This is a genomic window from Sphingobacterium sp. UBA5670 (assembly GCF_002420705.1).
Lineage (GTDB): Bacteria > Bacteroidota > Bacteroidia > Sphingobacteriales > Sphingobacteriaceae > Sphingobacterium.
In genome coordinates, this window is record NZ_DIIM01000014.1 from 361 (window position 1) to 115,703 (window position 115,343).

Genomic DNA, 115,343 nt, shown 5'->3' on the forward strand with positions numbered 1-115,343 from the left:
CAGTGGTATGGTGCATCACCACTAGCCCTTAAACTAAATGCTCCTTTATTGATAGCCGCAAGCTGCAGGATGAGTCCTGGATAAAAGGACCGCGCGCTTGGGCCTATCCGGAATATTAACCAGGATGGCGGCAAACCTCCTTTTCCTGGCGAAGTAGGCAGTCTGGACTAGCCCTTATATGAAAATTTGCCGACCGATTCCCAAGAAATCTAATGCGAACTTACTACCTGGACACTGATCACCCAAAGGATATAGCTTCTGCTCTGCTGTGAAATGAGGAAGATTATGCCATTGATATCTCGCTAAGAAGATCATAAATCGTCGGGAAATGTGATGACGGTCACTTTTGTTTTCAGATCTTGTCGTGAAAAAGGACTCCTTAACAGCGTATTTCAGCTAAGTTATTTACAATCAGCGAACATAAAATGGGATTAGGCGATGTAAGTGGTTTATAGAAAAGTGACGCACATCACTTTTGTACGCATTGTGCATCATTAGATTGTCATAAAATGCTGCTTACTTTTGGATCAGAATCAACAATTTAAGTAATGCAGTTAGAGCAATTTAATTACGACAACAAGATTGTCAGGAATTTCGGAATCGCTACCATTATTTGGGGGATAGTTGGTATGACCATAGGATTGCTTGTGGCGACGCAGCTTGTTTGGCCCCAGATGAACTTTGGATTGCAATTTACAACATTTGGCCGTGTACGTCCTGTGCACACCAATGCGGTGATTTTTGCTTTCGTGGGTAATGGTATTTTTATGGGAGTCTACTACTCCTTACAGCGGGTGCTTAAAGCAAGAATGTTTAGTGATGCTTTGAGTAAACTCCATTTTTGGGGTTGGCAATTGATTATTGTTGCCTCGGCTATCACGCTGCCACTAGGTCTTACTTCAAGTCATGAGTATGCCGAAATGGAATGGCCAATTGATATTGCAATTACCCTTATTTGGGTAGTGTTCGGTATCAATATGTTCGGTACTATTATCAAACGACGCGAACGTCACATGTATGTCGCTGTTTGGTTCTATATTGCGACATTTGTTACCGTAGCAGTATTGCACATCGTTAACTCTATCCAATTGCCTGTAGCGGGCTGGAAGAGCTACTATGTCTACAAGGGTGTACAAGATGCACTGGTCCAATGGTGGTATGGTCATAACGCTGTGGCTTTCTTCCTGACAACTCCTTATTTGGGAATGATGTATTATTTCCTTCCTAAAATGGCCAATCGTCCGGTCTACTCGTACAAGTTAAGTATTCTTCACTTTTGGTCTCTGATCTTTATTTATATCTGGGCTGGTCCTCACCACTTGCTATATACAGCATTGCCGGGTTGGGTACAGTCTTTAGGGGTTGTATTCTCTATAATGTTGATTGCGCCGAGCTGGGGAGGGATGATCAACGGCTTGTTGACTTTACGTGGTGCATGGGATAAGGTACGGACAGAACCCATGCTAAAGTTTATGGTTGTAGCCCTTACCTGTTATGGTATGGCGACTTTTGAAGGTCCTATGTTATCCTTGAAACAGGTGAATGCAATTGCTCACTTTACTGACTGGATCGTTGCACACGTACACGTAGGTGCATTGGGATGGAATGGATTTATGACATTCGGTATTCTATATTGGCTGATACCACGTATTTATAAAACAGAACTTTATTCTAAGAAACTAGCATCAACGCACTTCTGGATAGGTACCTTGGGTATTTTATTCTATGCAATACCTATGTATTGGGCAGCTGTAGTACAAGGTTTGATGTGGAAAGAATTTACCCCAGAAGGTGTATTGAAATATCCTAACTTCCTTGCAACAACATTGGAAATTTTGCCAATGCACATGATGCGTGCATTAGGTGGCGCGCTTTATTTGTCTGGTGTATTCCTCATGACATTCAACTTGATCAAAACAATGCAAAAAGGTAAGCTTCTGGCCAATGAACCTGCAGAAGCTCCAGCATTGTTGCCAGTTCAAGTAAATGAACAATCGCAACACCGCCGTCTCGAACGTAAGCCGATCTTATTTATGGTGCTGGCACTTATCGCTATTCTCATCGGAGGTATGGTAGAGATGGTGCCGACTTTTACGATCTCTAAAAACGTTCCAACAATTGCCAGTGTAAAACCTTATACAGCCTTAGAACTTCAAGGCCGGGATCTTTACGTCAGAGAAGGTTGTGTGAATTGTCATACGCAAACTATTCGTCCATTTAGATCCGAAACTGCCCGCTACGGGGAGTACAGCAAGGCTGGGGAATTTGTTTACGATACACCGTTTTTATGGGGTTCGAAACGGACGGGACCTGATCTGCATCGCATCGGTGGAAAGTATCCAAACAAATGGCATTTCGATCACTTACTAGATCCGACAATTACCTCGCCAGGAAGTATTATGCCGACTTACCCTTGGTTAATCGATCAGAAACTGGATAATTCTATTCTGCAAGACAAAATGAGAGCATTACGGAAATTAGGAATCCCCTATACCGATGCAGAAATTGACCATGCTGAGCAGGATCTCACCAAACAGGCACAGAAAATTGCTGATGATCTAAAACAAAATCAAGTGAATGTGTTAGCCGACCGTGAGATCGTCGCCGTAATTGCATACTTACAGCGATTGGGCACAGATATAAAAGCAGCACCAAAGGTCGCTGATAATATTAACGCAAATCAATAAAGCCATGTTTAAGCAAATAACAAATCTAAACGGAAGTGAGCTTTATCTAATCGCATCACTTTGGATCTTCTTGATTTTCTTCATTTCAGTAGCAATTATGTTGTTTCGAATGAAAAAGGACTATGTTACGTATATGAAAGAATTGCCTTTGGAAGAAGATGAAACAGAAAAGAAACTGAATCATTCACCTGAAAGTCTATAATATATGAGTTTATTATTGGATACTGCACCTGCTACCGCGGAAGTTGTTCAATCTACGATAGGATTTGGTACAGATAATTTATACACAGATATCTTAATTGTTGTATTGATTGTTGTGATGTTGGCTCTTCTTGCCTCGGCACTGATGGTTAACCGCGCGATGAAATCGATTATTAAGATTACGATGCCTGAATTGGCCAAGGAGGAAAAACTCAAAAAGGCAGCAAATAAGGGCTGGATGAAAAGGTCGTGGAACAAGATCATGGGGATCAGACCTATTTCGGAAGAAAAAGATATTGTCATAGACCATGAGTATGATGGTATTCGCGAACTGGATAATCCGATTCCGATCTGGTTTAATTTCCTTTTTTATGGAACGATTTTTTTCGGCCTTGTTTACTTATTTGTGTATCAGGTGTCGGGCATCGGAATGAACCAAGATCAGGAGTATGCACATGAGATGGTTGTCGCTGAGAAAGAACGGCAAGCTTATCTTACAGCTTCTGCGAGCAATGTAGACGAAAGTAGCGTGGAGTTTCAGCCGGAAATGGCAGCTGATGGAAAAGCGATATTTACCGCAAATTGTGTTGCTTGTCACGGTGGTAGTGGCGAGGGAGGCATCGGACCGAACTTGACCGATAAGTTTTGGTTACATGGTGGTGAGATTAAAGACATCTTCAAAACCATTAAGTATGGTGTTCCTGATAAAGGTATGGTGCCTTGGGAACAAACGTTAAGTCCTGCACAGATCGCACAGGTTGCCAGTTATATTATCACCTTAAGGGATACAAACCCTGCTAATCCAAAAGCTCCGCAAGGTGAAGAGGTAACCTATGGTGGTGGTCAGGCGGCAAACGGAGAGAAAGCAGCGGATGATATCAACACAGATCCCGCTAAAGCAGATAAATAAATTGAAATAGCAATGAGTACAGCAGTAGTTAATAGTGCCAATAATGGCGGTTCTAAGTCTAAAAAAAGACAATGGATTTATGCCAAAAAACCGCAGGGAGAGCTTTATAAAAAAAGACAGTGGGTTGGGTATTCACTACTGTTGTTCTTGTTCGCTGCTCCTTTCATCAAAATAAATGGCGAACCGTTTTTGATGTTTAACATTATCGACCGGAAATTCTCCATCTTAGGAAATCTTTTCTATCCGCAGGATCTTTACATATTCGTATTCGGCATGTTGATCGTGATGGTATGCGTGGTTTTGTTTACGGTTGTTTTTGGCCGGGTTTGGTGCGGATGGACTTGCCCACAGACTATTTTCTTAGAATTGATATTCCGACGAATTGAGTACTGGATTGAAGGTGATTGGCAACAACAAAAGAAATTGGATGCGGGACCAAATACGGATCAAAAGCAGTTGAAGAAATTTTTGAAACATACCATATTTCTGATCATATCATTTTTCATCTCCAATATCTTTTTGTCTTATATCATCGGTGCCGACGCTCTCATTAAAATCATCACGGATCCCTTGGACCAACATATTGGCGGGTTGATATCAATTATCATATTTACATTGGTTTTCTATGGCGTATTTGCTTATGTCAGGGAGATTGTCTGTATTGCAATTTGCCCATATGGTCGGCTACAAGGGGTACTTTTAGATGACCAAAGTGTCACTGTTGCTTATGATCATAGACGTGGAGAGCCGAGAGGAAAACAACAAAAGGATGCAAAGACCTCTCAGGGGGATTGTGTGGATTGTAAACTATGTGTACATGTCTGCCCGACCGGAATTGATATTCGAAAAGGCTTGCAACTGGAATGTGTAAGCTGTACGGCTTGTATTGATGCCTGTGATGCTGTCATGGACAAGATCGGGAAACCTAAAAAGTTAATCGGTTTTTATCCAATGGGCGAAATCGAAGGCACGCTCAAGAAAAAAAACAATACACGAACAATAGCTTACTCTATCGTATTGGTTGCTTTAATGTCTGTCTTTTGTTTTCTATTGTTTAACCGTTCTCAGGTGGATGGAAGGTTGCTCCGGGCCAAGGGCAGTACCTACCAGCTTCGCGATGATAAGACAATCAGTAACCTGTATTCTTTAGAATTGATCAACAAGTCTGGTAAAGAAATGCCTTTTAAATTGGTCTGTGATGATCCGCGTTTAAAGATTCAACTGGTCAATCCTATTCAAAAATTGAGTAAAGATGGGCATGCGACACTGAGCTTTTTTCTAATTATCGCGAATAAGGATGTTGAGACCTATAAAAGTAATGTAAAATTAGCTATCTATTCGGGAGATAAGAAAGTGGAAACTTTAAAAACCACTTTTATAGCGCCTCCCGGTATGAATTAAAGAGAAAAACAATGAATTGGGGTACAAAGATTTTTTTAACCTTGGCGGTGTTCATGCTGTGCATCGTCGGAGCAGGTATATATATGGTGAGTCATGACTCGGATAGTCTGGAGGAAGATGACTATTACGAACAGGGACTGAATTATGATCAGGCTTACGATAAAAAACAGAATGTATTGATGATGAAAGAATCACCAACTGTCGAAATCAGAAAAGATACCTTATATATTCACTTTGTCTCCAAAGAAAATAAAGGGAAATTGCTGTTTAGAAAACCTTCGGATAATCGATTAGACAAAGAATTACCATTTCAGACAACAGGTAACCTATATACATTGCCCATTTCCACGTTCGATAAAGGAATGTGGAATTTGTATATTGACTGGAAAAGTGTAGGTAAAGACTTTTTGTTTGAAGAGCATATTTTATTTTAGTTTACGGAAATGAGCTATACCTATTTTGCCTTTTTCATGGGTTTATTTGGAAGCATACATTGCGCGGTTATGTGTGGTCCGTTAATTTTTGCCATTGAAGGGCGACAAGGTTTTGGATGGCATATTTTCTTCAATAAAATACTGTATCAATCGGGCAGGGTGCTTACCTATGGCTGTTTAGGTCTCTTGCTGGGTACGATAGGTTCATTTGCCCAGCTTCAGGGCTGGCAAAGAAGTTTGAGCTGGGCCACAGGTATTATCCTGATCGGAATTGCTTTATTTCAGCTCATCGGTAAGCATAACCGGAAGATCGCTAGCTGGCAGACCAAAGCGGTGCAGCCGGTTGTACGCTTATTGTCGAAATGGCTCTATAAACCGGGAGGTAGCTTTGTTGCCGGTGTACTCAATGGACTGTTGCCCTGTGGTATGGTGTACATGGCTCTTATGTCGTCGATCAATGCCGATAGTCCACAGCAAAGTTTTTTCTTTATGCTGTGTTTTGGCTTGGGGACCATTCCGCTCTTGTTTTTATTTTCTTTTCTGGGAAATTTCTCCAGATCTTTCAAAATCGGTTTTTCGAAATGGGTTCCTTTTCTATATTTCTTATTGGGAATATGGTTTATACTCCGGGGAGCCAATTTAGACATTCCTTATTTAAGCCCATTTATTCATGTCGATGGCGCAATAAACTGTGCTTAACGACAAACAATATGTTGATGCTAAGTAGTATATTACCTGAATAAATAGATTTCTCGATAGAAAGAGGAGAGATTGATAAATTACTTATATATGCTACGCAATTAAATTGCATATAAAAGGTAATTTATCTAAGTTTGGTAAAACCTTAGCAGAAAATATGGAGGTACTTCATCATATTTTACAGATTGCGTTACAATATTACTGGATTCCTTTGCTTATCCTTTATATTGGTGTAATCGGAACGATCCTGATCGAAAACCGTAACCCTTCCAAGACCATTGCCTGGATTATGGTCATTGTTTTCTTGCCTATTATAGGTTTACTCATTTACTATTTTTTTGGGCAAAAATTTAAAAAGGTCAAAAGAATGAAACGTGTATACCGTGAGCAGTCGAAAAAGCTTATGGATGCCTGGCGTAAAGAATCCGAAATTATGGAGGAGCATATCGATACGTTAAACGAACGCATCGGTAGCTTGGCCATGGTGTATCGTTACCTCAAAAATCAAAAAATCTCTACATTTTCTCTCAATAACGATGTAACGCTGTTTATTAATGGGGAAGAAAAGTTTCCGGTACTTATCGATGAGCTCAAAGCAGCCCAGCACTCCATTCATATGGAATACTACATCTGGGAAATGGATGAAATAGGTCAGGAAATTTTACATATTTTAGAAGAAAAGGCGAAAACTGGGGTCACGGTACGTCTGATATTGGATAGTTTTGGTGCACCAGATGTCATTAAATATTTGCGGCGGCATAAGCCGGATTTCGCATTTCAAGCCTTTCTTCCGGTGACTTTTAGTTCCCTTGCTAACAGTAACTACCGAAATCACCGTAAGATCGCGGTTATCGATGGCAAAACTGGCTTTGTGGGGGGCATCAATATTTCAGACCGTTATATTAACAATGGAAAAAATGAGATTTATTGGCGGGACACAGCAATGATGGTTGTCGGCGCGGCCGTGAATACTTTGCAAATTCAGTTTTGGAATAGCTGGAACCAGACAGAGGCTGAATCTTTTGAATTGGGGCGTGGTTATTTAAACCGATTTCCACTCACAGATGAAGATGCAAGCGGGGTAGGGTTTACAGCTAGTGATCCAGGATCCCCTGCACCGTTCAATATGGAAGCAATTATTGCAGGGATCAACGAAGCAAAAGAATATGTACAGTTGTGCACACCATATTTTATTCCCAGCGATCAATTGACAACGGCTTTGATGCTGGCGGTTTCCTCAGGAGTGCGTGTGGATCTGATGTTGCCGGCCCAGTCTGATTCATTTTTTGTACAACATGCTTCTTTCTCGTTTATTAAGCCGCTGCTGGAAAGAGGTGTCAATGTATATCTCTATAAAAAGGGCTTTCTTCATGCCAAAACGATCTGTATTGATGGGAAGCTGGCTTATATTGGTACGACAAATCTTGATATCAGAAGTTTTTATATCAACTTTGAGATCTCCGGGATTGTCTCGGACAAAGCACTTTGCGACCGTCTTAACGCGCAGTTTTTGGCTGATATTGAAGTTTCCGATCTGATTACAATCCGAAGATGGATGCAGCGTAGCCGCTGGAAAAGAGGGGTCGATTCAATCTGCAGACTTTTAGCGCCATTGCTTTAAGCTCCTTTATCCTTCCGGGAACTGTCCATTGAATAGGCATAATAAATGTTAAAAATACCCCAATGAGGTTGGTCTTTGCCTAAAATTGAATATATTTAGCTATTCATTTTTTATTCTAAGACTTTCAATGAAGCACATAAAACTATTGACTTTATCGATAGGACTGTTAGGAATGGGGACGACTTATGCGCAGACCACACCTACACTACCTATTAATACGATCGTAGAGCGAGTTCAGAAATATTTTCAAGTCTACCCAGTTGAAAAAGTACATTTGCATTTCGATAAACCGTATTATGCCGTAGGGGACACCCTTTGGTTTTCGACCTATTTATCCCGTAATCTAGCGGAATATGAGCCAAGTAAAATTGCTTATGTAGAAGTGTTAAATAGTCGTGATTCGCTTATTCAGACGCTTAGAATTCCGTTGGATAAAGGTGTAGGAAATGGACAGATTGTACTGGATCCACAGTTTATGTCGCAGGACAATTATCGATTCAGAGGCTATACAAAATGGATGGCAAACTTTGATAACGCCTACTTTTTTAATAAAGTAGTCCCGATAGGTGATGTTATCAATAAAAAATTGATTACGAATATTGAATTCCAGAATAATATTGGAGGCAATAAAACCCAGGCTGTGATACAGTTCCGCGACCGTACTGGAAAACCGATGATCAACTCAAAGATTAACTGGGAATTTGTCTCGGGATGGGAAACCTTCGATAAGGGAAAAGGTGAGACTGATGGTCTGGGGAAAGTAACGATAAACTTATCCGCGAAAGAAAAGGAAAATCTGGAGAAAGGGCAACTGAAAATTAGCATTCAGGAGAATAAAAATGAGAAGCCACTGTCGAGCTCTTTCTTGCTTAAAAATGCTTTATGGGATGCTGATGTACAATTTTTTCCTGAGGGGGGAGATATCATCGCCGGACTGGCAAAAAAAGTTGCCTTTAAAGCCGTTGGATCTGATGGAAAGGGACTCAAGGTAAAAGGCAGTATTTTGGACTCGAAAGGCAAGTCTATTGCCGAGTTTGAAGACTTTGGAACGGGCATGGGATATTTTTCTCTTCTACCGCTTGCCGGGGAAAACTATCAAGCTGTCGTAAAGTTTGAGAACGGGCAGGAACGTAAATATAAATTGCCCGCTGTTGTCAACGATAAGGCCAATGTGGTTTTTGTGAAACAGGATGCCACGAATGCAGAATTTGCAGTAGTGACCAGCGAAGAAAATTTTACGAAAAATCCGGGCCACTCTTATTATGTTTTGGTTCAGTCGAATGGCCATCTCTGTTTTGGTGCTCAGGTAAATTTAAAATCTTCTTCGGCTTTGGTCAATATTCCCAAAGAGCGTCTGCCAAATGGTATTGTCCAGGTAACCTTATTGAGTCCTGATGGAAAACCGATTAGCGAACGCCTGGCCTTTGTTCAAAGTGAAAAGCTTTTAAATATTCAGGTGACTAGCGATAAACAAAGTTACAAGGCAAAAGACTTGGTTAATCTAAAACTTGCTGTCGACAATAATGGACAGAAATTTCCGGGAAGTTACTCTGTAGCTGTAATTGACGAATCAAAAGTCCCTTACAACGATCAGGCAGATCTATCCATTGTGAGCAACTTTCTGTTGACTTCGGACCTGAAAGGAAATGTGGAAAATCCAAATGCTTATTTCGATGAGAAAAATCCCAACCGGGATAAAGCTTTGGATGCCTTATTAATGACACAGGGCTATCGTCGTTTCGATTATCCAACGCTGATAGCAGAGAAGTTGCCACAGATCAGTTTTCTTCCAGAACAAGGGATTGAATTGTCGGGTATCCTTCGTATGAATACCGGGCGTCCTTATCCAAATGGTGGGTTACTATTATCTGTACCTTCCCGTAATATAAAAAAGGACGTGTATACAGATCAGAATGGACGATTTACATTTAAGGATCTTGTGTTCCCAGATTCGTCCAAAGTAACGGTTAATGCCCGATCGAATGACAATTACCGAAGCTTGGTTATTAATATGGATCAGAGCTTTTACCCCGAGATCGATAAGAATAATGGATATAAGAGTTATTTTGTACCTAATATAGACCAAGCTTTTGCTCCTTATTTGGCAAATAGCCGAAAGGAATATCGAAAATCGATTCTGTTAGATGAGGTGGAAGTGACGGCCGTAGTGAAAAAGGTAATCACCAATAAAGATTTTCCTTCGATTTCGGGGCTGTCCATGCCGGAACATCGTATTGAGCCTGAGCGTTTGACGGGCTGTAATGTGTTGACGATGTGTCTTCAAACGGTATTGACAGGCATTACTTATGATCCGCAGACATTGAAATATTATGTTTCCCGCGACTATAACGCGGGTGGACGTACGCCGGTTCAATTCTTCTTAAACGGTATGGCTATTGACGAACCTGGATTGAATAGCATCAACGTCGCGGATATCGAAGGTATCGAAATCTTCTTACGTGATGAATTGGGTACAGTCTCCAGAATGTATCAAAACAATGGTGTTGTGTCAATCTATACGAAGAAAGTAGAAGCGAAGAAACCACGCATGTCACTGAGTGAGATTGAAAGCATGTTGCCTAAATCAAATGTAATCGATATGTATCCGTTGGGTTATATTAAAGAACGGAAATTCTATGTTCCAAAATATGATACGCCGGAAAGAAAAGCTGTAAACGATTTGAGAACGACCATTTATTGGAATCCTAAAGTCTCGATTACGGAAACAGGGGAAGCTGCTGTTCAGTTTTTTAACGCTGATGGAAATGGAAACTACAAGGTAATCGTTGAAGGAATGGATCAGACAGGAAATATTGGCCGTAAGGTTATGAATTATCGCGTTCAGCCATAAGGTATAACAAAAGTTCTTTCTGATCAATAATCGGGTGCAACGAGCGCCTGGATACCTAAGCGTAAAACAAGAATCAATAAAACAGATATTTTAAACAGAAAACGCTGTTCCCAGTCAAAGAGAACAGCGTTTTCTGTTTTAAAAAAAACACCTCCTTGATGGGCAAGGAGGTGCTAACTAACCAATTATAAACCTAAATTATGAAAAGTATTTTGTCGCTTTTTAAAAGCGCTAATATTCTTATTTGTTAAGTATATTTCAAATCCTATGCCAAATTGAATAAGTGACAGATTTGGCAGATTTTTATTGATTTAACCTGACTATTCTATTTGTTCAGATGAAAATAACATTGCCTGCAGCGCGGTTCGTAGGCTTCTTTTTCACCTAAAAGTACCGTTGCTGTATCGTTTGTCAGGCGATAGGAATAATTTGCAGGAGCGCCGCATTGCATGCATACTGCATGTACCTTGGTTACATGTTCAGCAACTGCCATCAGATTGGGAATTGGCCCAAATGGCTGCCCCTGATAATCCATATCCAGGCCGGCGACAATTACCCGAATGCCACTGTTTGCCAATTTGACACATACTTCTGTCAAACCGTCATCAAAAAATTGTGCTTCATCAATTCCGACGACTTGCGTTGATGAACTCAGCAGTAGGATAGCGGAAGAATGGTCGACAGGTGTCGATGGTATGCTATTGCTATCGTGTGAAACAACCAATTTCTCATCGTATCGCTTATCAACGGCTGGCTTAAAGATTTCGACATTTAGACGTGCATATTGTGCTCTTTTTAGCCTGCGGATCAATTCTTCTGTCTTACCCGAGAACATCGAGCCACAGATGATTTCAATGCTACCATATTGAGCGGGGCGCAAAGCCAAATTATGTTCGGAAAAAAGCATTTGATTAATTTAATTTTGCCGGAAGGTCTGCAAATAAGGTGATATTTGTAAAATGACCTCCTATTATATTCTGTTTTTGACGCTGCTAATATCAGAATTAAATATTAAATTTGGGTAGCAAAAAAGTGAATGTAAATCCAAATATTTAAAAATCAAAGGATTGAGTTTTCCACTTTTCGGCCGCTTCAAGGTATAAGTATTATAAATGATTAATTGGTGATTTCAAACAGAATTATGGGTACTAAAGAGGAAATTTTTAATAAGATAGGTGATTTATTACAGGATTTAAATGGACAGTATCTGACCTTGTCAGAGCAAGGGAATTTGTCCGGAATTAACGAATTAGTAACATTGGAAGCTAAGGCACAAGCTGTAACAGCATATATAACTTTACTCAAGACAAAGGCCGTTCTTCAGGAAAATCAGTCGCAGCGTACATTAAGTACTGCGGCGCTGGAAAGTAAAAAGATTGGATTTAACGACTATTTTACCCCTCCTTCTACCCTCAGAGCATCAGCACAGCAGACTGTCGCTGAACATCAAGATAAAGCAGCTGAGGAAGTTCAGCCGGTTGAAGATTTCAACCGTAGTAATGAAGATAGCATTGTGGTAAACGAAGAAACCATCGTGGGGGATAAAGAAGCCCAAGTTGTTTCAGAAAGTGAACCTGTAGAATCGAAAGAGCCTAGTTCTGCAATTGTTGAACCTGTCGTTCCTCCTGTTGCTGCAACACCACCGGTTTTTACAGATGCCCCAGTGGATGAATTAGCTTATCAGGCAGAAAAGAAAATCACTGAGCAAGTTGAAGAACCTACTGTCGTGGTTACAGAAGTGATCGAAGAACCAAAAGAAGTTGTTATTGAACAACCGAAGGAGATTCTTATTCAGGAAGAAATTAACACGGTCGTTGAGGAGGTTCCTGCTAGGCCCTTGACCTTAAATGAAATTATCTCTCAACAGAAACAGGCTGGTGTGCAGAACCGCGTTTATCAGGTTAATCAATCTGGAAGTGCCGATAAGCTGACCGATATCAAAACGGGCATTAGCTTAAATGATAAACTCCTTTTTATTAAAGATTTGTTTAATGGCTATAGTTTGGCTTATAGTGAAGCTATCGAATTATTAAACAGGTTTACAAGTTATGCGGAAGCGGATGCATTTTTGCAGACGAATTATGCCATTAAGAATAAGTGGGCAGATAAACCGCATACCGTCGAAAAATTATACAATGTCCTGCGTAGAAGATATAATTAGATAATCAATAAAAAAGCTCTAGCGACACTAGAGCTTTTTTATTGCTCTTTATTTTGTGCTTTTAGCTCAATTGAAATTGTAGCCAATCATTTCCTTCATGACCATAAACAAAATATTTTGGCTGAAGGATTTCCGCCAAGGATTCGAGCATACCTAAATAATTATATCCGGGATTCTGTGCAAATTGCTGATCGGTCATAATAAAGACTTGGTCAAGCTCAATAGCTTTTGAGGAAGCAATAGCGGGCATATCCAATAATTGTGGAATATTCATGAAAGTGCCTTCCCCCTGGGCAATCACAATGATTTTATCGGCTTCATCTTCCGTTGTAACTGGAACTCCGCCAGCTATTTTGATGGATTCTTGTAGATAAGCAGAGCGGTTTACTTCCAAGGGTTGTATCTGATCCAATACCAAAACTTTCGGTCTATCTGTCGCTGAGATAAATTTAAGCTTATGGATAAGAATACTAGTTTCGTCTTCAATTTTTTCAACCAGTTCCGCTATTTTGTCGTGAGCGTCGAGATGGGTCCCGATACTTTTGACATAGGAAATCATATCATCGATGTCGATAAGTTGCGGACGTTCTGAAATTAATTTACCATAAGTTTCAGTTGGAATAGCTGCCGCATTGAGACCCAACTGGTCCAAAATATGGGCGACTAATTTTTCTTGATTGCTTTGCATGCTGCAAAAATACAAAACCTTCATGACTTCGCAGATACCAAGAGCAATGAAAGCGAACTGAAGGTTCTTTCTGGCCAATAAGATCAGACACTTTCGGAAAGAAGGGGAGTATTGGCGAAAGTAAATTAGCAATAGTAGGTATGCTGAGATTTTCGTAAATTGGCCTGAAATAAATGATATAAATATGTTTGACAAATTATTTCAAGCGCAGCAAAAAGCGGAAGAAATCAAGAAAAGATTGGATTCAATTTCTGTATCTGGCGAAGTGGAAGGCGGTTTGATCCGTGTGGTAGCGACAGCGAACAAAGAGATAAAAGAGGTTACTATCGATCCTGTATTTTTATCAAACGCAGATAAGGAAGAATTGGAGGAGTTGCTTGTGGTTGCTTTGAATAAAGCAATTGCACAGGCGGAGAATATCAGTCAGGCTGAAATGCAGGCTGCGAGCAAGGATATGTTGGGTGGATTAGGTGGTTTATTTAATCAATAGCGATATTATCATGAAAGCGACTTATTACGGACAATCTTGTGTAGAGTTTGATTTTGAAGGAACAAAGGTTCTTGTGGATCCATTTGTGACTTATAATCCGCTAGCAAAGGAAATTGATGTGAATGCAATTAGACCGGATTATATCTTTTTAAGCCATGGTCATCAAGATCATGTGGCCGATATGGCAACAATCCAAAAGAATAGCCAAGCGACGGTTCTGGCAATTGTTGAAACTGCCGATTGGGTGAGAAGACAAGGGGTTCCTGACGATAAGGTGATCGAGTTTAATTTAGGCGGGACGGTGCAGCTTCCGTTTGGTTCGGTAAAGATGGTGTATGCCGCACATACCAATAGTACTCCGGATGGTCAATATGGTGGTTTCCCAGTAGGATTTGTCTTTAATGTACAAGGCAAACGCATCTATTTCGCTGGTGATACGGCTTTGACCATGGAAATGAAACTACTGGCCGATATGAACTTAGATTGGGCATTTTTGCCAATTGGCGGGCATTATACGATGGACGTGGATGACGCGATCAAAGCGGCTGAGTTTGTTAATTGCGCGCGCGTAGTTGGTATTCATTATGATTCTTTCCCTCCAATTACGATTGATAAACAGCAGGCATTGGATAAATTTCAAAATGAGGATATTTCATTGTCTTTGCCGAAAATCGGTGAGACATTCGACCTATAAAACAAAAGCTTCCTAATTTCGCGGACCAACGCAATGAAAGCGGACTGAAGACTCTTTCTGGGCAATAACAATTTCAGATAAAAAAGCCGGATTTAATCCGGCTTTTTTATCTACGATGAATTTAGACGGATCTCCTGTTTATCACGACGATATCACAATCTTTTTAAGATCCTCAAGACTGAAAAGAGGGATATCAATAATTTTATTCTTCAGAATCTGCTCTTTGTTCTCCTCAAAATAAAACAGCTTCCATTCGCCATTTTTATATTCTAGACTACTGAGATTTTCGATCCAGTCGCCTGAGTTCATATAGGTACAGGTTCCTTTTCTGGTAATGACTTCTTTGATTTGAGGCTGATGAATGTGTCCGCAGATGACGAAATCATAATTTTTTTCAATTGCCAGTTCAGTAGCTGTATGTTCAAAATCCGATATATATTTAACTGCTTTTTTTACTGAGTTTTTGATCTTTTTGGAGAGTGAATACTTTTCTTTACCCATTTTGTCCAGGCAATAATTAATCACATTATTGAGCTGAATAAGCTTGTCATATCCCCAGCCACCCAGTTTGGCCAGCCATTTCGAATGGTGAATGGATGCGTCGAATACGTCCCCATGAAAGATCCAGACTTTTTGATTATTGAGTGAGAGAAGCAGTTTATTGCTCAGCTTGATATTACCTAATTTGAGGTCGGTAAACTTACGTAGCATTTCATCGTGGTTGCCTGTAATGTAATGTACTTCTGTACCCGAGGAACTCATATCAATAATTTTTTTGATGACTTTGAGATGTTCCTGTGGGAAATAGCTCTTTTTAAATTGCCAAATGTCTACGATGTCTCCATTCAATATCAGTATTTTGGGAGATACGGACTCTAAGTAAAGTAAAAGCTCTTTCGCTCTACTCCCGTAGGTACCGAGGTGTAAATCTGAGATTACAAGTATATCAAGGCTTCTTTTCATTTGCAATAAATTTGTTTATTCATCTACATCTCCAAAGATGTCTAAACCTTTGTTGATTTTTGTTGTCCTTTTGCCTTTGGAGGACTTTATTTCACCTCCAGCGGATTTGTCTGCAATGAATCGATCATGAACTGTTTATTCTACCGGTTTTTCGCTTAAATAAGCCACGATTTCTCATTCGATAAATCTATTATCTTCTTTTACAAAAAAAGGATACTTTTATTTTGTACCCATGAAATTCCTGTTATTAAATCATTAAAATGTCGTGTAAAACGGTGTGAATTAGTTTATTGTAATTTAATATTAGGGAAAACCCGGGAAGCGGGATAGTCTAACGTATAGGAAGAACGGGGCCATGATAAACGAAAAAAGGTATCCAATTGTTATTGGATACCTTCAAGTATGTTAAAGATTATTTTCCTTTTTATTTAGCAGCTGCAGCAGCTCTATCGATGTGGAATTGTACTAAATCATCAATAGGGGAGCGTAAGATTTTACCTACTTTCATTCCATATTGCTCTGCTTTTTCAGCTAATACATTTCTGAAATTATAACCTACTGAACCGATACAGTTGAACGTGTAGCTTTGGTAATTAGGGTATTTGCTCACCAGATTTCTGAAAAATGCTTCAAAAGCCTCATCAACAATATTGCGTGTATATTCGATATTTACATTGTTGTCATACACAAATTTGCTAAAGCTTGCACAGAAACGATTTGGCATAGGTTTGGTATAAACCGCGTCCATAATTTCGTCTTTTGTCATTTTATATGTGTTCCAGAACACTTCTTTAACATCTTTAGGCATTAAATTACGTACATAGTCTGCAAGTAATTTTTTACCAATATAACTACCAGAACCTTCATCACCTAAAATGTAAGCGCCTGAGTCAATGTTTAATGTGATTTCTTTACCATCATAGAGACAAGAGTTTGTTCCTGTTCCCAAGATCGCCGCAAATCCAGCTTGAGATCCTAATAATGCTCTTGCTGCTGCAAGAAGATCATGTCCTACTTCAACTTCAGCCGTAGTAAATACTTGTTTTAAGGCGTCAACTACAATCTGTGCTTTTTCCTTGTTGTGGACACCAGCACCATAATAGTTTACTTCCGCGATTTTTTCAAAAGGTAAATCTTGTGGAAGTCCTTTTTTTAGGGAGTTTACAATGTATTCACTATCAACAAAATAAGGGTTGTACCCTTCTGTATTGAAGTAGATTTTTTTATTCGAATCGTCTAACAAACACCAGTTTGTTTTTGTTGATCCCCCGTCAGCAATGATTATCATTATTGAGTAGTTTTAATTGTGTTTATCGTTATAAAATGAGTAATCAATTCATTAATCAATTCCCCGAAAATACATTTTTTAATTTTAAATATCATAATTTATCCATGTATTTTTCAAAAAATAAATTTTTGTAGTCTCGTGACTATATAAAAAAACTGGCTTAACGATATTGTTAAGCCAGTTTTTGAGCTGTGTAATAAAATTGTTTAAATAGTGTACTATTTACAATTAGTGAGGGGTATTAATGCCCTCCTTCAGCTTCTATTTCGTCAATGTTGATTCCCTGTTTTGTTAATATTCCCCTAACAAATATCGCAAAGAAAACAATGTAAGAAAATCCAATCAAAGGTAAGATATAGGAGTTGTGAATACCGATGACATCTGCTAATTTTCCTTGGATAGGAGGAAGGACTCCACCGCCAAGAATCATCATAACAAGGAATGCCGACCCTTGGGCTGTATACTTACCTAATCCTACAATGGATAAACTAAAAATTGAAGACCACATAATTGAGCATGCAAGTCCGCCCGACAAGAAGGCATAAATTGCTACTGTACCAGACGACAATAAGCCAATTATCATTGCAAAGATTGCAAATAAGCCAAAAGTGATTAATGTACGAGCTGGTTTCTCTTTACTGATATAAAAAGCGATGATCTGTAGGATAATACATACTACATAGTAGTATAAATGAGACATTTCAAATCCTGCAAGTGTATTGACACCAATAATAATCGAAAATGCGATTAAGGGTACAATAATCAACAATGTTTTTTTTGTGGATTTGCTTAAGTTAAATGCTGTAATAGCGCCGGCCCAACGACCGATCATCATACTACCCCAATACATCGATACATAGGGTGTAATCTCCGACGATTGTAGATTGCCGAATTCTTTCAATGTCAATAATTCACCTAAATTGCTACCAATAGCAACTTCAACACCAACATAGATAAAAAGAGCAAGCATACCCAATACTAATTGTGGATATTTCATTGCCCCCCAACCTTCAGGATTTTTTTGAGCGCTTTTATTTGAGAATAACAAACCGCCAATAACTACAACTAAAGCACCGCCAAGCCAAAGCATACGTTGCATTTCAAGGGGTTGGGCAACTTCTTTAATGTGTAATTTGAGTTGGTCAATCTGAACCTGATCCGTTAAACTTGAAACCTGTTGGTGTAACTGTTCAATATGTAGTGCCAAATCACTCTTATAGCTCAGAAAAACAGGAGCAAACATGCCAAAAAGAAGGATAGTCATGATGATCAATGTGCGTAAAGCTTTATTGGCTTTTTCCATTGGCTCATCGCTAATTCCGGCAGGAACTTTTTTGCTGAAATTAAATAATGCTGCAGCTAATAGGAACAAAAGACCGACACCTACATAAAGGTAAACAACCTTGTTTAATGGAAGATTGGCAATTTCTGAATCTGAAACAGGTTCAAATGTGCCGAATAAAGAGAAGCCGATGATCAAAGGACCTATTGTAGAACCAAATGAGTTAATACCGCCACCTAGGTTAACGCGGGAAGCACCCGTTTTTGGATCGCCCAATAAAACGGCAAATGGATTTGCTGCAGTCTGTTGTAATGAAAAACCAAGGGCTACAACAAATAGTCCCAACAACATACCCACGTATAAGTTTACTTCGACAGCGACAATCATGGCAGCTGCGCCCAAAGCGGAGAAAAGTAAACCATAAACGATACTCTTTTTATATCCCCATTTTCCAACCAGATCCTTTCCGCCGATTGAACTGAAGATAAATAGTAACAAAGCACCGATATAATAGGCCGTATAAAAAGCAAAGTCTATTAGCTGTGATTGAAATTGGTCTAAATGAAAGTAATTTTTGCAGAAAGGTATAAAAACACTGTTCCCTGCCGCAATGAACCCCCAAAAGAAAAACACAATAATCAATGTGTAGAGTGCGGGGTAATTGGTTTTAGTTTGTTGCTGTTCCATATAAGGGATCTAAAAACTTAAATTTTGAAAGGTACGAACTTATGAAAAAAAATATAAATTCAATCTAAAAATGTTGTTAAATCGTTTTACTAGCTACAATAGTAAATATTTTTTTTGAAATATTTTGAAATAACAAAATTTGTTTTTTTCTTTGTCTAGGTTCTCAATATTTAATCCACTTCGGGTTTAAAAGAAATCATTAAGTTCTTCATCTCACTTAATCTTGGAAACTTGTTTAAGTGTGTAATCAGAATTCAGAATAAAGCTCAAAAAGAAAATCCAAAAATCATACACAACACATTAATGGATATTAACGAATTAAACGCTAAACTCGTATCAGAATTGCGCGAGATTGCTAAGTTGATCGGTATCGCAGATGCTGATAAATTGCGTAAACAAGAATTAATCGAAAGAATTAGCAATACTGGTGCAGAAGAGGAAGCCGCTCCAGCGCCAGCTGAAAAAGCAGCTAAAGTAGAGGAAGATAGTCAGGAACATGCTGAACGTACACGTAAACGTGTAAGGACTGTAAAAACTGCGGAGCCTGTCACGGTAAGAAAGCGCGAAGCTTCTGAGCATGACGAAAATCCTGTTACTCCAGAGCATGCGACAGCAGTAGATAAAGGTTCCCAACCTGAAAAAGCACCTCAAACCCCTAAAGCAGAAACCACATCTTCAAGTACAGATTTCGATAATGTCATCGTTAATGAGGGGGTATTGGAAATTATGCCTGATGGTTATGGCTTCTTACGTTCATCAGATTATAACTATTTGACATCTCCTGATGATATTTATGTATCACAATCTCAAATCAAATTATTTGGTTTAAAAACAGGGGATACAGTACGAGGTTGTATTCGTCCGCCAAAAGAGGGTGAAAAGTATTTTCCTTTGGTAAGGGTTGAAGCGATCAATGGACAAAATCCTGCTGAAGTACGTGATCGTGTGCCATTTGATTATTTGACGCCATTATTCCCTGATGAGCGTTTAAATTTAGATATGGGGGTTGGAAATTACTCTACGCGTATCATGGATTTGTTCACGCCTATAGGTAAAGGGCAACGTGGATTGATCGTTGCTCAGCCAAAAACAGGTAAAACAAACTTGTTGAAAGAGGTTGCAAATGCGATTGCAAAAAATCACCCGGAAGTTTATTTGATTATCTTATTAATTGATGAACGTCCTGAGGAGGTTACTGATATGGCAAGAAGTGTGCGTGCAGAAGTTGTTTCTTCTACATTCGATGAGCCTGCTGACCGCCATGTGAAAATTGCGAATATCGTGCTTGAGAAAGCTAAACGTATGGTTGAGTGTGGGCATGATGTCGTTATCTTATTAGATTCTATCACCAGATTAGCGCGTGCATATAACACCGTTGCTCCTGCATCAGGTAAAATTTTATCCGGTGGTGTGGATGCGAATGCTTTGCATAAACCAAAACGTTTCTTTGGTGCTGCCCGAAATATTGAAAATGGTGGTTCATTGACAATTTTAGCAACAGCATTGACAGATACCGGTTCTAAAATGGATGAAGTTATCTTTGAAGAATTCAAAGGTACAGGTAATATGGAATTACAATTGGATCGTAAGCTGGCGAACAAACGGATTTTCCCTGCTATCGATATTACGGCTTCGAGCACACGTCGTGATGATCTATTGACAGATAAAGAAACATTACAACGTATTTGGGTGCTTCGTAACCACTTGTCTGATATGAATTCTACAGAGGCCATGGAATTTTTGCAGGGTCAATTGCGTGGAACTAAATCAAATGAGGAATTTTTGATCAGTATGAATGGTTAATTCCATCAAATTTTGATATTTTAGCCATCATTTCTAATCGAATGATGGCTTTTTTAATATAAAATATCCCGTAAATGAAAAAACATATCCCAAATCTGCTGACTTGTCTAAACTTATTTAGTGGCTGTATTGCTGTATTAATGGCATTGAAAGGCAATATACAAGCGGTTACCATCTGTGTGTTTGCGTCGGGGATATTTGATTTTTTCGATGGAATGGTCGCGAGGCTTCTTCATGTTAAATCGTCAATAGGGAAGGAGCTCGATTCATTGGCAGATATGGTTAGTTTTGGTTTTCTACCTGGGACGATCATGTTTACCTTGTTGACCAAGGTATTTCCTGATGGTTCTCTGTTACCTTATTTAGGGTATATCATCACCATTTTTTCTGCCTTGCGTCTCGCAAAGTTCAACCTGGATGAGCGACAAACGTCTGATTTTATCGGTCTAAACACACCAATGAATACATTCTATGTACTTTCGCTACCTTATATTGCTGATAAATATCCGCAAGTAATTTTGAATCCGATCGTTTTGATTTGCAGTGTTCTTTTGACAAGTTATCTATTGGTGAGTGAAATTAGGTTGTTTTCGATGAAATTCAGTTCCATGGACTGGAAGACGAATAAGTTTCGCTTTATATTTCTGCTATTGACGCTGATCTTGTTTATTGCAGGCCAATTTATGGCTTTACCGATCATCCTTATTTTATATTTCTTATTGTCGGCATTGCATTTCAATAAAAAAAACGATCTGGTTTAGATCGTTTTTTCATATTGTTCCAACTCAAATAGGAGCTCATTCATTTCTATATCAATGATATCAAAAGTGGCCCGGAGTCCGTCGAGAGAATCCTTGTTTTTTGCATTAGCCTCCAATTCCTCAAATTTCTCTTTTAGGTGAAAAGCACCGATATAATCCATCGTCGGTTTGATGTGATGCGCTGCATCTCCGATCTTTTGAAGATCTCCTTCACTCAGGGCCTGACGGAGCTTGTCGAGGTCGACCGGAGTTTGGATAAGATACATTGATACAAATTGTTTGATTAATTCTGGATTGTCAAACATGTTTTGGTTGATCAGTTCAATGTCGATATGGTTCATCGTTGCTAATTTTCTTTACAGGTAAGTCGTCTGTGCATTTATCCAATAAATATACGTTATTTTTTTTGTAAAGGGGATGGATATAGTCTGGTGCTATTTCGACTAAAGGTGCAAGTACAAATCTTCGTTCTGCAATAAAAGGATGTGGGATACGAAGTGTGGGCAGATCGATTATATCTTGGTTAAAGTAGATGAGGTCGATGTCGATTACCCTTTCGCCCCATTTTTTTATGCGTATACGGCCCAATTCCTGTTCGATGGACTGGGTGATTTCTAGACAGTCAAGCGCCTGTAAATTGGTGGTTAGGAGAAGGGCCTGATTCAGGAATGCGGGCTGGTCTTCCACTCCCCAGGCGGCAGTTTCATAGACCGAAGAAGCATCAATAATTGCTCCGATGCGTGATTCAAGCTGTTTTCTCGCTAGATCAAGCTGCTGAAAACGGTCTCCAAGATTGGTGCCCAAGAGTATGTAAATGTTATTCATACCGCTAAATTAAGGTTTTGTTGATTTTAATAGGAAGAAATGCGAGTATAAATTGAAGATGGAAAAGTGAATTTCAGCTGGCTAGATGCCCTAATTTCGTGGAAAAAAATATGTTGTAGTTGAAATAAAAGACTGGGTGAATAAAAAATATTGCATTACCTTTAGTGAAAAATAGGTCTTTCCACTGGAAGATAGGTTATGGATCGGATTTAATTACAAAATATGAAATCATTTTTTAAGTACGTACTGGCAACAATTACGGGGATTGTGATCTCTTTTGTTGTGTTGTTTATTGTTTTGATGGGAATTATTGGGGCAATCATTAGTTCAGCCTCTTCTGACCAAGAAATTGTTGTTAAGAGTAATTCGGTTCTATATCTGTCCTTTGACTATGATATTACCGAGCGAAGCGAGGCCAATCCGTTGGGTAGTCTCAATCTTCCGGGTTATTCGACCAAAAATATTGGATTGGATGATATTTTAGCGCGGATCAAATATGCGGCGACGGATGGAAATATTAAAGGAATCTATTTGGATGCGAGTCATATTGGGATTGGTTTTGCCAGTTTAAAAGAGGTAAGAGATGAACTTTTGGCTTTTAAGAAAATCGGCAAATTTGTTGTTGCTTACAATGCAGGATATGATCAAAAAGCTTATTATGTAGCGAGTATCGCTGATAAAGTATATGTCAATCCACAAGGGACAATTGATTTTAAGGGTCTGGCGAGTTCAACCATGTTTTATAAGGATCTATTGGATAAAGTGGGGGTAGAGATGCAGATTGTGAAGGTAGGCACTTTTAAGAGTGCTGTTGAACCGTTCTTTTTAAATAAGATGAGTGATCCCAACCGTTTGCAAGTAACCTCGTACCTGGGAAGTATATACAGTACTTTTATCAATGAGATTTCGGCGAGCAGAAATATTGCTGCTGATTCATTGCGGGCTATAGCAAATGATTATCGCGTTCGGGATGCGGATGATGCGGTGAAATATAAACTTGCTGATGCCAAGCTATATAAAGACGAACTGTTGTCGGATTTGAGGAAACGCTTAAAAATTTCGGAAAAAGATGAAATATCCTTTGTTTCTTTATTAGATTATAATAAAAAGATCAAGGACGATGCGAGTGGATCTGAAGTTGCGGTCCTTTACGCTGCTGGCGAAATTGTAGATGGAGAGGGAACAGGACCGGGGGAGATCGGCGGAGATAAATTTTCGCGTGAACTACGGAAACTACGCGAAGATGATGCGGTTAAAGCTGTTGTTTTGCGTGTTAATTCACCGGGAGGATCAGCGTTGGCTTCAGATATTATTTGGCGTGAAGTTATCTTAACCAAAAAAGTGAAACCTGTTATCGTTTCTATGGGTGATTTAGCGGCCTCTGGTGGGTATTATATCTCGGCAGCAGCAGATTCGATATTTGCTGAGCCTACGACGATTACAGGTTCTATCGGAGTATTTGGAGTGATTCCTAATTTCCAAAATCTAATGAACAATAAAATTGGGGTTCACTATGATGGTGTCAAAACGGGTAAATTTGCCGATTTGATGACTTCTTTTGATCGTCCATTGACAGCAGAAGAAAGGGATATCATCCAGCGGGAAGTTGACAAGGTATATGGTACATTTACTAAAGTTGTTGCGGACGGCCGTAAATTATCCATCGCTGATGTTGATAGTATTGGGCAAGGAAGAGTTTGGACCGGTGCGCAAGGGGTGAGTAATAAATTGGTTGACCGTCTCGGAAACTTGGATGCCGCTATTCAAGCTGCCGCTAAAAAGGCAAATTTAACCAAATATAAAGTATCTCAATACCCTGAAAAAGAAGATCCGTTCACTTCAATCCTGAATAATTCAAAGGAAAAAGTACGGGTCTGGGTAGCAAAAGAGCAGATGGGTGAATATTATCGTTATTTTGATGTGATGAAAAAAGCGACTGCTCAGACGGGTGTACAGGCTAGGCTACCTTATTCCGTTGAGATTCATTAATGGTCGATCTCTCTATGACTTTATGGTATAACATGGGGTATGACGATACCGGCAATTCTTACCTGATGGAAAGAGATAGGACGATCAGAGGTAAGAATTGCCATCAATAAAATAATTATTCTCATGAAAGCAAATGCTTTTTTTTATATTTAGCTGTTCGTTTGACAAAACGACCTAATCCAAAATCAATAAAGTTACATAATGAAAACAGTAGACGATTTAAATTTTGCAGGTAAAAAAGCCTTGGTACGTGTGGATTTCAACGTGCCTTTGGATGAAAATTTCAATATTACGGATGATAATCGTATCCAGGGAGCGGCTCCAACGATAAAGAAGATTTTGAATGATGGTGGAAGCGTTATATTGATGTCCCATTTAGGAAGGCCAAAAGATGGTCCTACTGATAAGTATTCATTAAAACATATTGTTGCACATCTTTCTCAGGTTTTAGGTACAGATGTTCAGTTTGCGAACGATTGCATCGGTGCGGAGGCAGTAGAAAAGGCGGCAGCATTACAAGCTGGTCAGGTTTTATTGCTTGAAAACCTTCGTTTTTATAAGGAAGAAGAGAAGGGAGATGTTGGGTTTGCTGAAAAGTTGTCCAAATTAGGCGATGTCTATGTGAATGATGCTTTCGGTACAGCGCACAGGGCTCATGCTTCGACAGCGATTGTAGCTCAATTTTTCCCGGGTGCTAAATATAGCGGTTACTTAATGGCTGCTGAGATTGGAAATGCGGAGAAAGTATTAAATAATCCGGTGAGACCTTTTACTGCAATCATGGGGGGGGCAAAAGTTTCTGATAAAATTCAGCTAATTGAAGCCTTATTGGATAAGGTTGATCATCTTTTGATCGGTGGAGGTATGGCTTATACGTTCATCAAAGCTCGTGGTGGTGAAATCGGCCAGTCGTTGGTTGAGAATGATAAGCTCGATTTAGCAAATGAGCTTGTTAAAAAAGCGAAAGAAAAAGGTGTAAACTTGGTTATTCCTACGGATGCTCAGATTGCAGATGCATTTTCAAATGATGCAAATGTATATGATGGTCCTAATGATCAAATTCCTGCAGATCTACAAGGTTTGGATATTGGTCAGGAGTCTGCAACTAACTTTGCTTCGATCATCAAAAATTCAAAAACAATTCTTTGGAATGGCCCGATGGGTGTTTTTGAGTTTGATACTTTTGCGAAAGGTACTAAAGCTGTGGCTGATGCTGTTGTGGAAGCAACGAAGAATGGTGCATTCTCTTTAATTGGAGGTGGTGATTCTGCTGCTGCGGTAAGTAAATTTGAAATGACTGAAGATGTAAGTTACGTCAGTACAGGTGGTGGTGCACTTTTAGAATACATGGAAGGAAAAGTTCTTCCGGGTGTAAAGGCACTTGAAGATTAATACGAAACGATTTTTTTGAAAAGGACAGCATAAGCTGTCCTTTTTTTATTTTAAAAATTTAGGTATCGCAATTTGAATATTGATGTAATGTCAGATTAAATCAATTATCTGTTAAATGTTTGTGTAGTACTGGTGAGTATTTATTGTATTTGCTAAATTTATCATGACATGGTTATATATGCAGATATTGATGGATGCTAATAAAGGTAAAGAAAAAAGTAGTTCTGGTTTTTTTTCGGTATTGACGTATAATGTAGCGGGCTTGCCGGGGATTATATCTTCGGCGATTACAGGTAGAAGCCGGAGTATTGCTGAAATTGGAAAGAAAATCAATCCCTTTGATATTGTCAACGTACAGGAGGATTTCAATTATAATAGAAGTTTATATTGGGGTGGGAATTTACATCCGTATCGAACGAAAACCAAGGGGCGTGTTCCTTTTGGTGATGGTCTCAATACCCTGTCTCATTTTCCGATGACGGATGTTGTCCGGGTTCCCTGGAAGAAGCGTACAGGAGCTGATTTTCTGACGCCCAAGGGCTTTACCCTGGTTCAGGTAGAGATTGTTCCAGAGGTCTGGCTGGATGTGTATAATGTGCATGCAAATGCGCAAAATAGCAGGAAAGCTTCCAGTGCACGCCGGGATAATCTTAACCAGTTGCGCGACTATATTGGAGAGCATTCGACGGACAGGCCACTTATTGTCATGGGAGATTTTAATGCGCATTATAGCTTTTGTGATGATAATCTCCATGATTTTATGGATTCCACAAGTTTGGTGGATAGTTGGGTTGAGCTGGAAAACGGTGGACTGGTGCCTGAGGTAAGACACCAATTTAAGCCGCCGCATATGTTATCTATCGGTAATCAGAGCGAATCCATTGATAAAATTCTTTATAGGAGCAGCAGTCACTTTAGTCTTGCTGCCCGGGATTATAATATAGAAAATAATCTATTCACCAACCTCAAAGGATTGCCACTGTCCGATCATTATGCTTTGGCCCTGAATTTTAATTGGGCGATCCACCCTTAAGTGTATTTCCCTCCTTATTTTCCTTAATAGGTGTAGTTTAAACTGAATGTCGGAACTACACGTTGTGTTGTGGTATTATCGTTGATATAGGTGCCTTTAACAACGAATTCAAAGTCTGGCAAGGGATATCGAAATGCATTGAAATCAAGCGAGAGGTATGCTCCAAAACTTTTTGGTGAAACTTCCCGATGCTTATGGATATTTTGATAATCAGCAAATATTCCTCCTTTCACACGTTTAATATACGCTAAGGATCCTAATCCCAGATCGGGATAAGCTATTGGAAAACGGTAGTTGACCAATAAGGTGTTTTTAACTTTTTCATATCTATAGTAGCTGAATCCACTTACTAAGGGAATATCGTTGATGTATTGATAGATTCCGGACCCCGTTTGAGCACTCAGTCTAATCTGCAAACCGTGATTACTCATAAATCCGGGGAGATAAAAGACTGTTCGTGCTGATAAAATTTCACCTTTTGCATTATTCTCAAAGGGGGTATGTCTGTAAGTTAAACTTAAATTCTGGCCCCATCGAGGATAGAGGTCCATATTCGCCATCCGGGCATTGCGATTGAGGTAAAGTTGATAGGTTAATGGAAAAGCGGTTTCATAATTAAAGTTTTTGACATCATTTCGGCTAAGATCATACCGTCTAAGGTAGGCGGTAGCCAGGTTGAAACCCGTGGAATAAACGTAGTCTCTTCTATAGAAGGAGAGAGGAATAGAGATCTGTGAGGATATGTAATGCTCCCTCCAGTCGAAACGAATGCTGCTATCCGGTTTGTTGGGGAGGCTTGCCGCAGCGATTTGACCCCTGTTTTCGTAACGCAAAGAGAATTTTGGAAAGTATTTATTGTAGGTAAGTTCGGCGGAGTATACTCCTTTTCGAATATCAGTATCGTATTCGTATCCTAGTGCAATTTGTGTGGTGTTTAGAATGTTGTTGGATAACCAAAAGACGCCCGGTTTAAAATTGTCGAAGCTCTCAAAATTACTGCTGCTTAGGGAAAGACTATGAAAATTGAAGGTTCGTCCCAGACCATTGTAGGGGACGATTTGGTTATACTGACTGGTATCTACTGGGATTGAAGTGATGTTTTTGATGCTGTCTTTTGTCAATGCCAGGCCGTAGTAATGGGAGAAATAATCTGTTTCTGGCGCTATATCATATGTCGTATCTATGGCTGTTTGACCAATTTTGTAACCGTTATATTGATAATTGTTAAAAAATAACTGCCTGCACTCGCTGTCGTAAAACGGGTTGAATGCACCAAACTGAGCCTTTGTCAAAAGCTGCTTTTTGCCAGATAAAAGATCTATTGTGTAGATATTATCAATACCATTGAAGTTTGCTTTTGTCATGACTTTCATACCTGAAAGGTATTGTGGCCTTTCGTACTGCTGATTACCCCATGCCGTCAGGTTGGTGATTTTGTTTTTTTCTAGGTCTATTTCACAAAGTGCAGTCCCGGATTGGGATAATCGTATGCCGATTATTTTATTTCCTTCGGGGCTGAAAGATGGATGCTGGAGCTGTTCGGTATTGCCTATTTTGATCCTTTTGATAATGCTGCTGTTTTTAAGGCTTATAAGCGTTAAATAGCTGTCGTTGGATAAATCTACCTCGATACAAGCAATTGTTTCGTTCACGGGGCTAAAAACAGGTGAATAATATCTAGTGTTTTTTGTGAGCTGCTTGATTTTTCCAGTTTTGAGGTCCATTATATTAATGATGCTATAGGTCCGCTTGTTGAAACGCGGGTCTTTTCGTAGTTCATCCCATAGGATATAATTGCTATTTACGTCAAAATGTGGCGTTAGTTGGATACCCGTTTTGATCAGTATATTTTCCTTTTTTGTACGGGTATCATAGGTGTATATTGCACTTGTCTTTTGTGGGTTTTGTTTGATAAAATAGATCAGACCATTTTTGTGTTTTGGTAGCAAATTATTATTGTAAAAGCTGCTGTTAATAGCATTGATCTCTGCATATTTTTTGTATTGATAATTGCGTGTTTTTTCCTTCCAGATTGTATCCAAATTTGCGATTGTTTTGTTGTATAAATAAGCACTGTTTCCGCCTATTTTTTTCTTGAGGACTCGATTAATATTATACGGATATAACGGTTTTTTGTTGAGTTCCGAAAAGAGGTCGGCCTCATAGTTTGGAGGTAATTCTGATTTTAAAGTGGAGGTCATCAGATAACCTATCGTATAGTAGCTAGGGACAATATCTTTGTAGGAACCCAGTAAATATTTGTTGAAACTATAGTTGCGATCTGATTGAAAATTCGCTTTGACCGGCATTTCAAAAGCTGGTAGCCTACCTCTGCCACCATTAGAATATATCGTTTCGGTCAGTGTCGCATCGCCTTCAAAATACCAGGATGGAACGGTCAATCCATAATAGGCAAGGGCTAGTTGTTCGAAAAAAGGAGCGCGTAGTTTTCCTGTCAATTTGTCAAACTGGCTTACATGCCTAGACTCGTGAAGGATCAGATTGGGGAGCCAGGTTTGATTGTCTGGCTCTGCTCCAGCCGTACTGTACAGCTCGGATTTGCGTGGAGATAACTGTACAAAGCCGTTGGTCTGAAGATTTGTATTGTGGATAATGAACGGAATTTTTCGAGGTGTTATTTTATAATTTCTAGAAGTCGTACGTAGCGAGCCGCTGACCTGCTGGGCTAGGGTAGGGGCCTTACTTTTCATTTCCTCCGGGAAAATAAGCTGAAAATTCTTCGTTTCAATTTTATACCATTTTTGGCTTAAGGGGGCTTGACTGTCTTCAAAAAATTGAGCGAAACTTTTTTGTGAATATATTATTAATGTTATTAATGATAATACACTGATAATTATATTTTTATGTTTCATTATTTTTTATTTATTATGGTTTTGCTATTTTTTTTAGTTTTATTAAGTGTATTTATATGAACTTTATGTTTTTATATTAGTTTTTTTGTATTTGAATAATAGATTGTTATGTTTTTTTTGTATTTCTTTTTTCTTGCATATTTTGTGTTTAAAAAGACTTGTAAAGTCTGTTTTTTATTGTTGAATCATCCACTACAGAACAGGTTAAAGCATACGACGAATATACTTAAATAATTGGCGATTCAATGATTTTGCCTGAAATATTTGCTGGCATTTTTTAAGTCAGATTTCTTAGCTGTTGTCGGTTGATTGCTGTATCCTACTAGAAAATAATAAGCCTGCCAGATTTATTTTTGGCTGGTCTAAAAAAAGATCGACAATTGTAAGACAGGTTGCCTGGTTTTATTTTGATTTGGATGTTTTGAAGTTTTTGTAGAATCTGATTTAAGTGTTATTTTTGAATGTGACAAAATGTCTTGTTTTTGTCTTGGGAGAGGGGAAGGGAAGTGCGCTGTTTGCTCCATTTGTTCCATCAGACAACCACATTTTATTATTTATTTTTTTATGCAGAATTTACTTTAAAAAAGCGATTTTTGTAACATATAAATTTTTTTGTAGATGTAGGATTTTAAATTGATTAGGAGATATGGAAGAACTGGAAATGCAGGTGAGTCAAATAGAGCAGTTGATAGCAAGTGGAGATTTTGTCGGGCTGGAAGAGTTTTTGAATGAATTAAATATTTCAGAAGTGGAGGAGCTGATTGATGAGCTTCCCGAACATGGTTCACTATTTATTGAGTCGTTAAATTTGAATCGCGCAGTTAACGTTTTTCGTATCCTGGATTTCCCTACTCAAAACAGAATTTTTAAGAAGCTTTCTAAGGCAAAAATCAGTGCCTTAATTAACGAATTGCCACCCGATGATCGTACCTCGTTTTTTTCTGAAATGAAGGATGATATCAAGCATTTAATTTTATTGTTGCCGCCCAAAGATCGTGTTGAAGCTTTAGCACTATTGGGCTATCCGGAGGACAGTGTGGGGCGTCTAATGACCCCTGATTATATCACCGTGAAAGAGCATTGGAGTATAGAGCGGATATTGGGGCACATTAGGCGTTATGGAAGAGATTCGGAGACGATAGATGTACTGTATGTAATTGATGGCAACGGCAAGCTAATCGATGACATTCGGATTAAAGATGTGCTGATGGCAGAGCCGGATACAGTGGTTGGCGAATTGATCGATCATCGTCTGATTTCGTTAAATGCTTATGATCCGCAAGAGGAAGCGATCAATATTTTTCGGATGAATAATAGAGTAGCCTTGCCTGTTGTTGATGAGCAGGGAGTCATGTTAGGGATTGTGACTGTTGATGATATTCTTTGGGTAGCCAATGAGGAGTACACGGAAGATATGCAGCGTATCGGTGGGACGGAAGCTTTGGATGAGCCGTACCTGGATGTCTCGATTAAAAACTTGGTGAAGAAGAGAGCGGGGTGGCTAATTGTGCTGTTTCTGGGGCAACTTCTGACAGCTACGGTTATTGAACATTTTGAGGAACAAATGGCAAGTGCGATTATGTTGTTTGCACTGATGCCAGTTATTATTTCCAGTGGAGGGAACAGTGGGTCTCAAGCATCCACATTGATTATTCAGGCCATGGCCTTGGGTGAAGTGACATTGGGCGACTGGTGGCGAGTCATGCGAAGGGAGATCTTGTCGGGCTTATTGTTGGGACTTATTTTGGGGGGGCTTGGCTTTCTACGGATTATGGCATGGCAATCTTTTGCGCATAGTTATGGTGAGTATTGGGTGCTGGTCGCATTGGTTATTTCCTTATCGCTGGTGGGGGTAGTGCTTTGGGGGTCGTTGATGGGATCTATGTTGCCTTTTGTAATGAAACGGCTCGGTGCAGACCCTGCGAGTTCTTCTGCACCCTTTGTATCGACTTTAGTGGATGTGACAGGGTTATTGATTTATTTTAGTGTGGCTACCCTTATTTTGAAGGGCGTGTTGCTTTAACCGTATCTAATGAGGGATATTGTCGGCTGGTTAGCTCATATTCATCGAAGGCAAAAGAAGAATAATGCTGGTTTAGGAGCTTAAAAGGCATTTTTGTACCAGCTTATGAAAAATAAAAATAAATTATTCTAATTGGAATTTAGGAAGTTGTAAAAAATGTGCTCAAAAAATTTGTAGTATTCTAATAATCTTCCGATACTTGCATCACGGAAACGCAATAGGGTCTCCGGAAAAATTGAAAACACTCCTGAATAGCTCAGCAGGTTAGAGCATCTGACTGTTAATCAGAGGGTCGCTGGTTCGAGCCCAGCTTCAGGAGCAATTTAATAACTTACATAACCGGAGTTTTTAAAATATTCAATTTTTCATTCCTGAATAGCTCAGCCGGTTAGAGCATCTGACTGTTAATCAGAGGGTCGCTGGTTCGAGCCCAGCTTCAGGAGCGATAAGCAAATAATTTATTTGCATAACAAATTAAAATGTACTATTTTTGTACATTCTATGAGAAAGGAATTTCTCGAAAAATAAATTCCTGAATAGCTCAGCAGGTTAGAGCATCTGACTGTTAATCAGAGGGTCGCTGGTTCGAGCCCAGCTTCAGGAGCAATATTGAAACCGGCTTTATGCCGGTTTTTTTGTTTACCATGCTTATTAAAAAACTATGAGTTTAGTAATTATTGGTACGGTGGCTTTCGATACGATAGAGACACCGTTCGGTAAAACTGACAAAATTGTAGGTGGTGCCGGTACATTTGCTAGTCTGGCGGCATCCTATCTATGTGATCAAATTAAGTTGGTCAGTGTTGTTGGGGAGGATTTTGGAAATGACAATCTTGATCTTATTAAGAACCGTGGTGTAGATGTGACGGGTGTGCAGGTGATTTCTGGTGGGCAAACCTTTTCTTGGTCGGGTAGGTATCACAATGATATGAACAGCCGTGACACATTGGCGACAGACTTAAATGTATTAGCTGATTTTGATCCAATTATTCCGGAAAGTTATCAAGATTGTGAATATCTTCTTTTAGGGAATCTTACTCCTCAAATACAGTTGACAACATTGGCGCGATTAAATCACAAGCCTAAATTGGTTGTTCTCGATACCATGAACTACTGGATGAATGTTGCCATGGATGACTTAAAGGAGGTTCTTTTAAAGGTGGATGTTTTAGCTATAAATGATTCAGAGGCAAGACAACTGTCGGGCGAGTATTCTCTGGTCAAAGCAGCAAAAGCCATTTTGGCAATGGGCCCCAAATATTTAATTATCAAAAAAGGTGAACACGGTGCGCTTCTTTTTGGAGAGAATCAGATTTTTTCTGCTCCGGCTTTACCTTTGGCAGATGTGTTTGACCCGACAGGTGCAGGTGATTCCTTTGCTGGAGGTTTTATTGGTTATCTAGCCAAAGTAAAGAGTGTAAACTTTACAAATATGAAGAATGCATTGATTTTTGGTTCGGCATTGGCTTCATTCTGTGTAGAAAAATTTGGAACGGATCGTCTGGTCGATCTTACCGAAGAGGACATACAAAAGCGATTGAACGCTTTCGTTGCCCTATCTCAGTTTAATTTATAATCATTGATCTTTCAGTTTTCCGATAATCTGAAATTTTGAAAATACAGATTCTGAATGAGGGGCTTCTTGGAGCTCCTCAGTTAGATCTTGTCCCGCCCAATGTTCATAGTGCATGCCGTTTTTCCAGAGTCTACTTGCTCCGACATCATAAATGTATCCGTGGTAAGCGACCCAAATCTGCGGTTTATCCTGACCGTTACGTAAGGCTAGCTGACTTTTGCTGTATACCGGTAATTCTTCTGCCATTAGTATTTTTTAAGAAGGCGAAGATAGAAAAACTAAGCTACTTTATAAGCTGATAGCGATCTTTTCATTAATTTTCTAGCAACATGTATTCGTGTCTTAACTGTTCCGATAGGGATATTTAGGTGCTCGGATATCTCGTGATATTTAAACCCTTCGAAGTACAGTGAGAATGGAATGTAATATTCTTCGGAAAGACTGGATAAAGCCTCATGGATGTCTTCCATGACAAATTTGCTTTCGCCCTGATTGGCGGATGCAGATAATAGGAGGTTAGCGTTAGAAATGTCCTCGTCTTTGGTAATGAACGAGTTGGTTTTTACGATACGTCTATAGTTATTAATAAACGTATTTTTCATGATGGTGTAGAGCCATCCTTTCAAATTGGTTCCTTCTTTGAAATTTTTAAAATAGGTTACAGCTTTCAGGATGGTGTCCTGTACGAGGTCGTTGGCATCCTCGTAATCACTGGTAAAATTTCTGGCGTAGAGTTTTAATGAGTCCGATTGCTCAATAACCATGTTGTCAAATTCATTCTTTGTCATAGCTTAATGAATTATAACTGTTCTTTTTACAAAACAGTAAGTTTATAAAATGCGGTTCATTAAGTGTGAGGCAAAAAATGCGCCAAAAATGGCAAAATTAGATTTGTTAATATAATTTTAAGATTATTTTAAGCAAAGCAAACGTGTGCGTAAACTAACTTTAAATAAATAAAATTAGCTCAAAGTGATGTTTTGCTAAAGTGAAGCCTATTTTTCTTTTGCTTTCAGATTTAAAAAAGGTAAAAATACTCTTTTTTGCTTCTTTACAATAAATTAACTTCACGCTCTAGCTGAATGCCAAATTTGTTGGCTACATCGCTTATAATTTGTTCAGATAGATTGTAAATTTCCTGTCCTGTAGCGTTTTGTCTATTTATTAGTACAAGTGCCTGATTTTTCCATACACCTGCTTGTCCATATTCTTTTCCTTTCCAACCGCATTGTTCTATTAACCATCCAGCTGCCAATTTTGTTTCATTATTGGGCATTGGATAATGCGGTATTGTCGGATATTTTTTCTGAAGAGGTTCAAAAGTCGACGCTTTAACGACAGGATTCTTAAAGAAACTTCCGGCATTTCCCACTGTACTTGGGTCAGGAAGTTTTTCTACGCGGATTTTGGAGACAATGGTTGCGATATCGTCAATACTTGGGTTTGTTATATTTTCTTTAGCGAGTTCGGCTTCTATTGCACCATAAGTTGTATTGATATGGGCTGTTTGGCTAAGCTTATAAGTTACCTGGGTAATAATAAACCGGCCTTTGTGTTCCGTTTTAAAGATGCTGTCCCGGTAGGAAAAATTGCAATCTTCCTTCTTGAAAGTTGTAAAGGTGCCGTTATGGGTATCGAAAGCCTGGCATTCATGAAAGACATACATAAGTTCGGTGCCATAAGCCCCGATGTTCTGTACAGGTGATGCCCCGACAGTGCCGGGGATCAGCGCCATATTCTCAATCCCGGCGAATTTATGTCTGATGCAGTGCCACACGAAATCATTCCAAATTTCTCCCGCTTGTGCCGTGACATAGACATCATCGCCATCAATTCTAGCCTGTATACCCTTGCTGGTCATGCGGATAATGTATCCGTTGAATGCTTTGGTGAATAGTACGTTGCTGCCAGCGCCAAGAACAAAAAAATTCTCGTTAAAAATACCGTTTTTAAAAATTTCGGTCAATGTTTCATTGTCATTCACTTCGATTAGGAAATTTGTCTTTTCTTCTATTCCAAACGTGTTGAAAGGTTTTAAAGATATATTCGATTGAATGTTTAACTTCATATTGACTTTAGTTTTCAGAAATTCAAAAAAATCAGCTATCTTTAGCATGATAATCGGTAAAGATAGTATAAACCGTTTATTTAACGATAAAAAATATAAGTTTAATGGGTAATGCAGATGTAAAAAGAATCAAAATTCTAGAAGCTGCGACAAGGCGCTTTGCACATTTTGGAATGGCTAAAACAACGATGTCGGAAATAGCCAAAGATCTCAATTTTTCAAAAGCATTGCTGTATTATTATTTTCCGGATAAGAATAGCTTATATTCTGCGGTTTTTGAATACGTTATTGATAAAATGATCGAAGACATTGAAGATGTCATTACGAAGGGCGGTAACTTTGAGGAAATCATGATGTATTCCATTGATATGCGCGTCAAGATCATCAACCAATATTATAATTTATTTGAATACACCATGAAGATGGTGAAAGAACTCCCTGATGAGCTGGAACAGGTGTTCAAAGAGTCTTATCTACGTGAAGTCGAAATTATCGAAAAGATTCTCAAGATTGGTATTGATGCTGGCGAGATACAGGTGGAAGATATCAACGAAACAGCCCGGATTCTTTTGTATTCGCTTTTTGGTATGCGTATGGGTATATTGAAAGATATGAAAAACATGTTATTCCCCACAAAAGAAGAATTTGATCATATTCTCAGTTTACAGAAGAAAATGATGAAAATCTTCTTAAATGGTTTACGTTTTCAAGTCGTTAAGTAAGCGTTGAGCGAATATGTCCCATGATCCTCTTGGCATGAATTCGTGAATTTTCAATAAACCAAAGGTGGGTATTTAAGCCGCCACAGACAACACCTGCCAAATAGATCCCAGCTATATTTGTTTCCATTGTTTCTTCATTATGGCTAGGAATGCAAGGTGCCTCTTCGGGAATATCAATTCCGATCTTTTTCAAAAAATCAAAATTTGGGCGATAGCCGGTTAAAGCCAGTACAAAATCATTATCGAGTTCGACAATACCGTTTGGTGTTTGGATATGTGCAGTGGTCGGAGTAACTTCAGTTAAGTGGCTATTATAATACACAGCGATTTCACCAGCAGCAATTCGATTTTCAATATCAGGTTTTACCCAATATTTTACCCGGCGGCTGATTTCGCTACCACGGATTACCAAGGAAACTTGCGCTCCTTTTCGGTAGGTCTCAAGCGCAGCATCAATGGATGAATTGCTAGCGCCGACAACGATTACCTTTTGGCTGCTATAATAATGCGGGTCATCGTAGTAATGTCTCACTTTGGGGAGATCTTCGCCGGGGATATTAAGCAACATTGGTATGTCATAAAAGCCGGTCGCAACGATTACTTTCTTGGTATAGTAGGTGTTCTTACTGCTTGTAACCACAAATTCAGCTTTGTTTTTTTTGATGTCCAGAACTTCTTCGAAAAGATGCGTATCCAGTGCGAACTTTTGCTGTATACGGCGATAATATTCCAACGCTTCCATCCGTTTTGGTTTGGGGTTGGTGGTGACGAAAGGGATATCACCAATTTCCAACCTTTCGGAGGATGAGAAAAAGGTCATATTTTGGGGGTAATTATAAAGTGAATTGACCAAACAGCCCTTTTCAAGAATGAGATAGTTTAAATTTGCTTCTTTAGCTTCTAAGGCACAAGCTAAGCCAATAGGCCCGCCACCAACTATAATCAGGTCGTACCGTGTTATTGTATCGCTCATGGTATAAATGTCGAGAATTTTAAAGAATAAATCAGCTTAAAGCTTTTGGTAGTTCATTTTCTGACACTGCTGTGCTTTTAGCATGAAGGTCCTGAACAATTTTATGCAAATCCTGCGCAATTTTACTGAGAAATTCCAGTTGTTCGGTCAATAGCTGTCCATCAACTGAACTCACATCTGCGCTATCAAATTGATCACTCGGAATTTCAATTGCCAAAGGAACAAATTCACTGATGCTATCGTCAGAATGTAGCAGTTGAATCGATTGTTCCAGGGAACTTAGTATTTTTCGAATCGTTCGAACGTGATCCTTATTAATATAATTATTGTCCATCTCGTCGATATGGTTCATTAATGTCACCGAAAAAGAGGCGAGAATATGATTGAATATAACGAATTTATTGACTTCCTTGCTGTATTTCTGACGTTTTTTAGGTTCTGTGAGCATGCGCTGGAAAGTCGAACCCATATTGGCCGTTTCAACGTAGACTGCCTTGCGGGTTAGTTTGTAATCCGTGATGGAAGGCGCTTGGCCTGCAATTTCTTTCAATGCCTGAAAGATGTAATTGTAGTTGGCAATGAGTAGCTTTCGCATGGACTCCTTGACTTGCATGCTTTCCCAATTTGGAAAAATAATATAACTGGATAAGAATGCAATCATGCCCCCGATAAAGGTGTCCAAGATTCGTTCTTTCGTGACGTCTAGGGTATTGGCGCTCACGAAGCTCAGCATAATTAATACATAGGGTGTCATAAAAAGCACGGCAATAACATAATTGACACGGAATAAGCTATATGCCGTCAGAAAAAAGAATACCAAGAGAACGAAGAGGACAGTTGGGTCATGGATGGTTAAAAGGATGAGAGCCCCGATGAGTCCACCTATCGTTGTGCCGATGAGACGCTGGATATTTCTCTCCTTTGTGAGTCCGAAGCCAGGTTTTAGGATAACCATGATGGTGAGGAGGATCCAGTACACATTATTGGTGATATTGGTGACTTCAAACACGTAATAGGTAACCGACATGACAATTGCCATGCGGCAGGCATGCCGAAAGATGGTGGATTTTAGGGTAAGATTTTCGCGGAACTTTTTAAAATCAATAGCAGAGCTTTGGACAAAGCGTTTGGCATCATCGATTTCTTTACGTTTGACGTCGTCAGGCTGCAGATGTGAGTAGCCATAAATATTTTTAATTCGACGGACCAGATCACGCAAATTGATCAAGACCTTGCGCAAAGCAAAGGTACTATATTGATGATTTTTATCCAGTTGGTCAATTTTAGCGTGAAGACGGCTGAGATCTGCGTCGAAATCATACAAGGGTTTTGGCTGTGTATTCGTATTGAGCTGATAGGCCAGATTATCAAGCTCATTGGTATATTTTAAAATGACATTTTTGAAATCTTCCAAGATACCGGTGGGGCCAAAGCGTTCACTGATGGTGTTATAATCATAATGTGCAGCCATACTTTGTTCAAAGAGGTCGACAATGTCGTTAAAAACCAGTGTTAGGTAACGGCCTGCTTTTGTTGTATCCTTGATTGACCGCTTACTCTGGAATAATACATCGCGTACGTTTTCCTGATGCTGATTGACTTCAACTTGTTTATCAATGAGTTTTAGGTAGTTTTTGTCGTTGTCAATTTTAGCGTCGTAAAAATTTGCTTTCAGTCGTATATATTCAGCAACATACCGGATTGTTTCCGATAGCTCCTGTTCGGCAAGCCTGTAAGGACGTGCTTGGGTAATGGAAAGACTAATCGCAATATACCATAAACCACCTAAAGTATAGAAGCCTAGGTAGTTGATGGATTCAGCAAGGGGGTAGTGGATCTGCACATGGATCAACATCATCAGGATGCACATCAGTCCGACGTTGGCCGCTCTTCCATTGAACACCGCAAACATGGCGAATATAAAACAGGCAACGCCAATAAAAATGGCAAGCAGATATACATTTTGATTGACTATATTGGTGAGAATAAAAGTTAAGGTAGTCAACACAGCACCTGCAATCATTCCTTTTCTTCTGTGACTGGGCGCGCCCGGTGTGTCTGAAAGGCCTACTAGGAGTGCTCCAAGGGAAACAATGGTTCCATTGGTAAATTGTCCAATGGTTGCAAAGATTAAGACAGGCACGATACATCCGATGGTAATTCGGAGTCCATCTGCAAAATATTGGCTGTAGAAAAAACTTTTTATTTCTTGTGTCTGTTTCATAATGTATAGTACAAACTTAGATAAATTGCTTTTCATATTAAAAACAATTGTTCGTCTATGTTTGCTCTTTTTGGTACTGATTATAGTGAGATTACTGTTTGGTTTCTATCTGATCAGGGGTGGCCCATTTTGTGGTAGGGCTTAACGGGGGCAGGCTCTTAGGGGCTTTCGCTTCTATACTGTACTGGGTTAATGTGTAAAAAAGGAAAATTTACTAAAATCTGTTAATATGTTTATAATGTTTTAGTTGTTTTTTTGATTAATTTATATTTTTTTATTTGTTTAGATATAATATTGTTATATTTGGAGCCATAGGGTAATTTCAGAGACATTACAAAATTTCAAGAGTCACCTAAACTCTCTTGACTACTTTCAAAGTTTTAAATATGAAGCAAAGTAAAAATGAAGCCGTCTTTCAGGACGAGGTATTGACACGCTTTGAGCTTTTCAAAAGTTTGTTTTTAACATTGCCATTTCAACGTGTTAAAGATACCGGTACTTTATTACCATTTTTTGCAAAGCAATGTGAAAAGGGTGTGGATCAGCATTTAACTCCTGATGAGATTATAAAGAGTTTCTTCGATCAGCATGAGGAATTTTCTTCGGAAGAGCAACGTATTGATTTGTTGTTTCGATTTGTTCAATATATAGAGCGTCAGGTTGTTTTATTTGATGCGATAGAAGACTCTTCTTTTCAGATGGTGGGCCGCGGCGATGACGAGAATGTTTTGGGAGCACTGATTAAAAATGCTGAAGGCAGTGATGATATGCGTCGTAAGATTGTATCGAAATTAAAAGATTTTTCTGTACGTCTGGTATTAACTGCACATCCGACGCAATTTTATCCCGGACCAGTATTGGGTATTATCAACGATCTTATTGATGCGATCAAGACCAATGATATTCATAGTATCCATTTATTGCTACAGCAATTGGGTAAAACGCCTTTCATCAATAAAAATAAACCGACTCCAGTTGATGAGGCAGCGAGCTTAGCTTGGTTTTTGGAAAACGTGTTTTATAAAGTAGCATCGGAAATTCAGGCCTTTATTGATGATGAATTGGACGTAGATACGGAAGAAGTAAAACAATTGATCGAATTGGGCTTTTGGCCGGGAGGTGACCGTGATGGTAATCCTAACGTAAGTGTTGATAGCACCAAGAAAGTTGCCGCATTGCTACGTACTATTTTGTTTAGATGTTACTATAGGGATTTTCGTATCGTAAGAAGACGCATCACGTTTAGAGGTGTGGAGGAGTATATGGAAAACCTACAGACATTGTTTTACGATAACAGTTTCAATCCCGTCGAACATCCGGCAGACGAAACAGATAATATCATCACCAATCTAAAAGCAATCAAAAATGTTTTGGAGGAATATCACAATGGACTTTTCGTCGAGATTGTGGATGATTTGCTTCGTAAAGTAATGACTTTTGGCTGTTTCTTTACCACTTTGGATATTAGGCAAGACAGCCGCATTTTGCGGGAGGCTACCAATTATCTGATTCAACATAACCAGGAAAAGACGGGGATGCCGTTGGATTATCTGGAACTAGGTGAAAATGATAAGCAGAAAGCCTTAAAATTCAAAGAACTTGACTTAACTGTAGGGGAGGATGCGGATCCGTTAACGAAGGACACATCAGGCGTGATAAAATTGTTAAAGGAGATTCAACGTTCCGGTTCTGAGCGAGCTGCGCAACGCTTTATCATCAGTAATTGCCAACAGGCGAGTGATATCCTAGGACTGCGTCAGTTATTCTTGTGGTCGGGATGGAAAAAAGATGCCTTGACGATCGATTTTGTACCCTTATTTGAGACAGTTGATGATTTGACGAGAGCAGCAGACGTGATGAAAACCTTGTACAGTAACAAGGAGTATAAAGCACATTTGAAGCGCAGAGGAAATAAACAGACCATTATGCTAGGCTACTCTGATAGTACAAAAGACGGAGGATATCTGATGGCGAACTGGTCGATCTATCGTGCAAAAATCGAACTTACGGCGATATCACGCGAGTACGATGTCGATTTGGTGTTTTTTGACGGTCGAGGTGGCCCTCCAGCACGTGGTGGTGGTAAAACACAGCGTTTTTATGCATCGATGGGTAAGGAAATTGCCAACGACCATATCCAGTTAACGATTCAAGGCCAAACAATCAGTAGCCAGTATGGTTCATTGGATACGGCACGCTTTAATATTGAGCAACTCTTACATGCTGGTATTATTTCAGATCTAAAGCAACGTGTGGGCGATACCCTGACAAAACATCAACAGGAGATTATTGATAAGCTGGCCGAACTAAGCCACCATAAGTTTTTGGATCTACGCACGAACGAATTGTTTTTACCGTACTTGGAGACGATGTCGCCATTGAAAGCGCTATCTTCGATCAATATTTCAAGTAGACCTGTAAAACGTAACTCAGGCCGTGAATTGCGATTAGAAGATTTACGTGCGATTAGTTTTGTAACTTCCTGGAGCCAGCTGAAACAAAATATTCCTGGATTTTATGGTGTCGGAACAGCATTGCAATGGGCTGAAAAAAATAACCTTTGGAAGGATGTGCAGCAATTGTATGTGTCATCGGGATTTTTCCAGACATTGATCGACAATTGTATGATGTCGATGACAAAGTCCAACTTTGATATTACAGCATACATGAAAGATGATCCTATTTATGGTGATTTTTGGAAAACGTTGTATGCCGAATATCAGATAACAAAAGAATATTTGTTAAAACTGAGCGGAACCTCAAAATTGATGGAGAACTATCCAGTTGATCGGGAGTCTATTTTAGCACGTGAGGGAATTGTGTTACCGTTATTGGTTATCCAGCATTTTGCTATCCGTGCATTGAATTCAGATCAACTGACGGATGCCCAGCGTGAAGATTATTCGAAGTTAATAGCGCGTACAATCTTTGGTGTCGTAAATGCAGGAAGAAATGTTGCGTAATTTTTCTTTCTTTTCACGGATAGAGTTTCGGAGAACATATATTTTATCTACTTTTGTATAGTTAACAAAATTGATATGAAGATTAATAAGTTATTTATTGTTGCGGCTTGTGCGGGTACATTATTTGCATCTTGTGGTCAAACAGCTGCAGATAGACAGCGTCAATATGCCAATGCATCCTTAGCAGATGGTGATGCTTTTGGAATGATTAAATTCGTTGGTGAAAATGGAAACTACTTGGTAAATCTTGCCGATGTAGCTGCAAAACAATCTGCTTCAGCAGAAGTAAAGAATGTTGCTGCAAAGATTAAAGAAGCTTACGCAACAGTATTACCTGAATTAGACAATTTAGCGAAAGAATTGCATGTTGGCGATGCGCAGCGTGGTGTGCCTGCATTTCAGGTTCCTGCTTCAATTGGTTCGGACAGCACTGCAGCATTCAACGATAAAGCATTTTTAGCGCTAGTGGTTGAAAAACAAGGTGAGATCAATACAAGATTGTCTCACGAAGAACATAATACAAACAAAGACGTTATCCACCTTTCGGAAGAGTCTTTGAAAAAAGTGGAAGAGATCTACAAATTAGCTGGCGGTAAAGTTGAAGAGCACCATCACTAAGAAATAAGATTAATAAGAGGAGAAAGGAGTATTCATTCAGATGAATACTCCTTTTTTATGATTTTCCTGCTAACAGTAAACTTGCAATAATCATTTGTTATTTGTTAAATTAATGATAACTTAACATTTGTGTAACATAGTTTTGAATTGCTGTGTTTATTTTAGCGTAATTTAATGAAATCGTATATAAAGTGAGATACGCCGCAATAGATATAGGCTCCAATGCAGTCCGTCTTTTGATAGCTGACATTATAGGACAAAAGGATCAATATAATTTTAAGAAAAATACACTGCTACGTGTCCCCCTTCGTTTGGGGGATGATGCATTTATTCATCAGGAAATTTCACCGCGTAAAGCCGAGAGTTTAATCAAGACGATGAAGGCTTTTCGGGAATTGATGGATGTCTATCATGTGGAGGATTATATGGCTTGTGCAACCTCGGCGATGCGTGACGCCCGTAATGGAGCAGACATTGTTGCGGAGGTCAAGAAAAACGGGATAAACATCGATATTATAGAAGGAGCAAAGGAAGCTGAGATTATTTACAATAGCCATTGGGATAATAAGATGGAAAAGGATAAAGTTTACCTTTACATTGACGTTGGTGGAGGTAGTACCGAATTATCTTTATTTGCCAATGGCATTTTGGTTAACTCGAGGTCTTTTAATTTAGGAACGATCCGGATTCTGGACAATCAGGACAAGACTGAGACTTGGGATGAGCTGAAAGAGTGGGTACGAAGTAATACGCATATGTACAAACAAGTTGTTGGTATCGGTACTGGTGGCAATATCAATAAGCTGGCACGTCTCTCTAATGAAAAATTGGATAAGCCATTGTCCTATGCCAAATTAAAAGCCGTGTATGAACATTTATCCTCCTTTTCTTTAAAAGAACGCATTATTCTATTGGGCTTAAATGAGGATCGCGCGGATGTAATTATACCAGCGAGTGAGATTTTCCTGACTATTATGAAACATGGTCGTTTAAAACAAATCATTGTTCCGCGCGTTGGACTTGTCGACGGTGTAATTAGAACCTTGATCAATAGGAATTTAGTAAAATAATACGGTAAAAAGCGATTTTCGACTTGTAAAAGAGCGAAAAATCTTTATTTTTGTGATACCAAAGGTGAATATGAGCCCAGGTGGCGAAATTGGTAGACGCACCATCTTGAGGGGGTGGCGCTCGTATGGGCGTGGCAGTTCGAATCTGCTCCTGGGCACTTAAGGAGACACTAGTCAATAGCTGTCTCCTTTTTTTATGTTCAAAAATGTTGTAGAATTCAGATCGTTAGATTCCAATCGGACACAATCGGATTTTTTGATGGGAAAATCCGAGGAAAGATGTAACATAATGGCGCTACATATCGCCTTTATGTGTACCGAAAATTGTTACTTCCGGTATGGTTCTAGTATTGTTGTAGTATGGTTATAGTACTGTTACCTTAGTCAAGGCAGTATTCCTAATCGGTATCAAATCCATAGCTGATAGTCCCAGCCTGTTTACTCCGATAAAAAATAGAGTAGGATATGCAATTTGCAAAATATCAAGATTAACCTAGACAGTGCAAATCGTTGTATTGCGAATAATAGACTGGTACCCACGGATAATGAATGAAATGCTACAAATAATAAATCACTATAAAATTAGTTAAACCTGTTTTTATTTTTACTTCCATACGATAAAGGCATGTCTCGAAAAGCATGTTTATGGTTTAACAAAAAAATAAGAATGATGAAAAAATTGATGATGATCCTGGTAGCATTGGCTATGCTATCGACTGCTGCTTCTGCAAAAACAATGGAAAAGGCACCTAAAGAAAATGTCAATGCCAAAACAACGACGTACCGTCTTCCCAAAACCAATACGCTCGTGAAAGTTACTGAAGAGATTAAAGAAAGTCAAGGTAAATTAACCCGCTGCGTTTTTGTGTTGAGCTTTTATGATTACGATACTGCACAACTGGTGGGTACGCACACGTCTGAGACTTATACCAATGGCGGTTGCGGATCCTTTTTTAAAGCATGCAGGGCATTTTGGGGTGTTTAGTTCAGCTAGCTGCCTGCCCATTCTCGGTTCATAAGAAGCACTAGGGGAATTGCAGTGTTACAAAAGCAAAAATAAAAGCGGAGTTTACACTCCGCTTTTTTCTTATGTGAGCGAGATATTTTCTTGCCGATTCTAAATCCTAATGGTTATCTTTTATACCGGACAAAACTTAGCCTTTACCCGTTTTGTCCATGCCTAATGGCGATATTCCTTTATCTATTGTTTGGAGTCTCAAGGAGTTGTTAGCTTAACCTTTTGTCTTATACACTTTTTGTGAGACTCGGATGAACTGATTCAATTGTAAAAATTTCTATATAAGTGTAGGATACATGGGAGTAATGTAAAAAAGCATTATCTTAGATTACTATATTTAATTTATCAGATAAAAAACAGTATTCCCTACTGTTAATTTCAATGTTAAAAAATTAGAAAAAAAAACTTTCATATGCACACTAGAAATGTTTTGCTTCTTATTAGTTCACTTGTATGGCTAAGCTGTACAAAAGATCCGATCGAGCCAAAAGTTGAGCCGCCAGAGGTGGTGCCCACAGATACCACCAAAAATGAGCCTTCGGTTCCCCCAGATAAATACGAAAATCGGAGAATACAATTTCAGATGAGCGAGCTTTTCGCCGATGATAATATTGATGAAAAGGTTTTCCTGGGCGGACTTTGGAGTCTCAAAGACACGCTTGAAGGTCCACGGCTAGAAAGCCTGGAAGCAAAAGCAAAAAAAGTAAAATTCCATTTCTTGTCTTACAATGATTTCTCTGTAGATATGGGATTCTTTGAGCCCAGCTATAAAAATGGCCTTGCTTATGCAAATAAGTTTGAAAAGTCGAAACAGGCAAGCAGTGTGAATTTCTCCTCCGGTACTTTTGAAGATTACGCAGAAATACAGGGATTTCTCGGTAATTCGAAAGATGTGAAAAAGGCATTATCCCTTGTAAAACATGCCGACTCAACGACGATCAGTAAGCAAAATAGTACGCTTCGTATCGGTAAAGTCAATAAGCTTACAATTTATATTGACCACACAGAGTATTTTGATGCTTATCCGGAATCGGAGGTAGCGGCATTAACCCAAGCAGGTTACTCTCCCTATGTGCTTGCTTCGGTGACTTATGGTACCCATATGATTCTGATGGGTGAAACTGATTCAACACGGGCAAGCCTAAATACAGCAATAGACAAAATACTGGAAAACAAAGCACTGGATGATACCGATACCAAGGTCCTCGATTGCAGCAATCTGCTGATCTACTATCGTGGCGGCGGCAAGAACAGTTTTATGCAGTATCCGAAAGGAGCCAAGGCTATTGGAACAGCGCTCCGCGATATGCTCCTTTATGTGAGTCAGACGGAAAATATCTTTAATTATCCGCTTACGTATGACTTCATGAGCCTAAAGGACTATAGCACGCTGCGGTATTACAATATATTTGATATTCGGTTCAAAAAGCAAAAGTAAACCGAGGCGAGATCATACTGACTCTATTTTAAATCGCTCATATTCGCGATTTTTCGGTCAGACTCAGTAGAGATAAAATACAAAAACGGCATCTTGATCAAGATGCCGTTTTTATGTTTCAATAAACTTTTGACAAGAGATCTTCCGGAGTATTTGGTAGGCTTTAATTAACCTATTTCGTTTCACTGATCTCTTTTAAAGCTTCTAAGGCTTTTGGCCAAGCTTCATGAAAGTAATCAATGTATTCGTCGCTTGTATCAACATCTATTTTCAATAAAGTTTGACCGTCGATTTCTGTAAAAGAATAGTTTTCTAACGCCCCCGCCCAATCCTCGACCGTTGGTCCGGAGAGTACTTCCTGGTCCTTATCCAAAATACCGAGATGCCGAATGGAAACATATGAATTGGGAATGTATTCTGCAATCTCTGCAACCATACCACCTTTCTCGCCGTTTTCATTGACGCCGGTAAAATAGATTTTTTGTCCTTTGTCCCAAATGCCTTCAAAATCCGAACTTGGATCAAAGGCGCTGGTCCATTGTTTATAGGTTTCTTTGCCAAGCATTGTCTTAAAAACGTGCGCCACAGGTGCATGAATCTTAATTTGGTAGGTCAACTTCTTCATCGTTCTATTGTTTTGGAAAATTGGGATTTGCTTTTATTTCAGCGATCTGTTTGGTATGACGTGCACTATGCGCAGCAATAAACATCAGCGCTTGGTAACCATCAATGGGACCGGTAGGAGAGTCGCTGACATGATTTCTGAGATCTTCTGCATCTGCTTTTTTGATATAATCGATTACAGGCTGACGTGCAGCGGTGAAATCAGTCAGTGCTGTTTTCACATCTTTATAAATTCCCTCTGGCTGGAGCTCTTTTGGTGCCTGATATTTGTGGCTCCGGTCTGTGAGTGCATTTTTGAGATTGTCATCTGTCAACTTGATCTCCTTTCTTCTTTCAGGTTGTGGATCTTGATCCAGCCCCTTTTTAGCCATATCAAATATCATTCGTTCTGAACGTATAATATGCTCCAGACATTGGCTGATTGACCATTTGTCAGGTGCTGGTTTAAATTGAAGCTGAGCTTCGCTTAGGCCGGCAACTTGCTTTTCCAGCTCCGCAGTTGTTTCATTAAAGTATTGCAGCAGCGAGTCGGTTCCCATCTGGACGTTCCTTGACACCTGCTTTTTTAGTGGAAGAGCATTATTGTGCGCTAGCAATAATGTTGATTTAGCTGACGATGTGGCCAGCGAAGCAGTTGCTATACTTGCAATTGCTATCAAGTTCATAATTAGATTCATAATTTAAAATCTTTTAGAGTCGTAAAATGAATGTCACTATTTCTTTACAATTATAAAGCATTTTTGTTTTTTATATCTTTCCATAGGACAAGAAACGACCGATATTCCAAACTCTTACTAAGTCGGTGATGTAGGAGGTAACGGGAAACGGTAGGAAATGATACGCTAGATATAATAAGTGTTTATTGTACATTTATAAATTAAAAGCTTATCTTTAACAAAATAACTAACCTACTATTTGGAATAATCTATGTTAAATCACAATTGTATGCACTATTTAAGAGCTCTATCCGTTCAACGCTTTGTTCTGGTATGTATAGTGTCCTTTCTAAGCAATGTCGCTTTGGCACAGCAGCTATCAGTGGCTAGTCCCGATGGCAATTTGAGCGTTAAGCTGGCACTGAAAGAGGGCAAATTATTTTATGAGGTTGAGCTGGAAGGGAAAATAATGTTGGAAGCTTCACCACTTGGACTTCAAAGCAAGTCAATAAATTTGACGGCTGATTTACGTCTGATCGAAGAAAAAAGAGCAGAAATTTCGAGCAGTTATCAGGAATTGAAGATCAAACGCAGCCAGGTTCAGTATACTGCAAATGAATTGCGTTGTCGTCTGGAGAATACTTCCAAGCAGCAGTTCGAAATTATCTTTCGCGTGAGCAACAACAATATTGCCTTCAGATATTATGTACCACAGGTGGGGGAATCGGCTAACTTTGCGTTGATAAAAGAGGAAAGTGGTTTTAAATTCCCATTGGTAACAACGACGTTTTTAACGCCTCAAGCTTCTCCGATGATCGGCTGGATGAAGACCAAACCGAGTTATGAGGAGGAGTATCAGGCAGATCAGGTATTAGGAGTACCTTCGAAGTATGGCGTTGGATATACTTTTCCTGCCCTCTTTCATGTTGGGGATCGCGGCTGGGTGCTTGTCTCGGAAACGGGTGTATCCAGTGCGTATTGTGCCTCAAAATTAAGCGAAGGTACAAAGGAAGGACTTTACAAGATCGCTTTTCCAGAAGAAGGAGAGAATAATGGTGTTGGAAGTGCAGCGCCGACAATTCCATTACCGGGTTATACACCTTGGCGTACACTGACTTTGGGAAGTAATTTGAAACCTATCGTGGAAACGACGATTCCTTTTGACGTCGTTGAGCCACAGTATAAAGCGTCAAAGGAGTACGGTTTTGGGCGGGCGACATGGAGCTGGCTGGAATGGCAGGATGGAAGTATTAATTTTGAAGATCAGAAAAAGTACATTGATCTCTCCGCTTCAATGGGCTATGAATTTGTATTGATCGACAATTGGTGGGATACGAAGATCGGCCATGAGAAAATAGAACAGTTGGTCGCTTATGGAAAGGAACTGGGCGTAGGTGTCTGTCTGTGGTACAATTCAAATGGATTTTGGAATGATGCGCCACAAACTCCAAAAAATAAAATGAACACCTCGATCGCTCGTAAAAAGGAAATGCAATGGATGCAGCGTGTGGGTATTAAAGGAATAAAGGTCGACTTTTTTGGAGGCGATAAACAAGAAACATTGAAGCTTTACGAAGATATTCTTTCGGATGCAAACGACTATGGATTGACTGTTATATTTCATGGATGTACCTTACCGAGGGGATGGGAGCGTATGTATCCGAATTTTGTTGGCAGTGAGGCTGTATTGGCGTCTGAGAACTTAATTTTTACGCAGCATGCAAATGATACTGAATCTTTTAATGCTACGTTGCATCCATTTATCCGAAATGCTGTGGCCGCCATGGATTTTGGTCCCGTGTTGCTTAACAAACGGCACAATCGCGAAAATAATGGAGGGACCATCCGTAAAACGACGGAAACATTTCAATTGGCGACGGCAATTTTATTTCAGACTCCGGTGCAAAATTTCGGTCTAACACCGAACAATTTAAAGGATATGCCGGCCCATGTGATCGATTTTATGAAACAGGTGCCTACAACCTGGGATGAGACTACTTTTATTGAGGGGTATCCCGGTAAATATGTCATTCTTGCCAGAAGAAAAGGCGATACCTGGTATGTGGCTGGTATTAATGCAGAAGGAAAAGAAAAGACTGTTTCCGTGAATTTACCCATGCTATCAGCGGATTCGGTACAGTTAATCGACGATACAAAAGCACGACAATCTCAACAGAAACAAATCCGTCTTTCGAAGGCGAAAACAGTTAAGTTGACCTTGCAGCCCGACGGAGCTATTGTTTTAATAGGGAAGTAACAAACAGAACCAGTGATTACTTCCGACTAGTAACAAAAACAGTTAAGTTGACCTAGCAACTCGGCGATTCTGTTGTTGAACAGTACGCCAGATCAATCAATTCCGACTAATGGCGGTTATCTCCGTAACGCTATTAGTCGGAAAGTAAGGTTCGGGCTTCTAAAATCTTGTGGCTTGTAGATCCTGCCCCGGCCTTAATTTTCAGTTCTATTTTATTTTTATCGGTGCGATCTTCAGGAAGGTTAATGCGTATAGTTTTAATAGTTGACTTCTCATCCTTGTCTTTCAATGTACTGATGGTTTTACCATCGATGATAACCTCGGTTACACTTGAGGAATTGTCAGCTATAAATTTGATCGATAGTAGTTTTGTCTCTGAAGTTATTTTCATATTATAGCTAAACCAGTCTTTCGTCTCGCGCCAGCGTGTATCACCAAATGCCCCGGCATTGCTATTTTGATCGCGAAAAAAGTGATCCGATTCCGGTTGTTGCTCTCCAGCGACTACCTTATCCACTGTTTTGGCAGCTAGTGCTAAGCTTTCTACTTCATCGCGGCTCATTTTCTCCTGTAATGCCTGTAATTCCTTTTCTGTTGCTTGAGGCCAATAGATCATATAACGGGAATCATGAATACCGAAAAAGGGTTCTAATTCCATTTGAATACCTTTTTTTCCCAAATAGAGATTTGAGAGTGTAAAGTGTAAGGGCTTTGACGCTATTGGTTTTACAAGTGCCGGAATATGGTTCGGTTCAGCTTTAAGAATTGGGAGATTACGTAAAGGGATTTGTTTTCCCGATGCAATGTGCCCCATTCGGCTGTCATCGGCCTGAAGTCCCAAGAGATCCTCCTGTCCTGTGCGCGCTCCCAATACAATAGGCCCATATAAAATACTATAATAGTTACTTTTATCTGGTAACTGTTCTGTATGTACCCCCATAGGCAATTCTAGACTGACTATATCACCTTTCCGCCAGGTTCGCTTGATCTGGATATGCTCATTCGTGGAACTGAAATTGTGGTAGGGCTTTCCGTTGATCAGCACATGCGGAGCCGCGGTGAACCAGTTGGGCTTACGGATAAACAAGCTAAAGGAAGCCGGCTTTTTGGGGTTGATTTGAATGCTGGTATTGGCTTTCATCGGAAAGTCTGTTTCTTGAACAACTTCGATACCCTTTTCTTTCCAATTTAGCTGTGAAGGAATAAAAAGATTGATGAATAAGTCATTGTTGCGTTGTGCATAGATCATTTCGCCATATTTGGCGTGGTTTTCCATCCCTGATCCAACGCAGCACCACATACTTGTTTGCGTTTGTGAATAAACGCGATAATGGCCTGGACGGATTTGCGTGAAATAGACTAATCCACCATGTTCAGGATGTTGTGTCGATAAGATATGGTTGTAAAGAGCGCGTTCATAAAAATCGAGGTATTTTCCTTGTGGATCGGTTTGATAGAGCATTTTTGTGAGTCGTAACATATTGTACGTATTGCAGGTTTCGGGGCCCTCAATGCTATACAACATTTTTGAAAAATCATCTGTTGGATTAAAATGCTCACTTACGCTATTTCCACCAATAGCAATGGAGCGTTGTTCAACAACATTATCCCAGAAGTACCGAACAGCCTCAGCCCATTTTTCGTTGTGGGAAAGGTCAGCTATTCTTTTAAAACCAAGAACCTTTGGAATCTGTGTATTCGCATGTAGTCCTGTTAAATGATCTTTATGCTGTAATAAAGGTTCAAGTATGGATTGATGGCTGAATTTACCGGCAAGCTCGAGATAAGCTTTATTTTGGGTAATTGCGGCGACATCGGCAAAAGTCTCGTTTAGTCCACCGTGCTCACTTCGTAACATCTCCTGTATCTGTGCTTCTGAAAGCTGACCGACCAATTTAAGGGCCCAATCGGTCATTTTGATAAGCATGTCTTTGGCAGATTTACTGCCAGTCAGCAAGTAAGCATCTCGCAGACCAGCATAGGTTTTGTGTATATTGTATAGCGGTACCCATTTTCCATTCAGGTTGAAACTTCCGGCATTGATATTCCCCTGTTGGACTTCTGTCCAAATAAGTTTACCGCCCGGCACACCACCGATGTATCCATTTCCATTTGCTTCCTGACAGCGCTTCAAGTTTGCAAGCATATAATCTAGACGTTCCTTGATACGAAGGTCTCCTGTTGAAGCGTACATATGAGCAAGGGCAGACAGATAATGCCCTCCGATATGGCCATCTAATCCTGTATTTTCCCAATTGCTATAGGATTCTTTTTTGATCGGTAATTTGGCTTCACGTAAAAATGGAGCCAGAAGTCGGTCGGGATCCATTTCCAATAAATAATGAAGATCTAGATCTTCAGCATGTTTGAAGATCCCCGGTAAGAGCCTTACTTCGCGTAGATCGAAATAAGTTAATTGAGGAGTCGTTTGAGCAGCTAGCGCCAGACTAAATAAGCTTGTAAAAGCAACGTGCAAAAATTTGTTTCTTAAGATCATATAGCTGAAATTATCATTTGTTTTTAACAAGGTCTGATTAGCTTGTTTGGTTAGTAGTTTCGAAAAAAAACGTTAAACCAAAGATATTAAATGTGTTAATTATTTTAAGTGTTTTTTTTACATTTATATAGTGGTCGCTCGAAATTAGACTTACATTATTTCTATCAGACTGATCACGATGGTTTGTGAAATCAATACCTGTCAAAGCGATATTATTCCTCTTGTATAGGACAACGCTGAAAAAAGGAGTTGATCGTTTATTTTTTTTATACTTGCATATGAATAAAGTTAAAAGCATTGTTATTTTTTGTGCATCTAGTTTAGGCAATTCGTCTGTCTATGAAGAGCAGGCTGCTCATGTTGGTCAGGTGCTGGCAGCGTCTGGTATTCGTTTGGTGTATGGCGGCGGACGGGTTGGCTTAATGGGTGCTGTTGCCAATGGAGCTCTTGCGCATGGCGGAGAAGTAATTGGTGTGATTCCCGATTTTTTAAATTCAAAAGAAAGAGAGCATACTGGGGTAACGAAATTGATTACCGTCGATACTATGCATGATCGCAAAAGAATCATGAGTGACTACGCCGAGGGCGTAATCGCTTTGCCTGGCGGTTTTGGCACTTTGGAAGAACTTTTTGAAATGATTACATGGGCGCAGTTAGGCTTACACAAAAAACCTGTGGGCCTGTTAAATATTAATGGATTCTATAATCATCTGATTCAATTTATTGATCACATGGTCGAAGAGGGACTTTTGAAACAAGAAAATAGAGCAATGTTATTGGTCGGTGATACGATTGAGGAGCTGATTGGTAAGATGCAGCAGTATGAAGCGCCACAGGTCCCAAAATGGATCGAGAAAAATGAGATTTAAGAGTTAGATCGTTATTAGAGTAATCTTTCATAACATGCCCGAGTCGTATTGATTCGGGCATGTTCTATTTAGTACTGTAGTATATTTTAAAACCGATTCGAAAAAGCAGCATCAAACACTTTCGTTGATCTCCTAGAAAGTAAGCTGTTTATGCTCCTGACCATCAAACCGGAGCTTCCCTTATTTTAGTAATCATTTGAACAAGTGCTACGCAGCTGAATCCAATTTTCGACAAGTACAATGAGCTATAGTTATTTCGTTAGGTAAGCTTTTAAGTCCGATATTCATCTAAGCGGGTGAAAATAAATAGCATTTTTTTTCAATAGTCAAGATTTGAACAACATTTTCACGAAAATGAACAACAATCAATTGATTTAGGGGAGGTACCTTTGTTATGGCTAGTTGCTAGAGTCGTTTGGTCAGCATAAATACCGCGCTGGCTTTCGATTCGGGGAATCCCCTATATTATAACCGGCTTGGGGATTCCCTTAATTTAATCGTGGACAGGAGATATTCTTCTCCTTACACAAAAGGCCCGATCGTACGATCGGGCCTCTTCTATATAGTGCAGTAACGTATTTTACAACTGATTTGCCCGGGCTGTGATTTCGGCAATATCGAGCACTTCAATTTCAGCTTCCTTTTCTTTAATCTTTACGCCATCTTTTAACATCGTCATACAGAAAGGACAAGCTGCAGCAACAACTTGAGGCTGGGCATCGATGACTTCTTCGATGCGTTCGATATTGATGTCTTTTAGGCCAGGCTCTGGTTCTTTGAACATTTGTCCACCCCCAGCTCCACAGCATAGACCGTTACTCTTGCAGCGTTTCAATTCAATCAATTGGGCATCTAAGCTCTCCAATACTTTTCTGGGCGCCTCGTACACTTCATTTGCCCGGCCAAGATAACAGGGATCATGATAGGTGATTTTTTTTCCTTTGAACACATTGTTATCAGCCGGTTTTAATTTCCCTTCATCGATCAGGTTTTGGATCAGTTGTGTGTGATGAATGACTTCATAGTTGCCTCCCAGTGATGGGTACTCATTTTTTAGTGTATTGAAACAATGCGGACAAGCAGTGACTATTTTTTTGATTTCGTAACCATTGAGCACTTCAATGTTCATCATGGCCTGCATTTGAAATAAAAATTCATTGCCACTTCTTTTGGCAGGATCACCGGTACAGCTTTCTTCTGTGCCTAAGATGGCATATTTTAAACCGACATGTTGCAATATTCGGCATATATCACGCGTAATTTTCTGTGCGCGTTCGTCAAAACTTCCTGCACAGCCTACCCAAAATAGTATATCAGGAGTTTCTCCTTTAGCCAACAGTTCTGCGACTGTGGGAACGTTTAATTCATTTTCCATCATAAAACTATTGTTGCTGAGTCCAGTTGGCACGATCCATTTGCGCATATTTCCATGGGGCACCATTGTTCTCAATATTTCCAAACATATTGTTAATGCTCGCAGGAGCTTGGGATTCTTCCATGACAGCAAAGCGGCGAAGTTCAATAATAATATCCAGTGGATTAATATTGACCGGACATTGTTCGACGCACGCATTACAGCTTGTACAGGCCCATAACTCTTCGCGGCTGATATAAGTGTCAATTAGCGATTTTCCGTCATCCTGAAAGCTGCCATTTGTTTTGATATTAATTCCGACTTCAGTCAACCGATCCCGTGTATCCATCATGATTTTTCGCGGGGACAGCAGCTTTCCTGTCATATTTGCAGGGCAGGATGATGTACATCGCCCACATTCGGTACATGTATACGCATCCAATAAGCTTTTCCATGTTAAATCGTGGACATCTTTGGCTCCAAAACGTGCATTTGCGTCTGCTGGAGGAGGAGTGAAGCTTGGATCAAGCATGGCCTTAACCTCATTGGTCACAGCCGGCATATTGGACAATTTGCCTTTAGCATTCAAATGGGAGAAATAGGTATTCGGAAAAGCCAAAATAATATGAAGATGCTTAGAGTAGGGCAGGTAATTCAAGAAAGCAAGTACGCCGAGGATGTGAAACCACCAACAAAATCGCTCTATCAAAAACAAGGTCTCTGTTGAAGTCGGTAGATAGGGAAGAAGATAGTGGCTTACCGGAAAGGAACCGACTGACTTAAAATGCTCAAAACCATAAAGCTGTAATTTAAGATCAGATGCGTTCATGAAGAGGAAAGCCGACATGAGCAGAATCTCTGTGATTAAAATAATATTTGCATCCGTCTTGGGCCAATGTTTCAGTTCCACACTATTTAAACGAGCTACTTTCGCAATATTTCTTCGGACTAAGAAGATGATACAAGATACGAGTACACCAAGCGCAAGCCATTCAAATGCACCGATCAGAAAATTATAAAAACTTCCTAGAAATGAAAAGATACGATGTGTACCAAAAAGTCCATCGATGACAATTTCCAACATTTCAATGTTGATGATGACAAATCCAAGGTACACAAATAAATGCAGGACCGCCGGGAAAATTCGCTTGAACATTTTCTTTTGTCCAAAAGCGACAAGGAGCATCATTTTCCATCGCTCTGCAGAGCTATCCGAACGATCTGCTGGTCTGCCCAGCTTGATATTACGATAAATCTGTTGCGCATTTTTGCTAAAAAGAAATAATGCTACAGCGAAACAAACCGCAAATATTAGTTGACCTATCATATGCTTGGATCTTGGTTATAAACAAATATACTATATTATTTTGTTATGCTAACATAGTAAAAATAAATCAAAAACTAAGCCATAGGTGTTAAATTATTGGAAATTTTATAGGGCTTTAATTCCCAGAATGAAAAACGTCCAAGAAGAGATTATTCTTTCTTGGACGTTTGCTTTATCAAAATACAGCGGGCTTAGAGCTGAACATCAGAAAATGTCTGTTCTAAGATTTTGCGCATTGTTTTTTGGATCCGTTCTTTTCCGGCTTCTGTATTTACATCAATGCCACAAAAGGTAGTTCCTGTCGATTTCGCCTGTAGACTTAAGTAGTAGATGGAACTTACTAAGATGGCTAATGTTGCCCGAAGATCGTTTTCGGAGTTTTCGAACTTCGAATCGACGTGTTTAAACAATTCTTCGCCTAACATTTCCCGTCTGTCAGCGATATTTTTAAGCGCCTTAGTCTTTTCGCCTAGGCCCCAGTGAATGACTTTTTGCTTCGTTTTATCTTTCAAAAAGGTGTTGAATTGAGATTTGAGCAATTCTTCTATCAAGGGGATGCTGATCGAACTCGGGTTTGTGACCATTTGCTCTAATACGCCCTTGTCTCCGATTTGCCAAAAATCTTTTTGTGTGAGGTATGCTTCCACCAGTTGGTCGAGACCGCCAAAATAATTCCATATCAGTGCTTTGTTCAGCCCACATTCCAAAGCAATATTAGGTCCGTTCAATGCTTGGTATCCCTTTTTCTGAATTACCTTTCCGACAGCGGCAATCATTCGTGCCTTGGTGCGTTCCTTGTCACGGATAGGACCGGAAGTTACCTTTCTTTCTTTTTTAGGATTATCCTCAATTACTTTCTTTTTCATGTGAATAAAATCATTTTAACGACGAAGCTTTCCTGAGCACCTCAATTCGCCAAGTAATGAACAAATTTGGGACCATGAAGTTTTCATTAGGGTAGATATGTTTGTTTTTCCCAACCAATATCTAAAAATTAGCTGGTAAATGCAAGAAAATCAAGTCGCAGATTTTTATTTGCGGTATAATTTGACTCATCCGATAAGCTTTTTAGTTTGCCTTATACTTTTCATTGTAGGTAGGGGAATTAATTGAGAGAATCAATGGTGCATCCTGAATGGAATTCCGACTTAGCTCCTAAAAATGGAGCGCAATAAAAAAGGGATTATCCGTATGGATAATCCCTTTTTTAAAAACGTTAAATTTCAGCTTATTTTCTTGCTGGAGCAGCAGCAGGAGCAGCTGTAGCTGAAATACCTAATTTCGTTTTAACAGCAGCAGTTAAATCTTCTCCGCCTTGGAAATAAGGAATATTTGTGCTTGAAATATCAAATACATATGCCATACCTTTTTCTTTGGAAACAGCATTTACTGCTTCACCAACTTTTCTATGGATAGGCGCAATTAATTCTTCTTCTTTTTTACCTAATTCATCTTGCGCTGCTTGTTGTGCAGTTTGGATGCGAGCTTGGATATCCTGTAGCTCTTGACCTATTTTGTTGATTTCTGGATCAACAGTTTCTTTATTCGCTTCACTTCTGTTACGCAATTTATCGTTTGCATCTTTTTGTTTTGTTTGATAAATGGTAACCATATCTTGAATTTCTTTGGTTTTACCATCACTCAATGTCTTCAATTGCCCTTCAGCTGTTTTAAATTCAGAAGTAGACTGAATTATTTCAGCAAAATTGATATGACCAATCTTTTGTTGAGCATTTGCGAATTGAGTTGAGAAAAATACTGCCACTAAAGCAACCGCACCCTTTAATAAATTTTTCATGCTTTTCATTTTAATCTAATGAGCCATCTTTATGGCAATCTTTTAGTTTTCTAATTAATTACTATTATTACTATTTGTGTTCACAATGATAATAAACTCCAGCTTAGTTTGCAAGACTAGGGTTAGGTTTATATCCTAATTTTGTAATGATATCATTACTTTTATTCAATTTTGGATTGGCATAAAGAAAAGTTGATTCATTACCCTTGTCCATAATAAAATCAATCCCCTGTGCAGAAGCAACGTCTTGAATTGCTTTTGCTACACGATCTTGAATAGGCTTCATCAATTGTGTACGTCTTTTGAAGAGGTCACCCTCAAATCCAAACTTTTGTTTTTGATAGTCTTTTACTTCTTTTTCCCTTGTTACGATCTCATCCTCACGACGGCGGCGCATATCTTCGTTTAATAATACCTGATCTTTTTGATAAGCCTGATATAGTTTTTCGATCTCTGCATATTTCTGATCCACTTCTTCTTGCCATTGCTTAGACAGGTCATCTAACTGTTTCTGTGCAGTCGTATATTCAGGAATATGTTTTAGGATATATTCTGAATCAGCATATGCAAGTTGTTGGGCAAATGTCGCTGTAGCACTCACGACTACAAAAGCTATAACTAACAATATTTTTTTCATATTTCCTGTAAGTTTTTATAGACTATACTTTTTATTATTTAACACTAATTTACCTTATGACATGAGATAAACCCAAAAGTTTAATCTGGGAAAACCGCTTTACGTAAATTTACGGCTCAAAAATAAGAAAAAAGAAGCAATCTAGCAGATATTTCTCCGGTTTAACACTATTTAACTTGTTGTCGAATCTAGCTTCGATAATTCTTCGAATCTTGTCTATGACTTTCTTTTTTCGGTAATAATAGTAGCTGAATATAAGGAAATTTATCAGATATTCAGATGAAATTACGTTAATCCGATAGGATTTAAATGCGGGTTGGCAGTGTGGATAGGAGTTAGAAATAGCCCTAACATAAAAAAGCTATCGCAATTGCTTGCGATAGCTTTTTTATGTTATAGGGTTGGATTAAAAGATTAAAATCCGCCCATATTTTGCATGATACTAAATGTGAAGTTTTGCTTCCATGTACTGCTCGGTAAACCTGGGATAGGGTCGAAAGCGTGACCGTAATCTATACCTAGCATACCAAAGATAGGTAAGAAGATACGGGCACCGACACCTGCCGAACGACGTACTTTAAATGGATTGTATTCGGTGAACTTGTTCCAGGTATTTGCAGCCTCAGCGAAAGCCAATACGTATACAGTCGCCTGATCATTTAACATAACCGGGTGACGTAGTTCCATTTGATATTTGGTATAGATTGGGCTACCAGAATTTCGGGCCACATTTACATTTTGTGTTCCCTCAGGAATGATTACACCATTTGCATATCCACGTAATGCAACAATTTCAGATCCTTGTAAGTAATCAAACCCTTGCATACCATCCCCACCGACTTTGAAACGTTCGAAAGTTGATATTTCAGTTTTGCTGGAGTATTTACCCAAGAAACCAAATTGAGCCTGTGCTTTGAAAACTAGTTTACCCACAATTTTTGCATACCATTGGGAATCAAATTTCCATTTATGATATTCTGTCCAACGGTAGCGCTCCTGAGCTGAACCATTTTTATAATCAATGTTGTTGAACAATGAATATGGAGGTGTCAATTGCACCGAGAATTTGATGTTTGAGCCCGAAGTAGGGTAGATCGGGGCATCGATCGAATTACGGCTAAACTCCTGCGTCAAGTTGATGTTATAGGCTGTACCATTATCAAATAAGAAGTAATTTCCATAATTCTGTAGCTTATAACGTTGAAATGACAGGGAAGTATTGGCCTGGAACCAGTTGTCTGGCCATTGCAAACGTTTACCTAAAGTAGCAGTAATACCTGTCATCCAGATACGATTTAACTCTGAATCCTTCACAATTTGTTCTCCGGTATAGTAGTTAAATCCACCATACGACGAGCTCGACGTATAGGCACTTAAACCAAAGTAAATCGGTTTTTTACCACCCAACCAAGGTTCGGAGAAAGAGAAGCTATAGGATTGATAACGTTTACCCGAAGTTTGACCACGGACACTCAATTTCTGTCCATCCCCACGTGGTAACGGTTTCCAGGAACTTTTATCAAAGAAATTACTTGTAGAGAAGTTGTTGAATGTTAAACCCAAGGTACCGATGATCTGACCGGCACCATAACCACCTGAAAGCTCGACCTGATCGGAAGGTTTTTCAGTCACGTTATAAACAATATCTACTGTACCATCTGCATAATTTAAATTTGTCGGTACAGGATTTGTTTTCTGTTCATCAAAATTTCCCAACTGTGCAATCTCACGCACACTGCGCATAATCTGTTCTTTCGAGAATTTTTGACCTGGTTTTGTATAAATAGAACGTAATACAACACGGTCGTTTGTTACATCATTTCCTTTGACGATTACGTTATTGATGGTATACTGAGCACCTTCATATACACGTAAATTCAAATCGATGGTATCGTTGTAAATGCGGGTCTGTTCAGGATCCACCGAAAAAGTCAGATAACCATCGTTCATGTAGATCGAAGAGATATCATCTGCATTCCGCCCACCTCCTAGCAATTTCGCATTTAGTTTTTCTTCCGAAAAAACATCACCGCGTTTGACACCTAAAATTTTATTTAGCAAGGTGTCTGAATATTTGGCGTTACCTGTCCATACAATATTACCTACATAATATTTAGGACCTTCATAGATGTCAAAATTAACCAGCACATTTTTTTCACCATCGCGAATAACGGTATCTTTTAAGATCGTTGCATCACGATAACCTTTGGCCGCCATTTTTTTGACTAGGTTTTCTTTACCTTCTTTATATTTTTCTTCCTTGAACTTTCCAGGACCAAAAATGCGGTACCACATTTTTTGCTTGATAGGTTTGGCCATTTTTCTCAGATCTTTTTGAGAAAAGTGCTCATTTCCTGTAAAAGTCATCTTTTTGACTCTTACTTTATGTTTCTTATCCACATCGGCAATCAATATTTCATTGTTTGCCTGTGCTGAATCTTTTACTGTTTTTAGTGTGATCTCAGGATATAAATAAGCTTTTTCTTTCAGGAACCTTTGGATTGTAGCGCGCGTGGTGTTCATCAAGTTTTCATTGACAATTTTACCCGTGTTGCTATTTAGACGTTTACGTACTTCTTCCGTTTGGCTTTTGCTTAAACCGTTGATGTCAATACGAGTTAAACGAGGACGTTCTACTACGCGGATGGTCAAAAATATATTTTCACCTTCAATTTTATCTGCCCATAATTCGACATCATCAAAGAGGCCTTGAGCCATCATATCCTTCACTACTTTTGCAGTTGCCTCACTCGGAACTTCCAAATATTGACCGACAGACAATTTAGATATTGTAATTAATACATTTTTATCTAAAAATTGTGTTCCAGTTATGTCAATAGCACTAATTACATAGTTTTTAGGATTGAGATAGCTGATTTTTTCTGGGTCATTTAAATTGAACGCACCATTTTCTTGTCCGTAGACAAGCTGCATTGATGAGAGGCCAAAAAATAGTATTACGGGTAGTATACGCTTCATTTATCTATAATTATTGGCGCTAAAGTACACCAATCGTTTGTTAATTTTTGTTAATTAAGAAAATTTAACCAGCTTGCTTTTTTTCAAATCAGTGGTCAAATTTAATAAAATCTTTACAACTGTTCACTTGTTTTTCCAAACCTTCTTTCGCGTTGCTGGTAATCGACAATGGATTTAAATAAATCTTCTTTCGTAAACTCGGGCCACATCTTATCAAGGAAGCATAATTCGGAATAGGCAATTTGCCAAAGTAGAAAGTTGCTGATTCTTAATTCTCCGCTCGTACGTATCAGCAGATCAGGGTCGGGTAGGTTCTGTGTATAGAGGTTTGCGGAGAATAACTCATCGTTAATGTCATCTGCCTGGAGCTTTCCTTCTTTTACTTGTTGGGCTAGATTGCGGGCAGCGTCCACGATTTCTTGGCGGGAACTGTAGCTCAAAGCTAAGGTTAATGTACAGTGTGTATTTTCTTTTGTTGCTTCAATGGTTTCCTGTAGTTTTTTTTGTGCATTTGACGGCAACTTACTGATATCACCGATGACATTTAAGCGTACACCATTCTCCTGGAAAGTTTTGATTTCTTTTTTAAGGGAAGTAACCAATAGCTCCATTAAAGCCATTACCTCAAGTTTTGGTCTGTTCCAGTTTTCTGCAGAAAATGCGTAAAGTGTCAGAAATTTAATATTGGCTTTTACACACCCTTCTAATGCTTCTCTTACTGCTTTCACACCATTTTGATGCCCAAAAACACGAAGTTTCCCTTTCTGTTTTGCCCAGCGGCCATTACCATCCATGATAATGGCGATATGTTGTGGCAACTTAATATTATCTATCTGATCTAAAAAACTCATTTTTGCTGTTTTCAATAAAATGAACACCTTAGCGGTAAATGCTATTTCGGCGTTTTAAAACCTACTTTTGGTTTTCTGCGTCGTTATCAATGATTGCTGTTTGTCTTAACGAACATTTCATCGATTAATTATTGCATTTGGATTTCTATTTAGGAATATTCTAATTCCATCTTCCTTTAATTCTTCCAAATATCGATTTTTAATTGGAAATACAGAAGTACAATATGTAGAAAGATTATCCGAAACATCGTGACCTGTCAGATTCTGTACTATCCTTCACACAAACTTGGTTTATGTGAGGCCATTCCTAGGCTAATAGTTTCGGACATCAATGCCCCAAAGCAATTTCTCCCTTAGTGTGCTGAAAAAGCTTTCATGGGGAAGTCTAATAAGATTAATAGTGAAAGGAGCCTGCTTAATTGTCAATTTTACTGATGTATCAATGGACTCGTTTTTGGAATCACAGCTGAGTATGTATTGATTGCTCCGGCTTTCTATTTCCAATTCAAGGGTAAACTGATTCGAGATGACGATTGGTCTAACGTTGAGGTTGTGCGGTGAAATAGGGGTAATCACAAAGTTACCGCTCTCCGGCATAATAATTGGCCCGCCGCAACTTAATGAATAAGCTGTAGATCCGGTCGGTGTAGCGATAATCAGACCATCTGCCCAGTAGGAGTTGAGCAGTTCACCATTGATGCGCGCATTGACGGTAATCATGGCCGAGCTATCATAACGAAATACAGTGATGTCATTTAGCGCATAGTGATTGCCCTGAAACAAATTAGCTTGTTCAGATTCTACAGAGAGTAACACACGCTTCTGTATACTAAAACGTTGGTTCAATATATCTTCGATCGCATCCTCAAAGTCATTTTTATTAATGGAAGCTAAAAAGCCCAGACGTCCGAAGTTTATTCCAGCAATTGGGATTCCCGAATCTTTAATGAGGGAAACAGCAGATAGCATGGTGCCATCTCCGCCCAGACTCAGCATAATGTCAATATAATCTTTAATTTCCTGGTATGTATTGTAGGTGGAGAAGTTAAAGGCACATTCGAATTGCGATATCAGAAATTCATGGAATGGATCGTACACCCAGATTTCAATATTTTTATCGACAAGATATTCAAATAAGTGTTTCACATGTGGTATAACAGAGGGCTGAAACTCTCTTCCATATATTGCGATTCTCATATTGTTTTTAATTTATTGGCGCAAAGATGAGAAAAAAAAATAATCCTAATCAAATGTTAATGTAATTCATAAGCTGTTGATAACGGTCGGCCGTGTCGTCAAATGCAGCAACAGTATTGTGGGTTTCTAGAACTAAATAATTGTGCCTTAGGAATGAATTCAGCAATGCGTTGATATTTGACTTGTCGACTTTAAGGGTAACTTCAATATGGTCACTTTCCAAATTTATTTTGGTCGCACAATTGAGGATTCTGCAATTGTCACTTTCCACAAGGTGTGCAATTTGTGAAAGCGAAAAATCATGCAATCCGATCGCGAGGACGATAATAGCCCCAGATTCATTTTGCGATTGAATCGAACTGATAGCCTTTAATATATCTAGTTGTGTAGATACGCCTAGATATTTGTTTTCTTGATCCAGCACAGGAATGATTGTACTATTATATACAGTGATCATCACTAAGGCGTCATAAGGGTGCTGATTGAATTTTAGCTGTATTGGGACTGTATTTATCTTGATGGATGAAATGGGCGCTTCAACATCTTCAGCGTCCAATAAGATGGTTTCATTGACCAAGCCAATATAATCGTCTCCATTTAAAACGACTAATTCTTTACAAAGCATATCCTGCAGCTTCTCTAGCGCTTGTTGTATTGAATCAGCATTTTGAATACTGAAATCAGCATTTGAAAGAAATTGACCTATTAGCATACTCAAACTTAATAAAAAAACTAGCTGAAAAGAAATTTTGTGGGATCAGATTTATGCTTAATTATTTGATGGTTTGTAAAGTCTAAAGAGCGGAGTTCAACAGAAAGATCACATTATTGCAAATATGTACAATTTTAAAGTTTAAAATTGTACTTTTATCAGCATTCTGTTATTATTTTTGTCAGCGAATTGGATTAGGCTTGTAATCGAGCCTAAATGTGGGAGTAGTATTTTTAATTGCAATTGTAAGATTGATGATCACAAGCGAGAGTAAAAAGTTTATTGATATACGTGAAGTTATTCACAAAAAAAATGCGGGCCTTGCCAAATGGATTCCGTCTTTTTTACTTAATTATTTAAAAAGGACTATCCATGAAGACGAGATAAATGATATTATGACGCGCTTTGCAGATCTTCAGGGGCTGGATTTTGTTGATGCTTTGATCAACGATCTGGATGTCAAGGTCAATTTGTATGGAGCAGAAAATATTCCGGTATCGGGACCAGTTATTTTTGCGTCCAATCATCCATTGGGAGGATTGGATGGTATTGCATTTATGCATGCAATAGGTAAATATAGACGCGATGTGAAATTTTTAGTCAATGATATCCTTTTAAATATAGGTAATTTGAGGCCTTTGTTTGTCGGCGTCAATAAGTTAGGTGGTCAGGGGAAGCAGGCGATCTCTGCGATTGAGGAGGCTTATGGAGCGGACGATGCCTTGTTGGTATTTCCGGCAGGCTTGGTGTCCAGAAAGCAAAATGATGGCCGCATTGAAGACCTGGAATGGAAAAAGAGTTTCATTAGTAAAGCAAAAAAATATAAAAAAGATATCATTCCGGTGTTGATTGACGGTAAAAACTCTAAGTTTTTTTATAATTTTGCAAGGCTTAGACAGAAATTAGGTCTCAAGGTAAACATTGAAATGTTATATTTACCTGATGAAATGTTTGCCCAACGCGGGCATACCGTCAATATTATAATAGGAGAAAGAATCCCTTATACAGCGTTTGATCAATCAAAAAACGAAAAAACTTGGGCTGAGGAAGTGAAAAGAAGGGTTTATGGATTGGCTCAAGAAAAATAGAATTTATGCAAGAAATTATACCTCCAGTTGATAGAGAATTATTGAAGGCCGAATTGAATAAAGAGGTCTTCTTACGATATACCAACAATGGAAATAACGAGATATACTTAATCAACTATCATAATTCGCCAAATGTCATGCGTGAAATTGGGCGCTTGCGGGAGTTGACTTTTCGTGGAGCAGGAGGAGGTACAGGACTTTCAATTGATATCGATGAAAATGACACATGCGAAGATTGTTACGACCAGTTGATCGCATGGAATCCCGAAGATGAAGAAGTGGTTGCCGGTTACCGTGTCATCAAATGTGCTGAAGCTGGTGAAGTAAATGGTGTACCCAATTTATCAACCGCACATTATTTTCAGTTTTCCGAATTGTTTACGAATGAATATCTACCTTACACGATTGAGTTGGGAAGATCTTTTGTGCAGCCCAAATACCAACCGGCTATTGACAATAGAAAAGGGATCTTTTCATTGGATAATCTTTGGGATGGTTTAGGAGCTTTGGTCATGCTGAATCCCGAAATAAAATACCTCTTTGGTAAAGTGACCATGTATCCGCATTATAATAAAGATGCACGGGATATGTTACTTTATTTTATGGACTATTATTTCCCTGACCATGATAAACTGGTGCTCCCACTTCCTGAATTGGAAATCAAGAACGATTACGAACGTTTTATTGGCGTGTTTGATGGTCTGGATTATAAAGAGGGATATAAGGTGTTGAACAGTCATGTAAGAGCATTGGGAGAGAATATTCCGCCTTTGATAAACACTTATATGAACTTGTCGCCTACCATGAAATCATTCGGGACAGCGCGTAATAATGAGTTTGGTACAGTAGAAGAAAAAGGAATATTGATTGTGATCGATGATGTATATCCTGTGAAAAAGGAACGTCATATGAATACGTTTGAGCGGGATCGTGAATACGGTCATAGAAAGCCCAAGCGAGGATAATAAACTAAAGGGGGATTCAATTTGTGAATCCCCCTTTTAGTTTTACCGTAAGAATAACTATTTCTACTAGACGGGTTTTATGCATGTATAAAGTGCAAAGGCTAAAATAGCACCTAGAATCGGTCCCACAATCGGGATCCATGCATAGGACCAGTCTGAACTTCCCTTTCCTTTGATTGGCCAAAACGCATGAAATAAGCGTGGGCCGAGATCCCGGGCAGGATTAATCGCATATCCTGTCGTACCACCCAATGATAGGCCGATGGCCCATACTAAAAATGCAACAGGTATAGCGCCAAGAGAGCCCATGCCTATTGGGGCCGCTTTTCCATCAATAGTCACATCTTGACCTGTTATAAAGAAAATAACAAAAATCAGGACAAAGGTTCCGATAATCTCACTTGCCAGATTTGTTGATGTATTTCGGATGTTGGGTATAGTAGCGAAAACGCCAAGTTTGGTGGTGGGATCCGCGGTTGCATCGAAATGGTCTTTGTGCATGATGTAGGTTAGCATGGCGCCACAGAAGCCACCAGCAATTTGAGCAAGGATATAACCTGGGACCTCCATCCAGGAAAGGCCATGATTAAGCGCGACGGCAATGGTTACCGCAGGGTTGAGATGCGCCCCCGTATAAGGGCCTGCAAATACGACACCTACATAGACTGCCAGTGCCCATGCAGTCGTGATTACAATCCATCCTCCATTTTCCCCTTTTGTGCCTTTCAAGATAACGTTGGCCACAACGCCATTACCTAAAAGAAGGAGGAGCGTTGTGCCGATAAATTCTGCTAAATAATGGTTCATGTTTATTGGTTAGTTTTCAGTCCAGTATTGTAATGCTTTGATTCCCTTGGTCCAGAGCTTTATGATCTTGTTTGTTTGCTCTTCTTGCTCGGTCTCGGGTTCAAATATACGATCCTGTGCCCAAAACTTTGATATCTCCGCTTCATCTTTCCAGAATCCTACTGCCAGCCCTGCGAGATACGCCGCGCCCAATGCGGTTGTTTCCGTGATCTTAGGGCGTACAACGTTGCTATTGAGTACATTGGCCTGGATTTGCATGAGTAGATTATTGGCTGTTGCACCGCCGTCTACACGTAATTCTTTGATCGGTATGCCGCTATCGGCTTCCATTGCCTGGAGAACATCACGAGTCTGTAGGGAGATCGCTTCTAGTGATGCGCGTGCTATATGTCCGTTGGTGGTTGCGCGCGTAAGTCCAAATAAAGTGCCTTGTGCACGTGCATTCCAGTAGGGGGCTCCCAGTCCTGCAAACGTGGGGATAAAGGTGACGCCACCGTTATCTTTTTCCGTAAGCGCCAGTTGTTCAACGTCGGCAGACTTATAGATAATGTTAAGATTGTCACGTAACCATTGGACCAATGCGCCGCCGATAAATATACTACCTTCCAATGCATATTCTGTTTTTCCATTGATTTTCCATGCAACGGTTGTTAAAAGGTTGTTCTTTGATCGGATTGGTTTATCGCCGATGTTCATTAACATAAAACATCCGGTACCGTACGTATTTTTTACCATTCCTTTTTCAATACATTGCTGTCCAAAAAGTGCGGCCTGCTGATCGCCGGCAATTCCTGCTATTTTGACTTTATGTGCAAAAATGGTCGTCCGGGATTCTCCATATATTTCGCTGCTTTCTTTTACCTGAGGAAGCATGGAAGGGGGGATGTCAAACAATTCAAGAAGTTCATTGTCCCATTCCATGCTGTGGATATTAAACAGTAAGGTGCGGGAAGCATTGGTGACGTCGGTAATGTGAGCGTCGCCGCGGGTGAGATTCCATATCAGCCAAGTGTCGATAGTTCCACAGATTAATTCTCCGTTTTGTGCTTTTTCCCGGGCACCTTCTACATGGTCCAGAATCCATTTGATTTTGGTAGCGGAAAAATAAGGGTCTAATATCAGGCCTGTTTTTTCCTGAATCATATCGTGTTTTCCGGAGCGACGTAGTTCGTCGCAATAATCTGCCGTGCGTTTATCTTGCCAAACGATGGCATTATAAATGGGTTTTCCGGTTTCTCTGTCCCAGACGACGACAGTTTCGCGTTGATTGGTTATGCCTATAGCGGCAATATTTTTACCATTTAATCCTGCCTTTGTCGTGGCTTCCGCGGTGACACCCGCCTGCGTTGACCATATTTCATGTGGATCGTGTTCGACCCATCCCGGTTGCGGGAATATCTGTGTAAATTCCTTCTGGGCAATGGAGACTATATTTCTGTCTTTATCAAAAATTATAGCTCTGGAGCTAGTTGTGCCTTGATCCATTGCCAAGATGTATTGCTGTTCCATAATTGAGTATTGCTGGTTATTTTTAGTATTATTTCAAGATATAATTTTTTGCAACTTTTTGAAAGTTTTCTATTTGATCATTTTGCCAATTTTCATCCTTACCCAGTTCCAGGGCGAGTAATCTCGCGACCTCTGGTGCTGCTTCAATTGCGGCTTTTGCGTCTAGAAAGAGCATGCGTACACGACGGGACAGCACATCTTCCACGGTTCTGGCAAGTTCATTGCGTGCTGCCCAAACAACTTCTGCTTTTTTGAATTCGAGGTGTGGTATTAATTTTTCGTTCCATTCGGGATTTTCCTGGGCTAATGCATGGATAGCTTCCTGGTCAGCGCCATAAATATAGAGGTGATTGCTTCGGTCTGATGTCGGAATGGCACTATAAATCTTTTGTGTGGCGGACCGACTTTCTTTTTGCGGTAAACAACCAATTTTTATCGCTTTGTCGATCGTATCTTGCCCCATTCGACGGAATGTTGTCCATTTTCCACCTGTTAAAGTGAGTAATTTAGAGTCGCTCACGATGACCTTGTGGCTTCGCGAGATCTCCTTGGTTTTATTGGAGTTGCCAGTAGGGGCGGCCAGCGGACGAAGGCCAGCGAATACTGCCAATGCATCTGCTCTCGTTGGCTTTTTCGTCAAGTAGCGCCCAGCAGTTTTCAAAATAAAATCGATTTCCTGTTCCAAAGCTACGGGTTCAAGGCTGTGTTCATCAATCGGGGTGTCTGTTGTTCCTGCAATGACCCGATTGTGCCAGGGGACTAGGAAAAGAACACGTCCATCATCTGTTTTTGGAATCATGATCGCATCATCTCCCGGGAGAAATGATTTGTCAAATACGAGATGGACTCCTTGGCTAGGACGTACCATTTGTTTTGCTTCCGGTCTATCCATTTTTAAGATATCATCGACAAATATGCCTGTTGCATTAATTATCGCCTTACCTTGTATCGTAAAAACTTCACCTGTTTCGGTGTCATTGGCAATCACGCCGTTAATCCGTCCGTTGCTATCTTTGGTAAGGTTGTTTACCCTCACATAATTCAGCGCAACACCCCCCATCTGTATGCAGGTCTGCGCTACATTGAGAGCAAGTCTTGAGTCGTCAAATTGCCCGTCCTGATAGACCACTCCACCATATAAACCTTTTGGTCTAACAGTGCTTATGCGGTTAAGTGTTTGTTCTTTATTGATATGGATGGATTTTCCCAGACTTAATTTACCGGCCAAAAGATCATATATTTTCATTCCAATAGTATAGAATGGACCATCGAACCAGCTGTAATTGGGTATGATAAATGATTGGTTTTTGACTAGATGCGGTGCATTTTTTTGAAGTAAACCTCTTTCATGAAGCGCTTCTTTAACCAGAGCGATATCACCCTGAGCCAAGTAGCGTACACCACCATGGACAAGCTTTGTTGCTTTGCTTGAAGTGCCTTTTGCAAAATCGACCTGCTCCAGTAAAATTGTTTTGAAACCTCGGCTTAATGCGTCTAATGCAACACCTAAACCGCTGGCACCGCCGCCTATTACGATAACATCCCACGCGCTCGTATCTTTTATTTTTTCTATCAGTTTTGACCTTTTGAATTCTTGGTGTTTCATTTTGTTTCGTTTTGGTCTTGTATGGTGAATCTTATATACTCGTTTTTTCGCTTCCTTATTACTAAGTTATGGTATATTTATTAAATTTTAAAAGAAATTAAATAATATTTATGTTAAGATATGGTGTTTGTTTTTGTTTTGTTTTGTTTTTTATTGTTTTGATTTTAATAAAAAATAAACTTTTCTGTTTTTGCCAACAGCTCCGTATGGAGTGTCAATAAGCTGTGTTTTTTTCTCCTCGCCAATAAAGAGTATTTGATAGTCGCCCCAATTTGAATACTTAAGGCAGCCTCTGTGCTGTCTGAATACATTTAACGGGTCTGTCAAAGTGTAGGCTATGGTGATTGTGGATTTTTTTTCCATGGTCAATAGCTATACATGTTTAACCATTATATGCTGCTTATGTTTTGGTTTGGGCAAATGATTTTGTAATTTTAGATTATTATTTAATTTATTTATGATGAGAAATATAAGATTATTGCTGTGCGGGGTCGTAATGTTTTTTGGAACGATAGTTTTACAGTCTAAAGCGTTCTCACAACAGACTGCTGCAACCGAGGATCTTTCAAAGCCTTATAATCCAGATGCTAATGCGCAAAATGATATTGATCAGTTATTAGTTCAGGCAAAGAAAGAAAGGAAAAATATTATAATCCAAGCTGGGGGTAACTGGTGTGTTTGGTGTTTGAGGTTCAATGATTATATCCACAAAACGGCAAGTATAGACAAGTTGTTGAAGAACCGTTTTCTCTATTATCACCTGAATTACTCAAAGGAGAATAAAAACGAGGCTGTTTTTCAGAAGTATGCTCCCGAAGGAAATAAATTAGGTTATCCATTTTTTATTGTCCTAGACAGAAACGGAAAAACATTGCATGTGCAGGAGAGTGGTAGTCTGGAAAAAGGAAAAGGCTATGATGAAGAAAAAGTACTTAATTTCTTTACAGCTTGGGTAGCGAAATAGATATTTTTGAAACCATAGTTTCTATGATATATTAAAATAGAAAAATAGCAAATAAGTAAACTGAAAGCCTCTTTTTAAGGGGCTTTCTTTGTAATACCATAAACAGCCTTTAGGTCTTGGTATAAAGTTTATCGGTGCGATTCCCGCTGACGAATATTGCTGGATATCTGGACTTGGTTTTCAAACTTAATCCCTGATATAATTAGCACGGTTAAACGCAAAATAAAAAGGTCCCGTTCCTAAGACCGGGACCTTTTTATCGTTATTTAAAAATACTTTTTTGGCAAGAATACAGGACTGCAATCGTTGCCATTTTAAGTAGTTCGTTTTTGAAGGCATATCTTATTGATACCCCAATAGTTTCATGACTTGTTTGGAGTTTTGTTCTTCACCAAATACCTCGTAATTGAATGTTTCATCTCTATTGCGGCGGACGAGTACATGTTTAGGCGAAGGCAATAAGCAGTGATGGATTCCTCCATATCCGCTCAGTACATCTTGATAGGCTCCTGTATGAAAGAATCCCAAGTATTGTACCTTACGTGTCTTCGGCATAAATACTGAATTCATGTGTGCCTCCTGATTATAATAATCCTGGCCATCGCAAGTAATCCCGCCTAAATTGACACGCTCATATTCAGAGTCCCAGTTATTGATCGGTAATAGAATGTATTTTTGATTCAATGCCCATACATCCGGTAAATTCGTAATAAATGAACCATCAATCATAAACCAGCGCTCACGGTCATTCTGTTGTTTGCGGCCGAGTACTTTGTACAGAATACCTGATGCTTCAGCAACGGTATATTTGCCGAATTCGGTAATAATATCTGGTTCCATCACCTCGTGGTGCGCACAGATTTGTTTGATCCGGTTGACAATTTCATTGACCATGTATTCGTAGTCAAAGTCGTGTACCAGCGAATCCTTAAACGGCATACCGCCACCGATATCCAGGGTATCTAAGTCTGGGTTTACTTTCTTGAATTTACAGTACAATGTAACATATTTCTCCAGTTCATTCCAGTAGTACGGAGTATCTGAGATACCTGAATTGATGAAAAAGTGAAGCAGCTTGACTTTAAAGTTTGGATTGTCAACGATTTTGTTGTTATAGAAGTCAATGACGTCTTCCTGACGGATTCCTAAACGAGATGTATAGAATTGAGAGTCTGGCTGCTCTTCGGAAGCAACGCGGATCCCTAAAGCACAAGGCTCATCCAACTCGATTTCATCATCATAAAGGTTAAACTCTTCTTTGTTGTCCAGTACCGGTATAATGTTCGTATACCCGTCATGGATCATATCTACAATATACTGTTTATACTGGTAGGTTTTGAACCCATTACAGATGACTGTAATGTCTTTTGTTACTGTTCCCTGTCTTTCCAATGAATCGATCATCGGCATGTCAAATGCAGAGGAAGTTTCCAGGTGGATATCATTTTTCAAGGCCTCTTCTACGATGTGCTTGAAATGGGATGATTTGGTACAATAACAATATTTGTAAGATCCGCGATAGTTATGTTTCAGAATTGCGGTCTGAAAAAGGATTTTCGCTTGCTGAATTTTTTTGCTGACGATAGGCAAATAGGTAAAACGTAACGGCGTACCGTACGTTTCTATCATTTCCATTAAATTCAAATCGTGAAAATACAATTCGTCGTCGATGATTTCGAATCCGTCTTGCGGAAAACCAACACTTAAGTCAAGAAATTCCTGATAGCTCTGCATTTTTTATTATTTTTGCAAAGATATACTTTAATGGTGAATACCTAAATAAGGAATGTTATTTATTTCCAATTCACTATCAGGAAGTTGTAAAAATTACAAAATCATTAAATGGCAAATTCTATTCAAAAGCGACTTGTTGAAGTCACTGTACAGGCAGTAAAAGAGCTTTACAATGCAGATATTTTAGAAAATCAAATTGCTTTACAAGCTACCCGAAAGGAGTTTGAAGGACAAATTACGATCGTAACTTTTCCGGTAACGCGCTTTTCGAAATCTTCTCCGGAACAGACTGGAAAAGAAATTGGTACATATTTGCAACAGCATATTGCTGAGATATCGGATTTCAATGTGATCAAAGGCTTTTTGAATATTGTTCTTTCTGATGCTTACTGGATCACTTTACTAAACCAAACGATAACTGCGAAGGACTTTGGTGTATTTCCTGCGAATGGAAAGAAATTGATGGTTGAATACTCTTCTCCAAATACGAATAAACCGTTGCATTTAGGTCACATTCGTAATAACTTATTAGGCTATTCTGTCGCTGAAATTCTGAAAGCTTACGGTTATGAAGTTATCAAAGCAAATTTGGTGAACGACCGTGGTATTCATATCTGCAAGTCTATGTTAGCCTGGCAAAAATTTGGTGCAGGTGAAACACCCGAATCTACGGGTATGAAAGGAGACCATCTTGTTGGAAAATATTATGTGGTCTTTGATAAAGAGTACAAGAAAGAAATTGAAGGCTTAAAAGCTGAAGGTCAAACCGAAGAGGAAGCAAAGAAAAATGCGCCTTTAATGAAGGAAGCACAAGCGATGCTGCAACAATGGGAAGCCGGTAATGAAGAAGTGATCTCGCTTTGGAAAACCATGAACAGCTGGGTATATGCTGGATTTGAAAAAACCTATAAGCAATTGGGGGTCAATTTTGATAAATATTACTATGAATCCAATACGTATTTATTGGGTAAAGATATTATCCAAGAGGGTTTAGATAGTGGCGTTTTCTTTAAAAAAGACGATAACTCGGTTTGGATTGACCTAACGGAGGAGGGATTAGACCAGAAACTTGTGCTGCGAGGTGATGGTACTTCTGTCTATATTACGCAAGATTTAGGGACAGCTCAATTGAAGTACGATGAATTCCAAATGAATGAATCTATTTATGTGGTGGGTAACGAACAGGATTACCATTTCAAGGTATTGTTCTTGATTTTGAAGAAATTGGGTAAAACTTGGGCCGACGGTTTGTTCCATTTGTCTTATGGAATGGTTGATCTGCCATCGGGTAAAATGAAATCGCGTGAGGGAACTGTTGTTGACGCAGATGATTTGATGGCTGAAATGCTGAAAACTGCACAAGAACGTACCGAAGAGCTTGGCAAGACGGAAGGATTAGATGAAGAATCCAAAGCGGCTCTTTATGACACGATTGGAATGGGGGCGCTTAAATATTTTCTATTGAAGGTAGATCCTAAAAAACGCCTCTTGTTTGATCCAAATGAATCTGTCGATTTTCAGGGGCATACAGGGCCATTTATACAATACACACACGCGCGTATTAAATCTGTCTTAAGTAAAGCTGATTTTGATTTTAACAGCGCTGTGTCTGTGCCTGCGACGATCTCTTCCTATGAACGTGATTTAATTCAGCAGCTAGGCGCTTTTCCGGAGATTATTGAGGCATCTGCACAGGAGTTCAGTCCTGCACAACTGGCAAATTATATTTATGAAGTAGCGAAATTCTACAATAAATTCTATCATGAGGAAACGATATTGAAAGCGGAAGATCCTGATGTGAAAAACTTTAGGTTGCACCTTTCAGCCTCTGCAGCAAAGGTTATTGCTAAAGGAATGAACTTATTGGGAATTCGTGTACCCGAAAGAATGTAATGTTATGAAGAAAATTCGAGTAGGGCTTATTGGTTTTGGAATTTCAGGGCAGGTTTTTCATGCTCCTGTCATGCGTTCGATTGCGGAATTGGATCTTGTCAAAGTGACAGCCCGGAAAGCTGATCAGCAACTTTTGTTAAAGCAGCGCTACCCACAGGCTGAAATTGCTTTGTCTGCTGATGATATTTTTAACGATACAACCATTGATCTTGTCGTGGTTGCCACTTCCAATGAAATGCATTATCCTTTTGCAAAACGTGCATTGGAAGCAGGAAAACATGTTGTTGTTGAAAAGCCATTTACCAATAGTGTCGAACAAGCAGATGAACTTATTGCTTTGGCAAAGGAGAAAAATCTGATCTTGGCACCCTATCATAATTTAAGGTTCAACTCGGATTATCGGACTGTGGAGAAAATGGTAAAAAGTGGAAGATTGGGCCGGATTGTGAATGTAGAATCTCGGTTCGATCGTTTCCGTAATTACCTGCGTCCTAACGCCTGGCGTGAGGAAAATTTGCCGGGCTCTGGTATATTTTATGATTTAGGACCACATCTCATCGACCAGGCGCTGCAATTATTTGGAAAGCCAAATGCAGTCTTTGCTGATTTGGCCATCCAACGGGATCACGCGAAGACAATTGACAATTTCGACTGCCTATTGTACTATGATAATTTGCGGGTATCGCTGAAAGGCTCCATGCTTGCAAAAGAACCTACGCCACGTTATCGTATCTTTGGGATGAATGGAAATTTTGTGAAATATGGTGTTGATCCACAGGAAGCCTTATTACGGGATGGTAAATTCCCGGATGAGGATCCAAACTGGGGTCAAGAGGATCCAAGTCTATACGGTAAGCTTAATATTGTGGAAGAAGGTAAAGACATCGAGGAAATTATTCCTTCCGAAATAGGATCTTATCCGGATTTTTATCAGAATGTGGCGGACGCTATATTAGGAAAAGCTGATTTGATAGCATCGGCAGAGCAGGCTCGAGATGTCATTCAGATCATTGAATTGGGATATCGGAGTCAATTGGAACGAAAAGTTGTTTCCGTTGAAAACACATTGATTGCTTATTAGAACGCTGCTGTGAGTAGAACATACGATGCTATAATTATTGGAGGAGGAGCCTGTGGCTTAATGTGTGCTGCACAGGCAGGACTGCTTGGAAAGAAAACTTTGGTACTGGAACGAAATGATAAAGTCGGTGCAAAGATCTTGATTTCCGGAGGAGGGCGATGTAATTATACCAATATCGGTACTGGTCCAGCAAATTTCATTTCTGAAAATCCAGATTTTTTGCATAGCGTATTCAGGCAGTGGACGGTGGAGGATACTATTGTGTTTTTTGAAAGTTATGGTATTATTGGGCAGGAGAAAACTTTGGGGCAGTTGTTTCCAGTAACAAATAAAGCAAAAGATATCGTTGCCGTGTTTTCCAAAATTTTATATGAAACGGATCAGGATATTGCTTTAAATACCTTGGTGAAATCTGTTGAGAAAAATGCCGATGGTTTTGTGGTAACAGTAGAAAATGGAGCAGGTGAATCCCAATATCATAGCCCAAAAGTTATTGTTGCTTCTGGAGGGCTTCCGGTTCAAAAGCTCGGTGCATCTGACTTTGGGCTACGACTGGCCAAAAAATTTAGTTTGGAGGTGGTCGGTACAGCTCCTGCATTAGTGCCGTTGACCATAACAGGAAAAGATGCCGATTGGTATAGTTCCTTAGCTGGAAATTCGGTATTCTCAAAGGTATCTGTTGCCGGAATGTCATTTGAGGAGAATATTCTCTTTACACACTGGGGATTGAGTGGACCCGCAATACTTCAGATATCAAGTTATTGGCGACCGGGGCTAGAGATTACCATAGATCTGTTGCCTAATTTTAATTTGGACAATCTAATTAAACAAGAGCGACAATATGGCGGGAAAAGACTTGTTTCACAACTGCTAAACGATTATTTCAGCAGAAAATTGGTCGATGCTCTTGGAAAGTTCCTCGTTTTGGATACTAAAATCGCCTCACTTAGTAAGGCTGATGCAAAGTTGATTGTCGATACTATTCATCGTTTCAAAGTAAAGCCTGCAGGGGATAAGGGCTATGATAAAGCAGAGGTTATGCGCGGCGGGGTGTCAACCAGGGAACTTCATCCCAAGACCTTAATGTCCAAAAAAGTCGAGGGTCTTTATTTTGGGGGGGAGGCTGTTGATATTACCGGATGGCTTGGCGGCTATAATTTCCAGTGGGCTTGGGCAAGTGGTTATGCCATCGCCCAAGATATCTAATCCTCTGATCCAAATTTATTCCAACTGATTACGCTGGCTATTTATCGCTTGGGCAATAGTTGGTATATCAACTATTTGCTGGGCTTATGCCCTTGTTTTCAGAATTGTCTGCATAAAGCTGTTTGGCAGCTTCCAAACGTCGTATTATTCTTGTTTGTAAATTTCTTGGCGATAATACTTTAATCGATTCACCAAACCCTAAGATTTCTCTTTCCAGTTCAAAATTAAGGACGACATCTATACGAATTAAGATTGAACCATCTTCTTTTTTATCTAAAATCTGTTGGGAAGAGTGGAACGGTTTAGTTTCTACATAAGGTGCATTTCTTGCGTTGATCAGTAATATCACCCGGTGTCCGCGGTCCTTTTGGGTTTTCGAAACCCCTATCGTATCGGAAAAGTAACGTTCGAAATCGATCCCTGTATATTCCTTGTATGAATTTTTGCCCATTTCTTCTATAGCGTCAATCCGGTCCAGTGCAAGTGTCATCAATCCTTCGCTTTTTTTATGGTGACCGATGAGAAACCATCTATTACGATATTCCTTTAGCAGGTAAGGAGAAAAAACAAGATCCTGCTTCTGTGTTGCTTTGAAAGATTGGTAACTAATGAGTAACGGTGTTTTTTCGCGGATCGCCAGATGAAGGGGACTGATAAAAGTAAGGCCCTTCAGCAGCTTATTGTTTTCCAGTTGAATGATGGAGGGTGAATTATCTTTTTTGCTGTGTATGCTGTTTTCAAGACGTGCGACAATATCGCTCATTTCATCAAAACTGGAGAACCCATTGATATGCTTGAGCACTTCAACAGCTTCTTTCATTTTCTGCATATCTCCAATGGAAATAGGTGAATTGCTGATGCTATAATTGGGGTCTTCATAAGTATAGAACTTGCGATGCAGGACAATAATAGGAGCATTGTAGCCGAGCTTATTGCTACGCATCAGCTGCAGGTCACTTTGTATTGTCCGCTTACTTATCCCGTTTTTGATCCCTTCAAATTCGTAGAGTGCATCAGAAACCTTTTCCATAAGGTCTTCTAATGTCCATTTGCGATGCCGTAAACGGAGGCAATGATCGATCGTTTTGTACCGTATAAGAGCCAGTTTGTTGAGAGCCATAGTGTTAATTTCTTTGGATAAGCTGAAAATACAAAACTTTAACCGATCTACGCAAACACATTGCGCAGATTTTTGAGATCTTTGCTTCGTTTGGCTGAAATTAAAAAGAAATTCGGGTTTTTCCGGGTAAAATAGCTACTTTTGCGCAGAAGCAAACTGGTTCTATCGCTGCTCTTTTTTTGAGAGGAGAGGAAAGTCCGGGCAACATAGAGCAACACGCTTCCTAACGGGAAGGCTGTTATGGAAATAGCAGACAGAAAGTGCCACAGAAAATATACCGCTTTTCGGAGTAAGGGTGAAAACGTAAGGTAAGAGCTTACGGTCTTGTATGGCAACATACATTACGGTAAACCTCGTGTGTTGAAAGACCAAATAGGTTGCGAAAATCGAAGGCTGCTCGTCTTCTTTCAATTTATTGGAATTCGTAATGGGTAGGTTGATTGAGTTTGTCAGCGATGGCAAATCTAGATAAATGATAGAAATTCCACTTCGGTGGTCTACAGAACCCGGCTTACAAGGTTTGCTTCTTTTTCGCTAATTGCCAAAAAAATCTTATATTGATTCCCATAATTGAAAAAATAGCATAACTCTCGATTTATGAGTACAATTTTAATCATTGATGATGAGCGCGCCATCAGAAGTTCGTTGCGTGATATCTTGGAATATGAAGATTATACGATTTTAGATGTCGACAATGGCCGGGATGGATTAGATATTTTAAAAAAGGAAAAAATAGATCTTGTTCTCTGCGATATCAAGATGAATACGATGGATGGGATGGAAGTTTTGGCGGAAGCGCATCAAAGCAGCCCAGACATCCCCTTTATTATGATCTCTGGACATGGTACAATTGAAACGGCTGTTGAAGCCGCGAAAAAAGGTGCTTTTGACTTTTTAGAAAAACCGCTGGACCTGAATAGACTATTAATTACTGTTCGGAATGCACTGGATAAAAGCTCCCTCGTCACAGAAACTAAAGTGCTCAAACGCAAAGTTAGCAGCTCGAAAACAAAAGATATATTGGGGGAATCTGGTGCTATCAAACGTATCAAGGAGACAATAGACCGTGTAGCACCGACAGAAGCCCGTGTTTTGATTACTGGAGCAAATGGTTCCGGAAAAGAGCTTGTGGCGCGTTGGTTACATGAGAAATCGAATCGTGCGCAGGGACCTCTCATTGAAGTGAACTGTGCGGCTATACCTTCCGAATTAATTGAATCTGAATTATTCGGGCATGAAAAAGGATCCTTTACATCCGCGATTAAACAGCGTATTGGGAAATTTGAGCAGGCTAGTGGCGGAACATTGTTTTTGGACGAAATCGGAGATATGAGCCTATCGGCGCAAGCTAAAGTCTTAAGAGCGCTACAGGAACATAAAATCACTAGAGTGGGGGGCGACAAAGAGATTGATGTCAATGTACGTGTGGTAGCCGCGACCAATAAAGATCTATTGAAGGAAATTGAGGAGGGTAACTTTAGAATGGACTTATATCACCGTTTGTCGGTGATCTTAATTCATGTTCCAGCTTTAATAGATCGTGTAGACGATATTCCCCTGCTTTCAACAAATTTTTGCGAAGAAATCTGTATGGAATATGGGATACCCGTGAAAGAGATTACTTCTGCGGCAATGAGAGAATTGAGTCATCTTCCCTGGACTGGTAACATTCGGGAATTGCGCAATATGATAGAGCGTTTAATTATTTTGAGCGACAGATCTATTACAGATAAAGATGTGGTGGCATTTGCTAATCCTTCGCGTGAGCCGGTAAACGGTATAGTGCATGAAAGGGCTGCTGCGAATTATGGTTTAGATATGGACTCTTTTGATTCGTTCCAAGACTATAAAGATCATGCTGAAAAAGAGTTTATTAAATATAAATTGGAAAAAAATAATTGGAACGTCTCGAAAACGGCCGATGACCTTGATATTCAACGTAGTCACCTCTATAGTAAAATAGAAAAGTTTGGTCTGAAAAGAGATTAATAACTGAATAAAATTGTAGTCAAGCGGCAGCAATTGAAAATTTAGTCCAAATCGGACAATATGAGCGTAAAAAAAGAGATTCCCAAAGGAATCTCTTTTTTTATATGTTAACAGCAGCTCAAGGAATTTTTAAATGATACGATTAAGCTGCTTCATGTTATATGTGTTTTCTCAGCAAATCTCCAGTAAAGTTTTAGCTATTGTGTTTTTAGAATGGCTTCTACATTCGCAACTGATATTTCTGTATAATTATTTATATAATCATTGCTTGCAGGTAATTCTTCTTTTTTATGCGTTGAAAGTACGGCGACAACTTTCATTTCGGCATTTTTTGCCGCAGTAATACCCGAAAAAGAGTCTTCAAAAACGATGCAGCGGTCAACCGGAATGTGTAGTTTTTCTGCTGATTTTAAATAAACCTCAGGATGTGGCTTATGTAATTTTACATCTTCACTGCTTAATGTGGAAGAGAAAAGATGGCGTATTTTTAATTCATCTAGAATTAAATCCATGTTCTCACGGGGAGCAGATGTCGCCACAGCAAGCTTAAACCCCTTGTCTTTTAATTCAGTCAGAAACTCAATTAATCCCTTAATAGGTGCCACGTGCTCCTTGTAAATAACTCTAAAGAGCTGCTCTTTTTCAAATTCAAGCGTTCGCAGTTCCTCAGGAGATATTGGACGCTTAAAGAAATGTTGCATGATGTAACTATTGTGCTTGCCATACATATGCTGCTCAAATTCCTCTTCTGTAGCCTGCTGTACATTGTGGTTTTTAAAAAAAGCTCTAAAAGCTTCGGCATGGAATGGGTTGGTGTGGCTGATGACACCGTCCATGTCAAAAATCGCTGCGTATTCTGTCATTGAGCTAATATACAATAATTGCCGTATTTGATCGATTTTATAAATTCATATTCTGGTAAATATTTTCTTTCGGTTAGAGAAAGCTGAGATTAAAGCGTCCTCGATCACAACTGCTTACCTCGTTGTTAAATTGGAAAAATTCTTCATAATTATCGGCTGGATAGCTGCCTTCAAAAAGTTCCAATTTTCTGTAGGTGAATAGCTTATTGTCTTTTATTTCTGACCTAAATTCATATTTTCCAAAGGGTTTCTCAATGATTTTCTTCTCAGGAGTTATGTTTTTGAGTATATTTTCTGGAAGCGCAATACTAATGCTATCGATATCGGCAAAGCCCCTTTCAATGAAAATATCTTCTGTTCTATTTTTGCTTTCAGGGATATTGGAACGCATATTAAATAGATTAGGTTGGATCAAAAGTTTATTGCCATTTTTCACAGCATAGTTTTTAACAAAAATATTCAGGTTCTCCTCAATAAATGGATTTTCTTCTTTATGTTCAATATAGTTTACCTGATTAAAATTAATATTGTCAATATTATAGTATTCTGCGAGAAGCTTATTTTTATCATTATTGCTGGCTAAAAGGACATCCATATGGTTCTCATATTGGGTTCCGTAGAACTTGGTGTTTAAGGTACCTTGGATGCTTCCGTCTTCCGAAAGTTTTAGGTCAGCATAGCGAAGCTGAAGATTGGTGGAGTTGAGATATTTCGGTGTATGCATGATCACACCGCCATTTTCGGTGCAGGCGACCACATCTCTATCGTCCGTAAAATCACTCAAAAAACCAAAGGGAAGGTTTTGGCTCGTACATTCCAGCCAGGTCGTATCATTTTTGAATGGGATACATAAGATGACGTGATTTCCATCCTGGGCATTTGCAAAGGTTTTGTTGAAACTCTCTTTGCGTCTTCCAGCTTCGACTATACAATAATAGGAAGGGATGTTGACTGCTGATAGCATACTTCGCATGTAGTTTGCAAGCGCTTTACAATCTCCATAGCCCAAACGGTCCACTTCTGAAGCAGGAAATGGTTCTAAACCGCCAATCCCTATTTGGATACTGATATAGCGTGTATTTTTTTGTAAGTATTCGTATAGAATCTTCGCTTTATCTTTATCGGAACTTGCATTTTTTGTTAGTGCAATAAATTTATGTTTGGAAGCTTCTGTCAGATCTTCTTTTTTATTCAACAAGCTATTCGACACCCAATTGCCAAACTCTTTCCAATCAGAGAAATTTCCTTCTTTTCCATAGTAAATAAAGTTTTTGGGAACGATGAGCACATTTGTTCTTTTTAGGCTGGGGTTGGGGCTATACGATTCATCCTTTCTTGCCGTAATCTGTTCTACAGTCCAGGTTTTACTTTCGGTTTTCTCATTTTTCTCTTCTTTTATCCTCCCTTTATAATTCTTTGTTTCAATTCGATATTCGGTGCCAAGCGGAGCAATAAATTGAAAACTGCTTTTTTCCACAGAAACATTGTTCGATACTTCAGGAGTCCAAGATGGAATGATCAAATTTTGTTTATTTTTCACTTCGTATTGGTATTCCACCGTATAAGGATAGCTGTGGTAGTCGGGAACATATAATTTTACCCGTGAATCGGCAAACATTGTACTATTGTCCACAGCGCTTATATCTTTGAAATCTTTCGTTGCAATTTTTTTTTGCAATATCCCCATTTCATTATAAATCGCTCCTTTTAGATTTTTGATTTCGCTAGACTTATTATAATAGACCGGGAGGGAAGCATAGCGATCTCCATTTTTATTATAAACAGTAACGGCACAAGTTATGGTTGTGATCACTTGTTCAGGAGATTTTATTTCTACCACAGTCTTATCATTACGGACAGTTGCTACTGCCCGACTCTTTAATGCACTCGGGATATTGGCGACGTCGTAATTATCTTGCCCAATTGCGAGGATCGGAAGTAGGAGTAAGTTGACGAATAAGATTTTCATTTTTTATCGGTTAATTTTATATCTAGCTTTTGCTGTTGAATGATACGTGAATACAACTCTTTGAGCGAAAAATACTCATCGACTGAAAATACAGGTTTGTTAAACACTAGACTTTGTAGGATTTCAAGCTGATTACCGTTGACTTGTGTTACATATCTATATTTTGCAGCTGACTCTGGGAGTGCTAAAGAAGCATTTTGTGGTTTTTCGACAATTTCATATTGATCAGGAATTGTCAATTTGATCGAATACAGGGTTTTGGATTTAAAACCCATATCGACGGGGTAAGTTCTTTCCTGCGCTTTAAATGGATTGTAGGAAATTCTGTCAATAATATTGGGCGCCAAAACCAGTACATCTTGTCCCATCTGTTTGGAGACATCCATTGTGACATCAAATTCTTCTATTAATAGCTGATCAATATCCTCCAAATTTTGGATACTTGATTTTGTTAAGGTAATATTGGGCATTTCCTCGTCTAGTTTTTCCCAGTATTCTTCCAAAGAATTGAATTTGGCGATATGCTGACGCTTTAATAGGGCCTTGTTTCCTTTACTGCTGATGGTCAGTTTTCCCTTGATTTTAAATTGATCATTCAATGTGCCCTCCAATAAATAATTTACATCGGAAGATTCTTCGGCGGTGAGCGGATACCAATCGGAACTCTTTTTAGAGTAAATAATTCTTCCCCGTTCATTCAGGCATTGTAAGGGCAGCTCTCCGAAAGGTAAGTATGAATTGGAGGCGTCAAGTTTATACTTTATCCCGTCAATATCTACGCAGGCGATGATATAGTCAAAGTCAGATAGTACTGGAAATAGGGCATTGGGAGTACCGTTTCGTCGTGTTGATAAAATAATAGGGTAGGCTTCCAGATCTGCTGCCAGCAAGGCAGTTACCAGGGCTAAGTTAATATCTCCGATATTGCCAGTTCGTTTTTCCAGTGCTTTTTCAATACCCACTTCGGCGTACTTTCCTAAATAGTTATTCCATTTTATTTGCTTATTGATATAACTATATATCTTTTTTGCCTTTTCTAATTTTGTGTCAGTAGGCGATAAAATTGTAGCCAAACTGGTTTTAAATAAGTCTGTTTTTTTTAATTGTCCACCAAACGCCTTTTCATTCATCAGATCTGTATCGACGTCTTTCCAGGTTTTGCTAAAAGTCTTCTTGCTACCCGTGCTTGGATAATAGATCGATTCAAGCTCATAATAGATAGCAGATTTGAAATTCGTTGGAGACGTCATGTAGTCTTCTTCTACAAATGCCGGAATGTTCTTCATGGAATAGGTCAACTTGGAACAATCCATTCTTAACCCATCAAGAAAAATGTATTCTTTCAATACTTCGCCTTTTTGATCGCTAAGCTTATAAGGGCCACGTAAGACTACATTGTAGGTGAAAGACGCAGGTATGATGGCGATATATTGGCTTTGTATTTTGGGGATATCGTCTTGAAATTCCCATGTTTTGAAATTGAATAAATCTTGCTCCAGTGTCCGATAGGATACTTCAATAATAGATCCTTCTTTAATATTCGGAAGAGTAAATTTATTTAGATCTAGATAAGCGGAGTAGTTTTCTTTGAAGACCTTCTTATTTTCAAGTTCGGTTTTTTCAATTCTACCATTTTCCAAGTTATAAGTAACCGCCTTTAATTCGTCAAAATAGTCACGGACATAACTTCCGCGTTTATAGGAGGGAATTTCAAAATTAGCTTTTTTAAACCCTTCTTTATTATTGATCCGGATAAGTACATGGTACTCATGTTGAAGTTTTATGCGATTGTCGTAATCATCTACAAAAACAGAACTTCGCCCAAACTCATTCAAAACTATTGCGTTGGCATTGCTATCCAAATCTGTTCGTGAAAAATCCGAAATAGAAACTTTACCAAAGTCAAAAGTTTGGGCTATACTATTTGTATAAATAGAAAATATTAAAAATAGCGTTAAAAACTGGCGCATAACTATAGGTGTAATAATTCACGAATATAAGTTTTTAGCCAAAATTAAACGATACTTCAGGAAAATTATTTGTCTAGCTGCAAAAGATTATTAATGATTTCGGTTATGTTATCGACATCTTCACCATCTTCCAGCATAGAAAACGCAAGATAGGTCGCATAGATTTCGGGACTGAATTTTACATGTTTATCGGCGATAAACCGGTCGATTTGTTCCTCATTGCATTCAAAATGAATGCTTTGTAATTCATTAAAAAGATTAGTTGAAATGGTCTGATGGTTTTCTCCACAGGCAAATCCTGCAATAATATGGAATAGAAACTTATCGGTTATTTCGTCATCTTCTTTTTTGAACATAGCACGAATATGCTTATAATCGAATTTAGTTTTTGCGCTATTCACAATAGTGTCCCAAATCTGATACTCTGCTTTAGTCTCCATAGCTTGCTATAAATTTATATTGGTCTTACCAATATAGCAAAAATAATTTGATTTTTAGCAAGGATAATGAAACTTATCGGCTTCCGAAGCTGAGTTATGATAGACCAGATATCCAAGTGAATAACAGTATATCATCGTCATGACAATGGTGGAATATCGGCCCCAAGAGAGAACTTAATGCTGTAATAGCGTAAAAACTATTTCGCCTAAAAAACAGCCCAATATTACACCAAACAGAATTGACAAAATAACCTTTAGCCACACCGGGCTTGCTTCTAACATCAGTTTCATGCTGCAAAATTGCTTTAAAAATATACCTTAACGAAGACTTTTCTTCTTTTTAAAGCTACCTGTGGCGATATGCTGACATGAATTTTTGGCTTTGTGGTATGATAATTGAAAATTAATAGTTGGATTCGATTTTTTTAGTAATTTAAGTCGGAAAATGAAATTGTTAAAATAGCCTGATTTATAATTATGATAACACGAATAGTATTGACAATTGTTCTATTTACCTTGACAAAAGTTGGACTTGGCCAACAGGTGAATATTGATAAAGTTCGAAAGGAATATGCGGTAGCCGTAAAGGATGAGGATCTGTGTGAACATAATTTGGAGGCATTGACTGAAGGTGCCAAATCGCCAACAGAGAAAGCATATCTAGCCGCCTATCAAATACTTTTAGCTAAACATATCGGCAATCCATTTAAGAAAGTTGGGCAGTTTAAAGAGGGTAAAAAGCATTTGGAAGAAGTGATTAAGGAAAATCCAAATCATATTGAAGCCCGGTTTATACGTTGGAGCGTACAGGTACATGCGCCTTCTTTTTTGGGGTATAACAATAATATCCTTGAGGATAAAAATTTCCTTGTTAAAAACCTTTATAAATTACCCAATGACGAGGCTAAATCTATTATTTATAATTATCTAAAAGGTGCAAATCCCTATCTTAAAGGTGAACAAGTATTTAACGCTGCAGAGTTGAAAGAGCTAGCCCAATAGACGTTAAAGGTTGTTAATTTGACAAGTCTATGGCGTGTTTTGGCTGGAATATTGCATATCTTGCTATATGAATTAGTTCAACATCTACAAAAAAAGTATATCATGAAGAATTTAGTTTTTCCAATGACTGTATTAACGGCCAGTTTGTTTGTTATCGGATGTGGCGTTAGCAAAAAACAATATGCTGGTTTACAGTCCGACTATAGTAAATTGCAAACGGAGCATAGTCAATTGACCAAGCAGTATCAGGATGGGCAGCTTCAATTAGCTGAAGGTAGGACACGGATCAAAAGTTTAGAGGATCAATTAGCGTCCGAGAGACAGAATAATGCTGACCTTCGCTCAGCGTATGCTGCATTGCAGAAAACATTAGACAATAGTATTAATCAGAATTCACAGGGAAATATTAATATCTCCAAGTTGGTTGATGAAATTAACGCTTCAAATAAATACATTAAGCATCTCGTAGAAACGAAAAATAAATCGGATTCCTTGAATCTTGTATTGACAAATAATTTGACAAGATCACTTAGCCGTGAAGAGTTGCAGGAAGTTGATGTACAGGTATTAAAAGGGGTAGTTTATATCTCACTTGCGGATAATATGCTTTACAAATCCGGTAGCTATGAAATTAACGATAGAGCAGATCAGACACTGAGCAAGATCGCAAAAATTATCCAGGATTATAGAGATTACGAAGTGTTGATTGAAGGTAATACAGATACAGATCCGATTTCTAAACCTAATATTCGGAACAACTGGGATTTGAGTACCCTGAGAGCTTCTTCTGTTGTACAGGCATTACAGAATAAATATGGTGTGGATCCCAAACGCTTAACTGCAGGTGGTAGGGGTGAGTATAACCCGATTGCAGACAATACCACAGCAATTGGTAAACAACGTAATAGAAGGACGCAGATTATCATTACACCTAAATTGGATCAATTTATGGAATTAATTGATAAAGCACCCGAGACTACCGAGGTCCCACCGGCACAATAAATTTCAATTTAAAATAAAAAAATCCTTTCCGAAAACGGAAAGGATTTTTTTTTATCCAAAGAATTTAGTCGGGTCAAAACCGTGCTCTTTCAATACATCATCGGGTACACCATTCCATACTCCAGGCTTATTTCCGGCATAGCCAATATCTTTCACACCTATTTCGCTTGTGTAAAAACCTGAGGAAGTAAGGTTGCGCATCAGCGAAAAGAATGCTGCACCCTGTTTCATTTCTGGTTTTGCCAGTTCAGGATAAGCGATATCATCTACTAATGCAAGTTGATCCTTTTCATTACATTTTATAAATACTGTACCATAACGTTTTTTGGATTGGAGGTCCAACCAACGAAGGCCACCCCGCATAGGGATTTTATTGTCCGGCAAATCTTTTACGATAAATTCGATAAAATCGGGCACCCCCGCTTCCGATGCGCTCCCTGATTTGCTGTCCTTCGGGATAATGATATCTGCCAAAACAGTGATTGTAGCCATTTCGTGTTCATCAAAAAACTTTTCGGCGTATAGCTGTTCTGTGCGTTCATATTCAAAATCCTGAACTCCAGGTAATTTTTTGCTATTGTCTACTGTAGCATTTTTAGCCTCCTTTGAGTTGCAAGCTGCAGTTAAAAGACCTGATCCAGCTGCAATAAAGCCTAATGCTCTTAAAGATTCTCTTCTATTCATGCTTTAGCCGTTTAATTTTTTCTTTTCTTGAAGTATATATTCTGCTGTCCGCATCGATAAAGCGAGTATTGTCCAGGTCAGATTTTTGTCACCTTGTTGCACAAATGGTCCCGCATCTACGACATAAAGATTTTTACAATCGTGTGCCTGTCCCCATTTATTCAATACGGAAGTTTTAGGGTCATTCCCCATTCTTGTGGTACCACCTTCGTGAATAATTTTTCCCGGAGCTTCCAAGCCATACAATGTATCTGCCCCCGGAATCTTTGAGGTGATTACCGCGCCCATTTCGTGCATAATAGATTGAAATGTCTCTTGCATGTGTTTAGCCTGTGCTATTTCTTCATTTGCCCATTTGTAGTTGAATCGTAGCACAGGTATTCCGAATTTGTCGACTTTATCCGGATCGATTTCGCAATAATTATCTTTTCTGGCCAATGCAGTTCCCCGTCCAGCCATGCCTACATTTGCACCATAATAGCTACGGAAATCTTCTTTTAACGCGGTACCATAACCACCTTTGGCTTTTGTTTTTCCATCCGAATTTTTGGCGATATCATTTACTTTAGGTACCCAGTTCAAAAAACCATAAGAGGGCATATGTAAACCACCGCCGTATTCGATGTGGTAACCTCTAGGGAAATTCAATTTAGCGTTATCTTCCCACCATGGCGAGTAAATATGTACACTTCCGACACCATCTTCATTATAACGCTTCCGGTCGAGGAGCTGCGGTAAAAAACCTGATAAACTGGCTCCTGTAGAATCGTGAAGATATTTTCCAACTAAACCGCTGCTATTACCAACGCCACCAGGGTGGGATTTTGATTTGGAATTTAACATGATACGAGCACTTTCACAGGCACTGGCACCTAGAATAACGGTTTTTCCTTTTACTGTGTATTCCTGTAGATCTTTGGTGTTTACATAGGAAACACCAACAGCGAGTCCTTCGTCATTAGTAATCACCTCTCTCACCATAGCATTGTCTATCACCTTCAGGTTACCCGTTTTCATAGCCGGAATAACGAGACAAGACGAAGAAGAAAAGTCTCCATAAACTTTACATGCACGGCCACATTGACCACAATAGAAACAGGCTCCCCGATCTTTGATGTCTTTCGATACTTCAGTCAGTACAGCCCCTCTTCCCGGGATCACTGGAACCCCCGCTTTTTTAGCTCCTTTGGCAATGTATAGTTCGTTCAGGCGTGGCTTAGGTGGTTTCATGAAAATTCCATCTGGTTCATTATGAATACCTTCTACTGTACCATATATTCCGATCATTCGATCGACACGGTCGTAAAATGGCTTGACCTCTTCATAAGTAATAGGCCATTCTTCTGTAACTCCATCCTTTGGCTTGAAATCGTCAGGTCCCATACGTAATGAAATACGGCCCCAGTGGTTGGTTCTTCCACCCAGCATTCGGGCTCTAAACCACTCAAATTCAGTTCCTGCTACTTTACTATAAGGTTCACCCTCGATCTGCCAGCCACCAAAGGCAGCGTCGAAATCCCCAAATGGTCTTGTTGTGCCCGCACCTCTTCTTGGAGATTCCCAAGGCCAACGCAGTTGTAACGAATCTTTTGCTGGATCATAAAAAGGACCTGCTTCCAGCATCAATACTTTAAGCCCCGCATGTGCAAGTATATAACCTGCCATACCACCACCTGCGCCGGAACCAACGACTATGGCGTCAAATAATTCGGGATTTTCTTTAATTTGATAATCTGACATAATTAAATGAAGTAAATTAATTGAGAGGCCTATGAGATACATTTGTCATGAGACTTAATATGTAAATGAGAAGGTTCAATTAATTTAATGGTTATTGTTTCGTGTTTAAAATCATTGTGAATATATCGATAAAAATTCATTTTCCTTAAATTAATTTATCGATTTAGCAGATTTTAAATAAAGAATATGGGATTGTTACAAAAAATGGGATGTTTTATTGAAACATGTAGCGGTTCGCCGTAAATATTCCTTCTATTTTGCAGCAGTAAAATAGAAGGAATAAGTGTGTGCAGTTCTTTAGAGTGTGATGACTTTATTTACATGAATTTCTTTCAGAAAAACTTCATCATGGGAAATGACGAGAATTGTGCCCTTATAAAGCTGAATGGCTCTGGTCAGTATGCGGATATTTTGAAGATCCAGATTGTTTGTTGGTTCATCCAGGATAATTAAATCTGGTGACTGTTGCTGAATAGTAAGGCAGCATAAGATCAGGCGCATTTTTTCGCCGCCGCTAAGTAGCGCACATGGTTTATCCCAATCGTCCTTTCCGAATAGGAAGCGATTGAGCCTGATCTTGATCTCATGTTCAGGCAGCGCATCGGTGTTGAATTGCTGAGCTTGTTCGTAAATGCTCAAATGAGGCGATATAATGGAATATGTCTGATCTAAATAGATTGCGTCAAATGATTGACGCTCAATTTTTCCTTGCTCAGGTGTCAGTTGGTTAAGTAGGAGTTTGACCAATGTCGTTTTACCAGACCCATTCTGACCCTGTAGTGCGATGCGGTCTCCACTGAATAATTGAAAGTCAACATGATCTGCCCAAAGTTGCTGCGAGCCATAGCGGAAATTGATGTTTTCTGCTTTGACCATACTTTTTCCTGTCGGAAAAGTGCTATTTCCTAGATCGATTTTAATTTCATCCAATGCCGATTGCGAGCCCCGAAGTTCCTGTAGATCGGATCTGATATCTCCAATTTTATCCTGATGTACACTCTTTATTTTGGCGGTGCTTTTCTCGGCATTATTGCGTAGCGTATTCATCATGATCCGCGCTACACCAGCTTTTTCCTGCTTTTTTTGACCACGGTTATTTAATCGATTTTGACGTTCGATAGTTTCTCTTTCTTTCTCCTTCGCAATTTTGATCGCTTTTTCCTTGTGATGGATATCCTGTTGCAAAGCTTGGCGTTCGCCTTCTTTTTGAGCCTCGTAAAAGCTGTAATTGCCTCCGTATCGTTTAATTCCCTTGGGTGTCATTTCGGCCATATCGTCCAATAGATTAAGCAGGGTTCTATCATGGCTTACAATGATTAGTGTGCTTTTGGTAGATTGGATCCAGTTGTATAAGAGCTTTTTGCTATCCAAATCCAAATGGTTGCTGGGTTCATCGAGCAGAATGAACTCGGATTGATGAATCTGGATTCCGGCCAATAAGATTTTCGTTTTTTGTCCACCACTAAGAGAAGACATTTTTTGTGTCAATGCGATGTCGGGCAGGCTCCATTGTTCGAAAGCTTCTTTGCAACGTTCCTCCAGAGTCCAGTCATCTTGAAGGCTGTTGAAATTTTCTTCTGATGCATCACCCGCTAATATGGCATGAAGTGCATTTAATTTTTTGTTGATTCCGAGCGCTTCGGCAACGGTCTTGTCCTCAAATTGTCCGACAACTTGTGGAACATAGTATGTACTGGCACTGACAAGGATGCTGCCATCCGCTGGGAATAGTTCGCGGGCGATTAATCGCAATAAAGTTGATTTGCCAACGCCATTATGGCCGATCAATGCAATTTTCTCTTGCGCGTTTATATGAAGATTTATATTCTCAAACAATAAATCTTTATTCGGATGTATATAAGAAAGTTGTTGTAATGAAAGCATGTTGAAATTCTTTAAATGTTAGAAAAAGACCATTTAGGCAGGTGCTGCCAATGGATGGTATTTATTTCGTTCTAAAGAATTTTAATCTTACATGCAGTTTTATTTCTGTTGTGGTTTACAAATATAGGCTTTTTATTTTGATATCAGCTAAACTTTTGAGAAATAGTCAAATTGTTTATTTTTCTACTATTTGCTTCAGACAAATTGTAATTTTGAAAAAACGAAAATTGTGAATAGAGTTCTCCTTATAGACGACGAAGAGAAACTTCGGAAATTGCTGTCCAAAATCATTAGCTTGGAAGGTTTTGATGTTATTGAGGCAGGGGATATTAAATCGGGATTGAAAAAACTTGAAGTCAATGATGTAGATGTTGTTCTTTGTGATGTTAAGCTGCCTGACGGTAATGGGATTGAAACTGCTAAATTGATTAAGGAGCGGTATCCTATTGTGGAGGTTATCTTATTGACGGCTTACGGGAATATTCCTGATGGTGTAAAGGCAATAAAAAACGGCGCTTTTGAATACATTACGAAAGGAGATGACAACAATCGCATTATACCATTGCTTTATAAAGCTTGCGAAAAGGTTGCATTGGCTCGAAGGGTACAGCAGTTAGAAAAGCGACTAGGGGATAGACTTTCTTTCGATAAGATTATTGGAAAATCTAATGCGATTCAAGCGGCCATCGGAATGGCACAAAAAGTTGCTGTTACCAATACAACGGTTCTACTCACTGGAGAAACTGGTACCGGTAAAGAGGTTTTTGCACAGGCGATCCATCAGGCTAGTTCCAGAAGAGACCGTAATTTCGTGGCTATTAACTGCGCCGCATTTTCAAAAGATCTGCTGGAAAATGAGTTGTTTGGTCATAAATCTGGCGCTTTTACCGGAGCGACGAAAGATCAGCGCGGCTTGTTTGAAGAAGCTCATTTAGGTACTATATTTCTGGATGAGATCGGGGAGATGGCTTTGGAGCTGCAAGCTAAAATTCTTCGTGTTTTGGAAACGGGGGAGTTTTTGAAAGTAGGGGATTCCAAGCCAACGAAAGTGGATGTACGTATCATAGCTGCTACCAACAGAAATCTCGAAACTGAAATTGCTTCTGATCATTTTAGGAGTGATCTTTTTTACAGATTATCTGTTTTTACGATTGAATTGCCGCCGTTGCGTGAGCGGATACAAGATATTGTGCCGTTGGCGAAATATTACACTGATATTTTTGCTCTAAAATCCAATTTGAAACCTTTGCAGATGAGCCCTGCATTTGTGCAGGCATTGGAACACAATGGATGGCGCGGAAATATTCGTGAACTGAAAAATGTGATTGAACGCAGTGTAATTTTAAGTGAGGGCGGTATACTGGATGTTCAGAGTCTTCCTTTCGGAGAACGTGAGTTTAGAGAGGGGACGGGAGGCTTATCAAACTTTTCGATGGCCAACATAGAAAGGCAGCATATACAACGTGTATTGAAACATACGAATGGAAATAAAGCTGAGGCGGCTCGATTGTTAGAAATCGGTATAGCTACCTTGTATCGAAAAATTGAAGAATATAAAATCCAATGAAACTTAAAGCTAAGCTGACATTTGGGGTAGGTTTTTTATTTTTCATGATCTTGCTGCTTGCGATAGTGAGTGGCTATTATGTTTACTGGCTAAAAAAAGATACAAACAATATTTTAGTCGACAACTATAACACGTTGCATTACTCCCGGAATATGCTGTTGGCTTTGGAAGATCTTCGTACAAACGCGAACAGTGTTCAGCTATTTGAACATAACTTAATGCTCCAAAAGCGCAATGTGACGGAACCCGGGGAACGGGCTGTAACCGAACGTGTAAATCGTCACTTTTTGAGTTTAAAAAGAGAGACGAAAAATGCCACAGTGGTGGCCGATTTGCGTAAAGATATATTCCAGCTGATGTATCTTAATATGCAGGCGATTGAATACAAAAACATGATCGCCAATACAACAGCAGAAAAAGCTATTCTGGCGATCTCCATAGTAGGTGCGATCTGTTTTATGATTGCGTTTGTGTTGTTGGTTAATCTTCCCCTAGCTATTGCTGGTCCAATTGTACAATTAAGCGATAGTATTAAACAGATTGCTGCTGGGAATTATAAAATGAGGCTTCATTTTAAGCGAAAGGATGAATTTGGTGCGGTGGCAAAATCGTTCAACACAATGGCTCAAAAGCTCGAGGAATATACAGAAAGTAAATTAGGGAAAATTTTGCAGCATAAAAAGAGAATTGAAGCACTTATTGATAACATGCATGATGCTGTTATAGGGGTGGATGAGGAAAAAAGAGTGCTTTTTGCAAATGAACCTGCTTGTTTAATTTCGGGGTTAAAGCTTGCTGAATTTGAGGGAAAGAATTTGGAGGAAATTGGATCTTTTAATGATTTGATCAGAAACCTCCTCAACAAAATTAGCTCTTTGCATCAGGAATCCGGTCATCTGGGCTTGGTTCAGGTATTTGCTTCTGGAAAAGAAAACTATTTTGAGTTAGAGGTCATTGATATTAATGTTGTTCCAACAGGAGAGGAGAGTTCTCAATTTATCGGACAATTTATTTTGTTGAAGAATGTAACCAGTTTTAAGGAGCGTGATGTAGCAAAAACAAATTTTATTGGAACGGTCTCCCATGAATTGAAGACACCAATTGCTTCCATACGTATGGGGATCCAATTGTTAGAGAATAAGCGGGTCGGAGATTTGAATGAAGAACAAAAAGATTTGCTCGAAGGGATTGCTGATGATACAGCTCGTCTCCTGAAGATTACGGGAGAACTTTTGGATATTGCACAAGTGGAGAGCGGTACAATTCAGATGAAGCTGGCCCCAGCATCTATCGGACCGATTGTAGATTATGCACTTTTGGCCAATCGGTCGATGGTAGAGCAAAAACAAATACGGATAGACGTGCAATTGGAAAAGGATTTGCCGATGGTCTTTATCGATACCGAAAAGGCCGCATGGGTGTTGACGAATTTATTGTCCAATGCAATTCGGTATTCTGATGAAGGGGGAGTGATCGGTATTTCTGCCAAAAGGAAAGGGGCAAGGATACTTTTACTTGTTGAAGATCATGGTCAAGGAATTCCGTCGCAATATTTAACGAAAATTTTTGATCGCTATTTCCGTGTCCCAGGGAGTACAAAAGAAGGAACGGGTTTGGGCTTGAGCATAAGCAAGGAGTTTATCGAGAGCATGGGGGGAGAAATTGATGTACAAAGTGTTTTTGGAACTGGAAGTACATTTTTTGTTTACCTTCCGATTGCTCGGCCTTGACCATCAAACTAAAACCATTAGCCTACGACCACCAGCGTAAAAAAGGAAAAACTAAAATAACAAGCTCTTCCTTTTTTTTGTCCCAAAGGGGATTGAAAGATCCTGCGGCTTGCATTGCAGGGGCCACAGGATCGGCACCCGCTAAAGTTTTATTTCATTGTCATCGATAAGTTTTGCGTCGCGTGTGTTCTTTTGCACTGCGATTGCAGAGAATATACTCAATGAGAAGGACATCGCATAGAATCCTTTCTCACTTAAAAGCAGTTCTGCATTCCATAGGCCTACAGTTAATAGAACAACGGCGGCAATTGTTGCAAACCAGCTTAGACCATAATATAATTCGGTAACAGCGAGCCCTTCGGCTTTATCTCTGACACTTTTTTGAACGGAGATAACAGCAAACAGGGCAAACAGTAAAATTGTAAAATAATACCCTTTTTCGTTCAATGCCATTGTTGCATTCCATAAGCCTATACAATAGCCAACGGTTCCAACCAATAATGCGGTCCATGAAGCACCAATAAATGCGCCTGTTGGTTTAAATGGATTTCTTTTGTTTGAATCCCTTTCGGCTTTTTTTTCTTCAATCATGTTTTTTAGCGGTTCCATAATTTTCTTGTTTTAGTTTTAATTTGTTGTTGTTTTGTGACTCAAATATCTATAGGATCCAATTGTTTTTAAATTTAATTTTAAAAGAATACTGACGATATTATTTCGTTTTGTATATTTATTTAATTCTAAATTTTAGCTATGACAGATGCAATATCAAACTTACTATTACTGCTTAATAATGACGATAAAAAGGATTTTAAGGCTTTTTTGAAACGTAAAAACAAGCGAAATGATGTGAAAAATGTTAGGTTGCTAGAAATTATAGAAACTGACGATATAAATAGATTAAAAAAATTATATGATCCTACCAAAAATCGCAATGCTTACCATGCCTTGAGAAAGAGGCTTCATGAGAGTCTACTGTTTTTTCTTTCAAATAAGGTTTTTGAGCGGGACAACAGCGAGGCGCATGAAGCACTGAGACTGCTTGTTGTGGGCCGGTTTCTACTGGAAAGCCAGTTCATTAAGATTGGGTTTAAATGTCTTCAGCGAGCGGAAGATAAAGCGCTTCTTCTTGATCAGTTTAGTTTGTTGAACGAGATCTTGCAAACTAGATTACAATATGCTTATTTGGATCCAAGTGTCAATTTGAAATTGCTTGTCGATCATTTTGCTGAAAATCAACGGAAATTACAGCAAGAAGCAAAATTTCAGATTGCTTATGCTTTGTTGCGCGCGGAATTACAGGATATTCATTTGAAGGCAAAAATAGTTGATCTCAATAAGTTGATTCTGGATACGTTGAGTAAATACAGTATTTCCTTAAATGATCTTTTGTCATTTAAATCACTTTATCAACTGTTGTATATTGCGAATGAATATGCCGCAATTCATCAAAATTATGCGCTGGTCCGTTCTTTCTTAAAAACAGCAGATAATTTCCTGCGAAAACATCAGGAGCAGGCAGTCCTTCAGTTATTTTACTATCTCCATATCTTGTATTACCTGGCTAACTTCAATTTGCGGAACGGTTTTTTTAAGGAAAGTTTGCGTTATTTGGAACGGATGGATGTAGTTTTGTCGCAAGCAAGTCCTGCTTTTCGAACACAGTTTCAGCTGCGATGCCAATTGTTGAAGGCATTGAATTTTCATTATCTTGGCGATGGCGCACAAGGTCTTGCTCTGTTAAGGGAAGGGATCAATCAAGCGGCACCAAAGTCAAGTGAACTTGATCTCGCGGATCTGCAATTATGTTTGGTCATGTTTTTAACCCAATTCCGCGATAAAACTGCTTTAGTTGAGTTTCAAAAATTGACTCGAACAGACGCCTGGTATGAGAAAAAAATGGGGATGTTATGGACTATCCGGAAGAGCCTGTTCGAAATTCTGATCCACATCCAATTCGATCACATCGATTTGGCAACTTCGAAACTAAAGAGCTTTGTTCGCAGGTATAAAAAGTACCTGATGAGTGTCAATGAAAATAGAGTCATTGATTTTGCTAAATTGGTAGAAAAATATCTTTTAAATCCTACCGTCATTCAAGGGAAATCCTTTCGTGCAGCTGTCGAAGCTATGGTGAATCAAAAAGAAAATAAGGATTTATTTGTTATGGGGTTCGTTGCTTGGTTGAAGGCTTTTGTTGTTTCTGGAAGCCCTTATCAGGTTTTGTTGGATTTGATAAAAGAACCTTACTCTATTTGTGTATAAAATCGCTCGAAAGATTTCCAGTATTTATCTTTGTAGATGCTATAATCAATTTGGAGTTTTTCCTTGTACTGTTCGATTAACTGATCGATGGTCATGGAGATTTTTCGAAATTCTTTACAAGCTAGATAAATTTCCCTTAGATTATCAGCAGTTTCTCGGCCAATATTAAGAAAGCCAATATCATCTGGAAGGTTATTCATTAATTCCTCTTCAAACTTATCCATTAAATCGTAAGTTTCCTGATCTGGCATTCCATTGGTTGCGGTTCCATCATAGCTGATTTTTAGGGTAACGATCCAAGGATGAGAGGCTTTTCCATCCCAGTCCAGTAACGTTGTATTAATAATAGCCAAGATAGGTAGGTCGTTTTCTAATATACCTTCAAAGGCAGTATAGGTATCATCTGTGGTATTACGTCTTAGATCAGTGTATTTTTCCACAAATTCCTTTTCCCGCCAGATCAAATAATCTTTTAATTTGATCAGCGGAATCAACTCTTCAGTTGCGAGACCTGTTGAGGTCACATTCAGATTGTCTATGGAAATGATTGAGTTCAGTTCACCAATGTAATTGTCGAGGAATATTTCTATCCCATGGGCAATATTAGCCTTGTTCTCTTCCTTATAATCAGGGTGAACGATAACGATATCGACTTCATCCGGGTGATATTTATGCTGAATAGGGTAAAAAAACATATCCTTGATGTCAAAGGTAAATCCATACATGGAGATTTTGAATTTTGCCATATCCGCGATTGCGGGTTTTAGTGCCGTAAATTTCCAGCGGGGTAGTGATGGAGCAGAAGCAATCAGCTGTTCTACGAAAGCTATATTTTTGATGACTCCATCAGGAGTGACTACAAGTTCAGCCGTTTCATCGTCATACATGCCAGTTAAGAAATACAATTCCTTGCGAAGCGCATCGATCTTCGGTGCAAGCTTGCTGAAAAAATTCTGATCAATTTGTTCTCCACTTTTAACGACTTGAAAAAATGTCTTTTCATTTTTTATAAACCAGTCCCAAAAATCTCGTACACCGTCCTTTTTATTTTCTTTTTTACCAAAAATATTATTCAAAAATCCCATAATTAAAAGCTGTTCGATTGAGTCATTAAAGTTCGTATCTGTGTTTTAAAAGTACTTTTATAGCCTAGAGGAGAAAATGATCCGAACGAAATAATCACGAAGACCTCTGCTTCTAAATTTAATTATATAATTACGATCCGGCAAGAGAATTTAAGTTTAAAAATAATTGGACAAACAATTGTGATGGGAGTTTGTTAGGTTTATTGTTGGAATTATAAATTAAAATTGGTCTTATGAAATTTAGTAAATTAACATTTTGTCTATTGGCAACGACAGCTGTACTTTCTTTTATGTCCTGCAAATCAGGGTTGTCTGACGATAAGCTGGAGGAAAAAATAGAAAATGCGCTTACTGGCCGTAAAACAGTGGACGTTGAAGTTGAAAAAGGAAAAGTTATCTTAAGCGGTACTGTCACTTCGGAGGAAGAAAAACAACAAGTGGAATCGATTGCTAAGACAGCAGGAGATAAAGACGTTAAGTCTATTGAAAACAATATTATCGTTAGCGCACCCGTGTCATCGACACCAGCTCCTATTGAGGTATCCAATAATGACGCGGTACTTGGCGCGGCGGTGAATACGTTTATGAAGGATTTCCCTTCCGTGCAGGCAAGTGTAAAAGACGGTGTGATCGCTGTTACGGGTACTTTGGAGCAGTCTAAGATAATAACCTTAAAACAGGGACTGGATAACTTGAATCCCAAAAAAGTGGATCTAAGCGGTATTGTTGTCAAAAAATAAATAACGAAACTATGTCATTGCAAGAAAAATATAAGGTTCTTTTGGATACGGCTCAATCTTCAGGTGTAAATGACCTGAATTATGCCGAAATGGATGGTGTATTGCAGATTAGAGGTACTGCACCTACTGCAGATGTGAAAAATAAGCTGTGGGAAATCTACGGTAATATAGATCCTAATTTCCAAACTGGAGATGTGGTACTGAATGTAGATGTAGCTACAGAAGTGCCGGGAAGTCAGGTGAAGGTCATTACGGAAAATAGCAACTTGAATATTAGAAAAGGTCCTGGTACAGATCAGCCTATTGTAGGCAAAGCTGCTAAAGGAGAAATCATCACTTTGATCAGTAAGGCTAATGATCAATGGTGGCTGGTCAGAACCAAAGATAATGAGGAGGGCTATTGTTATGCCCAGTATTTAGAATCTGTTTAGATGCTGGATGTTGTGCGCGCCTTCGGTGCGAACATTGCTAGACCTTGATTATAAGGAGAATTGTCGGTCGATAATTCTCCTTTTTTATTGTCTGCGTAAGCTTTTAATAGATGTGTAATAGCGTATTGTAAATACATTTTTATTAGAAAAGTATTCTGAGAAGCAGTCCTATTTTAATTTTTGGTGTAATAATTGTATTATTGTTATTGCAACAATTTTATTACATTATGTCGAAATCACTTTTTATTACATTATTACACCTGTGTTTAGCTGTTCAATTGGGAGTTGCACAAGAGTATGTTCGATTAGATAAGGATAGTTACCAGCTTCATTTATCAGAATATCCAAAGGATACGATCCGGATATTGGAAAAAGGTAAAGGAACGAAGTTGAAACCGGGTAAATATATTCTGCAGAAGAATCAATTTATGGGACTTTCCAATGCATTTATTTCGATCAATCAAGAAGGTATAGTAGAGGGTGATTTTAAGATTGAAAAAGACGGGAAGCAAGGTGTTGTTGTGGTACGACATGGTGTAATGCAGCAAATGAATGTAAAATCTGCCACGTTACCAGACTTACAATACACAATAACGGATACTTCAAGTGTGCAACGAAATTTTAAGAATGGGAAAATCAGTCAGGAAAAAATGGTATTCTACGGAGTTGCAAATAAGGGAAAAAAAATAACAAAGGTCTTTTTTGATAATTATTATACGATTGAAAATGATTTTGACCATACCAGAGCTGACTATCGATTAGACAATACCTTAATGTACAGTGCCAAATTGAATTGTGGTGGGCAGATACAGGAATCAAAGTCTTACGATGCTCATGGCCAATTACTAAAACATACCTACCGGAAAGCTAAGGTTGATTATACAGATTTATATCAGAATAATAATCTTGTGGAGCGGAAATATAACCTTAATAATTGCTTTTACCATGAGTATTTTAAGAATTCATTGCTCGTGCAAAAGGTAGTGGAAAAAAAGGATAAAGGGAATACCCAAAAGTATGTTTATAATGCCTCGGGAAAATTGATGGATAAAAATACGGGTGGTTAATTGAAAATCGTAAGTCGGATCTGTTAGGAGATCGCAATATTTTTGCATTTTAAAAATATAGCGCTACCTTTGTCAAGCAATGAAGAAAATGAACAACATATTACGTCTTCCATTTTTCTTTAATTATTATCGCCCGATAATCGTTCGGGACCCCTATGCCTATTAAATTAAGAAATTCAATTATTATTTATAGCTAAGCCCGAACATAACGTTCGGGCTTTTTTTATTTTATATAACATCATGTTAAAAGAGTTAGAAGAAAACATCGAAATTATTTTACCGAAGGAAGGACTTGCATCGAAGTTGAAGGAGGCTGAAGAAGAGAACCGTCCATTGATTATAAAACTTGGTTTTGATCCCACAGCGCCGGATCTTCATTTAGGGCACGCTGTAGTGTTGAAGAAACTACGTCAGTTTCAGCAGTTGGGGCACGAAATCGTGATACTGGTGGGCAGTTTTACCGCTCGGATCGGAGATCCTACGGGAAAAAATAAAGCACGTAAACCTTTATGCGCGGAGGAAATCGCTCTAAATGCGGCAACCTACATTGCGCAACTGTCTAAAATTATTGATGTCTCACAAGCAAGAGTTGTTTTTAATGGAGACTGGCTGGATCAGCTAAATTTTACAGAAGTCATTCAGCTTGTATCAAAAGTCACGGTTGCTCAGCTGATGCAGCGTCATGATTTTAATAAGCGCTTTAACGAGAATCAATCGATAGCCATGCATGAGTTGCTTTACCCGATATTGCAGGGCTTTGACTCTGTACATATCAAAAGCGATATTGAAATGGGCGGAACGGATCAAATGTTCAATTGCACCATGGGCAGACAGCTGCAGGAATCTTTTGGGCAGAAGCCACAAATAGTACTGTGTATGCCCTTGTTGCGTGGGTTGGACGGAAAGGAAAAAATGAGCAAATCATTAAACAACACGATCGGTCTTTTGGATGAGCCAAATGACATGTTTGGTAAAACCATGTCAATTCCAGATCATTTAATTCCAGAATATATTGACTTAACAACAGATTTCAATCAGGAAACCAAACTTGGAATGAAGGCCCGTATTGAAATGGGCGAAAATCCAATGGAAATTAAGAAACTTATAGCACATAATCTTGTCGCCCAATACCATGGAGCTGAGTTTGCTGCTCATGCAGCTGATTTTTTTGTCAAACAATTTCAGAGCAAGAAATTGGAAGAAAAAGCTTTTGTAGAGGTATCGGGTCAAACATTGCGGGAACAGTTTGGTGAAAAGGCTAAACTGGTCGATCTGTGTCTTTTCCTGAAAGGGCTGACGAAGTCGGCGATAAGAAGGTTGATTATCGGCGGAGCAGTGCAGATCGACTCCATAAAACAGCTGGATCCCGAGCTGTCAGTTGATTTAGATCCAGGGCTTAAAATTAAATTAGGTAAAAGAACTTATTTTAAAGTTGTTTAGTAAGGTTTGTGAAGGTATACTTTTGTAATATTTTGCGAAAAGCAATAAATTAACATGATGGTTCTTTCTCAAACCATAAATAATTTCTACCTTCATATAGAAGTCTCAAACTTTATTTTCATACCAATTATAGATGGAAACATACAATAACATTGTTTTGGAGCGGTTACCCAAACATTTGAAACGCCATGTAGTCGCTCAGCGATATGAACGTTATACCGCGCTGGATCAGGCTTTGTGGCGTTATGTCATGCGTCAGAATTATTCTTTTTTGAAAGATGTAGCGTATTACCCTTATATCCCGGGATTGAAGAAAGCAGGATTATCAATTGCGACCATCCCAAACCTGCAGGATATGAACGATAGTCTAAAGTTAATTGGCTGGGGAGCTGTGACAGTAGATGGATTTATTCCGCCAGCTGCTTTTATGGAATTTCAGGCGCATCGCGTACTGGTTATTGCCGCAGACATACGTCAATTGGAGCATATCGAATATACTCCAGCGCCGGATATTATTCACGAATCTTCTGGGCATGCCCCTATAATAGGTGAGCCAGATTATGCTGCATACCTGCAGTATTTTGGGGAAGTCGGGACAAAAGCACTTTCTTCGGGAAAAGATTTTGAACTCTACGAAGCTATTCGTCACCTATCTATTTTGAAAGAACATGCAACAACAACTGTGGATGAGTTGGCGGCTGCAGAAAAGAATCTGCAGACCGTTCAGGATAATATGGGGGAGCCCTCGGAGATGGCACTGTTGAGTAGGTTGCATTGGTGGACAGTAGAATACGGACTTATTGGTGATCTTCATTCACCCAAAATTTACGGAGCTGGTTTACTGTCTTCCATTGGAGAAAGCGCGAGCTGCATGCAAGAAGATGTACCTAAGTTGCCCTATGGTTTAAATGCGATCGAATATGTGTATGATATTACCAAACCACAGCCGCAGCTATTTGTTACACCAGATTTTGAACATCTAAAAATCGTGTTGGATAAATTTGCTGATACCATGGCCTTTCGAGTAGGAGGCAAACAGAGCGTTGATAAAGCTATTGACTGTCGTGCTGTGTGCACGGTGCAATATAGTTCTGGTCTGCAAGTATCGGGAGTTTTTAAATTAGCCAACGCAGATCAAAATCTTTCGTATATCCAGACACAGGGACCTACAGCTTTGGCATTCGCGGGTAAACAGCTCGAAGGCCACGGGATAGAATATCATAGCGAAGGATTTGGATCTCCAGTAGGAAATTTGAGCGGTGCAGATCATGATCTAGAAGATTTTGATGACGCAACATTGATTCAATATGGCATAGTTGAAGGCCAGCAGTGTCTGTTAAACTTTGCTTCGGGGATTACCGTCGCAGGAACTGTTCAACGGATTTTTCGTCAATTTGACAAGATTGTTTTGATTTCATTTATAGGATGTGAGGTATATCGTGGCGATAGGGAAGAGGTGTATTTTAAACCTGAATGGGGAACATACGATATGGCTGTCGGAGCGGAAATAGTATCTGTATTTGCGGGTGCTGCTGATAAAGATGCGTATGAAGCCCTGGAAGAACCTCGGGATCAGGCTTCATCTTCCAGGGCTAATGAAACCGAAGATGTAAAGCTCGTGAATCTCCATGCTGCGATACGCAACTTGCGAGACAAAGGATTTGATCAAAAAGCTTGGCTTGATATCTTCAATCTCCTGGGATCGGAAAATGCGAATCATTGGTTAGGTTTGGTTGAGTTATTTGAAATCGCCTGGGCGAATGATGCAGAGGAGTTGACTCATCTGGCAGAAAAGAGACTTTTGGAATTTTTTACGCTATATCCACATTTGAAAAAACTGATTGATGATGGGCTGCGTGTGGCAAAGGAGGAAGATTTAAATAATTATTGAAAAATATTTCTTCCAAAAGGTTGCTATTAGACTCTTTGGAGGAGTATAGTAAGCTCCAAAAAATAGGACTATACAACAGTTTGAACGTCCTATTTTCTGGAGCTTACTTATATTATCCCTTTAATAAAATTTGCCAGGCTTTATCAAGCTGGCCTGCATCTAATAGCTGTGCGGCATATTCATGAACTTTTTGGCTGAATTTCGATGGGCTGTCTTCAAAGTTTAGTTTCAGGTAGTTTAAGTATTTATCTGCTGGCTGTGTCTCTTTTAATGTAGGTAGTGCTTCGACATTGGCCAACAATCCCAGGTGATTTCCGGTCAGTACTGTAGAAAATCTAATTTTTTCCGGAAGTTGATCTATGCCAATTCCCAGGCTACGGAGGGGCTTCGGTACAATAAATAGGTTTTCATCGGTGACGCGGCAGTACCAGTCCCCACCGAGTCTTGCCACAAGGTCTAAATCTTTTTGTTGAATGGTATTGTCTTTGCCCAATAAGTGTTTGTGGATATGCATATAGAGGATTTCGGCAATAACAAGATTACCAGCCCCTGGTTCATCGCTTAAAGCGATAATTTCTCTAACCCGACATTCCAGCTGAACTGGAGATTCGGCTACCCGTGGTGGCGAAACCTGAATAGAGGGGACAGCAGTAAAACCCGACTTATCGAATTCATTTATTTCTTTCCCATATTCGGTGCTGGCAAGAGATTGCTGCTGCACCATATCGTAGTTGACAATATTGATGACGACTTCCTTAACTTGCTGTATATTATCCAATGTATGCTTCGTACTGCCGTCGCGCATCCGCCGCAGTGGCGAGAAAATGCAGATAGGCGGTTGATGGGACATCAGGTTGAAATAGCTAAAAGGACTTAAGTTGACTTGTCCATTGCGATCTATCGTACTTGCAAAACAAATTGGTCGCGGTGCAATAGCATATTTAATTAAATTATCGATGATAGCTTTGTCCGCTACAGACTCAAAGGTGATCGTTTCGAAAGATGAGGTCATATTCGGTAGATTTATGAATGGTATAATACAATAGAATTGGAGAGTTTTCCGAGCGCGGTGATCTCCAACTCAATCTCATCGCCAAGGTTGAGCCATTGATCTTTGTGGTTAGGATTCTCGATGCGTGCAGTGCCATTAAGTTCGAGAAAGCAACCTGTACCAACAGTGCCTGAACCGATCACATCACCGGGGAAGATCTGTACACCATAAGAAACCCGCTCAATAATTTCTGCAAAAGTCCAGTGCATGCTCGCAAAATTACCCGCTGAAACCTGTCTGCCGTTTACTTTACAAGTCATATCGAGATCATAACAGTTACCAATATGCCCTTCGGCTGGTTGAATTTTGTAAGGCTCCAATTCATCTTTGGTAACTAACCAAGGCCCAATTGCTGTTGCAAAATCTTTGCCCTTGGCAGGGCCCAAACTCAATTTCATCTCTTCCATCTGCAATTTTCTTGCACTAAAATCATTCATGATCATGAATCCGGCAATATACTCATCTGCCTTGGCCGCAGGGATGTTGATTCCTGGCTTATTGATGACGATGGCGATCTCAAGTTCGAAATCAAGTTGATCTAAATGTAAGGGCATACAGTGAATAGGCCCCGGACCTTGTATTGCCTGATGATTTGAAAAATAAAAAACAGGAAATTTGTCAAATTCGGGGATCATTTCAAGTCCACGGTTTCTTCTTGATGTTGCCACATGCTGACGAAATGCGTAGGCATCACGGAAAGAGGCTGGATGAGGTACCGGAGCGATAAGCTGTGTGTCCTGTAACCGATGATATGGTCTTTCGATCATTCCCTGGACCAAAGAACGCTCAAATTCCTGGAGCTTACTCATGGCCTTTTCTCCACCTTTTAGGAAATCAGACATATTTTTGGGGAGGGTTTGATCGATTGCTGAGCAACGATAAAATCGGTCGTTTATGACAATCCCCAATTCCTCCTGACCTTCTTTAATGCTAGTGACAATTCTCATATATAGTGTGTTCTATTTGGTTATTCAATGCTGTTAGCATTTGACACAAATATATTGTATAAGATTTGAAAAAAATATTTCTTCTCTTGAAAATAGAAAAATATGCTTACCTTTATTAAAGTATTATAAACTATAAATAATGATCAATCGTGGCGTACATCGCTTTGCGTTCTCCATGCCCTATATTGCTTTTAATAGAGCAATTATAGCTGATATCGTTTTTGCACAATACTAATCTTCTCTTTTACTACTTGCCGATAGTTCTATTGGCAATTTGGATATTCATTTAATTTTATAACCGTTTAAATCGTAGAATTATGCCATTTTATGTTAAACAAGGGCAAATTCCAATGCAGCGACATACTGTTTTTAGAAAGCCCGATAATACGCTTTATGCTGAGGAACTCGTATCCACCCATGGTTTTTCCAGTCTTTATTCTTTGGTGTATCATTGCCACCCGCCTACATTAGTCAAGCAAATTAGGGAACCTTACGATGTATCGCCCAAGATTGCCCGGGATAAACATCTTAAACATACCAGCTTAAAAGGATTTCAGGTACAGGCAAAAGATGATTATCTCGAAAGCCGAACGCCCGTCCTGGTTAATCAGGACCTGCATATATCCTTGGCAGCTCCTCGCCGGTCCATGGACGACTATTTCTATAAAAATAGCCAGGCAGATGAGATTGTCTTTATTCATCAAGGGAGCGGAAGATTAAAAACTGGATATGGAAATATCCCATTTAAATATGGTGATTATTTAGTTATTCCCCGGGGAACGATTTATCAAATGGAATTTGAGCAGGAAAATAACCGGTTGTTTATCGTTGAATCGTTTTCTCCTGTGCGCACGCCAAAACGGTATCGCAATGAATTTGGTCAATTGATGGAACATGCTCCCTTTTTTGAACGCGATATTCGAGTACCTCAAAATTTGGAAACCTTTGATGAGTTGGGTGATTTCGAAGTGAAAATCAAGAAACAAGGGATGATTTATCCGTATGTCTACGGAAGTCATCCATTTGATTTTATTGGCTGGGACGGCTATCATTATCCATGGGCCTTTTCGATCCATGATTTTATGCCGATAACGGGTAAGCTACATCAGCCACCACCTGTCCATCAGACCTTTGAGACTGACAACTTTGTACTGTGCAGCTTTTGTCCACGGATGTATGATTATCATCCCCATTCGATTCCTGCACCGTATAATCATAGCAATGTAGATTCGGATGAAGTCCTGTACTACGTCGATGGCGATTTTATGAGCAGAAAATCGGTTGAAAGAGGGCAGATTACCCTGCATCCCGGTGGTATACCTCATGGACCTCATCCAGGGACAGTGGAAAAAAGCATCGGACAGGTTAAAACTGAAGAGCTGGCTGTGATGATCGATCCTTTTCGACCATTGATGCTGACAGAAGAAGCGCTCAGTATAGAAGATCCAGATTATTATAAGTCTTGGATGAGTTAGATTAATAAAAGAAGAGTAACCTTTATATAAATTATGGCAAATACATTTGCGGAAAAGATTGCCCAAGCGCAAGATTTTCTACCTATCAATGGGACCGATTATATTGAATTTTATGTTGGTAATGCCAAGCAAGCGGCGCATTACTACAAGACAGCTTTTGGCTTCCAGTCGGATGCTTACGCCGGACCTGAAACCGGAGTTCGCGATCGGGTATCCTATGTGCTAAAACAGAATAAAATACGTTTGGTGCTTACTACGGCGCTGAAATCTGACCATCCCGTCGCAGAACATGTTAAGAAACATGGTGATGGCGTTAAAATATTAGCGCTCTGGGTAGATGATGCCCGAAAATCATTTGAGGAAACAACAAGAAGAGGGGCAAAGGTATATCAGGAACCACAGCTTCTGAAGGATGAAAACGGGGAAGTCTGGACTGCCGGTATCTATACCTACGGCGAAACGGTCCATCTATTTGTCGAACGGCGGAATTATTCCGGTACATTTATGCCGGGATATGAAAAATGGGAAAGTGATTACAATCCAAGCGAAACAGGTTTGCTTTATGTCGACCATTGTGTTGGTAATGTCGGCTGGAACAAGATGAACGAAACCGTGAAATGGTACCAGGATGTCATGGGCTTCGTTAATATCCTGTCTTTCGATGACAAGCAGATCAATACCGAGTATTCCGCGCTAATGAGTAAAGTGATGAGTAATGGAAATGGCTATGTTAAGTTCCCGATTAACGAGCCTGCCGAAGGAAAAAAGAAGTCGCAGATTGAAGAATACCTTGAGTTTTACGAGGGTGAAGGTGTACAGCATGCTGCTTTGGCAACGAAAGATATTGTTGCTACCGTGAAAGCACTTAAAGCAAGAGGAGTAGAGTTTTTGGGTGCCCCACCCGAAGCATATTATGACATGTTGCCGGAAAGAGTTGGAAAAATTGATGAAGAAATACGGATCATTCAAGAACTTGGAATTCTGGTAGACCGTGACGAAGAGGGGTATTTGCTGCAGATTTTCACAAAGCCTGTAGAGGACAGACCAACTTTATTTTATGAGATCATCCAGCGAAAAGGAGCACAAAGCTTTGGTGCAGGAAATTTTAAGGCCCTTTTTGAAGCTATAGAACGTGAACAGGAACGTCGAGGAAATTTATAGTAGTATGGAAGGGATGAAGGAATTATTAAGGGCGTTTGAGCATAAAAGCCCAGAAATTGTTTTCGAATGGAAAGATAGCGAGACGGATGCAAGGGGATGGATTGTGATCAATTCTTTGCGTGGGGGTGCTGCCGGTGGTGGAACGCGGATGCGGCCTGGATTGGATAAGCATGAGGTAGAATCTTTGGCAAAAACAATGGAGGTCAAATTTACGGTTTCGGGCCCCGCAATTGGGGGAGCAAAATCAGGGATTGATTTCGATCCACATGACCCCAGGAAAAATGAAGTTTTAGAACGTTGGTTTAAGGTTGTTACACCGCTATTAAAAAACTATTATGGGACAGGTGGGGACCTGAATATAGACGAAATTCATGATGTTATTCCATTGACGGAAGAATATGGACTGTGGCATCCCCAAGAAGGAATTTTGAATGGGCACTTTAAGGTGAATGAAAGCAATCGCATTCACCAAATTGGACAACTGCGTTATGGAGTTTCCAAAGTATTGGAGGATAGCTCCTACAGTCCAGATCTGAAACGAAAGTACAAAGTGGCAGATATGATCACTGGTTATGGCGTGGCAGAGTCAATTCGTCACTACTACGAGCTCTTTGGATCGCATTGTGCTGGAAAACGTGCGGTGATTCAAGGTTGGGGAAACGTGGCTGCCGCAGCAGCATTTTATCTGTCGAAACTAGGGGTTAAAATTGTCGGAATAATCGATCGTGCTGGCGGATTGATCAGTCCGGAAGGATTTAATGAACAGGATATTACACGTTTATTTCTAGAGCGAAAAGGTAATGAACTCTGCTCACCGGATCTGATTCCTTTTGATCAGATACAGAAAGAAATTTGGAACTTGAAAACCGATATTTTTGTGCCGGCAGCGGCATCCCGATTAGTTTCAAAAGATCAGATCCAACATCTGATCAGTCATGGGCTTGAGGTGATTGCTTCCGGTGCAAACGTTCCATTTGCAGATCAGGAAATATTTTATGGGCCTGTCATGGAGTTTGCCGACCAGCATGTCGCGGTTATACCAGACTTCATTGCCAATTGTGGGATGGCGAGAGTATTTGCCTATTTAATGCAACGCAATATCGAAATTAGTGATGATGCAATTTTTTCGGACGTTTCTAAAGTGATTTTTGAAGCACTCAAAAAAATCAAGGCAGTTTCTCCGCATAAGACTCATATTTCGTCAAGAGCCTACGAAATTGCTCTGAAGCAATTGGTGGAAACGGTCAGCTAAATATAAAAAGACGGTTTCTACGTTATACAGCGTACAACTATCAAAAAAAACACTTGAAGCGGGGAACTTCAAGTGTTTCTAACTAACCAATTATTAACCTAAATTTATGAATACTCAAAACAATGCAATACCTATGCCAAAACTTATTTTCTTTGCGTGAACATATTGTCATTTTTTTGTTATTAAAATTTCTGTATGTGTTGGAGTTTCTTTACACGGACTAAATGAATGAAAACGTTTTTTTAAAATCCATATGCTGACCTATTGATGGATAATTTGAAAGGTTTTTAGTGAAATATTTTCCTTTGTAATTGTTATAAGTGGTTAATAAACAGAAACTCCTGAAGCGGGGAGCAACAGGAGTTTTCCTAACCAATTATTAACCTAAATTTATGAAAAGTACTTATATAACGTAGTAGGTTTGAAAAATGTTTCAGTGGATATCACTTTTTTTTATTTTTTAACATATTTTAATTGTTTAGTATTGATTCTCAGTAAAATATTCTAATATTTATTTTGTTTTCTTTTTAGAAAAATAAAAAACCTGCTAGCGGGGACTAACAGGTTTTTTATAAACTAACTAAATTATTAACCTAAATTTATGAAACTACAAGACAATATTCAAGAAGGATGCCAATGTGCCTAATTCCTCTGTTTGTTTAACGATTTTTAACGCTTTTCTGAATGGAATAATTGGGGGCATTATTTCGGCGGAAATCTAGTTAAATTTCAAACCTTTTGTGAGCGACATGCGTTTATTTAAGCGAAAGATCACTGCTTATCTGGCATGGATCATAAACTGTTTAAAAAAAAGTACATGTCGCTAACATATCTCTATCAATTGGAACGCTATGAGAGTCCTTTTTGGGCTTTTGCTATTCATGATGGTCATCACGTTGATGAGCGTTTAATTCCGCATTACAATATTTCGGAAGACGAACGATTGCGCGAGGAAGATCCTTACACAGCCATTTTGGCAGAGCTCCCGTTTAATCGATTCTTGTCAGGAACTTCCAGGTTTCAGCTGGATCTGAACAGAAAGCGAGAAGATGCAATTTATTTGAGGCCCGAACAGTCATGGGGAATGCATGTATGGCGATCTGATTTGCCCGATGATTTAAAAAGTCAGTTATATGAGACTTATGATCGGGTGTATGAGGAAATCAACCGGGAGATTGAGCGTACTATTGATCGTTATGGTTATTTCCTTGTATACGATATTCATAGTTACAATATGCGGCGCGAGGGGCCAGAAACAAAGTTGGATAACACGGCTAATCCGCAAATTAACATAGGGACATCTCATAATCAGGGTAAATGGCGTAAGCTGACGGATCAGTTCATCAGAGCTATTCAGTCTGGGAGGGAGGGGCAAACTTATGATGTTCGCGAGAATGTGAAATTTAAGGGCGGATTTCTTTCGGCATATCTGAATGATAGATTCGGCGATAAGGGCTGTGTTTTTTCTATAGAGTTCCGAAAGGATTTTATGGACGAATGGACTGGGGAAGTATATCCACAAAAACTTCAGGAATATAAGCAACTTCTCTTGCAAAGTATAGAGACCTTAGAAAACTATTTTGCCTATGAAAGATAATGCTAAACAGCTTGCTGGCATTCTAAAGAAGATCAAAAATAAAGAGGTTTTCCATGTACAGATCCCTCCTAAAAATAAATTGGTTTTTAATCAGGTTGTGCCTTACCTCTTCTTGTATAGACAGTTTTTTAGTCAGGATCCCATGCTTTCGGAGTTGGTCAAATCAGAACCCGCTTATTTTAAGGTGAGAGATCCGCAGATGAATGTTTCGGAATGGATCGCTCCAATTCTCAATCAACTTGTCGAAGAGTTTGGCGCCTGTTTGATTATTGAAGCTTGGGCTGCCGATGCAGCACAGGAAGAAGATATTCAAATTCATATTGCGCGAAAGAATGTACAGGCAATTGCACAATATCTCGGTAAGCAATTGAGCACCGAAGAATCGATCGCCAAGGTTGAGATATTGACAGATTCAAAAACCAATGCTACCCAAAGTTTATCGCCGTCAAGTGTACAGTTAGATAATCTGAATACCAATATATTTTACATGGGGCTGGAAATAAAGCCGAAGTATTTACTAGGTGTTGATCAGCAGATCTTACCGATAGACCTTCGTCATTTCCGTGAAGCCATATCAAGGAGCCTATCTAAAACATTCTTCGAATTCATTCGTATCCATACCTTATCTAAACCTACTGCATTTAAAATAAGTCAGCCTAAAAAGATGCTTCCTTTGGCCTGGGAAATTGATCAAAAATTGGCCCGGGAAAGCCAAAGGTTTGATTTCCTGTTATTAATTACTCCGACAAATTCTTATGATGCATGGCTTCAGTTTAAAAAAGGTAACTATCGAAAAACACCTGTTTTTCGATATCGGCCCATGCCTATTGATCCGGATATTATCAAGAGAAATCTCTATAACTTGCATATCGAAGATTTATTCGACCCTTCTATTGCTTATTTATTTCGTGACAAACGAAAGGAACTCGATCAGATGATGACGATGCTAAGTGAAAGGGGAAAAGAAGGTTTTCTCTTGGGAAGCATGCAAGTTTTTGGTACAGTCAATGAAAAATTGTTGGAAAGGGCCCAGGCAATTCTCACAATTACCACAACCGATCGAGAAGTGAAAACAAAAGAGGAGGATATTGTCTATGCGGATGAGTTTGCTAAACTAGCTCAGGAAGAACTGGATTATTTGAAAATCCAAGACCCAAATTTTGGGACTACCGTGCGACTTCGGGATGATATTTATGGGGTGATGGTCAATCAGGGCGTGCTCAATATCAGTAAGCAGTATAGTTTGCCGCGAAATAGGGTAAAGGCACTCATTCAGCATGAGGTTGGTACACATATCGTCACTTACTACAATGGGAAACAACAGCCGTTCAGTCTTTTCAGATTAGGGGTTCCCGGTTATGAGAAACTTCAGGAAGGTCTCGCCGTACTTGCCGAATATCTGGTCGGCGGACTGACAAACAATAGACTACGTATTCTGGCAGGAAGAGTTATCGCCGTCCATCATATGCAGCAAGGGAATTCTTTTATTGATACGTTTTCAGTTTTGCTTGATAAGTATCAATTTTTGCCTGAAACGGCTTTCCAAATGACGATGCGTGTATACAGGAGCGGTGGACTGACCAAAGATGCATTATACTTGAGCGGTTTAATCGAATTGACGAATTATATTAAAAGCGGGCGAGATCTATCGCTACTGACCATGGGGAAAATTCGGGAGGATTATATCCCGATTGTCGAAGAACTGATGTTAAAAGGTGTATTGAGAGCTCCGGCTTTAACCCCAAGATACCTAACGGAGCCGTATAAAGAGGCATTGATACAACTCAAAAAGAACAATAATGGAATATTTCAAATGATTCAATAATCGGATATTTTATATGAAGATAGCATTCGTGATTAACCAAACCCATAAAGAAACAGCTCGTTTCACGACAACTCTTTTGGCATTGAGGGCCCATCAAATGGGACATGAGATTTATTATATTGGCTTGGCTGATTTCTATTATGAGTCTGCACATATTGCTGCCCATGTACGAAAAGTGCTTCCTGATCAGAAGCTTACTACGACCGATCGCTTAATGGAAGTATTAAGGGGAACAGAAAAGACTAAAATGTTTTTGGAAGAGATGGATGTTGTCTGGTTGCGATTTGATCCTGTACTGGATATGGTTAACCGGCCTTGGGCAGCAGCCTCAGCACTGCAATTCGCATCGCTCTTAAAAGAAAAAGGGGTACTGGTTATCAATGATCCCGATAGTCTTGGCAGGGCGAGCAATAAGTTATACCTCGAGGGATTTGATGAATCTATTCGCCCAAAGACTATAGTAACCAGAAATTATGCGGATGTCATTGAGTTTTTTGAACAACAGAACAAGCTTATTATTTTAAAACCTCTGAAGGGTTCAGGTGGTAAAAATGTATTTTTGATCAATAAAGATAATCAGCAAAATTTAAAACAGACGGTAGAGGCTATCGCACGCGATGGTTACGTGATTGGTCAGGAATATCTTCCGGATGCTGCACGTGGGGATATTAGATTCTTTTTATTGAATGGAGAGCCTATTTCGATCAATGGAAAATATGCGGCTGTACATCGTGTGCAGCAGGGTGATGAGATTCGCAGTAATGTCCATCAGGGAGCTACAACCCAGGCGGCTGTTATCTCACCGGAGCTGCTGCTGATGGTTGACAAGATTAAGGATAAGTTGATTCAGGATGGAATGTATTTTGTTGGTCTGGATGTGGTCGGAAACCGTATCATGGAAATTAATGTTTTTAGTCCTGGAGCACTATGTCAGACTGAAGAGATCGTACAGGAGGATTTTTCAGCCTTTATTATTAAAAAATTAGAGGAGAAAGTTGCTCCCAAACAACCGGATTAGCTGCGCTTAGGCTGATGGAATTGCATTGCCGAAATCGGAAGGAACGTTATAATAGCCATTTGAGGTAATTATGAATTTGAAATGAATTACCTCGATTAAATTCTTGTTATTTTTGAAAAAAGAAAAATATGCTGATTATAGATTCTCCTTCCGACAATGCTTATTTTAACATCGCTTCCGAGGAATATTTATTGGGTAAATACCCCAAAGAAGATATCTTTCTGCTCTACGTAAATGCTCCCTCAATTATAATAGGTAAATTCCAGAATACCTTAGCTGAAATCAATCTTGATTACGTTAATGAGAATAATATTAAGGTTGTCAGGCGGATGTCGGGGGGAGGTGCTGTTTATCATGATGCAGGAAACCTTAATTTTTCCTTTCATACCTTATTAGGGAATCATGATTTTATGGATTTTTCAACCTTTACCCAACCGGTAGTTTCGCTATTGAATAAATTGGATATACCCGCAAGATTAGAAGGAAGAAATGATCTGTTGGTCGACGGGAAAAAATTTAGCGGAAATGCTAAACTGGCCAAAAATGGCAAAATGATTCAACATGGCACCATATTGATCAATTCACAGATGCAAGTGCTAAGCGATGCTTTGAAGGTCAATCCATTGAAATTTGTAGATAAAGCTGTAAAATCAAACCGCGCACGCGTAACAAATTTAATTGGATATTTGCCTAGTGGTTTTACAACCGTTCATTTTAAAAAATTGCTCATGGAGGAAATGAAACTGGAGAACCCCGAAGCTAAAATTAGCACGTTTTCTCCTGTGGATATTGAAAATATTGAAAAGCTGATCAAAGAAAAATACGAGACATGGGACTGGAATTTTGGTTTTTCTCCAAATTATAATTTTAAAAAAGCGATTAAGATCCCCGCGGGATTTATCGAATTACACCTAGATGTACACAAAGGATATATTGAACGCGCTAAAATTTTTGGGGATTTTTTTGCTTCCAAATCAATCCATGAAATCGAAAGTCTATTGGTTGGAAAAAAGCATGAATTGGAGGAGATTGATCTATTGCTGCGGTCCGTCGATCTAACGGCTTATTTTGGCCAAGTCGATGCTTCTGAAATTCTCACGTTGT

91 protein-coding genes, 4 tRNA genes and 1 other RNA gene (1 of these 96 running past the window's edge) are annotated in these 115,343 nt (G+C 39.3%); 55 read left to right on the forward strand and 41 right to left on the reverse strand.

Annotated features, from left to right (window positions below; translation table 11 throughout):
* The first annotated feature begins 548 nt into the window (after positions 1-548).
* The 8 genes from ccoN (at position 549) to B3C94_RS12040 (ending at position 10,804) form a co-directional block, all read left to right on the forward strand.
* A complete protein-coding gene (gene ccoN, locus B3C94_RS12005; protein ID WP_293903913.1) occupies positions 549-2,687 on the forward strand; it encodes a cytochrome-c oxidase, cbb3-type subunit I in 2,139 nt (712 codons plus the stop codon).
* Between the two features lie 4 nt (positions 2,688-2,691).
* Positions 2,692-2,889 carry a hypothetical protein gene (locus B3C94_RS12010; RefSeq protein WP_293903915.1) on the forward strand — a complete coding sequence of 66 codons (198 nt, stop codon included), beginning with the start codon at positions 2,692-2,694 and terminating at the stop codon, positions 2,887-2,889.
* 3 nt (positions 2,890-2,892) lie between these two features.
* The gene (locus B3C94_RS12015) at positions 2,893-3,798 is read left to right on the forward strand and encodes a cbb3-type cytochrome c oxidase N-terminal domain-containing protein (protein ID WP_293903917.1); all 906 of its coding nucleotides are present in this window, start codon (positions 2,893-2,895) and stop codon (positions 3,796-3,798) included.
* A 12-nt stretch (positions 3,799-3,810) separates the two neighbouring features.
* On the forward strand, positions 3,811-5,199 hold the full coding sequence (ccoG, locus tag B3C94_RS12020; RefSeq protein WP_293903919.1) for a cytochrome c oxidase accessory protein CcoG: 1,389 nt from the start codon (positions 3,811-3,813) through the stop codon (positions 5,197-5,199).
* Between the two features lie 11 nt (positions 5,200-5,210).
* Positions 5,211-5,633, forward strand: a complete 423-nt coding sequence (locus B3C94_RS12025) for a FixH family protein (RefSeq protein WP_293903921.1) — start codon at positions 5,211-5,213, stop codon at positions 5,631-5,633.
* Positions 5,634-5,669: 36 nt separating this feature from the next.
* Positions 5,670-6,332, forward strand: a complete 663-nt coding sequence (locus tag B3C94_RS12030) for a sulfite exporter TauE/SafE family protein (protein ID WP_293904207.1) — start codon at positions 5,670-5,672, stop codon at positions 6,330-6,332.
* Between the two features lie 157 nt (positions 6,333-6,489).
* Complete coding sequence (gene cls / locus B3C94_RS12035) at positions 6,490-7,953, forward strand: cardiolipin synthase (protein WP_293903923.1); 1,464 nt, start codon at positions 6,490-6,492, stop codon at positions 7,951-7,953.
* A 127-nt stretch (positions 7,954-8,080) separates the two neighbouring features.
* Positions 8,081-10,804, forward strand: coding sequence for a carboxypeptidase regulatory-like domain-containing protein (locus B3C94_RS12040; RefSeq protein WP_293903925.1), 2,724 nt, complete (start codon positions 8,081-8,083; stop codon positions 10,802-10,804).
* Positions 10,805-11,129: 325 nt separating this feature from the next.
* Here the strand turns inward: B3C94_RS12040 and B3C94_RS12045 are convergent, their stop codons facing one another.
* Positions 11,130-11,711 (reverse strand): thymidine kinase, encoded by a 582-nt coding sequence (locus B3C94_RS12045; protein WP_293903927.1) that lies wholly within the window; start codon positions 11,709-11,711, stop codon positions 11,130-11,132.
* 234 nt (positions 11,712-11,945) lie between these two features.
* Here B3C94_RS12045 and B3C94_RS12050 point away from each other — a divergent pair, with 234 nt between their 5' ends.
* Entirely contained in the window at positions 11,946-12,965 is a 1,020-nt protein-coding gene (locus tag B3C94_RS12050) for a hypothetical protein (RefSeq protein ID WP_293903929.1), read from the forward strand.
* A gap of 61 nt (positions 12,966-13,026) precedes the next feature.
* Here B3C94_RS12050 and B3C94_RS12055 read toward each other — a convergent pair whose 3' ends face one another.
* On the reverse strand, positions 13,027-13,653 hold the full coding sequence (locus tag B3C94_RS12055) for a hypothetical protein (RefSeq protein WP_293903931.1): 627 nt from the start codon (positions 13,651-13,653) through the stop codon (positions 13,027-13,029).
* Between the two features lie 184 nt (positions 13,654-13,837).
* Between B3C94_RS12055 and B3C94_RS12060 the strand changes: the two genes are divergently transcribed.
* Both B3C94_RS12060 and B3C94_RS12065 read left to right on the forward strand, forming a co-directional pair.
* On the forward strand, positions 13,838-14,143 hold the full coding sequence (locus tag B3C94_RS12060) for a YbaB/EbfC family nucleoid-associated protein (protein ID WP_293903933.1): 306 nt from the start codon (positions 13,838-13,840) through the stop codon (positions 14,141-14,143).
* 10 nt (positions 14,144-14,153) lie between these two features.
* Positions 14,154-14,837: a metal-dependent hydrolase gene (locus B3C94_RS12065; protein WP_293903935.1), complete on the forward strand. Its 684-nt coding sequence runs from the start codon at positions 14,154-14,156 to the stop codon at positions 14,835-14,837.
* A 141-nt stretch (positions 14,838-14,978) separates the two neighbouring features.
* On the opposite strand, the gene B3C94_RS12070 is transcribed toward B3C94_RS12065, so the two are convergent.
* From B3C94_RS12070 to B3C94_RS12080, 3 genes are all read right to left on the reverse strand, one after another.
* Complete coding sequence (locus tag B3C94_RS12070; protein WP_293903937.1) at positions 14,979-15,800, reverse strand: UDP-2,3-diacylglucosamine diphosphatase; 822 nt, start codon at positions 15,798-15,800, stop codon at positions 14,979-14,981.
* A gap of 424 nt (positions 15,801-16,224) precedes the next feature.
* The gene (locus tag B3C94_RS12075; RefSeq protein ID WP_293903939.1) at positions 16,225-17,088 is read right to left on the reverse strand and encodes an N-acetylglucosamine kinase; all 864 of its coding nucleotides are present in this window, start codon (positions 17,086-17,088) and stop codon (positions 16,225-16,227) included.
* Between the two features lie 241 nt (positions 17,089-17,329).
* The gene (locus B3C94_RS12080) at positions 17,330-19,057 is read right to left on the reverse strand and encodes an MFS transporter (protein ID WP_293903941.1); all 1,728 of its coding nucleotides are present in this window, start codon (positions 19,055-19,057) and stop codon (positions 17,330-17,332) included.
* A gap of 303 nt (positions 19,058-19,360) precedes the next feature.
* Between B3C94_RS12080 and rho the strand changes: the two genes are divergently transcribed.
* Positions 19,361-20,860, forward strand: coding sequence for a transcription termination factor Rho (gene rho / locus B3C94_RS12085; protein ID WP_293903943.1), 1,500 nt, complete (start codon positions 19,361-19,363; stop codon positions 20,858-20,860).
* A 74-nt stretch (positions 20,861-20,934) separates the two neighbouring features.
* Positions 20,935-21,621, forward strand: coding sequence for a CDP-diacylglycerol--serine O-phosphatidyltransferase (gene pssA / locus B3C94_RS12090; RefSeq protein WP_293903945.1), 687 nt, complete (start codon positions 20,935-20,937; stop codon positions 21,619-21,621).
* On the opposite strand, the gene B3C94_RS12095 is transcribed toward pssA, so the two are convergent.
* Both B3C94_RS12095 and folK read right to left on the reverse strand, forming a co-directional pair.
* Positions 21,618-21,962 carry an Hpt domain-containing protein gene (locus B3C94_RS12095; RefSeq protein ID WP_293903947.1) on the reverse strand — a complete coding sequence of 115 codons (345 nt, stop codon included), beginning with the start codon at positions 21,960-21,962 and terminating at the stop codon, positions 21,618-21,620. The genes pssA and B3C94_RS12095 overlap by 4 nt on opposite strands.
* Positions 21,943-22,446, reverse strand: coding sequence for a 2-amino-4-hydroxy-6-hydroxymethyldihydropteridine diphosphokinase (folK, locus tag B3C94_RS12100; protein ID WP_293903949.1), 504 nt, complete (start codon positions 22,444-22,446; stop codon positions 21,943-21,945). Before folK ends, B3C94_RS12095 begins: the two co-directional genes overlap by 20 nt.
* Positions 22,447-22,668: 222 nt before the next feature.
* On the opposite strand from folK, the gene sppA reads away from it, so the two are divergent.
* The 3 genes from sppA (at position 22,669) to B3C94_RS12115 (ending at position 26,860) form a co-directional block, all read left to right on the forward strand.
* A complete protein-coding gene (sppA, locus tag B3C94_RS12105; RefSeq protein ID WP_293903951.1) occupies positions 22,669-24,435 on the forward strand; it encodes a signal peptide peptidase SppA in 1,767 nt (588 codons plus the stop codon).
* A 201-nt stretch (positions 24,436-24,636) separates the two neighbouring features.
* Positions 24,637-25,827 (forward strand): phosphoglycerate kinase, encoded by a 1,191-nt coding sequence (locus B3C94_RS12110; protein ID WP_293903953.1) that lies wholly within the window; start codon positions 24,637-24,639, stop codon positions 25,825-25,827.
* A 163-nt stretch (positions 25,828-25,990) separates the two neighbouring features.
* On the forward strand, positions 25,991-26,860 hold the full coding sequence (locus tag B3C94_RS12115; RefSeq protein ID WP_293903955.1) for an endonuclease/exonuclease/phosphatase family protein: 870 nt from the start codon (positions 25,991-25,993) through the stop codon (positions 26,858-26,860).
* 23 nt (positions 26,861-26,883) lie between these two features.
* Here the strand turns inward: B3C94_RS12115 and B3C94_RS12120 are convergent, their stop codons facing one another.
* Positions 26,884-29,571, reverse strand: a complete 2,688-nt coding sequence (locus B3C94_RS12120) for a TolB family protein (RefSeq protein ID WP_293903957.1) — start codon at positions 29,569-29,571, stop codon at positions 26,884-26,886.
* 808 nt (positions 29,572-30,379) lie between these two features.
* Between B3C94_RS12120 and mgtE the strand changes: the two genes are divergently transcribed.
* The 5 genes from mgtE (at position 30,380) to B3C94_RS12145 (ending at position 33,332) form a co-directional block, all read left to right on the forward strand.
* Entirely contained in the window at positions 30,380-31,756 is a 1,377-nt protein-coding gene (gene mgtE / locus B3C94_RS12125; protein ID WP_293903959.1) for a magnesium transporter, read from the forward strand.
* A 245-nt stretch (positions 31,757-32,001) separates the two neighbouring features.
* Positions 32,002-32,075: transfer RNA gene (locus B3C94_RS12130), tRNA-Asn, on the forward strand.
* 50 nt (positions 32,076-32,125) lie between these two features.
* A tRNA-Asn gene (locus B3C94_RS12135) sits at positions 32,126-32,199 on the forward strand.
* A gap of 87 nt (positions 32,200-32,286) precedes the next feature.
* Positions 32,287-32,360 (forward strand) — tRNA-Asn (locus tag B3C94_RS12140).
* A 57-nt stretch (positions 32,361-32,417) separates the two neighbouring features.
* Positions 32,418-33,332, forward strand: a complete 915-nt coding sequence (locus B3C94_RS12145) for a PfkB family carbohydrate kinase (RefSeq protein WP_293903961.1) — start codon at positions 32,418-32,420, stop codon at positions 33,330-33,332.
* On the opposite strand, the gene B3C94_RS12150 is transcribed toward B3C94_RS12145, so the two are convergent.
* The 3 genes from B3C94_RS12150 to murB all read right to left on the reverse strand — a co-directional run bounded on the left by B3C94_RS12150 (position 33,333) and on the right by murB (position 35,400).
* Entirely contained in the window at positions 33,333-33,578 is a 246-nt protein-coding gene (locus B3C94_RS12150; RefSeq protein WP_293903963.1) for a cytochrome b5 domain-containing protein, read from the reverse strand.
* 32 nt (positions 33,579-33,610) lie between these two features.
* Positions 33,611-34,120 carry an RNA polymerase sigma factor gene (locus tag B3C94_RS12155; protein WP_293903965.1) on the reverse strand — a complete coding sequence of 170 codons (510 nt, stop codon included), beginning with the start codon at positions 34,118-34,120 and terminating at the stop codon, positions 33,611-33,613.
* 263 nt (positions 34,121-34,383) lie between these two features.
* The gene (gene murB, locus B3C94_RS12160; RefSeq protein WP_293903967.1) at positions 34,384-35,400 is read right to left on the reverse strand and encodes a UDP-N-acetylmuramate dehydrogenase; all 1,017 of its coding nucleotides are present in this window, start codon (positions 35,398-35,400) and stop codon (positions 34,384-34,386) included.
* 104 nt (positions 35,401-35,504) lie between these two features.
* Between murB and B3C94_RS12165 the strand changes: the two genes are divergently transcribed.
* Entirely contained in the window at positions 35,505-36,122 is a 618-nt protein-coding gene (locus tag B3C94_RS12165; RefSeq protein WP_293903969.1) for a TetR/AcrR family transcriptional regulator, read from the forward strand.
* Here the strand turns inward: B3C94_RS12165 and B3C94_RS12170 are convergent.
* Complete coding sequence (locus tag B3C94_RS12170; RefSeq protein ID WP_293903971.1) at positions 36,115-37,095, reverse strand: YpdA family putative bacillithiol disulfide reductase; 981 nt, start codon at positions 37,093-37,095, stop codon at positions 36,115-36,117. The two genes, B3C94_RS12165 and B3C94_RS12170, sit on opposite strands and share 8 nt — an antisense overlap.
* A gap of 31 nt (positions 37,096-37,126) precedes the next feature.
* Positions 37,127-39,319 carry an FUSC family protein gene (locus tag B3C94_RS12175; RefSeq protein ID WP_293903973.1) on the reverse strand — a complete coding sequence of 731 codons (2,193 nt, stop codon included), beginning with the start codon at positions 39,317-39,319 and terminating at the stop codon, positions 37,127-37,129.
* 386 nt (positions 39,320-39,705) lie between these two features.
* Between B3C94_RS12175 and B3C94_RS12180 the strand changes: the two genes are divergently transcribed.
* The 6 genes from B3C94_RS12180 (at position 39,706) to B3C94_RS12205 (ending at position 46,426) form a co-directional block, all read left to right on the forward strand.
* Positions 39,706-42,282 carry a phosphoenolpyruvate carboxylase gene (locus B3C94_RS12180; protein ID WP_293903975.1) on the forward strand — a complete coding sequence of 859 codons (2,577 nt, stop codon included), beginning with the start codon at positions 39,706-39,708 and terminating at the stop codon, positions 42,280-42,282.
* 75 nt (positions 42,283-42,357) lie between these two features.
* Positions 42,358-42,900, forward strand: coding sequence for a hypothetical protein (locus B3C94_RS12185; protein ID WP_293903977.1), 543 nt, complete (start codon positions 42,358-42,360; stop codon positions 42,898-42,900).
* Between the two features lie 191 nt (positions 42,901-43,091).
* The gene (locus tag B3C94_RS12190) at positions 43,092-43,970 is read left to right on the forward strand and encodes an exopolyphosphatase (RefSeq protein ID WP_293903979.1); all 879 of its coding nucleotides are present in this window, start codon (positions 43,092-43,094) and stop codon (positions 43,968-43,970) included.
* Between the two features lie 74 nt (positions 43,971-44,044).
* Positions 44,045-44,128: transfer RNA gene (locus B3C94_RS12195), tRNA-Leu, on the forward strand.
* Between the two features lie 509 nt (positions 44,129-44,637).
* Entirely contained in the window at positions 44,638-44,955 is a 318-nt protein-coding gene (locus B3C94_RS12200) for a hypothetical protein (protein WP_293903981.1), read from the forward strand.
* Positions 44,956-45,400: 445 nt separating this feature from the next.
* Positions 45,401-46,426, forward strand: a complete 1,026-nt coding sequence (locus B3C94_RS12205) for a hypothetical protein (RefSeq protein WP_293903983.1) — start codon at positions 45,401-45,403, stop codon at positions 46,424-46,426.
* 172 nt (positions 46,427-46,598) lie between these two features.
* Here B3C94_RS12205 and B3C94_RS12210 read toward each other — a convergent pair whose 3' ends face one another.
* Together B3C94_RS12210 and B3C94_RS12215 are read right to left on the reverse strand one after the other, a co-directional pair.
* Positions 46,599-47,051 (reverse strand): SRPBCC family protein, encoded by a 453-nt coding sequence (locus B3C94_RS12210; RefSeq protein WP_293903985.1) that lies wholly within the window; start codon positions 47,049-47,051, stop codon positions 46,599-46,601.
* Between the two features lie 4 nt (positions 47,052-47,055).
* Positions 47,056-47,715: a DinB family protein gene (locus B3C94_RS12215; protein ID WP_293903987.1), complete on the reverse strand. Its 660-nt coding sequence runs from the start codon at positions 47,713-47,715 to the stop codon at positions 47,056-47,058.
* A gap of 280 nt (positions 47,716-47,995) precedes the next feature.
* Between B3C94_RS12215 and B3C94_RS12220 the strand changes: the two genes are divergently transcribed.
* Positions 47,996-49,963, forward strand: a complete 1,968-nt coding sequence (locus B3C94_RS12220) for a glycoside hydrolase family 97 protein (RefSeq protein WP_293903989.1) — start codon at positions 47,996-47,998, stop codon at positions 49,961-49,963.
* 133 nt (positions 49,964-50,096) lie between these two features.
* Here the strand turns inward: B3C94_RS12220 and B3C94_RS12225 are convergent, their stop codons facing one another.
* Positions 50,097-52,460 (reverse strand): glycoside hydrolase family 127 protein, encoded by a 2,364-nt coding sequence (locus B3C94_RS12225; protein ID WP_293903991.1) that lies wholly within the window; start codon positions 52,458-52,460, stop codon positions 50,097-50,099.
* Between the two features lie 278 nt (positions 52,461-52,738).
* Here B3C94_RS12225 and B3C94_RS12230 point away from each other — a divergent pair, with 278 nt between their 5' ends.
* Positions 52,739-53,329, forward strand: a complete 591-nt coding sequence (locus tag B3C94_RS12230; RefSeq protein WP_293903993.1) for a TIGR00730 family Rossman fold protein — start codon at positions 52,739-52,741, stop codon at positions 53,327-53,329.
* A 580-nt stretch (positions 53,330-53,909) separates the two neighbouring features.
* On the opposite strand, the gene B3C94_RS12235 is transcribed toward B3C94_RS12230, so the two are convergent.
* The 9 genes from B3C94_RS12235 to B3C94_RS12275 form a co-directional block, all read right to left on the reverse strand.
* A complete protein-coding gene (locus tag B3C94_RS12235; RefSeq protein WP_293904209.1) occupies positions 53,910-54,704 on the reverse strand; it encodes a (Fe-S)-binding protein in 795 nt (264 codons plus the stop codon).
* A 7-nt stretch (positions 54,705-54,711) separates the two neighbouring features.
* A complete protein-coding gene (locus B3C94_RS12240) occupies positions 54,712-56,010 on the reverse strand; it encodes a 4Fe-4S dicluster domain-containing protein (RefSeq protein WP_293903995.1) in 1,299 nt (432 codons plus the stop codon).
* Between the two features lie 191 nt (positions 56,011-56,201).
* Entirely contained in the window at positions 56,202-56,876 is a 675-nt protein-coding gene (locus B3C94_RS12245; RefSeq protein WP_293903997.1) for a TetR/AcrR family transcriptional regulator, read from the reverse strand.
* Between the two features lie 362 nt (positions 56,877-57,238).
* Positions 57,239-57,808, reverse strand: a complete 570-nt coding sequence (locus tag B3C94_RS12250; protein ID WP_293903999.1) for an OmpH family outer membrane protein — start codon at positions 57,806-57,808, stop codon at positions 57,239-57,241.
* Between the two features lie 103 nt (positions 57,809-57,911).
* The gene (locus B3C94_RS12255; protein ID WP_293904001.1) at positions 57,912-58,445 is read right to left on the reverse strand and encodes an OmpH family outer membrane protein; all 534 of its coding nucleotides are present in this window, start codon (positions 58,443-58,445) and stop codon (positions 57,912-57,914) included.
* A 414-nt stretch (positions 58,446-58,859) separates the two neighbouring features.
* Positions 58,860-61,424 carry an outer membrane protein assembly factor BamA gene (gene bamA, locus B3C94_RS12260; RefSeq protein ID WP_293904003.1) on the reverse strand — a complete coding sequence of 855 codons (2,565 nt, stop codon included), beginning with the start codon at positions 61,422-61,424 and terminating at the stop codon, positions 58,860-58,862.
* Between the two features lie 113 nt (positions 61,425-61,537).
* Positions 61,538-62,275, reverse strand: coding sequence for an isoprenyl transferase (locus tag B3C94_RS12265; RefSeq protein ID WP_293904005.1), 738 nt, complete (start codon positions 62,273-62,275; stop codon positions 61,538-61,540).
* A 312-nt stretch (positions 62,276-62,587) separates the two neighbouring features.
* Positions 62,588-63,472 carry an NAD kinase gene (locus B3C94_RS12270; RefSeq protein WP_293904007.1) on the reverse strand — a complete coding sequence of 295 codons (885 nt, stop codon included), beginning with the start codon at positions 63,470-63,472 and terminating at the stop codon, positions 62,588-62,590.
* 49 nt (positions 63,473-63,521) lie between these two features.
* A complete protein-coding gene (locus tag B3C94_RS12275; protein WP_293904009.1) occupies positions 63,522-64,184 on the reverse strand; it encodes a CBS domain-containing protein in 663 nt (220 codons plus the stop codon).
* Between the two features lie 218 nt (positions 64,185-64,402).
* Between B3C94_RS12275 and B3C94_RS12280 the strand changes: the two genes are divergently transcribed.
* Positions 64,403-65,272 (forward strand): 1-acyl-sn-glycerol-3-phosphate acyltransferase, encoded by an 870-nt coding sequence (locus B3C94_RS12280; RefSeq protein WP_293904011.1) that lies wholly within the window; start codon positions 64,403-64,405, stop codon positions 65,270-65,272.
* Between the two features lie 5 nt (positions 65,273-65,277).
* Entirely contained in the window at positions 65,278-66,237 is a 960-nt protein-coding gene (locus tag B3C94_RS12285) for a GNAT family N-acetyltransferase (protein WP_293904013.1), read from the forward strand.
* Positions 66,238-66,303: 66 nt separating this feature from the next.
* Here the strand turns inward: B3C94_RS12285 and B3C94_RS12290 are convergent, their stop codons facing one another.
* Genes B3C94_RS12290 through B3C94_RS12300 form a run of 3 tightly spaced genes read right to left on the reverse strand, consistent with a single transcriptional unit; the run spans position 66,304 to position 70,159 of the window.
* Positions 66,304-67,044 (reverse strand): MIP/aquaporin family protein, encoded by a 741-nt coding sequence (locus B3C94_RS12290; protein WP_293904015.1) that lies wholly within the window; start codon positions 67,042-67,044, stop codon positions 66,304-66,306.
* Positions 67,045-67,053: 9 nt separating this feature from the next.
* Positions 67,054-68,553, reverse strand: a complete 1,500-nt coding sequence (gene glpK, locus B3C94_RS12295) for a glycerol kinase GlpK (RefSeq protein WP_293904017.1) — start codon at positions 68,551-68,553, stop codon at positions 67,054-67,056.
* Positions 68,554-68,581: 28 nt separating this feature from the next.
* Positions 68,582-70,159: a glycerol-3-phosphate dehydrogenase/oxidase gene (locus B3C94_RS12300; RefSeq protein WP_293904019.1), complete on the reverse strand. Its 1,578-nt coding sequence runs from the start codon at positions 70,157-70,159 to the stop codon at positions 68,582-68,584.
* A 457-nt stretch (positions 70,160-70,616) separates the two neighbouring features.
* On the opposite strand from B3C94_RS12300, the gene B3C94_RS12305 reads away from it, so the two are divergent.
* Complete coding sequence (locus tag B3C94_RS12305) at positions 70,617-71,123, forward strand: thioredoxin family protein (protein ID WP_293904021.1); 507 nt, start codon at positions 70,617-70,619, stop codon at positions 71,121-71,123.
* Between the two features lie 342 nt (positions 71,124-71,465).
* On the opposite strand, the gene B3C94_RS12310 is transcribed toward B3C94_RS12305, so the two are convergent.
* Positions 71,466-72,857 carry an arginine decarboxylase gene (locus B3C94_RS12310; protein ID WP_121123983.1) on the reverse strand — a complete coding sequence of 464 codons (1,392 nt, stop codon included), beginning with the start codon at positions 72,855-72,857 and terminating at the stop codon, positions 71,466-71,468.
* A 108-nt stretch (positions 72,858-72,965) separates the two neighbouring features.
* Here B3C94_RS12310 and argS point away from each other — a divergent pair, with 108 nt between their 5' ends.
* The 3 genes from argS to B3C94_RS12325 are packed head-to-tail and all read left to right on the forward strand — an operon-like array spanning position 72,966 to position 77,037.
* Complete coding sequence (argS, locus tag B3C94_RS12315) at positions 72,966-74,750, forward strand: arginine--tRNA ligase (protein WP_293904023.1); 1,785 nt, start codon at positions 72,966-72,968, stop codon at positions 74,748-74,750.
* Between the two features lie 4 nt (positions 74,751-74,754).
* Positions 74,755-75,831: an oxidoreductase gene (locus B3C94_RS12320; RefSeq protein WP_293904025.1), complete on the forward strand. Its 1,077-nt coding sequence runs from the start codon at positions 74,755-74,757 to the stop codon at positions 75,829-75,831.
* Between the two features lie 60 nt (positions 75,832-75,891).
* Positions 75,892-77,037 carry an NAD(P)/FAD-dependent oxidoreductase gene (locus tag B3C94_RS12325; protein WP_414712668.1) on the forward strand — a complete coding sequence of 382 codons (1,146 nt, stop codon included), beginning with the start codon at positions 75,892-75,894 and terminating at the stop codon, positions 77,035-77,037.
* A 67-nt stretch (positions 77,038-77,104) separates the two neighbouring features.
* Here the strand turns inward: B3C94_RS12325 and B3C94_RS12330 are convergent, their stop codons facing one another.
* Complete coding sequence (locus tag B3C94_RS12330) at positions 77,105-78,157, reverse strand: helix-turn-helix transcriptional regulator (RefSeq protein WP_293904029.1); 1,053 nt, start codon at positions 78,155-78,157, stop codon at positions 77,105-77,107.
* A 149-nt stretch (positions 78,158-78,306) separates the two neighbouring features.
* Between B3C94_RS12330 and rnpB the strand changes: the two genes are divergently transcribed.
* An RNA gene (gene rnpB, locus B3C94_RS12335) (RNase P RNA component class A) lies at positions 78,307-78,687 on the forward strand.
* Between the two features lie 67 nt (positions 78,688-78,754).
* The gene (locus B3C94_RS12340) at positions 78,755-80,146 is read left to right on the forward strand and encodes a sigma-54-dependent transcriptional regulator (RefSeq protein ID WP_293904031.1); all 1,392 of its coding nucleotides are present in this window, start codon (positions 78,755-78,757) and stop codon (positions 80,144-80,146) included.
* A 197-nt stretch (positions 80,147-80,343) separates the two neighbouring features.
* Here B3C94_RS12340 and B3C94_RS12345 read toward each other — a convergent pair whose 3' ends face one another.
* The 4 genes from B3C94_RS12345 to B3C94_RS12360 form a co-directional block, all read right to left on the reverse strand.
* Positions 80,344-81,009: an HAD family hydrolase gene (locus tag B3C94_RS12345; protein ID WP_293904032.1), complete on the reverse strand. Its 666-nt coding sequence runs from the start codon at positions 81,007-81,009 to the stop codon at positions 80,344-80,346.
* Positions 81,010-81,082: 73 nt separating this feature from the next.
* Positions 81,083-82,978 carry a DUF3857 domain-containing transglutaminase family protein gene (locus B3C94_RS12350; protein WP_293904034.1) on the reverse strand — a complete coding sequence of 632 codons (1,896 nt, stop codon included), beginning with the start codon at positions 82,976-82,978 and terminating at the stop codon, positions 81,083-81,085.
* Positions 82,975-84,948: a hypothetical protein gene (locus tag B3C94_RS12355; RefSeq protein ID WP_293904036.1), complete on the reverse strand. Its 1,974-nt coding sequence runs from the start codon at positions 84,946-84,948 to the stop codon at positions 82,975-82,977. The genes B3C94_RS12350 and B3C94_RS12355 overlap by 4 nt, the downstream gene beginning before the upstream one ends.
* Before the next feature lie 65 nt (positions 84,949-85,013).
* Positions 85,014-85,388: a hypothetical protein gene (locus B3C94_RS12360; protein WP_286884132.1), complete on the reverse strand. Its 375-nt coding sequence runs from the start codon at positions 85,386-85,388 to the stop codon at positions 85,014-85,016.
* A gap of 477 nt (positions 85,389-85,865) precedes the next feature.
* Here B3C94_RS12360 and B3C94_RS12365 point away from each other — a divergent pair, with 477 nt between their 5' ends.
* Positions 85,866-86,390, forward strand: coding sequence for a hypothetical protein (locus B3C94_RS12365; protein ID WP_293904040.1), 525 nt, complete (start codon positions 85,866-85,868; stop codon positions 86,388-86,390).
* 102 nt (positions 86,391-86,492) lie between these two features.
* Positions 86,493-87,392, forward strand: a complete 900-nt coding sequence (locus tag B3C94_RS12370; protein ID WP_293904042.1) for an OmpA family protein — start codon at positions 86,493-86,495, stop codon at positions 87,390-87,392.
* Positions 87,393-87,443: 51 nt separating this feature from the next.
* Here the strand turns inward: B3C94_RS12370 and B3C94_RS12375 are convergent, their stop codons facing one another.
* From B3C94_RS12375 to B3C94_RS12385, 3 genes are all read right to left on the reverse strand, one after another.
* Positions 87,444-88,076 (reverse strand): gluconate 2-dehydrogenase subunit 3 family protein, encoded by a 633-nt coding sequence (locus B3C94_RS12375; RefSeq protein ID WP_293904044.1) that lies wholly within the window; start codon positions 88,074-88,076, stop codon positions 87,444-87,446.
* A 3-nt stretch (positions 88,077-88,079) separates the two neighbouring features.
* Positions 88,080-89,816 (reverse strand): GMC family oxidoreductase, encoded by a 1,737-nt coding sequence (locus B3C94_RS12380; RefSeq protein WP_293904046.1) that lies wholly within the window; start codon positions 89,814-89,816, stop codon positions 88,080-88,082.
* Between the two features lie 297 nt (positions 89,817-90,113).
* Positions 90,114-91,700: an ABC-F family ATP-binding cassette domain-containing protein gene (locus B3C94_RS12385; RefSeq protein WP_293904048.1), complete on the reverse strand. Its 1,587-nt coding sequence runs from the start codon at positions 91,698-91,700 to the stop codon at positions 90,114-90,116.
* Positions 91,701-91,929: 229 nt separating this feature from the next.
* Here B3C94_RS12385 and B3C94_RS12390 point away from each other — a divergent pair, with 229 nt between their 5' ends.
* Together B3C94_RS12390 and B3C94_RS12395 are read left to right on the forward strand one after the other, a co-directional pair.
* Complete coding sequence (locus B3C94_RS12390; RefSeq protein WP_414712667.1) at positions 91,930-93,267, forward strand: sigma-54-dependent transcriptional regulator; 1,338 nt, start codon at positions 91,930-91,932, stop codon at positions 93,265-93,267.
* Positions 93,264-94,997: a sensor histidine kinase gene (locus B3C94_RS12395; RefSeq protein WP_293904050.1), complete on the forward strand. Its 1,734-nt coding sequence runs from the start codon at positions 93,264-93,266 to the stop codon at positions 94,995-94,997. Before B3C94_RS12390 ends, B3C94_RS12395 begins: the two co-directional genes overlap by 4 nt.
* Before the next feature lie 141 nt (positions 94,998-95,138).
* On the opposite strand, the gene yiaA is transcribed toward B3C94_RS12395, so the two are convergent.
* Complete coding sequence (yiaA, locus tag B3C94_RS12400) at positions 95,139-95,606, reverse strand: inner membrane protein YiaA (protein ID WP_293904052.1); 468 nt, start codon at positions 95,604-95,606, stop codon at positions 95,139-95,141.
* 141 nt (positions 95,607-95,747) lie between these two features.
* Here yiaA and B3C94_RS12405 point away from each other — a divergent pair, with 141 nt between their 5' ends.
* Positions 95,748-97,259 (forward strand): hypothetical protein, encoded by a 1,512-nt coding sequence (locus B3C94_RS12405; protein WP_293904054.1) that lies wholly within the window; start codon positions 95,748-95,750, stop codon positions 97,257-97,259.
* Here B3C94_RS12405 and B3C94_RS12410 read toward each other — a convergent pair.
* Positions 97,241-98,344, reverse strand: coding sequence for a DUF695 domain-containing protein (locus B3C94_RS12410; protein WP_293904056.1), 1,104 nt, complete (start codon positions 98,342-98,344; stop codon positions 97,241-97,243). The genes B3C94_RS12405 and B3C94_RS12410 overlap by 19 nt on opposite strands.
* Positions 98,345-98,577: 233 nt before the next feature.
* Here B3C94_RS12410 and B3C94_RS12415 point away from each other — a divergent pair, with 233 nt between their 5' ends.
* From B3C94_RS12415 to B3C94_RS12435, 5 genes are all read left to right on the forward strand, one after another.
* Positions 98,578-99,084 (forward strand): BON domain-containing protein, encoded by a 507-nt coding sequence (locus B3C94_RS12415; protein WP_293904058.1) that lies wholly within the window; start codon positions 98,578-98,580, stop codon positions 99,082-99,084.
* 11 nt (positions 99,085-99,095) lie between these two features.
* On the forward strand, positions 99,096-99,515 hold the full coding sequence (locus B3C94_RS12420) for an SH3 domain-containing protein (RefSeq protein ID WP_046675658.1): 420 nt from the start codon (positions 99,096-99,098) through the stop codon (positions 99,513-99,515).
* A 227-nt stretch (positions 99,516-99,742) separates the two neighbouring features.
* Positions 99,743-100,582 (forward strand): hypothetical protein, encoded by an 840-nt coding sequence (locus tag B3C94_RS12425; protein WP_293904061.1) that lies wholly within the window; start codon positions 99,743-99,745, stop codon positions 100,580-100,582.
* Positions 100,583-100,822: 240 nt separating this feature from the next.
* Positions 100,823-102,022: a tyrosine--tRNA ligase gene (gene tyrS / locus B3C94_RS12430; protein ID WP_293904063.1), complete on the forward strand. Its 1,200-nt coding sequence runs from the start codon at positions 100,823-100,825 to the stop codon at positions 102,020-102,022.
* A 133-nt stretch (positions 102,023-102,155) separates the two neighbouring features.
* Positions 102,156-103,913 carry an aromatic amino acid hydroxylase gene (locus B3C94_RS12435; RefSeq protein WP_293904065.1) on the forward strand — a complete coding sequence of 586 codons (1,758 nt, stop codon included), beginning with the start codon at positions 102,156-102,158 and terminating at the stop codon, positions 103,911-103,913.
* A gap of 112 nt (positions 103,914-104,025) precedes the next feature.
* Here the strand turns inward: B3C94_RS12435 and B3C94_RS12440 are convergent, their stop codons facing one another.
* The gene (locus tag B3C94_RS12440) at positions 104,026-104,925 is read right to left on the reverse strand and encodes a flavin reductase family protein (RefSeq protein WP_293904067.1); all 900 of its coding nucleotides are present in this window, start codon (positions 104,923-104,925) and stop codon (positions 104,026-104,028) included.
* Positions 104,926-104,936: 11 nt separating this feature from the next.
* Complete coding sequence (locus B3C94_RS12445) at positions 104,937-105,911, reverse strand: fumarylacetoacetate hydrolase family protein (RefSeq protein WP_293904069.1); 975 nt, start codon at positions 105,909-105,911, stop codon at positions 104,937-104,939.
* A gap of 317 nt (positions 105,912-106,228) precedes the next feature.
* Between B3C94_RS12445 and B3C94_RS12450 the strand changes: the two genes are divergently transcribed.
* The 7 genes from B3C94_RS12450 to B3C94_RS12480 form a co-directional block, all read left to right on the forward strand.
* Entirely contained in the window at positions 106,229-107,386 is a 1,158-nt protein-coding gene (locus B3C94_RS12450; protein WP_293904071.1) for a homogentisate 1,2-dioxygenase, read from the forward strand.
* Between the two features lie 33 nt (positions 107,387-107,419).
* Positions 107,420-108,547, forward strand: a complete 1,128-nt coding sequence (hppD, locus tag B3C94_RS12455; RefSeq protein WP_293904073.1) for a 4-hydroxyphenylpyruvate dioxygenase — start codon at positions 107,420-107,422, stop codon at positions 108,545-108,547.
* Positions 108,519-109,799, forward strand: a complete 1,281-nt coding sequence (locus B3C94_RS12460) for a Glu/Leu/Phe/Val dehydrogenase dimerization domain-containing protein (protein WP_293904075.1) — start codon at positions 108,519-108,521, stop codon at positions 109,797-109,799. The genes hppD and B3C94_RS12460 overlap by 29 nt, the downstream gene beginning before the upstream one ends.
* A gap of 817 nt (positions 109,800-110,616) precedes the next feature.
* Complete coding sequence (locus tag B3C94_RS12465; RefSeq protein WP_293904077.1) at positions 110,617-111,396, forward strand: N-formylglutamate amidohydrolase; 780 nt, start codon at positions 110,617-110,619, stop codon at positions 111,394-111,396.
* Positions 111,386-113,221 (forward strand): flavohemoglobin expression-modulating QEGLA motif protein, encoded by a 1,836-nt coding sequence (locus B3C94_RS12470; protein WP_293904079.1) that lies wholly within the window; start codon positions 111,386-111,388, stop codon positions 113,219-113,221. The genes B3C94_RS12465 and B3C94_RS12470 overlap by 11 nt, the downstream gene beginning before the upstream one ends.
* A 13-nt stretch (positions 113,222-113,234) precedes the next feature.
* The gene (locus B3C94_RS12475; RefSeq protein ID WP_293904081.1) at positions 113,235-114,239 is read left to right on the forward strand and encodes a glutathione synthase; all 1,005 of its coding nucleotides are present in this window, start codon (positions 113,235-113,237) and stop codon (positions 114,237-114,239) included.
* A gap of 128 nt (positions 114,240-114,367) precedes the next feature.
* A protein-coding gene (locus B3C94_RS12480) for a lipoate--protein ligase (protein ID WP_293904083.1) crosses the window boundary here: on the forward strand, positions 114,368-115,343 show its 5' portion. 8 nt of this gene lie beyond the right edge of the window; the window shows 976 of its 984 coding nt (coding positions 1-976); its start codon is at positions 114,368-114,370; its stop codon lies off the right edge, out of view.

What these genes read in the sequence shown, in the direction of transcription:
- B3C94_RS12240 (WP_293903995.1), bottom strand. Translation starts at nt 56,010, where the DNA reads ATGATAGGTCAACTAATATTTGCGGTTTGTTTCGCTGTAGCATTATTT.
- B3C94_RS12270 (WP_293904007.1), bottom strand. Translation starts at nt 63,472, where the DNA reads ATGAGAATCGCAATATATGGAAGAGAGTTTCAGCCCTCTGTTATACCA.
- B3C94_RS12255 (WP_293904001.1), bottom strand. Translation starts at nt 58,445, where the DNA reads ATGAAAAAAATATTGTTAGTTATAGCTTTTGTAGTCGTGAGTGCTACA.
- B3C94_RS12415 (WP_293904058.1), top strand. Translation starts at nt 98,578, where the DNA reads ATGAAATTTAGTAAATTAACATTTTGTCTATTGGCAACGACAGCTGTA.
- B3C94_RS12360 (WP_286884132.1), bottom strand. Translation starts at nt 85,388, where the DNA reads ATGGAGACTAAAGCAGAGTATCAGATTTGGGACACTATTGTGAATAGC.
- B3C94_RS12425 (WP_293904061.1), top strand. Translation starts at nt 99,743, where the DNA reads ATGTCGAAATCACTTTTTATTACATTATTACACCTGTGTTTAGCTGTT.
- B3C94_RS12230 (WP_293903993.1), top strand. Translation starts at nt 52,739, where the DNA reads ATGAATAAAGTTAAAAGCATTGTTATTTTTTGTGCATCTAGTTTAGGC.
- B3C94_RS12365 (WP_293904040.1), top strand. Translation starts at nt 85,866, where the DNA reads ATGATAACACGAATAGTATTGACAATTGTTCTATTTACCTTGACAAAA.
- B3C94_RS12445 (WP_293904069.1), bottom strand. Translation starts at nt 105,911, where the DNA reads ATGAGAATTGTCACTAGCATTAAAGAAGGTCAGGAGGAATTGGGGATT.
- cls (WP_293903923.1), top strand. Translation starts at nt 6,490, where the DNA reads ATGGAGGTACTTCATCATATTTTACAGATTGCGTTACAATATTACTGG.
- B3C94_RS12385 (WP_293904048.1), bottom strand. Translation starts at nt 91,700, where the DNA reads ATGCTTTCATTACAACAACTTTCTTATATACATCCGAATAAAGATTTA.
- B3C94_RS12200 (WP_293903981.1), top strand. Translation starts at nt 44,638, where the DNA reads ATGATGAAAAAATTGATGATGATCCTGGTAGCATTGGCTATGCTATCG.
- B3C94_RS12165 (WP_293903969.1), top strand. Translation starts at nt 35,505, where the DNA reads ATGGGTAATGCAGATGTAAAAAGAATCAAAATTCTAGAAGCTGCGACA.
- B3C94_RS12235 (WP_293904209.1), bottom strand. Translation starts at nt 54,704, where the DNA reads ATGGAAAATGAATTAAACGTTCCCACAGTCGCAGAACTGTTGGCTAAA.
- B3C94_RS12210 (WP_293903985.1), bottom strand. Translation starts at nt 47,051, where the DNA reads ATGAAGAAGTTGACCTACCAAATTAAGATTCATGCACCTGTGGCGCAC.
- B3C94_RS12155 (WP_293903965.1), bottom strand. Translation starts at nt 34,120, where the DNA reads ATGACAAAGAATGAATTTGACAACATGGTTATTGAGCAATCGGACTCA.
- B3C94_RS12330 (WP_293904029.1), bottom strand. Translation starts at nt 78,157, where the DNA reads ATGGCTCTCAACAAACTGGCTCTTATACGGTACAAAACGATCGATCAT.
- B3C94_RS12420 (WP_046675658.1), top strand. Translation starts at nt 99,096, where the DNA reads ATGTCATTGCAAGAAAAATATAAGGTTCTTTTGGATACGGCTCAATCT.
- glpK (WP_293904017.1), bottom strand. Translation starts at nt 68,553, where the DNA reads ATGGAACAGCAATACATCTTGGCAATGGATCAAGGCACAACTAGCTCC.
- ccoG (WP_293903919.1), top strand. Translation starts at nt 3,811, where the DNA reads ATGAGTACAGCAGTAGTTAATAGTGCCAATAATGGCGGTTCTAAGTCT.
- B3C94_RS12065 (WP_293903935.1), top strand. Translation starts at nt 14,154, where the DNA reads ATGAAAGCGACTTATTACGGACAATCTTGTGTAGAGTTTGATTTTGAA.
- B3C94_RS12170 (WP_293903971.1), bottom strand. Translation starts at nt 37,095, where the DNA reads ATGAGCGATACAATAACACGGTACGACCTGATTATAGTTGGTGGCGGG.
- ccoN (WP_293903913.1), top strand. Translation starts at nt 549, where the DNA reads ATGCAGTTAGAGCAATTTAATTACGACAACAAGATTGTCAGGAATTTC.
- B3C94_RS12465 (WP_293904077.1), top strand. Translation starts at nt 110,617, where the DNA reads ATGTCGCTAACATATCTCTATCAATTGGAACGCTATGAGAGTCCTTTT.
- yiaA (WP_293904052.1), bottom strand. Translation starts at nt 95,606, where the DNA reads ATGGAACCGCTAAAAAACATGATTGAAGAAAAAAAAGCCGAAAGGGAT.
- B3C94_RS12070 (WP_293903937.1), bottom strand. Translation starts at nt 15,800, where the DNA reads ATGAAAAGAAGCCTTGATATACTTGTAATCTCAGATTTACACCTCGGT.
- B3C94_RS12380 (WP_293904046.1), bottom strand. Translation starts at nt 89,816, where the DNA reads ATGTCAGATTATCAAATTAAAGAAAATCCCGAATTATTTGACGCCATA.
- B3C94_RS12405 (WP_293904054.1), top strand. Translation starts at nt 95,748, where the DNA reads ATGACAGATGCAATATCAAACTTACTATTACTGCTTAATAATGACGAT.
- B3C94_RS12040 (WP_293903925.1), top strand. Translation starts at nt 8,081, where the DNA reads ATGAAGCACATAAAACTATTGACTTTATCGATAGGACTGTTAGGAATG.
- argS (WP_293904023.1), top strand. Translation starts at nt 72,966, where the DNA reads ATGGCAAATTCTATTCAAAAGCGACTTGTTGAAGTCACTGTACAGGCA.
- B3C94_RS12010 (WP_293903915.1), top strand. Translation starts at nt 2,692, where the DNA reads ATGTTTAAGCAAATAACAAATCTAAACGGAAGTGAGCTTTATCTAATC.
- B3C94_RS12435 (WP_293904065.1), top strand. Translation starts at nt 102,156, where the DNA reads ATGGAAACATACAATAACATTGTTTTGGAGCGGTTACCCAAACATTTG.
- B3C94_RS12015 (WP_293903917.1), top strand. Translation starts at nt 2,893, where the DNA reads ATGAGTTTATTATTGGATACTGCACCTGCTACCGCGGAAGTTGTTCAA.
- B3C94_RS12285 (WP_293904013.1), top strand. Translation starts at nt 65,278, where the DNA reads ATGCAAGAAATTATACCTCCAGTTGATAGAGAATTATTGAAGGCCGAA.
- B3C94_RS12265 (WP_293904005.1), bottom strand. Translation starts at nt 62,275, where the DNA reads ATGAGTTTTTTAGATCAGATAGATAATATTAAGTTGCCACAACATATC.
- B3C94_RS12205 (WP_293903983.1), top strand. Translation starts at nt 45,401, where the DNA reads ATGCACACTAGAAATGTTTTGCTTCTTATTAGTTCACTTGTATGGCTA.
- folK (WP_293903949.1), bottom strand. Translation starts at nt 22,446, where the DNA reads ATGAATAACATTTACATACTCTTGGGCACCAATCTTGGAGACCGTTTT.
- B3C94_RS12320 (WP_293904025.1), top strand. Translation starts at nt 74,755, where the DNA reads ATGAAGAAAATTCGAGTAGGGCTTATTGGTTTTGGAATTTCAGGGCAG.
- B3C94_RS12375 (WP_293904044.1), bottom strand. Translation starts at nt 88,076, where the DNA reads ATGAATAGAAGAGAATCTTTAAGAGCATTAGGCTTTATTGCAGCTGGA.
- B3C94_RS12220 (WP_293903989.1), top strand. Translation starts at nt 47,996, where the DNA reads ATGCACTATTTAAGAGCTCTATCCGTTCAACGCTTTGTTCTGGTATGT.
- bamA (WP_293904003.1), bottom strand. Translation starts at nt 61,424, where the DNA reads ATGAAGCGTATACTACCCGTAATACTATTTTTTGGCCTCTCATCAATG.
- B3C94_RS12310 (WP_121123983.1), bottom strand. Translation starts at nt 72,857, where the DNA reads ATGCAGAGCTATCAGGAATTTCTTGACTTAAGTGTTGGTTTTCCGCAA.
- B3C94_RS12150 (WP_293903963.1), bottom strand. Translation starts at nt 33,578, where the DNA reads ATGGCAGAAGAATTACCGGTATACAGCAAAAGTCAGCTAGCCTTACGT.
- B3C94_RS12215 (WP_293903987.1), bottom strand. Translation starts at nt 47,715, where the DNA reads ATGAACTTGATAGCAATTGCAAGTATAGCAACTGCTTCGCTGGCCACA.
- B3C94_RS12250 (WP_293903999.1), bottom strand. Translation starts at nt 57,808, where the DNA reads ATGAAAAATTTATTAAAGGGTGCGGTTGCTTTAGTGGCAGTATTTTTC.
- B3C94_RS12325 (WP_414712668.1), top strand. Translation starts at nt 75,892, where the DNA reads ATGTGTGCTGCACAGGCAGGACTGCTTGGAAAGAAAACTTTGGTACTG.
- B3C94_RS12120 (WP_293903957.1), bottom strand. Translation starts at nt 29,571, where the DNA reads ATGAAAAGTAAGGCCCCTACCCTAGCCCAGCAGGTCAGCGGCTCGCTA.
- B3C94_RS12075 (WP_293903939.1), bottom strand. Translation starts at nt 17,088, where the DNA reads ATGATAATCATTGCTGACGGGGGATCAACAAAAACAAACTGGTGTTTG.
- B3C94_RS12060 (WP_293903933.1), top strand. Translation starts at nt 13,838, where the DNA reads ATGTTTGACAAATTATTTCAAGCGCAGCAAAAAGCGGAAGAAATCAAG.
- B3C94_RS12050 (WP_293903929.1), top strand. Translation starts at nt 11,946, where the DNA reads ATGGGTACTAAAGAGGAAATTTTTAATAAGATAGGTGATTTATTACAG.
- B3C94_RS12300 (WP_293904019.1), bottom strand. Translation starts at nt 70,159, where the DNA reads ATGAAACACCAAGAATTCAAAAGGTCAAAACTGATAGAAAAAATAAAA.
- B3C94_RS12225 (WP_293903991.1), bottom strand. Translation starts at nt 52,460, where the DNA reads ATGATCTTAAGAAACAAATTTTTGCACGTTGCTTTTACAAGCTTATTT.
- B3C94_RS12350 (WP_293904034.1), bottom strand. Translation starts at nt 82,978, where the DNA reads ATGAAAATCTTATTCGTCAACTTACTCCTACTTCCGATCCTCGCAATT.
- B3C94_RS12440 (WP_293904067.1), bottom strand. Translation starts at nt 104,925, where the DNA reads ATGACCTCATCTTTCGAAACGATCACCTTTGAGTCTGTAGCGGACAAA.
- B3C94_RS12110 (WP_293903953.1), top strand. Translation starts at nt 24,637, where the DNA reads ATGAAAACAGTAGACGATTTAAATTTTGCAGGTAAAAAAGCCTTGGTA.
- sppA (WP_293903951.1), top strand. Translation starts at nt 22,669, where the DNA reads ATGAAATCATTTTTTAAGTACGTACTGGCAACAATTACGGGGATTGTG.
- B3C94_RS12450 (WP_293904071.1), top strand. Translation starts at nt 106,229, where the DNA reads ATGCCATTTTATGTTAAACAAGGGCAAATTCCAATGCAGCGACATACT.
- B3C94_RS12055 (WP_293903931.1), bottom strand. Translation starts at nt 13,653, where the DNA reads ATGCAAAGCAATCAAGAAAAATTAGTCGCCCATATTTTGGACCAGTTG.
- B3C94_RS12245 (WP_293903997.1), bottom strand. Translation starts at nt 56,876, where the DNA reads ATGAAAAAGAAAGTAATTGAGGATAATCCTAAAAAAGAAAGAAAGGTA.
- B3C94_RS12340 (WP_293904031.1), top strand. Translation starts at nt 78,755, where the DNA reads ATGAGTACAATTTTAATCATTGATGATGAGCGCGCCATCAGAAGTTCG.
- B3C94_RS12345 (WP_293904032.1), bottom strand. Translation starts at nt 81,009, where the DNA reads ATGACAGAATACGCAGCGATTTTTGACATGGACGGTGTCATCAGCCAC.
- B3C94_RS12175 (WP_293903973.1), bottom strand. Translation starts at nt 39,319, where the DNA reads ATGAAACAGACACAAGAAATAAAAAGTTTTTTCTACAGCCAATATTTT.
- B3C94_RS12180 (WP_293903975.1), top strand. Translation starts at nt 39,706, where the DNA reads ATGAAGCAAAGTAAAAATGAAGCCGTCTTTCAGGACGAGGTATTGACA.
- B3C94_RS12115 (WP_293903955.1), top strand. Translation starts at nt 25,991, where the DNA reads ATGACATGGTTATATATGCAGATATTGATGGATGCTAATAAAGGTAAA.
- B3C94_RS12185 (WP_293903977.1), top strand. Translation starts at nt 42,358, where the DNA reads ATGAAGATTAATAAGTTATTTATTGTTGCGGCTTGTGCGGGTACATTA.
- B3C94_RS12370 (WP_293904042.1), top strand. Translation starts at nt 86,493, where the DNA reads ATGAAGAATTTAGTTTTTCCAATGACTGTATTAACGGCCAGTTTGTTT.
- B3C94_RS12410 (WP_293904056.1), bottom strand. Translation starts at nt 98,344, where the DNA reads ATGGGATTTTTGAATAATATTTTTGGTAAAAAAGAAAATAAAAAGGAC.
- B3C94_RS12475 (WP_293904081.1), top strand. Translation starts at nt 113,235, where the DNA reads ATGAAGATAGCATTCGTGATTAACCAAACCCATAAAGAAACAGCTCGT.
- mgtE (WP_293903959.1), top strand. Translation starts at nt 30,380, where the DNA reads ATGGAAGAACTGGAAATGCAGGTGAGTCAAATAGAGCAGTTGATAGCA.
- B3C94_RS12290 (WP_293904015.1), bottom strand. Translation starts at nt 67,044, where the DNA reads ATGAACCATTATTTAGCAGAATTTATCGGCACAACGCTCCTCCTTCTT.
- rho (WP_293903943.1), top strand. Translation starts at nt 19,361, where the DNA reads ATGGATATTAACGAATTAAACGCTAAACTCGTATCAGAATTGCGCGAG.
- B3C94_RS12395 (WP_293904050.1), top strand. Translation starts at nt 93,264, where the DNA reads ATGAAACTTAAAGCTAAGCTGACATTTGGGGTAGGTTTTTTATTTTTC.
- B3C94_RS12275 (WP_293904009.1), bottom strand. Translation starts at nt 64,184, where the DNA reads ATGCTAATAGGTCAATTTCTTTCAAATGCTGATTTCAGTATTCAAAAT.
- B3C94_RS12030 (WP_293904207.1), top strand. Translation starts at nt 5,670, where the DNA reads ATGGGTTTATTTGGAAGCATACATTGCGCGGTTATGTGTGGTCCGTTA.
- murB (WP_293903967.1), bottom strand. Translation starts at nt 35,400, where the DNA reads ATGAAGTTAAACATTCAATCGAATATATCTTTAAAACCTTTCAACACG.
- tyrS (WP_293904063.1), top strand. Translation starts at nt 100,823, where the DNA reads ATGTTAAAAGAGTTAGAAGAAAACATCGAAATTATTTTACCGAAGGAA.
- B3C94_RS12025 (WP_293903921.1), top strand. Translation starts at nt 5,211, where the DNA reads ATGAATTGGGGTACAAAGATTTTTTTAACCTTGGCGGTGTTCATGCTG.
- B3C94_RS12095 (WP_293903947.1), bottom strand. Translation starts at nt 21,962, where the DNA reads ATGAACCATATCGACATTGAACTGATCAACCAAAACATGTTTGACAAT.
- pssA (WP_293903945.1), top strand. Translation starts at nt 20,935, where the DNA reads ATGAAAAAACATATCCCAAATCTGCTGACTTGTCTAAACTTATTTAGT.
- hppD (WP_293904073.1), top strand. Translation starts at nt 107,420, where the DNA reads ATGGCAAATACATTTGCGGAAAAGATTGCCCAAGCGCAAGATTTTCTA.
- B3C94_RS12355 (WP_293904036.1), bottom strand. Translation starts at nt 84,948, where the DNA reads ATGCGCCAGTTTTTAACGCTATTTTTAATATTTTCTATTTATACAAAT.
- B3C94_RS12080 (WP_293903941.1), bottom strand. Translation starts at nt 19,057, where the DNA reads ATGGAACAGCAACAAACTAAAACCAATTACCCCGCACTCTACACATTG.
- B3C94_RS12305 (WP_293904021.1), top strand. Translation starts at nt 70,617, where the DNA reads ATGATGAGAAATATAAGATTATTGCTGTGCGGGGTCGTAATGTTTTTT.
- B3C94_RS12145 (WP_293903961.1), top strand. Translation starts at nt 32,418, where the DNA reads ATGAGTTTAGTAATTATTGGTACGGTGGCTTTCGATACGATAGAGACA.
- B3C94_RS12045 (WP_293903927.1), bottom strand. Translation starts at nt 11,711, where the DNA reads ATGCTTTTTTCCGAACATAATTTGGCTTTGCGCCCCGCTCAATATGGT.
- B3C94_RS12470 (WP_293904079.1), top strand. Translation starts at nt 111,386, where the DNA reads ATGAAAGATAATGCTAAACAGCTTGCTGGCATTCTAAAGAAGATCAAA.